This window comes from Psychrosphaera sp. HA2-10, assembly GCF_055693745.1.
On the sequence record NZ_CM146341.1, the window covers coordinates 1 to 115,343 of the forward strand.

Genomic DNA, 115,343 nt, shown 5'->3' on the forward strand with positions numbered 1-115,343 from the left:
CGTCCTCGTTGTCAGGGAGACATCAAACAGCTCGAAACGTTAAGTAAAGGTTGTGAGATGAGGCTCAAAACGGTTTAGAAAACTTCTTCAAAATATTGAAAAAGATTTGATAAAAACGTTGACAACGAATTAGGGAAGTGTAGAATGCGCATCCCGGTTGAGACAAGGTCTCGACCAAGAGCAGAAAGGCTCTGAACGTTCTTTAACAATTTGTAATTAATTATTTGTGTGGGCACTCCGAAGAGTAGTAACAAACACGCTAGAGTTTCTTAGGAAACAGGCTAGCACTTGTAAACTATTGATTGAGTGTCTGAACGAAAATTTATTTGAACAGAATTCAATGAGTAGCGATTAAACTTTTAAGTGAAGAGTTTGATCATGGCTCAGATTGAACGCTGGCGGCAGGCCTAACACATGCAAGTCGAACGGTAACAGAACTAGCTTGCTAGTTGCTGACGAGTGGCGGACGGGTGAGTAATGCTTGGGAATTTGCCTTTAGGTGGGGGACAACAGTTGGAAACGACTGCTAATACCGCATGATAGCTACGGCTCAAAGGGGGCTTCGGCTCCCGCCTTTAGAGAAGCCCAAGTGGGATTAGGTAGTTGGTGAGGTAAAGGCTCACCAAGCCGACGATCCCTAGCTGGTCTGAGAGGATGATCAGCCACACTGGAACTGAGACACGGTCCAGACTCCTACGGGAGGCAGCAGTGGGGAATATTGCACAATGGGCGAAAGCCTGATGCAGCCATGCCGCGTGTGTGAAGAAGGCCTTCGGGTTGTAAAGCACTTTCAGCGAGGAGGAAAGCTTAGTCGTTAATACCGGCTAGGTGTGACGTTACTCGCAGAAGAAGCACCGGCTAACTCCGTGCCAGCAGCCGCGGTAATACGGAGGGTGCGAGCGTTAATCGGAATTACTGGGCGTAAAGCGTACGCAGGCGGCCATTTAAGTCAGATGTGAAAGCCCCGGGCTCAACCTGGGAACTGCATTTGAAACTGGATGGCTAGAGTGCGACAGAGGGTGGTAGAATTTCAGGTGTAGCGGTGAAATGCGTAGAGATCTGAAGGAATACCAATGGCGAAGGCAGCCACCTGGGTCGACACTGACGCTCATGTACGAAAGCGTGGGTAGCAAACAGGATTAGATACCCTGGTAGTCCACGCCGTAAACGATGTCTACTAGCAGTTTGACTCTTAAGAGTTGTCTTGCGCAGCTAACGCATTAAGTAGACCGCCTGGGGAGTACGGCCGCAAGGTTAAAACTCAAATGAATTGACGGGGGCCCGCACAAGCGGTGGAGCATGTGGTTTAATTCGATGCAACGCGAAGAACCTTACCATCTCTTGACATCCATAGAATTTAGCAGAGACGCTTTAGTGCCTTCGGGAACTATGAGACAGGTGCTGCATGGCTGTCGTCAGCTCGTGTTGTGAAATGTTGGGTTAAGTCCCGCAACGAGCGCAACCCTTATCCTTAGTTGCCAGCACGTAATGGTGGGAACTCTAAGGAGACTGCCGGTGACAAACCGGAGGAAGGTGGGGACGACGTCAAGTCATCATGGCCCTTACGAGATGGGCTACACACGTGCTACAATGGCAAGTACAAAGGGTTGCGAACTCGCGAGAGTAAGCGGATCCCATAAAGCTTGTCGTAGTCCGGATTGGAGTCTGCAACTCGACTCCATGAAGTCGGAATCGCTAGTAATCGTGGATCAGAATGCCACGGTGAATACGTTCCCGGGCCTTGTACACACCGCCCGTCACACCATGGGAGTGGGCTGCAAAAGAAGTAGGTAGCTTAACCTTCGGGAGGGCGCTTACCACTTTGTGGTTCATGACTGGGGTGAAGTCGTAACAAGGTAGCCGTAGGGGAACCTGCGGCTGGATCACCTCCTTATAAACGAAGTTACACCTTTAGAGTGTTCACACAAATAATTAATTACGAATAATGAGCGAGAAAGCTGCAAGCTGTTAGCTGCATTCGAGAGTTTGTAGCATAAACGATAGGCCTGTAGCTCAGCTGGTTAGAGCGCACCCCTGATAAGGGTGAGGTCGGCAGTTCAAGTCTGCCCAGGCCTACCAAAATCTCACCTGACTGCGTTATTTCGTTACTTGTTTAGATAGTCTAAACGGCGTAACAAAATGCCTTGTCAAATGTGATTTGGAATAATCGTTTTAATGACGTGACTTCAGTATGGGGCTATAGCTCAGCTGGGAGAGCGCTTGATTTGCATTCAAGAGGTCCGCGGTTCGATCCCGCGTAGCTCCACCATACTGACACTCAGTTTCTCGATTCAAAACCCTAAACCATACACATTAATTTAGTGTGCATCGTTTAGAGTTTTTTATAAACTCATGCTCTTTAACAATTTGGAAAGCTGATAAAAAAATAAGGTAAACATTATTGTTTATTTATTTGTTATTCAACAACTAAAAAAATAATTTTGATTATCACTGTAAGAGAAAACTCAAGCGTTATTTATGTCAGGTTCTTGACCTTATACAAGTCAAGTAACCAATAAATATGACACATAAACTACGACTGAATTTGCGAGAGCATTTAAGGTTGTATGGTTAAGTGAATAAGCGTATACGGTGGATGCCTTGGCAATTGGAGGCGATGAAGGACGTGTTAATCTGCGATAAGTCTGGTTAAGGTGATAAAAACCGTTATAAACCAGAATTTCCGAATGGGGAAACCCACCCTTTTTAGGGTATCGTATAGTGAATACATAGCTATGCGAAGCGAACCCGGAGAACTGAAACATCTAAGTACCCGGAGGAAAAGAAATCAACCGAGATTTCCTAAGTAGCGGCGAGCGAACGGGAAACAGCCGAATCAGCATGGTTTAGTGGAATGCTCTGGAAAGTGCAACGATAGTGGGTGATAGTCCCGTACACGACAAGCCATGTTGGACATATTAAGTAGGTCGGGGCACGAGAAACCTTGACTGAAGATAGGGGGACCATCCTCTAAGGCTAAATACTCCCAATTGACCGATAGTGAACCAGTACCGTGAGGGAAAGGCGAAAAGAACCCCTGTGAGGGGAGTGAAATAGAACCTGAAACCGTATACGTACAAGCAGTAGGAGCAGACTTGTTCTGTGACTGCGTACCTTTTGTATAATGGGTCAACGACTTATATTTTGTAGCAAGGTTAACCGAATAGGGGAGCCGTAGGGAAACCGAGTCTTAACTGGGCGAATAAGTTGCAAGGTATAGACCCGAAACCCGGTGATCTAGCCATGGGCAGGTTGAAGGTTGAGTAACATCAACTGGAGGACCGAACCCACTAACGTTGAAAAGTTAGGGGATGACCTGTGGCTAGGAGTGAAAGGCTAATCAAACCGGGAGATAGCTGGTTCTCCCCGAAATCTATTTAGGTAGAGCCTCGGACGAATACTTACGGGGGTAGAGCACTGTTTGGGCTAGGGGGCCATCCCGGCTTACCAACCCCATGCAAACTCCGAATACCGTAAAGTAATATCCGGGAGACACACGGCGGGTGCTAACGTTCGTCGTGGAGAGGGAAACAACCCAGACCGCCAGCTAAGGTCCCAAAGTTTATGCTAAGTGGGAAACGATGTGGGAAGGCTTAGACAGCTAGGAGGTTGGCTTAGAAGCAGCCACCCTTTAAAGAAAGCGTAATAGCTCACTAGTCGAGTCGGCCTGCGCGGAAGATGTAACGGGGCTAAGCATAACACCGAAGCTGCGGTAGCGAATTTATTCGCTAGGTAGGGGAGCGTTCTGTAAGTGGCTGAAGGTGCATTGAGAAGTGTGCTGGACATATCAGAAGTGCGAATGTTGACATGAGTAACGATAATGGGGGTGAAAAACCCCCACGCCGAAAGACCAAGGGTTCCTATCCCATGCTAATCAGGGTAGGGTAAGTCGGCCCCTAAGGCGAGGCAGAAATGCGTAGTCGATGGGAAACAGATTAATATTTCTGTACTTTTAATCATTGCGATGGGGGGACGGAGAAGGCTAGGTGAGCACGGCGATGGTTGTCCGTGTGAAAGTATGTAGGTAGGCTGCTTAGGTAAATCCGGGCGGCTAATACTGAGATACGAGACGAGTCACTAAGGTGATGAAGTCATTGATGCCATACTTCCAGGAAAAGCCTCTAAGCTTCAGATGATTAAGAACCGTACCCCAAACCGACACAGGTGGTCAGGTAGAGAATACTAAGGCGCTTGAGAGAACTCGGGTGAAGGAACTAGGCAAAATGGTACCGTAACTTCGGGAGAAGGTACGCCCACATTAGGTGAAGGCACTTGCTGTCGGAGCTGAAGTGGGTCGCAGTGACCTGGTGGCTGCAACTGTTTATTAAAAACACAGCACTCTGCTAAATCGAAAGATGACGTATAGGGTGTGACACCTGCCCGGTGCCGGAAGGTTAATTGATTGGGTTATCGCAAGAGAAGCTCATGATCGAAGCCCCGGTAAACGGCGGCCGTAACTATAACGGTCCTAAGGTAGCGAAATTCCTTGTCGGGTAAGTTCCGACCTGCACGAATGGTGTAATGATGGCCACGCTGTCTCCACCCGAGACTCAGTGAAATTGAAATCGCAGTGAAGATGCTGTGTACCCGCGGCTAGACGGAAAGACCCCGTGAACCTTTACTACAGCTTGACACTGAACATTGAGCCTACATGTGTAGGATAGGTGGGAGGCTATGAAACTTGGACGCCAGTTCAGGTGGAGCCATCCTTGAAATACCACCCTTGTATGTTTGATGTTCTAACATTGGCCCCTTATCGGGGTTGTGGACAGTGTCTGGTGGGTAGTTTGACTGGGGCGGTCTCCTCCCAAAGAGTAACGGAGGAGCACGAAGGTTTGCTAAGTACGGTCGGACATCGTACGGTTAGTGTAATGGTAGAAGCAAGCTTAACTGCGAGACAGACACGTCGAGCAGGTACGAAAGTAGGTCATAGTGATCCGGTGGCTCTGTATGGAAGGGCCATCGCTCAACGGATAAAAGGTACTCCGGGGATAACAGGCTGATACCGCCCAAGAGTTCATATCGACGGCGGTGTTTGGCACCTCGATGTCGGCTCATCACATCCTGGGGCTGAAGTCGGTCCCAAGGGTATGGCTGTTCGCCATTTAAAGTGGTACGCGAGCTGGGTTTAGAACGTCGTGAGACAGTTCGGTCCCTATCTGCCGTGGGCGTTGGATGATTGAGAGGGGCTGCTCCTAGTACGAGAGGACCGGAGTGGACGAACCGCTGGTGTTCGGGTTGTCATGCCAATGGCATTGCCCGGTAGCTACGTTCGGAATCGATAACCGCTGAAAGCATCTAAGCGGGAAGCGAGCCTCGAGATGAGTCATCCCTGACAGTTTAACTGTCCTAAAGGGTCGTTGAAGACTACAACGTTGATAGGTAAGGTGTGGAAGTGCTGTGAGGCATTAAGCTAACTTATACTAATTGCCCGTGAGGCTTAACCATACAACGCTTAAGTGTTCTCCTAGAGAGATAATCAAGGTTACCTTATTTTATTTAGCTTTCTAATTGTTAAGACAATTTAAGTAAGCGGTGTTTATTAAACATCGATTACAAACAGCTTTGCCTGGTGGCAATAGCGCTGTGGAACCACCTGACTCCATTTCGAACTCAGAAGTGAAACGCAGCTGCGGCGATGGTAGTGTAGCATTTGCTATGCGAGAGTAGCTCACCGCCAGGCTCCCATACTAACCCCTTGCACTTTGTGCGAGGGGTTTTTTATTGCCTCAAATTTATACCCAACCACCACGATTCACTGCTTCGTCGCGGTTTTTTTCGTTTAGAATTCCTTAAAACCATCAAGGTGGCCACTCCTAGGCATCCTGCCTGCGCGGCACTTGTGAGTGTTAATGCTATCTCTGAATCGTTTACTACTATCTCGGAAGCGTTTCCTACTATCACTGCTAAATTCTTACGGTTTCAATATCGTATACTCTGCACCTATAGAAATTTCTTATCTCCAGTAGTGAGTAAATGCTGTGTTAATGTTAAATTACACTCATATTAATAATTTTGGTTCCTTAAATTGAATTCACTAAAGCCTTTCCATACTTTTCAATTAAATCATTACGCTAATGATGTAGTTAAAATCACATCAGTAGGGGATTTTAAAGCTTTAGTGGGGAAAACACTAAATACAGATTTCGTACTAGTAGGTTCAGGTAGTAATACACTATTCTTAGAAGACTTAGCCATACCACTTTATGTAAACGAGTATTTGGGAAAGTGTCTATTTGAAGATAATGATTTTTATTATATCGATGTTAATTCAGGTGAAAATTGGCATAGTCTTGTGAGTTGGACACTAGAAAAGGAAGTTTATGGGTTAGAAAATCTCGCTTTAATACCCGGCACTGTAGGTGCAGCACCGATACAAAACATTGGAGCTTATGGAGTTGAGATAAATCAATTCATAGATTCAGTGGTTTACATCGATTTAGTATCCGGTGAACTAAATACTCTTTCTAATAATGAGTGCAAGTTTGGATATAGAGACAGTATTTTTAAAAATGAGTTAGCGAAAAATAGTATTATATTAAAAGTAAGATTTAAGTTCCCTAAGGAATGGAGGCCAGTTTTAGAATACGGTGAATTAAAAAACTTAGAATACCCAACACCAATAAGTATTTTTAACAAAGTTTGTAGTATAAGAAATTCTAAACTCCCTGATCCGAAAGTTATTGGTAATGCAGGAAGTTTTTTTAAGAACCCAATTGTTACTAAGTTAGAGCGCAATCGAGTAATAGAGTTATTTCCGTCAGTACCTTCATATCCACTGAGCGATGGAACATTTAAAATTGCTGCTGGTTGGTTGATTGATCAAGCTGGTCTCAAAGGAAAAGAGTTTGGTAATATTAGGGTTAACCCAAATCAAGCGTTGGTACTCACAAACCACAAGGGTGAAGCAAAAGGAAAAGACGTCGTAATTGCTGCTAATAAAATTATAGATAGTGTCTATTCAATATTCGGTATTAAACTAGAGCCAGAAGTTCGTTTTTTTAGTAAGGATAAAGAAGTTACTTTGGTAGATTATTATGCGGGCTGAGATTGATACCAAGCTAATAATAATTAAAGAGCTATCCAAAGGACTGTTCGTGTCAGGGCAAGCGTTAGCAGTTTTACTAAACATTTCGCGTACTGCGGTAGCGAAGCATATAAAAACCATCAATACATTAGGCTTGGAGGTTTTTTCAGTAAAAGGAAAAGGCTACAGACTTGCACAGCCAGTTTCGTTATTAAATGAAGAGAAAATCAATCATTTATACAACCATAATTCCGCTATTGCGTTGCATCACATTATCGATTCAACCAATGCACACTTAATTAGAATGTTACGTGAAACGCATTCAGTCAGCGACGGTTATACCGTTATATCAGAGTGTCAGACACATGGGAGGGGACGGCGAGGCAGGAAATGGGTAAGCCCTTACGGTAGTCATGTTTATTTGTCTCGTTATTACCAGTCACAGGATGGTCTATCTGAAGCTGCTGGATTGAGTTTAGCTATAGGTATTGCAGTCGCTAACTGTATTAATCAATTTATTGAAGGTAAAGCAAATTTAAAATGGCCTAATGATGTATTGATAAACGATAAAAAAGTAGCGGGTGTATTAGTTGAGGCGGAAGGTCAAAGCGATGGACTTTGTCATTTAGTTATCGGTATAGGCGTAAATATTAACATGCCAAATAATGTCGACATAGATCAACCGTGGACAGATGTTACGAGCAACACCGATTCTATTATCGATAGAAATGAATTTGTCGCACGGCTTTTACTGGAAATAGATAAAATAATGCTTACATTTAAGCAACACAGACTAGAAACGTTGTATTCGGTATGGAACGAAATGAACGCATACGATGGGTTACTTGTTACTTTGTCTAGCGGAAAAGAACAAAAGCAGGGTAAATGTTTAGGTATAGATAATACGGGTTCATTAATGTTAGAAGATGAATTGACGAAGCGAATATTTAAAGCGTATGGCGGTGAATTAAGTTTAAGGAAAGCTAGAAAGTGAAGCTGCTTATAGACGCCGGCAATACCAACATTAAGTTTGCTAAATTCGAGAGCCACCAATGTAGTGAGTTACCTCAATCATCATTTATGTCACTAATCAAAGATGCTGACGTTATTGTCATAGCAAAAGTAAAAGAATACAGCTTGTTTACAGACGTCGAATCCAAAGCAAAAGAATACAATGTTCCAGTCATATATCCAAAGGTCAAACCACAGGACTTTGGTGTTACTTGTGGATACAAGAATGTTAAACACCTAGGGATAGATCGTTGGTTAGGCGTGCTAGCAGCTACAGCAAGTCATCCTAACAGACCCTTAATCGTAGTTGATAGCGGTACAGCCATGACTATCGATTTTGTATTGCCAAATAAAACTCATATAGGAGGGTGGATTACACCAGGTTTAACGTTAATGAAAAACTCAGTTGTAGAGCGAGCACCATTAGTTTTTGCACATGACAACGTAGTGGAGGAACGAATTGGTACAGATACACCCTCAGCATTGCTGAATGGATGCCTTTTTAGCCTCTCTGGTATCATTGACAAAGCAAGAGACGAACTTAAACGTCAGTTAACCGATGCAGAGCAAAACAAAATATTAATTGTTATTACTGGTGGTGATAGCGGAAAAATCACTCGTTTGTTAACGTGTGATTATGTAGAAAACAAACTTCTTATATTCGAAGGCTTGTCGTTATTTTCTTAATATAATCATAAAAGCGATTATTAATTCACCGACCCTCATTTCATTTGTTTAAAACATCACCAAACAATCAAAAAAAACAAAAAAAAGACGTTTTATGCTTGCACAATCAAAACTCATACCATAGAATTCGCACCACTTGATGCAGTGCCGGCTTAGCTCAGTTGGTAGAGCAACTGACTTGTAATCAGTAGGTCGCCAGTTCGATTCCGGCAGCCGGCACCATCAAATAAAGTGTGGAGGGGTTCCCGAGTGGCCAAAGGGATCAGACTGTAAATCTGACGGTTCTACCTTCGGTGGTTCGAATCCACCTCCCTCCACCATCTCATTCTCATATCAAGATTATTATTTTGATATAAATAAGGTCGGCTCGCGACCTTTTGTGCTTTGTGCGAGAAATTGAACAAAGCGGACGTCGTATAATGGTATTACTCTAGCCTTCCAAGCTAATAACGCGGGTTCGATTCCCGCCGTCCGCTCCAAGTATTTTTTGCTGATATAGCTCAGTTGGTAGAGCGCACCCTTGGTAAGGGTGAGGTCGGCAGTTCAAATCTGCCTATCAGCACCATCTAAAAATTTCTCGCCCAAACTTTCAAATTTATAAACCACGCTTATAGCGTATTACTTTAATAAAACTGAAATAGGTCTGAAAATGGCAAGAGAAAAGTTTGAACGTACTAAACCGCACGTTAACGTTGGTACAATCGGTCACGTTGACCACGGTAAAACAACTTTAACAGCTGCAATCTCTGCAGTACTTTCTAAGACATACGGTGGTGACGTTAGAGATTTCGCGCAAATCGATAATGCTCCAGAAGAGCGTGAGCGTGGTATTACAATCAATACTTCTCACATCGAGTATGACACTCCAACTCGTCACTACGCACACGTAGACTGTCCAGGACACGCCGATTATGTTAAAAACATGATCACTGGTGCTGCACAGATGGACGGCGCGATCTTAGTAGTTGCTGCAACTGACGGCCCAATGCCTCAAACACGTGAGCACATCCTACTTTCACGTCAGGTTGGTGTACCTTACATCATCGTATTCATGAACAAATGTGACATGGTTGACGACGAAGAGTTACTAGAATTAGTAGAAATGGAAGTTCGTGAACTTCTTTCAGAATACGAATTCCCAGGTGACGACCTTCCATTAATCGCTGGTTCAGCTCTTAAAGCTCTTGAAGGCGAAGCTGAGTGGGAAGCGAAGATCATTGAACTAGCTGAAGCACTAGATACTTACATTCCAGAGCCAGAGCGTGACATCGATAAGCCATTCATCATGCCTATCGAAGACGTATTCTCAATCTCAGGTCGTGGTACAGTAGTAACAGGTCGTGTTGAGCAAGGTATCATTAACACTGGTGACTCAGTAGAAATCGTTGGTATCAAAGATACAACGACTACAACATGTACAGGTGTTGAAATGTTCCGTAAGCTTCTAGACGAAGGTCGTGCAGGTGAGAACATTGGTGCATTATTACGTGGTACTAAGCGTGATGAAGTTGAACGTGGTCAAGTACTAGCGAAGCCTGGTTCAATCCAGCCGCACACTAAGTTCGAATCAGAAGTATACGTACTTTCTAAAGAAGAAGGCGGACGTCACACTCCATTCTTCAAAGGTTACCGTCCACAGTTCTACTTCCGTACAACTGACGTAACTGGTGCTGTTGAGCTTCCAGAAGGCGTAGAAATGGTAATGCCTGGTGATAACATCAAGATGGTTGTTGAGCTAATCGCACCAATCGCGATGGACGAAGGTCTACGTTTTGCGATCCGTGAAGGCGGTCGTACAGTTGGTGCTGGTGTTGTAGCATCAATCGTAGCGTAATTCTGCGTTGTTAAGAGGTTGCAGTCAGCTGTAACCTGAATGACAAAAAGATAAAAAAAGGCTCCTGTTCTAACGAATGGGAGCCTTTTTTTATTGTGGCCTTAAAACTAAAACTAAAACTAAAACTAAAGTTTAACGATAACCACCAGGTTAGTGCTTATAACCTCGAGTATGAATTTTTAATATTGATAAAACTTTAAATTTTATCGCCAGTTTTCATTTACTCAGCGAATAATAATATACAGCTGTCTATATCGTGTTATGTTTTAGTGAAGTTTATCAAAGGAAATGCCATGAAAATTTATCTATCAATCATATCGCTGTTAGTCAGTATCTCTGTATTAGCGGAGCCCACATTAATACATAACGTTAAAGGATATACATTCACAAATGAACGTAACTTAGTAACATTCTCAGCTATTGCTTTTGAGAATGGAATAGTACTTAAAATTGGGAATAACGAATTAATCGACCAATATAAGAGCGCTAAACGAATTGATGGAAAACAGAAAGTAATGTTGCCTGGTTTAGTAGACGGACATGGACACTTACTTGGTTTAGGCTTTAATTTATTAAATGTGGATGTCCGTGATATATCAAGTGCTAAAGCAACAGCACAAAAGGTTGCAGCTTATAGCGAACAGAACCCCGATATTACTTGGATCAAAGGTCGCGGATGGAACCAAGAAATATGGTCTTCTAATACATACCCTACAGCTAAGCAACTAGACGAGTATATTTCTGATCGTCCTGTTTATTTAAGTAGAGTCGACGGCCATGCAGCATGGTTAAATACAAAAGCTTTAGAATTAGCCGGAATTACAAAAGATACAATTTCGCCACCAGGAGGTGAAATTGTTAAAGATGCGCAAGGTAATCCAACAGGTGTACTTATAGATAACGCAGAAACACTTGTAATGGATAAAATACCGAACCCGAGTAGGGACGAAATGAAGGCTGCATTAGAAAAAGCGACTGATCATTTGCTTTCATTAGGGGTTACCAGTATGCATGACGCTGGAATTGACCATGAAACTTATCATCTATATAAAGACGCTGCTAACGCAGGCGATTTGGACGTGCGTGTCTATGCGATGCTCGCTGCAACAGATCCCCATCTCTCCGATATGTTGAAACATGGTTACATAAAAGATAATAAAGACTTCCTATCAATACGAAGTGTAAAAATATATGGAGACGGTGCGCTTGGTAGCCGTGGAGCTGCTTTGTTACAACCATATCATGATGATAAAGATAACGTAGGGCTGCTAGTTACATCACCTGAAAAACTTACTCCTTTATTCGATGAAATCTTAAGTCATCGATTCCAAATTAATATTCACGCCATCGGCGATCGTGCAAATAGAATAGCGTTAGATGAATTTGAAAGAGTATTTAAAAAGCCAGAGTCAATTCTTTACAATGGCGATGAGCTTAGACACCGTGTAGAACATGCGCAAGTTGTGCACCCCGATGATATACCGCGCTTTAAAACATTGAATATTCTTCCTTCGATGCAACCAACGCATGCAACGTCAGACAAAGAGATGGCACCCAAGCGAATTGGAGATCGTCGACTTGAAGGTGCATATGCGTGGCAACAATTCTTAAAACAAGGCAGTCGTGTAATTTCAGGGTCTGATTTCCCTGTCGAATTGGCAAACCCATTTTTAGGTTTACACGCCGCTGTTACGCGCCAAGATAGATCTAATATGCCACAAGGTGGATGGCGAGTTAACGAGTCTATGAGTATGGCTGAAGCATTTCGTTCGTTTACTATTGACGCTGCTTATGGCGCACATCAAGATAAAATAATTGGCGGATTACAAGCGGGCAAATACGCTGACTTTATACTAGTCGACCAGGATCTTTTTAATATTCCTAAAGAAAACATATGGAAGTCGAAAGTATTGGAGACATGGGTAGCCGGTAAGCAAGTTTACAAGATGCCATAAATTATAAGCGAAAATTAGTTTTTAATTGCGTCATTAAACCAGTTAAGTATAATGGCGCTCCCCACTTTATGATTCCCTTAAAAATTAAGATTCACAAAAGTGGTGTAACTGTCTATTGATTGATTAATAGACATAAATGGTGTTGTTGCAGGGGCGTAGTTCCAATTGGTAGAACAGCGGTCTCCAAAACCGATGGTTGGGGGTTCGAGTCCCTCCGCCCCTGCCAAACCTCAAAGAACAGTATTAGTGAATAGTATTGTCCTTTGAGGTTTATAACAATTTTCACAAATGTAGTAATTAAGGTGTTTCGATGAGTGCCAATGTTGAACAGTCAAACAAAGGACTGGATTTAGTTAAATGGGTAATCGCTATTGCGTTATTAGCAGGTGCGGTTGTTGCAAACAATATGTTCGATCAAGAATCAGTACTGATTCGCGCAATTGGTGTTGTTGCTGCTGTTGTTATAGCTGGCGTTTTTGCTGGGACGACAGAAAAAGGCAGAAACTTTATTAGCTTTTCTAAAGAATCGAATAAAGAAATTCGCAAGGTTATTTGGCCTACTCGTCAAGAAGCGACTCAAACTACATTTATTATTTTTGCTGCTACTGCCGTTATCGCAATTATGCTCTATTTTTTAGATATGTTTTTACGCTGGGCAGTAGCTCTACTTACAGGTATAGGAGCTTAATGCATGTCTGATTCAGATATTAATGTTGAAGAACAAGCAGAAAACAAATTACGTTGGTATGTTGTTCAAGCTTACTCTGGCTATGAAGGTCGTGTATCAAAAGCTCTAGAAGAGCACATTAAAGTAAACGCAATGGAAGATTACTTTGGCCGTATTTTAGTACCAACTGAAGAAGTTGTAGAAATGCGTGCAGGCCAAAAGCGTCGTTCAGAACGTAAGTTTTTCCCTGGCTATGTTTTAGTAGAAATCGCGATGAACGAAGATGCGTGGCATCTTGTTAAGAATACACCACGTGTACTAGGGTTTATCGGTGGAACATCGGATCGCCCAGCGCCAATTTCTAACCGTGAAGCTGAAGCGATCTTAAATCGATTAGAAGAGAACGTTGATAAGCCTAAGCCTAAGACACTATTTGAACCAGGTGAAGTTGTTCGCGTTACCGATGGTCCATTTGCTGATTTCAACGGTGTTGTTGAAGAAGTGGATTATGAGAAGAGCCGAGTTAAAGTTTCTGTACTTATATTTGGTCGCTCAACGCCAGTTGAACTTGAGTTTGGTCAAGTAGAAAAAGATAAATAATCGAAGCTAATTTCGATTTACAGTCTTGAAACGGGTCGCGATTGTCTATATAATGCGCGACCCTTTTGTATGTGTCTGGATGAAAGTTTAGACAGGTATAAAATATTTAAAACGGGAAGCCGATAAGTAAGAAACCTCGTTCTTACTAGGCGATGACCCATTAATGAGGAAGCTAAAATGGCTAAAAAAGTTGAAGCCCTAATCAAGTTGCAAGTTGCAGCTGGTATGGCAAACCCAAGTCCTCCGGTTGGTCCTGCTCTAGGTCAACACGGTGTGAACATCATGGAATTCTGTAAAGCGTTTAACGCAAAAACAGGTGAAATGGAAAAAGGTGCTCCGGTACCAGTAGTAATTTCTGTTTACAGTGATCGTTCGTTTACATTCGAAACTAAGACTCCACCTGCATCTTACTTACTTAAGAAAGCTGCTGGTATCAAATCTGGTTCTGGTCGTCCAAACACTGAAAAAGTGGGTACGGTAACACGTGCACAGTTGGAAGAAATCGTAAACACCAAACAACCAGACCTAACTGCAGCCGATATGGATGCAGCAGTACGCACTATTGCCGGCTCAGCTCGTGCAATGGGCTTGAATGTAGAGGGTTAATCAATGGCTAAATTAACAAAACGCGCACGTTTAATTCGTGAAAAAGTTGATGCAACTCGTGAATACGGCATCGAAGAAGCTGTAGCTCTACTTAAAGAATTAGCGACTGCTAAATTCACAGAAAGCTTTGATGTTGCTATTAACTTAGGCATCGACGCTCGTAAATCTGACCAAAACGTTCGTGGTGCAACTGTACTACCTAACGGTACTGGTAAAGACGTACGCGTAGCAGTATTTACTCAAGGCGCTAACGCTGAAGCAGCTAAAGCAGCTGGTGCAGATGTCGTTGGTATGGAAGACCTAGCTGAGCAAGTTAAAGCTGGCGAAATGAACTTCGACGTAGTTGTTGCATCTCCTGATGCGATGCGTGTTGTTGGTCAATTAGGTCAAATCCTAGGTCCACGTGGCCTTATGCCTAACCCGAAAGTTGGAACAGTTACTCCAGACGTAGCAACAGCAGTTAAAAATGCTAAAGCTGGTCAGGTTCGTTATAGAAACGATAAAAACGGTATTGTTCACGCTTCTATCGGTAAAGTTGATTTTGACGCTGAAGCGATCAAAACAAACTTAGAAGCTCTATTAGGCGCAATCGTAAAAGCAAAACCTGCTTCTGCGAAAGGCACATTTGTTAAGAAAGTTAGCCTTTCTACAACAATGGGTGCTGGCGTTGCGATTGAACAAGCTTCAATCAAAGCTGACAAGTAAAAAATTCGGGTTGAGGTATTGCTTGCAATGCCTCCATCCAAGACCGTAGGTGTTAAATAGATGTCTTATTTAACTTAATGTCCTACGCAGATGGTGATGACCCCAGAAGATTCCACTTCTGGCTTTCACCGGAACCGTTCAAGACTAGTCTTGAACATAATGTAAACGGTTTATCCGTTTCCACAACCAGGAGAAAAGCTAATGGCATTAAATCTTGATGGCAAAAAAGCAGTAGTTGCTGAAGTCCAAGAAGCAGCCAAAGACGCTCTGTCTGCAGTAGTAGCAGACGCTCGTGGTGTATCTGTAACTGCAATTACAGCACTTCGTAAAGAAGCGCGTGCTAATGGCGTTTGGATGAAGGTTGTTCGCAACACTTTAGCTAAACGTGCAGTTGAAGGTACTGACTTCGAATGTCTTTCTGAAGCGTTTGTAGGTCCAACTCTTATCGCATTTTCTAAAGAACACCCAGGTGTTGGTGCACGTCTTTTCAAAGACTTTGCAAAGAAAAACGAAAAGTTTGAACTTAAAACAGCATCATTTGAAGGCAGCGTAGTAGATGTTGAAGTATTAGCTTCACTACCTACATACGACGAAGCGATCGCACGTTTGATGAGTGTTATGAAAGAAGCTTCTGCAGGCAAACTAGTGAAGACACTAGCTGCGGTAAAAGAAGCGAAAGAAGCTGCATAATTTTATTTAGCATTTTGCTAGTAAATATACAGTTTTTAGGTGAAAGTTATTACAAGCGATTAAATCGCTTAAACAAGTTAGGAATTATAAAATGTCTGTAACTCAAGAACAAATCTTAGACGCAATTGCTGAAATGTCAGTAATGCAAGTAGTTGAACTAGTTGAAGCTATGGAAGAAAAATTCGGCGTAACTGCAGCTGCTGCTGTTGTTGCTGCTGGCCCAGCAGAAGCTGCTGAAGAAAAGACTGAATTCGACGTAATCCTTACTGGCGCTGGCGCTAACAAGGTTGCAGCGATCAAAGCAGTACGTGGCGCGACTGGTCTTGGCCTTAAAGAAGCTAAAACTATGGTTGAATCTGCTCCAATCGCTGTTAAAGAAGCGATCTCTAAAGGTGAAGCTGAAGAACTTAAAGCTGCACTTGAAGAAGCAGGCGCTACTGTTGAAGTTAAATAATCTGACGTCTGTTAGATTATCTGCCTAAAATTTAGGCATGGGCTGGTGATAAAATATCACCGGCCTTTTTGCGCTATATCTGTGTAAAAACTTTTATAGTGCACAAAATGATGGTAAAACTTTTTTATACCACCATTTGTATTTAATAATTACATGCACTTAGGCAAATTAGTTGTTATAAAATTTGCTCTAAATAGTGAATCAACTTGGGGCAGATTTGCCTCAGCAGATGCCAAAAGGCGTGTAATAGTTATCTACTGAAGCGGGTTATAGCAAAATTTTGCTGTTAAAAGGTAGTCTGTTCCTTAATTGAGACAGGCTTATAGGGTCAAAAATCAGCAAGCTGAGGAACCACATGGCTTACTCTTATTCTGAAAAGAAACGAATTCGTAAGGATTTTGGCAAACGCGAACACGTTTTGGACATGCCTTATCTTCTACAAGTTCAGCTTGAATCATACAATAAGTTTATTGAAGCGGACGTAGACGGTAATAATGGCATCGAAGCGGCTTTCCGTTCTGTTTTCCCTATTAAGAGCTATTCTGGTAGCGCCGAACTACAATTTGTTAGCTATCGCGTTGGAGAACCTGTCTTCGACGTGAAAGAATGTCAAATTCGTGGCGTTACATATGCAGCACCATTACGTGTGAAACTGCGTTTAGTTCTAATGGACAAAGAAGCTGCTCCTGGTACTGTTAAAGATATCAAAGAGCAAGAAGTTTATATGGGTGAAATGCCGTTAATGACAGACAACGGTACTTTTGTCATAAACGGAACTGAGCGAGTAATCGTATCTCAGTTACACCGTTCTCCTGGTGTATTCTTCGATCACGACAAAGGTAAAACTCACTCATCAGGTAAAGTTTTATACAATGCCCGCGTAATTCCTTACCGTGGCTCTTGGTTAGACTTTGAATTCGACCCTAAAGATAATTTATTCGTACGTATTGACCGTCGCAGAAAATTACCTGCTTCAATCATGTTACGTGCGTTAGAGTATTCTACAGAAGAAATCTTAGACCTATTCTTTGATCGTATCGCTATTGAAATTAAAGGCGATAAAATCTTAATGGAATTGCAACCGTCTCGCCTTCGTGGTGAAACAGCTGCGTTCGATTTTAAAGACGCTGACGGTGAAGTCATTGTCGAGACTGGTCGTCGTATTACTGCTCGCCACATCCGTTCAATGGAAAAAGCGGGTATTAATCAAATCGAAGTTCCTCATGAGTACATCATTGATAAAGTAATCGCAAAAGATTACATCGATGAATCAACTGGTGAGCTAGTTGCAAATGCAAATGACCTAATTAGCCTAGAATTACTAGCTAAAATGGCAGAAGCAGGACACAAGTCTTTCGAAATTATTTACACTAATGAATTAGATCACGGTTCATATATATCTGACACGCTTCGTATTGATAGCTCAACTAACCGCTTAGAAGCGTTAATTGAAATCTACCGTATGATGCGTCCAGGCGAGCCACCGACAAAAGATTCAGCGGAAGCTTTATTTGATAACCTATTTTTCTCTCTAGAGCGTTATGATTTATCCTCTGTAGGTAGAATGAAGTTTAACCGTCGAGTTGGTCGTGATGATTTGACTGGTGAAGGTACTCTAAGTAAAAAAGACATCACTGACGTTATGAAAGTGCTAATTAGCATTCGTGACGGTAAGGGTGATGTTGATGATATCGATCACTTAGGTAACCGTCGTATCCGTTCTGTTGGTGAAATGGCAGAAAACCAATTCCGCGTTGGTCTAGTTCGTGTTGAACGTGCTGTTAAAGAACGCCTAAGTTTAGGTGATCTTGATAACACAACGCCGCAAGACTTAATTAACGCCAAGCCTATATCTGCAGCAATCAAAGAATTCTTTGGTTCAAGCCAGTTATCTCAGTTCATGGACCAAAACAATCCACTATCAGAAGTTACGCATAAGCGTCGTATCTCTGCATTAGGTCCAGGTGGTTTGACTCGTGAACGTGCAGGCTTTGAGGTTCGAGACGTTCACCCGACTCACTATGGTCGTGTATGTCCAATCGAAACTCCGGAAGGTCCAAACATCGGTCTAATTAACTCGTTGTCAGTTTATGCGCGCGTAAACTCTTACGGTTTCTTAGAGACTCCATACCGTCGTGTTGTTGACGGTCAGGTTACTGGCGAAATCGATTACTTATCTGCTATTGAAGAAGATAAGTTCGTAATCGCTCAGGCATCTGCTGAGATGGATGCAGAAGGTCGTCTAGTTAATGAACTAGTACCTTGTCGTTTCAAAAATGAATTTACGATTACATCAATCGACCAAGTTCAATATATGGACGTAGCACCTCAACAGGTTGTATCTGTAGCTGCAAGCTTAATCCCGTTCCTAGAACACGATGATGCTAACCGTGCCTTGATGGGTGCGAACATGCAACGTCAGGCGGTTCCTACTTTACGTGCTGACAAGCCGTTAGTTGGTACTGGCGTGGAAGCGGTAGTAGCAAAAGACTCTGGTGTAACTGTGGTTGCTAAACGTGGTGGTGTTGTCGATTATGCCGACGCGTCACGTATTGTTGTTAAAGTTAATGAAAGTGAATGTTTGCCTGGTGAAGCAGGTATCGACATTTACAACTTAACTAAATACACACGTTCAAACCAAAACACATGTATCAACCAAAAAACAACAGTAAGTTCTGGTGAACCAGTGCAACGCGGCGACGTGTTAGCAGATGGTCCTTCAACAGACTTAGGTGAACTAGCGCTTGGTCAAAACATGCGTGTAGCGTTCATGCCTTGGAATGGTTACAACTTCGAAGACTCGATCTTAGTATCTGAGCGTGTTGTACAAGAAGATCGTTTAACAACGATTCATATCCAAGAACTAAGCTGTGTTGCTCGTGATACTAAATTAGGTCCTGAAGAAATCACTTCTGATATTCCAAACGTTGGTGAGTCAGCGCTAGGTAAATTAGATGATTCAGGTATCGTTTATATCGGTGCAGAAGTTAAGGGTGGCGACATCCTAGTAGGTAAAGTGACACCTAAAGGTGAAACGCAACTTACTCCTGAAGAGAAGCTTCTACGAGCTATTTTTGGTGAAAAAGCGTCAGACGTTAAAGACAGTTCATTACGCGTTCCAAACTCAGTGTCTGGTACAGTAATCGACGTTCAAGTATTTACACGTGATGGCGTAGAAAAAGATAAGCGTGCGTTAGACATCGAAGAGATGCAATTAGCGCAAGCGAAAAAGGACTTAAACGAAGAATTTCGTATTCTAGAAAACAACACGTTCGCAAGAACACGTGAACTTCTAATCTCTGGTGGATTAGATTCAGATACGGTTGCTTCTATTGCAGGTGATAAATTGTTCCAGCAGAGTTTATCTGATGAAGTTAAGCAAGCTGAACTAGAGCATCTAGCTGCAAGCTACGAAGAGCTTCGTGGCGAGTACGACAAGAAATACGAAGTTAAGCGCCGCAAGATTACTCAAGGTGACGATTTAGCACCTGGCGTACTTAAAATCGTTAAAGTTTACTTAGCTGTTAAACGTCGTATACAACCTGGTGACAAGATGGCCGGTCGTCACGGTAACAAAGGTGTTATTTCTACCATTGTTCCTGTAGAAGATATGCCTCATGATGAGTTCGGTACTCCTGTAGATATCGTACTTAACCCGCTAGGTGTACCATCGCGTATGAACATCGGTCAGATCCTTGAGACCCATTTAGGTATGGCGGCTCGTGGACTAGGTGAAAAACTAGACCGTATGATCAAAGAGCAAAAAGAACTTGCGGAAATCCGTGATTTCTTAGGAAAGGTTTATGCTTCTGGTACATCTCGTCAAGAAGTTGATATTGATAGCTTCTCTGATGATGAAGTACGTCGCCTTGCTCAAAACCTACGTGCTGGTGTTCCAATTGCGACACCTGTATTTGACGGTGCAGCTGAAGAAGAAATTAAAGACTTATTTGAACTAGCTGATATGCCTCGCAGTGGTCAATTTACCCTGTTTGATGGTCGTACTGGTAACTCATTTGAGCGTAAAGTAACTGTTGGTTACATGTACATGTTGAAACTTAACCACTTGGTTGATGACAAGATGCACGCACGTTCAACTGGCTCATACAGCCTAGTTACACAGCAACCACTTGGTGGTAAAGCTCAGTTCGGTGGTCAGCGTTTCGGTGAGATGGAAGTATGGGCACTAGAAGCTTATGGTGCTGCTTACACGCTTCAAGAAATGCTTACAGTTAAATCTGATGACGTGAATGGTCGTACTAAGATGTATAAAAACATCGTAGACGGCGATCACCGTATGGAACCTGCGATTCCAGAGTCGTTCAACGTATTGTTGAAAGAGATTCGCTCGTTAGGTCTAAACATCGAGCTGGAAGAAGAATAAGCCTAGTCGGGAAACCGATTGGTTCTTTAAATTGAGTGGTGGGGCGTAGCATATATACTGCGCCCTAATGTTTCACTCCTTCAGGAGAACAAAAGTGAAAGACTTACTTAAGTTTTTGAAACAACAAAATAAAAGCGAAGAGTTTGATTCAATTCGAATCGGCTTAGCGTCTCCAGACGTAGTTCGCTCATGGTCTTTTGGTGAAGTTAAAAAGCCAGAAACCATTAACTATCGTACGTTCAAGCCTGAGCGTGATGGTTTATTCTGTGCGCGTATTTTCGGCCCAGTTAAAGACTACGAGTGTTTGTGTGGTAAGTACAAACGTCTTAAGCACCGTGGTGTTATCTGTGAAAAATGTGGTGTTGAAGTTACCCTAACTAAAGTACGTCGTGAGCGTATGGGTCACATCGAATTGGCTAGCCCAGTTGCACACATTTGGTTCTTGAAATCATTACCGTCTCGTATCGGCCTTATGCTTGATATGACGTTACGTGATATTGAACGTGTTCTTTATTTTGAATCATATGCGGTTACTGAACCTGGCATGACTACCCTTGAAAAAGGTCAAATGTTGTCAGAAGAAGAATACCTAGATTCTTTAGAAGAGCATGGCGATGAATTTGAAGCGAAAATGGGTGCTGAAGCCGTTTTTGACCTTCTTAAAGACATCGACATCAATCAGCAATATGCAGAAATGAAAGAAGAATTACCAACGGTAACTTCTGAAACTAAGCGTAAAAAGCTGACTAAACGTCTTAAATTAATGGAAGCATTCTGTAATTCAGGCAACCGTCCAGAGTGGATGGTAATGACTGTACTTCCAGTTCTTCCACCAGATCTTCGTCCACTAGTACCACTAGATGGCGGTCGTTTTGCGACTTCAGATCTGAACGACTTATACCGTCGTGTAATTAACCGTAATAACCGTCTTAAGCGTCTATTAGACCTTGCTGCGCCTGACATTATCGTACGTAACGAAAAACGTATGTTACAAGAAGCAGTTGATGCGTTATTAGATAACGGTCGTCGTGGTCGTGCAATTACCGGTTCTAACAAGCGTCCTCTTAAATCTTTAGCTGATATGATTAAAGGTAAGCAAGGTCGTTTCCGTCAGAACTTACTTGGTAAGCGTGTTGACTACTCTGGTCGTTCTGTAATTACCGTTGGTCCTACACTGAAACTTCATCAGTGTGGTCTACCGAAGAAAATGGCACTTGAATTATTCAAGCCGTTTATCTACGGAAAATTAGAACTTCGTGGCATGGCGACAACTATTAAAGCCGCGAAGAAAATGGTTGAACGTGAAGCAGCTGAAGTTTGGGATATCTTAGATGAAGTTATCCGTGAACATCCAGTTATGCTTAACCGTGCACCTACTCTTCACAGACTTGGTATTCAAGCATTTGAACCAGTTCTAATTGAAGGTAAAGCTATCCAATTGCACCCATTAGTTTGTGCGGCTTATAACGCCGACTTCGATGGTGACCAAATGGCGGTACACGTACCATTAACACTAGAAGCTCAGTTAGAAGCTCGTGCGTTGATGATGTCAACTAACAACATCCTATCTCCTGCGAATGGTGAGCCAATCATCGTTCCTTCACAGGACGTTGTATTAGGTATCTACTACATGACTCGTGACCGCGTAAATGCGCGTGGCGAAGGTCAAGTATTTAAAGATACTAAAGAAGCTGAAAAAGCATACAGGAGTGGTGTTGCTGACTTACATGCGCGCGTTAAAGTACGTATTAATGAAGTGACAATTGCTGAAGACGGTACGCGTACATCTGCACTTGTAATCAAAGATACAACAGTGGGCCGTGCAATATTATCTATGATTGCACCTGAAGGTTTCCCATTTGATTTGATGAACCAAGCAATTGGTAAAAAGCAAATCTCTATGTTGATCAATGAGTGTTACCGTCGTCTTGGTATCAAAGATACCGTGATGTTCGCTGACCAAATCATGTATACAGGTTTCCATTACGCGATGTTAGCGGGTAACTCTATCGGTATTGACGATATGGTTATTCCACAAGCTAAGTACGACCTAATTGAAGATGCGCAAGCTGAAGTTGCTGAGATTCAAGACCAATTCCAACAAGGTCTAGTAACAGCGGGTGAGAAGTACAACAAAGTAATCGATATTTGGTCAACGGCCAACGAGAAAGTATCGAAAGCGATGATGGACAACTTATCAACTGAAACGGTTATCAATCGCGATGGCGAAGAAGAAACAATGCCTTCGTTTAACAGCGTATTTATGATGGCCGACTCGGGTGCTCGTGGTAGTGCCGCTCAGATTCGTCAGCTAGCTGGTATGCGTGGTCTAATGGCTAAGCCAGATGGCTCAATCATCGAAACACCGATCACAGCGAACTTCCGTGAAGGTCTGAACGTACTACAGTACTTCATCTCTACTCACGGTGCGCGTAAAGGTTTGGCCGATACGGCACTTAAAACAGCAAACTCTGGTTATCTAACTCGTCGTCTTGTTGATGTTGGCCAAGATTTGGTTATCAACGAACATGACTGTGGTACTACTGAAGGTCTAACAATGAAGCCTCTAATTGAAGGCGGTGACGTTGTTGAACCACTACGCGAGCGTGTACTTGGTCGTGTAACACTTAACGATGTTACAGCGCCTAATTCAGACGTAGTATTGGTAAAAGCTGGTGTAATGCTTGACGAAAAACTGTGTGACCTGATTGAAGAAAACTCAGTTGACGAAGTTGAAGTACGTTCGATTATTACTTGTGATAACGACTTTGGTGTTTGTGCGGCTTGTTATGGCCGTGACCTAGCTCGTGGCCACCTAATTAACCAAGGTGAGGCAGTTGGTGTAATTGCAGCACAATCAATTGGTGAGCCAGGTACACAGCTTACGATGCGTACGTTCCATATCGGTGGTGCAGCATCACGAAACACAGCAGCGAACAGTGTTCAAGTTAAGAGCGATGGTACTATCCGTCTTCATAACGCAAAACACGTTACTAATGCAGACGGTAAGTTAGTTATTACTTCGCGTTCTGCTGAAGTTACAGTAATTGATGACCATGGTCGTGAGCGCGAGCGTTATAAACTTCCTTATGGTGCAGTAATGACTATTGCTGACGGTGCGGAAGTTAAAGGTAACGATACCGTTGCTAACTGGGACCCGCATTCGCATCCAATCATTGTAGAACGTCCTGCTAAAGTTCAGTTCTCTGATGTTGAAGAAGCGAATACCGAAGTTCAAACTGATGAGCTTACAGGTCTTACGCGTACTGTTGTTAAAGATTTATCTCTTGCAAATGCTAAAGAACCTAAGTTAATTATTGACTCTGGCGATTCTGGTATGCAGGAAATTCGTCTACCTTCATTTACTACAATCGAAGCTAAAGACGGCTCAAACGTAGTTCCAGGTGACGTACTAGCTCGTATTCCTCAAGAAGGTTCAAAAACTCGTGATATCACGGGTGGTCTACCTCGAGTAGCCGACCTATTTGAAGCTCGTAAGCCGAAAGAGCCTGCTATCCTTGCTGAAATCAGTGGTGCAGTAAGCTTTGGTAAAGAGACTAAAGGTAAGAAGCGTCTTGTTATCACTCCAGTAGAGGGTGATGCACACGAAGAGATGATTCCTAAGTGGCGTCAGCTTAACGTGTTCGAAGGTGAAACAGTTGAACGCGGTGAAGTTATTGCCGACGGTCCTGAGTCTCCACATGACATCTTACGTTTACGTGGTATTACGGCATTCTCTAACTTCATCGTTAATGAAGTACAGGAAGTTTACCGACTGCAAGGCGTTAAAATTAACGACAAGCACATCGAAGCTATCTGTCGTCAGATGTTACGTAAAGCAATTATTACTGATGCAGGTCAGTCTGAGTTCCTAGTAGGAGAGCAGGTTGAAGTGTCTAAAGTGAAAATCGCTAACCGTAAGCTAGCTGCTGAAGGTAAAGATTTAGTTAAGTTCACTCGTGACTTACTAGGTATTACTAAAGCATCACTTGCAACTGAGTCATTTATCTCAGCCGCTTCTTTCCAAGAAACAACTCGTGTTCTTACAGAAGCAGCAGTAAGTGGTAAGCGTGATGATTTACGTGGTCTTAAAGAAAACGTAATCGTTGGTCGCTTGATTCCAGCTGGTACAGGCTTTAGCTATCATCAAGAAAAAGCAGCAGCTGCTGCGGCATTTGATGAAGTTGAAGAATCAGTATCTATGGAAGATGCAGAGCAAGCTTTAGCTGATGCGTTAAACGCTGAATAACGAATAAATAGTTCGTAAAGACAAAAACCCGCTTAATAGCGGGTTTTTTTATGCCTAAAAGGCGCATTTGATTGACAGTTTAAAAACTGAACATTAGAATACGTCACCCCTAATTTTGGGGGAGGCGCAATAGTGCGCAAATGGGTAGTAACAACTAATCAGGAGCTTATTTAATGGCAACTATTAACCAGTTGGTACGTAAGCCTCGTCGCCAGAAGACAAAACGTAATATGTCTGAAGCATTGGACGCATGTCCTCAAAGACGTGGTGTATGTACTCGTGTTTATACAACAACACCTAAGAAGCCGAACTCTGCACTACGTAAAGTAGCTCGTGTTCGTCTAACTAATGGTAACGAAGTAACATCTTACATCGGTGGTGAAGGTCATAACCTTCAAGAGCATAGTGTAATCTTAATCCGTGGTGGTCGTGTTAAAGACTTACCAGGTGTACGTTTCCACACAGTTCGTGGTGCACTTGACTGTGCCGGCGTAGCCGATCGTAAAGTAGGCCGTTCTAAATACGGTACGAAGAAGCCAAAATCATAACGGTTCTCCGTTAGTAAGGCCAAGCAAACTTAATTTATTAGTTTTGGGATTATCCTGAAGCAACCGGAGAATTTAAAATGCCAAGAAGAAGAGTCGTAGGTCAACGTAAAGTTCTTCCAGATCCTAAGTTCGGATCGGAGTTACTGACCAAATTCATCAACGTAGTAATGTTAGATGGTAAAAAAGCTGTTGCTGAAAAAATCATCTACAACGCGTTAGATGTAGCTGCTGAAAAAACAGGTAAAGATCACCTTGTAGTTTTAGACGAAGCTCTAGACAACGTCCGCCCTACAGTCGAGGTTAAATCTCGTCGTGTTGGTGGTTCTACATACCAAGTTCCTGTAGAAGTTCGTCCAGTTCGTCGTAACACTCTAGCCATGCGTTGGTTAGTTGAAGCTGCCCGTAAACGAGGTGAGAAATCTATGGCGCTACGTCTAGCTCACGAAATTGCTGACGCGATTGATAACAAAGGTTCTGCTGTTAAGAAACGTGAAGACGTTCATAAAATGGCTGAAGCTAACAAAGCGTTCGCTCACTACCGTTGGTAGAAAACAAAATTATAATACAGGAACACAGAGGAATTTATGGCGCGTAAGACACCTATTGGACAATACCGAAATATCGGCATTGTGGCTCACGTTGATGCTGGTAAGACAACAACAACAGAGCGTGTACTCTTTTACACAGGTCTTTCTCATAAGATCGGTGAAGTACATGATGGTGCTGCGACTATGGATTGGATGGAGCAGGAGCAGGAACGTGGGATTACCATAACCTCTGCTGCTACCACTTGTTTTTGGCGTGGTATGGATGCTCAGTTTGATGAACACCGTATCAACATTATCGATACTCCAGGGCACGTAGACTTCACAATTGAAGTTGAGCGTTCTTTGCGAGTACTTGATGGTGCTGTAGTAGTGTTATGTGGGTCTTCGGGCGTACAACCTCAAACAGAGACCGTATGGCGTCAAGCAGATAAATACCATGTCCCTCGTATGATTTTCGTCAATAAGATGGATCGTACAGGTGCAGACTTTTTATCAGTTGTAGAACAAGTTAAAGATCGCCTGGGGGCAACCCCTGTGCCAGTACAATTACCTATCGGCGCGGAAGAAAACTTCCGTGGTGTAGTTGATCTCTTCAAAATGAAAGCGATCAACTGGAACGAAGCTGACCAAGGTATGACCTTTACTTACGAAGATATTCCAGCTGACATGGTTAATGACGCTGAAGCATTCCGCCAAGAGATGATCGAAGCGGCTGCAGAAGCTAATGACGAGTTAATGGATAAATATCTAGAAGGCGAAGAGTTAACTGAGCATGAAATCAAAGATGCGTTACGCCAACGTACTCTTGATAACGAAATTGTTCTTTGTGCGTGTGGCTCAGCGTTCAAAAACAAAGGTGTTCAAGCCGTCCTTGATATGGTTGTCGAATTTATGCCTTCGCCAACCGAAGTTCCTGCTATTACAGGTATCAATGAAGATGATTCAGAGGGTGAGCGTCCAGCGGACGATAACGCGCCATTTGCAGCGTTAGCATTTAAGATCGCCACTGACCCATTTGTTGGTACTTTAACGTTTTTCCGTGTCTATTCAGGTGTTGTTAAAACTGGCGACAGTGTTTACAACCCAGTTAAAGGCAAAAAAGAACGTTTTGGGCGCATTGTTCAAATGCACTCAAACAACCGCGAAGAAATTAAAGAAGTTCACGCGGGTGACATAGCTGCTGCAGTAGGATTAAAACAAGTTACAACAGGCGATACATTATGTGATATTGATCACAAAATTACGCTAGAGCGTATGGAGTTCCCTGATCCAGTTATATCTATAGCAGTAGAGCCAAAATCTAAGCCTGATCAAGAGAAAATGGGTGTTGCCTTAGGCAAACTGGCCGCAGAAGATCCTTCATTCCGTGTTGAGACTGATGAAGAATCTGGCCAAACTATTATCTCTGGAATGGGCGAACTTCATCTAGACATAATCGTCGACCGTATGCGTCGCGAGTTTAGTGTTGAATGTAATGTTGGTAAGCCTCAAGTTGCATACCGAGAGTGCATTACAGCACCTGTCCAAGTTGAAGGTAAATTTATACGACAGTCAGGTGGTCGTGGTCAGTATGGCCATGTCTGGCTGAAGCTAGAGCCTATTAGTATTGAAGGTGAAACTACTTATGAGTTTGCCGATGAGGTAGTAGGCGGTACAGTTCCAAAAGAGTATATTCCAGCTGTTGATAAAGGCATCCAAGAGCAAATGAAAAATGGTGTGCTTGCGGGCTATCCAATGCTTGGCGTTAAAGCAACTTTGTATGATGGATCATTCCATGATGTTGACTCTAACGAAATGGCGTTTAAAATTGCTGCATCAATGGCATTTAGGAATGGCGCTTTAGACGCTAAACCTAAGCTTCTTGAACCGATGATGAAAGTTGAAGTTATCACACCTGATGAATCTATGGGTGATGTAGTAGGTGACTTAAATCGACGTCGCGGTATGATTGAAGGAATGGATGAAGCTCCGGCAGGACTGAAAGCTATTAAAGCTCAAGTACCACTAGCGGAAATGTTTGGTTATGCCACTGACTTGCGTTCAGCAACTCAGGGGCGCGCTTCGTACTCTATGGAATTCCTAAAGTACGCGGAAGCGCCTAACAATGTTGCTGATACAATAATGTCAGCGAGAAATTAAATTTTATTATTAATATTTGGGTCTAAAATTAGATCACTTTAATTTAAGGAAACTTAAAAATGGCTAGAGAAAAGTTTGAACGTACTAAACCGCACGTTAACGTTGGTACAATCGGTCACGTTGACCACGGTAAAACAACTTTAACAGCTGCAATCTCTGCAGTACTTTCTAAGACATACGGTGGTGACGTTAGAGATTTCGCGCAAATCGATAATGCTCCAGAAGAGCGTGAGCGTGGTATTACAATCAATACTTCTCACATCGAGTATGACACTCCAACTCGTCACTACGCACACGTAGACTGTCCAGGACACGCCGATTATGTTAAAAACATGATCACTGGTGCTGCACAGATGGACGGCGCGATCTTAGTAGTTGCTGCAACTGACGGCCCAATGCCTCAAACACGTGAGCACATCCTACTTTCACGTCAGGTTGGTGTACCTTACATCATCGTATTCATGAACAAATGTGACATGGTTGACGACGAAGAGTTACTAGAATTAGTAGAAATGGAAGTTCGTGAACTTCTTTCAGAATACGAATTCCCAGGTGACGACCTTCCATTAATCGCTGGTTCAGCTCTTAAAGCTCTTGAAGGCGAAGCTGAGTGGGAAGCGAAGATCATCGAACTAGCTGAAGCACTAGATACTTACATTCCAGAGCCAGAGCGTGACATCGATAAGCCATTCATCATGCCTATCGAAGACGTATTCTCAATTTCTGGTCGTGGTACAGTAGTAACAGGTCGTGTTGAGCAAGGTATCATTAACACTGGTGACTCAGTAGAAATCGTTGGTATCAAAGATACAACGACTACAACATGTACAGGTGTTGAAATGTTCCGTAAGCTTCTAGACGAAGGTCGTGCAGGTGAGAACATTGGTGCATTATTACGTGGTACTAAGCGTGATGAAGTTGAACGTGGTCAAGTACTAGCGAAGCCTGGTTCAATCCAGCCGCACACTAAGTTCGAATCAGAAGTATACGTACTTTCTAAAGAAGAAGGCGGACGTCACACTCCATTCTTCAAAGGTTACCGTCCACAGTTCTACTTCCGTACAACTGACGTAACTGGTGCTGTTGAGCTTCCAGAAGGCGTAGAAATGGTAATGCCTGGTGATAACATCAAGATGGTTGTTGAGCTAATCGCACCAATCGCGATGGACGAAGGTCTACGTTTTGCGATCCGTGAAGGCGGTCGTACAGTTGGTGCTGGTGTTGTAGCATCAATCGTAGCGTAATTCTGCTTTGTTAAGAGGTTGCAGTCAGCTGTAACCTGAATGACAAAAAGATAAAAAAAGGCTCCTGTTCTAACGAATGGGAGCCTTTTTTATTGTGGCCTTAAAACTAAAACTAAAACTAAAACTAAAACTAAAACTAAAACTAAAACTAAAACTAAAGTTTAACGACAATCACCAGGTTAGTGCTTATAACGCCGAGCTCGTATTTTACTATCGAGCCAATTTGCACTCTTTTTTAACATGACTTGGCATTTTCTAAGCCATACTCTCGCAATTTCGTACTCAAAACTCAAAATATACAGCCCAGGAATTAATAGCAATAAAGACGGGCCAGGAACGACTATAAAAATAAGCCCTAGCAATACTAAAGTGCCGCCGACTAAATGAATAAATAATTGTTTAAGAATATTCATGCTAGATCCTTATTAGTTATCTAACGAAACCGGGCCATTTATGTCTTTGATATATAGCTGGCCACTTCCTGAACCATTAATTTCTAAACCCTTTGTGTTTCTTACTGTAATATCGCCACTGCCATCTTCGATATAAACAGTGTTATCAATATTCTCAATACGTAAATCGCCAGAATTATCGATTACCTTGGTAAAACCTTTGACATCAACAACACTAATAGAGCCAGATCCATCATCGATGTCGACACCACCACCTACGCGAATAACACCTAACTCACCTGAGCCATCTTTTATTTTTACGTCGCCGGTTACATCTGCAACCTCTATAGAGCCAGAGCCATCGGAAATTGTTAAATTGCCATTAATGTTAGTCGTTTCTATACTGCCAGATCCGTCTTCAATCATAACCGTACCCGTTATATCGGACACCTTAAGTTCACCAGAGCCATCATCAATTGTAAGTGAGTTATTCAAATTGGCGACGCTAATCGATCCAGACCCGTCATCAATTTCTAAGGCCATTTTCTGCGGCATAGTGATTGTTAAGTTTATTCTTGAGGAGTTACCGTTTGTATTCCATGACGATTGATTAGAGTGTGCAATCAATTCGGCGCGACTGGCAGACTTTGTTAAGGTTAACTTATAGTTACTAGCTTCATCGGTCCAAATATTCGCCATTACTTTTATGTCTTGTTGGCCGTCAACGCCAACTATGTCAATTGAACCTGCCCCATTATCGACAAACAACGAGTTTAGATTCGAAGCATTTAATATTAGCTCTTTATTAATCTCAATATCGGCTGCGTTGCTGTGACCAACGTGGATCACACATCCAGTTAACGTTGTGCTTAAAATGATAGCAGATGCAATGTTTTTTAATTTCATTAGATTTCCCAATTATTATTCTAATATATATGTATTAGTAGCAATTAATGGCCCAAAGGTTTATTTTATTTAAATACAATGAAAACAAGTGGTTATATTATCGCTGAGCATGGTTGAATTGTTATGATTGGCCTAATACGCTATTTGTTGGGGTATTTGCTCAACATTTAGAGGAATCTAAATTATAGTAGATAAAACAAAATTTTAAGGCGCGTTAATAATGAATGTAAGAATACAAATTGTCATAGCTACATGCTTAGTATTTATTATGTCTGGTTGTAGTACTTCTCCGACAGGTCGAAGTCAGATTACGATGTTTTCCGGTGAGAAAATGTCTGCAATGGGTTCAGAGTCTTTTGAACAAATGAAAAAAGACATACCTATCAGTCAAAATAAAACCCTCACTCAATTTGTTCAGTGTGTGGCGGATCAAATTACACCAAACGTTAGCCAGTCTGCACATTCAGGTGATTGGGAAGTGGTCTTATTTGAATCAGACCAAATTAACGCCTTCGCTTTGCCTGGCGGTAAAATAGGTGTGTATACCGGTATTTTAGCAATAACTGAAAACCAAGATCAGTTAGCCGCCATTATGGGACATGAAGTGGGTCACGTAATAGCCAATCATTCCAATGAGCGTTTATCTTCAAGCTCTGTTGCTCAAGGAACGTTGCAACTAACAGGAGTTCTGTTATCTGGACAAGATCAACAAACGCAAGGTTTAGTCATGGCTGGATTAGGTGTGGGTCTGCAATATGGCGTGTTAATGCCTTATGGCCGTACTCATGAAAAAGAAGCCGATATTATTGGACAAGAACTAATGGCGCAGTCTGGATTTAACCCACAAGCGGCGATAAAACTTTGGAAGAATATGGCTAAAGCGAGCAGTGGAGCGCCACCAGAGTTTTTGTCAACGCACCCATCAAATGAAACAAGAATTAAAAAATTGACTGAGCACTTAAAAGTAACTCAGCCAATGTTTTTAAAAAGCACACAAAAACCGACGTGTACAAAATAACGAGCGTATCAACTTAACAATAAGCTACGTTATCGCTATTTTTTTAGCACTATGCGATAACGGGCTTTACCGCTCTCTAGATGTTCAATTGCATCGTTAATTTTATCGAAGTCAAAAAACTCTACCTGCGGCTTGATATCATGCTGTAATGCAAAATCAAGCATCGACTTTATGGTAGATGGGCTTCCGACCGGTGACGACGATATAGAACGTTGTTTTGCCATCAGGCCAAAAACACTTACATCAAGAGGCTCTAATGTCGCACCAACAAAATGAAGGCGTCCTTTTGGTTTTAGAGTCGAAATATAAAGATTCCAATCTAACTTAACGTTTACAGTTGATAGTATGTAGTCAAACTTTCCAGCAGCAGCTTCGATTTCTTTTTCGCTACGAGAATTGATCGTGTGATGTGCGCCGAGTTTCTTGGCTTCTTCAGTTTTACTTTCGCTTGAAGTAAATGCCGTAACTTCGCAGCCCCATGCATTTAAGAATTGTAATGCGATGTGACCTAATCCGCCGATACCAATCACAGCTACTTTATCCGTTGGTTTTACATCAAATTGAACCATTGGATTAAATACAGTAATGCCACCGCAAAAAAGTGGTCCAGCGGTTGTTGCGTCCATTCCTTCTGGTAAAGCAATAACAGAAGCTTCGTTAGCCTTTACTTGATCAGCAAACCCACCATGACGACCTACAATGGTCGACTCAGCAGCATCACACAGGTTTTGGTCGCCAGTACCGCAGCTATTGCAAGCTTGACAATAATCAGAGTGCCACCCTAAGCCAACCGTTTGGCCAACCTTCAAGGTTTTTACATTGTCGCCAATTGCACTTACTTTACCTACAACTTCATGGCCAGCCACAAGAGGATAAGAAGACATTCCCCACTCATTATTAATCATAGATAAATCGGAGTGACAAATCCCACAGTATTCAACATCGATAAGTACGTCTTGTAGTCCTAACTCACCCAGATCAATGTCTACTTGTTTCAATTTTGCGCCGGCACTTTCCGCCGCATAAGCCTTAGTCATATGATTTTCCTTTTAATTACAATTGTTAACGTAATGTCTACGTAGATAACTGTATTTTAGTTTTACAACACATATAAGAATAGAAGGCTATGGCTAAAACGGTAGGCACTTATCTAGTTAATATTTATTTAAAACTGATAACGTGCGCTAAAGTTAAAGTGACCAGTATTGTCATCTCTATTTTTATTATTGCCGTAACCGGCCTCAAATCTTAAGTGCCAACCCGGATTATTTAATCCAGAGAAACTATAGCCATAAAAAGCGGCAATACCTTGGGTAGTTTCATTGCCAAATGCCGCTCGTAAAGCGCAACCAAAAGAAGATGCAATGATTTCTATATCGTCTTGATTGTCAGGGTAGTCGTCACATTTATTATCTTTAATACCAACGGCACCAACATAGGTCCCGATAACATGATTTGTATTATCGAGCGAATGTTCATAGCCAAAAGCAAAGCCATCATCTAAACCAATTTTATAGTTTAAAAACAAATTTGAACTTTCATTAACCGTATATGCGCCTTCGACGGTTACGAAATATGGAAAGCCAGTGCCAACGGAAAAGTTTAAGTCGTTCGCACTTACTGAACTTGACCCAAATACTGCAATGGCCATTGCCAGTTTTAGTGTTAAATTTTTCATTATATCGTCCATAAATATATAGTTTATTGCATTGAAAATATTAAAGATAAATCGAATTTATTGCGAAATGTTTATTTTCTTTGATGTAACAAAATGTGCTTTATTTTTTTTTTACTATAGTTAACGGAGTTAGCATGGTTAGGAAATAAAATGAAACAAACCAGCATTAAAATAAAGTACTCAATCATATTCTCAGTCATAGCGTTATTTATTGTATTACTTGCCGTAATGAACAGCCGGCTGATTAATAAAATAGAGTCGGAACTTATCTCTTTTAGCGATAACTTTAATCCTGCTATATCGGCAGTGTTAAATGCGGATCGTGATCTTTATCAAGCAAGAGTTGCAGAATTAAAAGCGCTTTCTAGCGCACCAGGATCAGAACAAGCGAACAATTATCAAAAAGACTATGAAGATAATGCTCAACAAGCCTACGACAGAATGCTTAGTTACAAAAACGACATGAAAGCGTTTCCGCAAATAATTTCACAGTTGACCGAGTTTGATACGGCATTTAACAACTGGAAAGACGCATCAGAAAAGGTCTTTGATAAATTAGCATCAGGTGATTTAAATGGCGCGAAGTTAATCAGCAATACTGAATCTGCAACAACCTTTTCAGCATTACGTGATTTCTATGACATTGCGGGTGAGTCTGCCGATAAAGTAAGTAAATCACAAAGTGAAACCGCTTTAGCTGAAGTGCATCAGCAGGAATTTATATTGTTGATAATCAGTATTTTAGTGATAGTTAGCTCTATAGGTATTGGTTATTACGGTCCTAAAATGATGTCTGACTCTCTAGAAGAGTTAAAGCAAAATATTATTGAACTAGACTCGGGCGATGGGGACTTATCAAAACGAATAAAATCGACAAGGCGTGATGAAATTGGCGATGTATCAAGGGCATTAGATAGCTTCATTGACAAATTATCAGGCTTAATTAGTGCGATTAAGACACAATCATCGCATCTAAAATCTGAAGTGGGCGGGCTTACCGTCGGGGCGCAAACTATAAAAAGTACAAGCCTTCAACAGTCACAATCTGTAGAGCACATCTCATCTGCTCTAAGTGAAATGGAAGCGACAATTTCCGAGGTATCTGAGAATGCAGCCATGACATCTAATGAGGTGGAGCAGGTTAGTAAGTTAACTGAAAAAGGTACAGTCATAACAACCAAAGCGGTGGATGAAATTACCAAGCTATCTAAATCGGTATCAGACGCTGCAGAGGTTATTTTAAAGTTGTCTGAGAATTCATCCAATATAGCGTCAGTCTTAAATGTTATTAGAGGTATCGCCGAACAAACTAATTTATTGGCACTCAACGCAGCAATTGAAGCCGCTCGCGCGGGTGAACAGGGAAGGGGTTTTGCCGTAGTTGCTGATGAAGTAAGGACTTTAGCAAGTAGGACTCAGCAAAGCACCGAAGATATTCAAGCTATGATAAAAACGTTACAAGAGGGTGTTCAAGGAGCGGTAGATTCAATTAACCAAGGCAGCGAAGTCACAGAGTCCGCGGTTTCGTTATCCCATCAAACGTTGGATGCGTTGCAACAAATAGCAAAAGCGTCAAAGATAGTTTCAGACGTTGCAAATAAAACTGCAGACGCGACAGAACGACAACGTGACGTATCGGAACAAGTAACAGAGTACTTAGTTACGCTATCGCATGACACTCAAGAAAACATTAATGTAGCTGATAATAATGAAAAAGCAGCAAGAGGGACTTCCCAACTTGCCGCATCATTAAGCGAATCAGTTTCGAGCTTTAAGCTACAGTAATCTAAACGGACGCTTTAAAGACTAATTACGTTGATGTCTACGCTGACCTTTTCGCTTCTTGTGTTTTAATTTTGCGACCATAGCCTGTTGATCTTCACTCAGCAGGCTGTGCACAGCCTTATGCAATTGAAGGCGTTTCACCTTCAGTTTCGCTTTAATTTGCGCTTGCTGATTTGCTACAGCTTCAAGTTCTTGAGTATTTAATACATCTTCTCTTGCTAACGTTTTCCATTGCTTTTTAAGTGAATCAAGTTGCTCTCTGTCTTTTGCAGTCGTCACTTTGGCTTCGTCATATAATGCCTGTATTTTTTCCTGCTGTTCTTCCGACAAGCCAAGTTTATTAACCGCTCTATCTGTCAGTATCATTGGAGTGCGTTCTTGTTTCTCAATGTCGTAACCTTGATGTTTGCCAATAGCATGAGCTGGTTCTGAAATGGTCACGCTAGCCAACGCTAGGAACGCTGTTAAAGGTAATAGTAATTTAGTTTTCATAAGCACCTCGCTTTGTTAAGTTGGAATTAATATTAGCGAGTGCAATGCAAATAAACGCCAAGACAATGCAAAGTAATGTAAAGATTAACGGTTAGTGTGATTTTTTGAATAAAATACCAACATAACGTTTAAAAAAGAGAATTATGTGAATAATAAGTCTGTATTAATAATCGATGACGATACTGAGTTAACGCAACTGCTATCTGATTACCTAATGAGTAATGATTTTACAGTTCAGTGCATACATGATGGCCAATCAGGACTAAATGTAGCGCTCACATCGTCTTTTGATCTTATATTGCTTGATGTTATGTTGCCATCTCTTAACGGTTTCGAAGTTTTACAGCAACTGCGTAAAACAAAATCAACTCCCGTTATTATGCTCACTGCTAAAGGTGAAGACTACGACCGTATTTATGGTTTGGAAGTCGGTGCAGATGATTATATTGCTAAACCATTTAATCACAGAGAACTATTAGCACGTGTAAAAGCCATGGTCCGCCGAGTAGATTTGCTTACTCAACCGCAGAACAACCATACCGTAGTATTTGAAGACATTGAACTCTGTCTACAAAGTAGAACGGTGAAAGTAAACCAGAATGCGATAACGTTAACAGGCACCGAATTTGAAATTTTAAACCTGTTACTAAAAGATCCACTGTCGATTATCAGCAAAGAAAAAATTAGCCAAGAAGTTCTTGGGCGACGCTTAGCCGCTTATGACCGTTCTATTGATATGCACGTGAGTAACTTACGAAAGAAAATCGGGCAATACTCCCATCATGAACGTATTCATACTATTAGAGGGTCAGGTTATATTATGGTCGGAGGTCAATAATGGGACGCTTAAATAGCCTGTTATTCAAAGTGTTTGCTTGGTTCTGGTCTTCAATTGCTGTAACAATTGTGATCTTATTAGTCATTAGCTCGGTTAGTTTCACAGACCTCGTATCTAAACCGTTAGACGATAGAAAAGCGCGCTCAATACAAAAGTATGCATTATTTATTCAAGAGCGTTTTGCCGGGGTTCCGTCTAGCGCTCAGTTAAAAAGACTGCTACATCGCTCATCACGTAAGCGAGAACTATTTTTAAAAGGCCCAACGTCAGAGTTATCTGTGCTAAGCGCGCCATTGCCAGCGAACATAGATTTGAATTTGTTATCCGATCTAGATGATCTGACGCCGCAGTATATATTTACTGAATTTTATCATGCTGTAGGGCCTGCAAAACTAACCATTAACAATCAAACTTATTACTTATACGAGATAAGTCCAAAGCGTAATCCACCATTGTTGATCAAATTTAGTTTAATGCCACTATGGATCAAATTTACTGTACCAATATTAGTATCATTAGGCTTGAGCTTTCTGTTTACGCGAAGCATTGTGAGGCCAATAAGGGCGCTACGTGAATCAGCAGATAAAATAGGCAAAGGAAACTTAAATAGCCGAGTAGAACAAAGGTACATTGGTAAAGATGAACTCGGAGAATTATCGCGCGACTTTAATATCATGGCCGAACAGTTAGAGACATCAATGGGCGTACAAAAACGACTACTGGCTGATATATCACATGAGCTGCGATCGCCATTAACACGCTTATCGTTGGCAGCCGGATTAGCCAAAGAAACAAAGGGTGAAAAGCGAGAAAATTATCTTGCTCGCATTGAAAAAGAAGCTGAGCAACTTGATCAGATGATAGGCTCAGTATTAATGCTGTCACGCTTAGAGACCAAGCAACAACACTTAGACCTTCAGTCCACCGTGTTATCAGATGTATTAAGCCCAATTTTTCAAGATGCAGAGTTTGAGGCTGAGATATTGGGCAAACAGATTCATATTCAAACCATTCCCAATATGACAATTACAATTGATCAAAATATTATATCCAGTGCAATTGAGAATATTCTTCGAAATGCTATTCGTTATGCCAATAAAACCATAGAAGTAAAAATTGAAGCGTTAGATCAAGAAGTTTGTATCGTCATTGATGATGATGGCCCAGGGATCCCCGACTATTTATTATCTAAAATAGCCGAACCTTTTTATCGCCATAGTGATGCAAGAGAGCGGAATAGTGGTGGAGCTGGACTAGGATTGGCAATTGCTAAAAAGGCCGTGCTAGCACACTCAGGCTCTTTAAATCTGAAAAATAAGGATGCTGGTGGTTTAAGCGTTAAACTGACTTTCTGATTTAGACAAAACAAGACAAAACAAGACAAAACAAGACAAAACTGAAGCTACCCTTGTTAATATTAATTACCGACTTATAATGCGCCGCACCATATTATTATGGTGCACGAGTTAATTATAAAAACGAGAGAGCAGGGGACTGAGTTGTCGGATTCGTTAAATGGTGATAACACCAATAATAGTTTTTCAGGCAAGAAAAAGACATTAAGCAAAAATGGCATAGTTTGGTTAATGATGTTCTTCATGATTTTGAATTTGTTGCCCGTTGATATCTACCTGCCCGCAGTTCAGCTCATTGCCAATGACTTAAATACAAGTGTTGATAATGTGCAGCTCGGTATCTTTTTTTATTTAATTAGTATGGGAATTGGTCAGCTTTTTTTAGGAGCGCTATCTGATAAATATGGCCGAAAACCTATCGCTCTGGCCTCTTTGCTTATCTATGTTGTAGCCTCTGTTTTAGCAACTGTCGCCACAAATTTAGAAACGTTAATGGCTAGCCGCCTGATTCAAGGCGTTGGTGCTTGTGGTTGCGCCGTTACGGCTTTAGCTGTGGTTCGGGACTTATTTAATGAGTCTGAGAGCGCCAAAATTTATTCCGTATTAAATGGCGCACAAAGTATTGTCCCTGCACTCGCACCCTTATTGGGGGGATTTATTTCAGTTCAATTTGGCTGGCGATACTGTTTTGCGTTATTGGTAGTATTAGGTGCCGTTACGCTACTTTTTACAAAAGTAAAAATGCATGAAACAAACGACAAATCAGAAATCACAAGCGAGAGCATAAATGCAGATGCGCCAGAAAAAAGTAAAAGTTTTTGGTCGATAATATCGGATGTCCGGTTTTCGCCGAATGCCATAGCGTCAATGGCTGCAATGGCTTTTATAGTTCAGTATGTTGTGAAGTCCCCAGTCCTGCTCATTGATAACTTAGGCCTGACTCCAACGGAATTTTCATTGGTGTTCGGTAGCAACGCTTTTTTAATAATGTTTGCGGCATATTGTGCAACGCAACTAATTAGTAAAACGTCTGCAAAAATAACTTGTCACCTCGGGTTAGGGTTAATGATTTTGTCGTCAGCTATGTTTTTTGTGATACCGAACCCAGACTCATTAACTCAATATTTAGTGTTTTTAAGTATCGGAAGTTTCGGATTCTCGTTTAGTTTAGGCAGTTCGATTGGTATGGCATTGGCGCCATTTCCAGACTGCGCAGGGAAGGCATCATCCGTTTTAGGCTTTCTGCAATTTACGATAACGTCGATTGTTGGCATTATTGTCGGATACTTTTTTCCAAGTGGAGCAATGTCTTTGGCAATTACGGTACCGGTATTTGCGTTTACAAGTGTTTTGCTAGGTCAATATTTAAATAATATTCGTAAAATTCAGCAATAAAATGGAAGCTAGCCGGCCTCAAGCTTTGAGGCTGGGTTAATCATATCCAGATCAAGCACTCCAAATTCAGGTCTTCAATACTCACTATTTTTCGTACAATTCGACAATTCCACAAACTAACCATATGAGTAAATTTTATCTGCATCCAATTTTATTAGGTATCCGTATAATACGGGCAATAAGAAAAGCCCACTGGCTGTTTTCTAATAAAGATTTGAAAGGATACATAATGAAGCATAATCAATGGCTGTTACCAATCGTGCTTGGCTCAACAGCACTGCCATTTTCTGCATTAGCAGAAACCAGCGACTCGGCTGGCCCAGAAAATGAGACGTTTGAAACCATTACCGTTGAAGGCCGTAAAACGAATCTAATTGGTGATGCAATATCAGCATCTGAAGGCATAGTTGGCCAAGAAGAAATTTCAATACGACCGTTATTAAGAACCGGTGAAGTACTAGAATTAGTACCTGGCATGGTTGTGACTCAACATAGCGGTACAGGTAAAGCGAACCAGTACTTTTTACGAGGCTTTAATCTAGACCATGGTACCGACTTCTCGACTTTTGTTGATGGCATGCCAGTTAACATGCGCTCACATGGGCATGGGCAAGGTTATACAGATTTAAACTTTTTAATACCGGAAAGTGTTGAGCGTTTGAGCTATAAAAAGGGCTCTTATTACGCCGATGTTGGTGACTTCAGTGGTGCGGGTCATGCGGCTTTTTCTACGTTTAAAAAAGTAGAACAAGGACAAGTTGAGCTAACGCTAGGCGAAGATAACTATCATCGTTTTGTTGTGCTCAATGATGCCCAAATCGCTGGTGGCGATACCTTATATGCGTTTTCACATACTGGTTATGATGGGCCTTGGACTGACATTGACGAAGACTTAGACAAAACGAATTTATTGCTAAAGCAAACTTATGAGTTAGAAGACGGCTTTATTAGTGCTGCATTTATGGGATATGACAACACCTGGAATAGTGCTGACCAAATACCGGGCCGTGCGGTTGAATCCGGTTTAATTGATGAGCTTGGTTCCATTGATACTAGCGTGGGAGGTGAGTCTTCACGTTATAGTTTAAGTGTTGATTGGCAACAAGGTCAGTGGCAAGCCAATGTGTATGCCATTAATTACGACATGACTTTATGGTCAAACTTCACTTACTTGCTAGACGACAATGTTGATGGCGATCAATTTGAACAAGTAGATGACCGCACAATTTGGGGTGGTTCGTTAAGTTATAAATTAGATGAAAAAAAGTTATCTAATGACATGGCAATGAACAACTTAGTTGGAATTGAGCTTCGTAACGATGACGTTGCAGAAGTGGGTTTATTTCGCACTAAAGAGCGCCAGCGTTTAGGGGCGATTCGTAGAGACAGCGTTGATGAATTAAGCCTGGGAGCATATTGGCAAAACAGTATTGATTGGAACGATCGCGTTCGCACTGTGATTGGACTGCGTCATGATTATTATGACTTTGATGTTCGTGATCGCGTTGGTAATGGAGCAACGTCTACAAATATTAACAATATAAATCTTGCAGCAAATAGTGGTGAGTCAGATGACAGCCAAACCTCTTTAAAAGCCAATTTGATTTATTCAATAAATGACGCTTGGGAAGGTTATCTTTCGTATGGTCAGGGTTTTCACTCGAATGACGCAAGAGGCACAACAATACGCATTGACCCATCAAATGGTGAGGCTGTTGATGCCGTAGATCCTCTTGTTAAATCAACAGGCTATGAACTTGGTTTGCGCGGTTACAAGAGTGAACTGTTTAATGTCTCTATTGCATTGTGGCAATTAGACTTAGACAGTGAGTTATTATTTGTTGGCGATGCTGGTAATACTGAAGCAAGCGATGCTTCCAAACGCCACGGCTTAGAACTAACAACTTATTACTACTTTAATGAAACGCTAAGTGTTGATTTAGAGTACGCCTATACAAAAGCAAAATTCGCGGGTAACCCAGAAGGTGGAGATCTAATCCCTGGTGCACCAAAACACGTTGTTCAAGCCGGTGTAAATGTAGATATTGACGAAGCTTGGTTTGGTAGTTTTAGACTAAGATACTTTGGTAAGCGACCATTAATCGAAGACGGTTCGGTTTACTCTGATGCAAGCTTTATCAGTAACTTAAGGGTAGGTTATCGTGATGGTTCATTAACGTATAAAGTTGATGTTTTAAACTTAACAAACAGTAGTGACCATGACATTGACTACTTTTATGAGTCTCAATTAGCGTCAGAAATGAACCCCGTTGAAGATGTTCATTATCACGTGTTTGAACCACGTACGGTAAGGTTGTCAGTAAACTATCAATTTTAATGGTTGAATAATCGTTCTACTAAAAAGCCGAACTTGTGTCGGCTTTTTTATTAACTGCTATACATAACCACAAAACCAATTGGAATTGCGATACCAGCAATAATTAGTAAGCCCCTTTTTCCAAAAGGGCCGTATTTGCCTTTGATCATAAATAAGGCTGAAAGCGATAAAAATATTAACATGACCGCATAAGCGTCAGAAAAATAGGTCCATGCCTTTCGCGCTTCGTTTAAATGTAAAAAGTTTGCGGCTCGCAGTAATACTCTTGGTTTCATCTGCTCAATCACTACTTCATTATTCGATGGTGAAATAATTAACGTATGATCTTGCTTGCTAAAGAGTTTTAACCGATTAGGTGTCTCCCAAAACTGCGCTTTAATTGTAGTTTGCAAATTAAGCTCAGCTAATAACCATTGCTCAAATTCTTTTTGCTCAGAACCCTGTTGCTCAATACGCTCAGAAAGACCACCAATCGTCACGGTTTCTTGAGTAACATCGTAGTTTGGATTCCAGTCTTCAACATGATTCACGGCAATACCAGATACCGCAAAAATCAACGTCATGCCAATACAAAAGTAGCCGATGTCGCGATGCAGCGAACGGTTTAACTTGAACCAATTAATGGATTTAGACATTAATCGACAATCGTTACGCCGTGAGGCGAAAGTTGATAAACGGTCATCGCTTCAGTTACAGAGTCAGGGTCAAAGCTTTCTTGCATCTCTTCGGCTTGATAAGCCAAATACTGCTTAGTGCGCTCTAAAGTCATTGGAATGCCTTGAATTTTTCCTGTGGCGAATGCTGTTTTTCCCATTGCCGTCATTGGAAATACCATGTCACCATCTCTTACTTTAACCCTTGATCTTCCCCTGAACAACTAGACATCTTTTATTTTGAAATTGAAGTAAGATAGAAGGTGTTATGAGAAATAAATATCCCCAAGAATTTAAAGACGAAGCCGTTCGTCAGGTTATCGATAATGGTTACTCAATTAAAGATGTTGCCAATCGATTAGGTATTACTGATAAATCCCTTTACAACTGGGTTAACAAGGCCAAGAAAACACCTAAGCAGAATAAAGAAAGTGAAGAGTTAAAGCGGTTAAAGGCTGAGCTTAAAAGAGTTACGGAGGAACGTGACATATTAAAGGAGGCCGCCGCGTTCTTTGCAAGCGAGTCAAGGAAAGGTACGCGTTCATAAAATCACGGCTCGACAAATGGAAAGTCACCCGCATGTGTTCAGTGTTGAATGTTCACCGTAGTGGATTCTATGCTTGGTTAAATGAGCCTGAATCACCTAGAGCTATTGAAAACAAACAACTGACCAAAGAGATCAAAGAAGCGTTTGTCGAGTCAGGTGGTGTATACGGCAGTCCTCGTATTACGGCTCAACTCAAACGTAATGGAACTCACGTTGGAGAAAATCGCGTGGCCCGATTAATGAGGCTAGCTAAGCTCAAAGCTAATTTGGGCTATAAGCGCCGTTATTTTAAATCGTCAGCTCCATCGGTTATTTCAGAAAATCATGTACAACAGCAATTTGTAGTAGCTGAGCCTGATAATACGTGGGTAACGGATATTACCTATATCAGAACCTATGAAGGTTGGTTGTATCTAGCTGTTGTTGTCGACTTATTCTCGCGTAAGGTGATAGGTTGGTCAATGCAGCCAACTATGAAGCGAGAAATTGTCATCAAGGCTATATTAATGGCCGTTTGGCGCAGACAACCTAAATCTAATGTTATCGTTCATAGCGACCAAGGTAGCCAATATACCAGTGATGATTATCAAGCGTTTTTAAAGTCTAACAACTTAACCAGCAGTATGAGTCGACGTGGGCACTGCTTGGATAATGCAGTTGCGGAGAGTTTCTTCCATTCACTTAAAACAGAACGAGTGAAACGAAAAATATACGCGACTAGGGACGAAGCAAGAGCAGACTTGTTTGATTATATAGAAGTATTTTACAATCGAGTTCGACTGCATAGCCATCTAGGTCATCAGTCCCCTGAAGAGTTTGAAGTCCAATATAAATCGGCAAGCTAGGTGTCTAGTGTTTCAGGGGAAGATCACCTGTTCTATTATTAATATTTTCAATATTAGTTGGAGTACCATTCCAATTTGCTAACTCTTCTTCCATTTGATTGCGTGTTTCAGCAGTGTATTTATCATTTTCTGGATCCCATTTATTAATATGACTTTTAAATTGCCCGTATAGTGAAGGATCCACAAGTAAAACAGCAGCTACTTTTTCGGGATAAAGGTGATTGAATAGTTTAATGGGGTAAGCACCATAAGAATGTCCAACCATCACAAAAGGTGGATTAATACCTGCTTTTTGTAGTAACAGATTTTGATGTTCAACAATAGTACCAACGTCATAATGGCCTATCGATTTACCGCTTTTCCCTAAATTTGCTCTGTCATAAATGCATAGTGTATTTTTTAGTTGCATAGTCTTTATTAATTCTCGCCACCCGTCTTTTTCAACAGTGCCACCAAAACCAGAATTAATAATAATTGCCGGGGAGCCTTGCCCATAGCATTCGATATATAAGTTAACTTTTTTAATTTGAAAAGACGTTGCAATGCTTGGCTTGATGTGCTGTTTACCGTAAACATTAAAAACTGTTGCCAATATAAAAATAAAATATCCCGCTCTTTTAATCATTCCTTTTCCTTTATCCCTTTTTTTATTTATTTGTGAACCTATTTGCATATTAACTCGTTTGTGCCCCAAAAATAGTTTAGGCGTGTGACTCAAAAGAGCACACTACGACTATTTGCTATTTTTGAAAACAATCAAGATTCTTTGCACAAGTAACTCAGTCGAGCTATTTAACAAACGTAATTGAGTAGTTTATGGATGAAATTTTCCAGCCTTCAAGGGTCTTTACTAATTGCCAGGTTTCGCTACCCCAGTTTTTCATTTTGTTACCTTTAAAATACTTATAATTAAAGTACACGCTGGCTACATTTTCATCAGTATGGATTTTTATATTACTGAACTTTTCTCTTGAGCTTTCTTTACTCGATACAATACGGTCGATCATATCTGTTGGCATCACAGTCCAAGTTTTTGTTGCAACAAAGCTTTTATTGTTTTGTTTATTTATTTTGTTCACAGCTGCGCGCCGAGTCACCATACTTTCTTCTGACACTACTCCAATAATGGGTTTAGAAGGGTCTAGAAAAAGTCTTAAAAAGCTTGGTTTATCTTTATTTTGAATAGATTCTTTAAACGCATCAATGACCATATTTATCGATTGATGATTCATTTGGCTGGCAGAGCACAACCCTGAAAAGAAGAGTAAAAGTGATGAACAAATTAAAAGTCTCATAATTATCCTTATGTTTTAAATTTGAAGACTCGCTTGTACATCACAACATGGTTTTAAGAATACTAAAGGTTTCTATAATTTTCTAAAGTCACTGTTTTTATTAATTAAAAGTCGACTCTTTAGTTTTTGTATAAAAAGCTAATTGTGACTTTAACTCTCTCCGCTTGGCTATCTCAATTGCCTGGTCGATAGCAAAATGAAACTTACGTGGCTGATTACGCATTTTTGCAACCTTGGCTAAATTGGCCCAGGATTGAGACTCACCAATAGGGCAACGTAAAACCTTATGATACGCCTTTTCTTCGGTATATAATTGTTCTACCAACGCATAGTCCTTTGTATTTATTGCTAGGGCCGCTTGAACGTTTTTGATTTGTGCCATTAATAACCAGTCATTGTTGTTTTGGGCTGATATTAGTGCTTTTTTAGCTGAATTAGACGCAGAGGCATCATCATAAGTAACATAAGCGGTAAGGGCCTCTAGATAGAGAAGTCTGGTTATTTCATTTGAATCATTGAGGTTTATCGCAAGTGGCAATATGTCTTTTATTTGTTTTTTTGCTAGTTCAAATTGCTTTAGTCTCAATAGAGTTTCTATCAATATTCGTTGTGCAGTCAGGTTATTTGGGTTGGTTAACACTATGCTCTCTAGGATTGACTTCGCTAACCTAAAGTCGTCCCTACTGCGAGCTTCAATGGCTGTACCAAGCATTTCATTGTTGAAGTCTTTTTGATAGGCATTTTGCAGTATTTCCACGTCGGTACCCAATTGGCTCGCAATCAACTGACTAAAATCATCAACTAAAGGCTGTATAGCCCTGCTCGATATAACACCTTTCTTCAGACTATTGCGATAATGAAATGAATAAACCAATTGGTAATCGTGTGGCGTGCCCATCAGTTTAGAAAATACAATGAGCTCAGCACCAGAGACTCTAAATATCCTATTAATATCAATTGCTTGAATGTCATCTTTTTGAACCTTTGCGCGCTCCAAAACTTTCAAAACATAATCTGTTTGTAACACAGCGTTCTGTTGAGAGTTGGGTAATTGTTGAATAAGCTGGTCCATCATGCCAAGGCGAATCCAATTGTGATCATTGCCATCGATGTGATTTTGGATTGGCAAAATTACAATGGAACCTTGTAGCTCTGATTCGGCGGTATTTCGCTCGTTAGATTGAACATATTGTTGAAAAGTAGTAACGAGTACTGCCAAAACTAGTAGGCCAATTAGTGATAAATTGAGCTTGTTAGTCCAAAAAGTTTTATCGGCGGTATTAATTGTCTGAGTCGCTATTTTAGCAGGGTTCCTAGTCTTAGCATTCGATATTTGAACCTCATGTATCCATATATAACCTTGTTTTGGAATAGTTTTAATAACAACTGTCTGTGGAAATAATTGCCTAATTTCAGTCATAGATTGAAAGACAACTTGCTCACTTACTACAGAGTCTTTCCAGACTATGTCAAGTAGGGATTGCTTACTTATCGGTTTACCTGAGCTTTTAAGCAAAAGAATAAGCATTTGGCAGGTTTTTGGGCGGATATTGAGGCTTGCTCCTGAGGCTTCAACAATAGTTAATGATTGCTCGCAAATACGATGGTTTAAAGTTTGGTAAATCAAAGGGCAGTCTTTCCATAGAACATTTTTTCTAACCTAACATGCTGAATTAAAAGCAACAACTTGTCGAACTAATGTTTTCTGTTTGTTCAGTGCGGTTAAGTCGAAAATATATGTTCTTAATATCACTACAAGTATGATAGATATTTACACAATTAAAAAATGTTCTTGTGTGAATGTCTGCTTCAGGTCCATCACAGATCTATCTCCCGTTCTTCTTGGGCGGCTGCTGTACGTACAGAGCTGTCGTTTGAGTTGTAACATATCAACTTCCGTATCTGGCACAAATCGGCCATTCACTGTCAGATTTGATTTAATTCTGTTATTCGAGTTAAGACTTATTCACTTTAATTTATAAAGAAAAAGGGCTCAATGAGCCCTTTAAATTTGTTTGCATCTTTAATTAGATGTTTGCAACTTTATGCAGAATCTACAACAACTGTTGCGCACATTAAACTCAGTTTCGAACATTATTTAACGTGCACAGCTGCACAGCTAGGCTAAGTTATTCAACGGTAACTGATTTTGCTAGGTTACGTGGTTGGTCAACGTCTGTGCCTTTAATAATTGCAACGTAGTAGCTTAGTAATTGCAAAGGAAGTGTATATACAATTGGTGCAATCAACTCGTCAACGTGTGGTACTTCAAGTACACGCATTGTTTCGTCGCTCTTGAATTTTGCGTCTTTATCAGCGAATACATACAAGATGCCGCCACGAGCACGAACTTCTTCAACGTTCGATTTAAGCTTTTCAAGTAGTTCATTGTTTGGTGCAACAACAATAATTGGCATTTCTGCATCAATTAACGCTAAAGGACCGTGTTTAAGTTCACCAGCCGCATAAGCTTCAGCGTGAATGTAAGAAATCTCTTTAAGCTTTAATGCACCTTCCATCGCAATTGGATATTGCTCGCCACGACCTAAGAATAAGCTGTGGTGCTTGTCAGCAAATTCTTTTGCTAACTCTTCGATGCCATCAGACATTAACAAGGTTTCTTCTAACTTAGCAGGTAGGCTAGCTAGTGCTGAAACTAATTGTTTTTGTAATTCAGCTGACATGCCTTTTTGCTTACCTAACGCAGCAGTAAGCATAAGAAGCGCAACTAACTGAGTAGTAAATGCTTTTGTTGAAGCTACACCAATTTCAGCACCGGCGTTGGTCATAACCGCTAGGTCAGATTCACGAACTAATGAAGAACCAGGTACGTTACAAACTGACAAGCTGGCTTTGTAGCCAATTTCTTTTGCTAAACGTAATGCCGCTAATGTATCTGCGGTTTCACCTGATTGTGAAATTGTTACGATAAGTGAGTTTTTAGGCACGTATGACTTTCTGTAACGGAATTCAGATGCAATCTCAACATTACAGCTTACGTTTGCTAAAGACTCTAACCAGTAACGAGCAACCATGCCTGAGTGGTAAGACGTACCACAGGCAATGATTTGAACGTGGTCGATGCCTTTTAATATTTCAGCGGCATTTTCACCTAAATACTTTTCGATAACCGTTTCGTCGTTAATACGATTTTTTAAAGTATTACGAACCGCAATTGGCTGCTCATGAATTTCTTTTAACATGTAGTGACGGTATTCACCTTTGTCACCGGCATCGTGGGTAATGTCAGACTCTGTAATTTCACGCTCAACTGGGTTGCCGTTTGTATCAAAAATGCTAATGCGATCACGAGTGATTTCAGCTACATCACCTTCTTCTAAGAAGATAAAACGACGCGTTACAGGAAGAAGCGCTAACTGGTCAGAGGCAACAAAGTTTTCGCCAATACCAACACCAATAACAAGCGGAGAGCCAGAACGAGCAACAACAATAGTATCTGGGTTTGACGGCTCCATGATAACGGTACCGTAAGCGCCTTCTAACTGTTTAACCGAGGTTTGAACAGCCGCTAAAAGAGAAGCTGCTGATTGGCGGTTTTCGTTTACTAAGTGAGCAATTACTTCGGTGTCAGTATCAGAAGTAAAAGTATAACCTTTTGCTTTAAGTGACTCACGTAGCGTTTCGTGGTTTTCGATAATGCCGTTGTGAACTAAGGCAATTTTTTCTTGTGACATATGTGGGTGTGCATTTTTTTGAGTAACACCACCGTGAGTTGCCCAGCGAGTGTGAGCAATACCAGTTACACCGTTAACACCAGACTGCGCAACCGCATCAGCCAAGGCTTGTACTTTACCTACTTCACGTTCACGCATTAACGTGCCGTCAGTTTCTAGTAACGCAACACCAGCAGAGTCATAACCACGGTATTCAAGACGCTTAAGGCCTTCTAATAAAATATTTACAATATGACGCTCAGCTACGCCACCAACAATTCCGCACATAATTTAATCCTTAAACTTTAATTACTTGGACATTGTGAGCGGTAATTTTTCGCTCACTGTCAATATTAATGTCAGCATCGGTCACTAGAATATCTATGTGTTCCCATGCTAATTCTAAATTGGGTATCTTTCGGTCTAACTTTTCAGACTCGGCCATAACAATAACTTGCTGCGATACATTGGCCATGGTTCTACTTAGGTTTGTTAGCTCATTAAACGTAGTGGTACCACGCTCAACGTCTAAACCTGAAGCGCCTAAAAACGCTTGGTCAAAATTATAGGCGCGTAACATGTTTTCAGCGAATTGACCTTGCAATGAATGAGACTGAGCATCCCACGTACCACCGGTCATTAATAAGGTGGGTTCGTTTTCTAATTCTAGAATTCGATTGGCAACGGAAATTGAATTGGTCATTACCACTAAACCGCGAACGGTTTGAGCATGTTCCAATAAAGCAGAGGTTGTACTGCCACTATCAATAACTATTCGGTTATGATCTTTAATTAGCGCTGCCGCCGCTTTACCTATCGCTTGTTTCGTTTTCGAAACTTCAGTGTTTGTTAGCTCTGAAGACTCAGTAGGCAATGCCACTGCACCGCCATATTTACGTAACAATAAGCCATTGGCTTCAAGTGCTGATAAGTCTTTGCGAATAGTCACTTCAGACGTATTGAACTCATCTTTTAACTGTTCAACGGACACTTCTTGAAAGGCTATTACCTTATCAACAATTGCACGACGACGGGATTGAGTGTTACGTTTTTGAACCATTTTCTTCCGACTTAAGTTTCGAACCGAAAGTATTATAGTTAAAACGTAACAAAAATAAAGCACATTAGTGTCTTTGTTGCGTTTATATGAGTCATACCGCTAATATTGAATAAGGCAGATGTAATATTAAGAACATTCTAATTAGTTGTTACAAAGTTTCTGAACTAGATAGTTTTTTTCTGTCAGTATTTGAAGTGAATAAACAGGAAAAGACAAAAGGTCAATGATGAATAAAGCGCAAGTATTTGAGTTACTAGAGCAGAATCAAAACCCGCGAGGTATAGAGAATTGGCAAAAGTTAACTGAAACAGGTGGTTTAACAAGCTTTGGTATTGGATTAACGGTACAGCGTAAACTAGCCAAACAAATTGGTAAAAACCGTCCTTTGGCGCATGAACTGTGGGCGACGGATAATTATGACGCTAAGGTACTTGGGCTGTTAATTGACGATCCAAAACAAGTCACCGTAGAGCAAGCAGAACAACAAGTTGAAGAGCTTAATAGTGGCATGTTGCGTCATGTTTTTTCATCATGCGACGCGACGCTCGCTAAATCTCCGGTAGCGTTTGAAGTAGCAAAATCGTGGCTTAATAGTGATGATGAAGTTCGACGCAGTTGTGCCTACGGATTGATTTACGAATTGTCCAAGAAAAAAGCCAAGGCCTATACCGATGAGTTTTTCTTGTCTGTGATCAGTAATATAAATAAGAATGCAGACAAAGAGTCAAAACGTGTTCAGTTGGCGATGGGTGGCGCGTTAATGGGCATCGGCAAGCGAAACGCAGAGCTTAATCGTGCAGCGTTAGACGTTGCTGAACGCATTGGTCCAATAGACTTTAATGAAGATGGCCAGAAGTGTGACCCATTTGATGTTGTAAAACATCTCACTAGTGATTATCTAAAGAAAAAGTTAGGTATTGCTTAAGTTATTTAAACCAGACCTTTCCACCAATAAACTTAAGAGCAGGCGTGCCCCTCACCAAGGTGTCACGTGCAAACACGGTATTGCACTGCGGGCAGGTACAACTTTCGTTTGTATAATCCTTTGTTATCCTCTCTTTAAAGCACTTTATCAAAGCACCTTTACCACCTTTTTTATACTTAAAAAGGACTTGCTGACATTGTTTACAGTAAATAGTCACCGACTTGTCTGGCGCCTTAGAATTCGGTTTTGCCAATATTCACCTTCACTAATTAAATCCTACGTCAATCGGACAATATAGCACTCTGCGACTTCACAAAGAATTTTATTTAACGAAAATAACCAAAATTTGGTCATAAAAATCAATTACATAAAGTGGAAACTTTAGCGACCAGTTTTAAGTTATTGTTTTTCAAAGTTTTATTTTTGGCATGTTTTATGATTAATGTCGGATTAAAAACAACAAGGAAAATTCATGAAAAACATAACATTACAAATCTTTACAAGTGCTATTTTCTTTTTCGCATCGTCAACGTTTGCGTTAGAAGGAGTAATTAAAGACTCTTTCATTCAAGTGGGAGACACGAACTATGAAGTAAAAATTTCTAGTCCGGAAAGTAAAAGAACGGAACATTTAAAGACCATTATTTTTGAGTCCGGATTTGGCACTGGATTAGATACATGGCAGCCCCTAATTGAATCACTATCACCAGAATACCGAACAATAACATACTCCCGAATAGGCACAGGAAAAACAAAATCTGCTGATATTAAACTTACAATAAGTGAGCATGTACAGCAGTTACACCTGTTAATTGAAGCACTTAAAATAGATACACCAATCACATTAGTAGGTCACTCGTATGGTGGTATAGTTGCAACAGAATTTGCTCGGAACTACCCTGCATCTACAAGTGCATTAGTATTAATAGACCCTTCTGTTATTTCACAAAGAACAATTTTTAAATCAATAGCGTCACAGCGGATACAGCAAGACGACTTAATGTTAAAAAAGTATATGCCAACTCATTTAGTGGGCGACTACGAGGTGTTACTTAAACAAATGGACAGCCAACCAAACGTTGTAACACCTCTGCCGGCTAATATACCTACAGCACTTCTTACGTCTACCAAGGTAAGTAATGAACCCTTCGTTTTCGAAGAAACAAAACAAGGTAAGTTGGCGTGGTTAAATATTCATATCGACTTATTTAAATCGGTTACACAAGGAGTGCACTACCGAGTTAACAATGCAGGACATAACATCCATGTTGAAAAACCAGAATTAGTTATTAACGCAATAACATCATTAATTAACTAGTTTTAGGCGGTCTGAGTTTGGTTTGTTAAAGTTGCCCATATATAAGCAGGATAATTGAGCGAAGAACCTATAATGGCGGTGTGTGATGAGCAGTAAAATCAAGTTAGATATAATTTCAGATGTTGTGTGCCCATGGTGCGTGATTGGTTATAAACACCTAAACGCAGCGATTACCGAGCTAGGTATTCAAGATAAGGTGGAAATTGAATGGCAGCCATTTGAGTTAAATCCCGATATGCCTGCTGAAGGTGAGGAATTAACGGCACATATCATGCGAAAATATGGCTCATCAAAAGAAGATAGCGATAAAGCCAGAGATAACTTAAAGAACTTAGGGGCAAAATACGACTTTGACTTTAATTACTTTGAGGGCATGAAAATAGTTAATACGTTTAGCGCGCATGTTCTTTTAGACTTAGCACACCAGCTTGGTAAGCAAACTGAATTAAAATTGCGCCTGTTCACGGCTTGCTTTACGGAGCAAAAAGATGTGTCTAACGTTGATGTATTGTTAAATGAAGCTGAAGTTGTGGGGATTGATCGCGAGCAAGCCAAAGCAGCATTAGCAAACGATGAAATTCATCAACGAGTGCGTGAACTTGAAGCTCAGTGGCGACAAATGGGGGTTTCTGGGGTGCCAACCGTTGTGTTTAACCGCACTAGCGGATTAACAGGCGCTCAACCTCAAGAAACGTTTAAGCAGGTGTTGTTGGAATTGCTGGCTGAGTCAGAGATAAAGTAAGAGTTTAGACAATGAAATTTGAAACAATCGATAAACAGGTATATCGCAAACGCCTCAATATACTCATTGCAATTGGCGTTGTTAGTTTGATGGTATTGTCATTGGGTATTTCACAATCGGTGATTTACTTTTTTACTGACCGCGAAGGAAGTCATTTCTGGATAAATCTAATGGGCGTTGTGGTTGCGATGATCATTATCGGTAGCCTATTAAGTAAATTTAAAACTCACCCTTTTATGCGAGAAATCTATTATGTCTGGCAACTCAAGCAGCAAATAAATTATATTTACCGCAAAAGCAAAAAGATTGATGCTGCGCTGGAAGAAAATGATGTCGATGCACTCACCATTATGAGTTTTTATTATAAAGCCTGTACGCAACTTTATAATTTAGATGACAATACCATCACCATGAGTTCACTCACGAAAAAATCGAATGAACTGCAAGATAAGATAGACAATCTAAATATCGAAGTGTCAGCAGACAACTATCAACCGTATTTGCTACACAGATTTTGATGATGCATTAACCAAGCCTCATGGTATTGCACTTGTGCTTTATGTATACGTGTATTTTGGTGTACCGCCCAATCGTCATTAGTGGCGAACGGGCCTTTTCGACATAGTTTACAACATGAATCAGCAGTAAAATTAAAAGGACTTAACCGCTCAAGCACTGGGTGATTTATCCGGTCGGAATATACATACACATCACTCGCTTCATGTTTTACGCACTTGTCTCGATCAACATTTCTAACCATGTAATTTTTAAACATTGATAGCTGAAATGGTTCACTACCTAGGTAATAGTACTGGGTATTAATTGTTAAACTGGTTTCAATGTGCCAATGGCTGTATGGCTTTACAGACTTCGTAGTGATGTAACATAGTCGTTCGCCATCTGGTTTTAATAACAAATCAAAACTGTGTTTTAAAAAATGAAAAAGCAGATCTCGATTGACTAGATTTGAGCTTTTGTCACGTTGCTTTTGATATTGCGCATAACTGCGATGTGTCGGCACCAATGGATGATTAAAAATGACGATGTCCGCCTCGTGCTCAGCTAAAGCGTTTACGCTTTGTAAATTGGTAACATCAATGCCATGCTGAACAGTTACTCCAGCATTTCGCAAGTCGTCTAGCGCATTTTGAGCATACTTACCCCGCAACACATCTTCAGTATCGTACGTGCTCGCCATAAGATTTTCAGGCTCAACGTGTGCTAAAAGCGCACGAGAGAAACTTAAGTCGCCATCGCCAATCGTGATTACACGGCAGTTTTTAGGTAAGTACATGAGTCTCTAATTATTAAAAATTTTCTGGAAAAAACGTTGCCACAGTTTAACAAAAGCAATATTTGGTATAAATGCAGAGCCTAATAATATCTTAGTTCCTGAACCTTACCCCAAAATACTCGATATGAATAAACGGTGTAAGCTAAAATTGTTGGAACAACGATGACAGCCCCATACAGTAAAAAGTTTAGTGATTCTTTCGCCGCAACAGCCTGCCAAATGGTTAATTCGTTGGGCACAATATATGGATAAAAACTATAACCAAGACCGATAAAACTAAGAGTAAAAATCAAGGCGGCTAAAATAAAAGGGAAACCAGCTGCAAAGGTTGGCTTAGATTCTAACTTAGCCAATGCTTTATAACAAAAGGCGAACAACACGGCACAAACTAACGGAATGGGTAACAAAAAGAAGCCAACGGGCCAGCTAAACCATTTTGTATACACCACTGGGTTTAAGATTAAGTTGGCAATAGACACTAATACTGTGCCTAAAAAAGCAATCAACAAAGATGCGCGAGCTATTTTAATAGACCAGGCTTGCAAACCATCTTCTGTTTTCATTACTAACCAAGTAGCACCAATAAAGCAATAAGCAGCGCAAACGCCAAAGCCACTTAACAGCGCAAAGGCAATGCTAAATCCGTCGGTTGCAAAACCCGTTACATAAGCGCCTAACATATAACCTTGCGTGAAAGACGCTAACCAAGAACCAAGCTTAAATGCGACATTCCAAACCGGCTTATGGCTAAATTTTGTTTTGGCTCTAAAATCAAAGGCCACACCTCTTAGAATGAGTCCTAATAAAAGCAATGTGGCGGGGATGTATAGCTCTTTCAAAATATGACTATGAGCTTCAGGAAAAGCAATGAGTAATAAGCCAACAGCTAACACTAACCAAGTTTCATTCGCGTCCCAAAATGGACCTATGCTGGCAATCATAGTGTCGGCATGTTTATCATTGTCTAGTGGTAAAAGCATACCGACGCCTAAGTCGTAACCATCTAAAATGGCATAAATAAGCACAGATAGTCCCATTAAAAAAATGAATACAACGGCTAAAGAGTCTTGTTCAAGCATGAGTATCTCCAGTAAGCGCAGTTTGAATATTATTTTCTTTTGACTCGAGAGGTATCTCTTCAATTTCAACAGCACGTCTAGCCATAACAAAAATGGTGTAAAGGTATGCCAATAATAAAAAGGCATACACAACGAGATAAAGCACAAGGCTAAAAACCACATTTGTTGGTGCGATAGTGGTAACGGCCTCTTCGACGGTTAACACATTTGACACTAAATAGGGCTGACGTCCAATTTCTGTGACGTACCATCCAGCAAGTGTCGCTACCCAGCCAGAAAAGCTCATTGCGATTAATATTTTAAGTTGTATTGTTGATAAGTTTTTGTCGCGTAAGACTTTCAGTCCGCACCACCAAGCAACCAACATCATTAGTAATCCTAGACCCACCATAATTCTAAAAGCAAAGAAAACGGGCTTTACAGGAGGATGTTTACCTTCAAACTCATTTAATCCTTTAATTTCGCCATCCATATCATGAGTTAAGATAAGACTCGCTAAATTCGGGATAGCAACTTCAAAGTGGTTACTACGGGTGTTTTCGTCGGGAATGGCAAACAATAGTAAAGGTGCACCTTTTTCGGTTTCCCATACTCCTTCCATTGCTGCGACTTTTTGAGGTTGATGTTTTAATGTATTAAGCCCATGTAAATCCCCGACAAAAGCCTGTAACGGCGTTAAGATCATAGCGGCAGCTAACGCAATTTTGAGTGTAAGTCTTGGTGCCCGTTTTTTATCGCCCCGATAGATTCTATAAGCACTAATTCCTGCAATTAAGAAGCTTGCGGTTATTGCCGACGCAATTAACATGTGACTAAAGCGATAAGGAAAAGAAGGGTTAAAAATTATGGCCATCCAGTCGACTGGAAATACTACACCGTCTCTTATTTCAAAGCCTTGTGGGGTTTGCATCCAAGAGTTTAGCGACAATATCCAGAATGACGACAAAGTCGTTCCAAATGCGACAACTGCGGTAGCAATCGTATGAACCTTAGGTGGCACTCGTTTTATTCCAAATAACATGATGCCTAAAAAGGTAGCCTCTAAGAAAAAGGCGGTAAGCACTTCGTAACCTAGTAACGGCCCTGCCACATTGCCGACTTTTTCCATGAAACCGGGCCAATTGGTACCAAACTGAAAAGACATAGTGATACCACTGACTACACCGAGGGCAAATGTTAGTGCAAATACTTTTACCCAAAATCGATATGCACGCATCCAAATAGGATCTTGCGTTTGATCAAACCTGATTTTAAAAAATAACAAAAACCAACATAAGGCAATAGTTATGGTTGGAAACAGAATATGAAAACTAATATTAGCGGCAAACTGAATCCGCGATAAAATAAGTGTATCTAACATGAAATGCCTCCAAAAGCATTTGCGGGTCAAACATTATTAACAGTGCGTCATTTTGTTTTTGTATTGCTTAGTAACTTGTCTTTCATGTCGAGTACCTTGCCAACGCCTGCGCCCAGTTTCATTAAAGTTTTTAATTTGTCTGGATTCATACTTTGTAACTCACTCGCCCATAAAGTTATTGACTCTAATAGGTTGTGAATTTCCATCATTTTGTCTTGAGCGTATTGCTCTTGTTGATTGGCTGGCTCTTCAATAATGACGGAGCGAAGCAAAGATAATGTGGGGTCCATTTCACGCTTTCTGCGCTCTTCAAATACTTGAGTGGCAAGATCCCAAATGCTACCGGCCGGTTCATAATAATCTTTGCGATCGCCTGGAATATGTTTTGTTTTGATTAGACGCCAGCTTTGTAACTCTTTTATGCCCATACTGACGTTGCCACGAGATATGTTAAGAGTTTCTGATAAATCAACAGCGGTAAGAGGTTGTTCACTGACAATGAGCAATCCAACCATTTGTCCAATAGTTCGATTAAAACCCCAGCGACTGCCCATTTCACCACAGTGCATAACAAACGTTTCTATCTTTGGTGTCATTCTCATTACTTTCTCTATTGAAGTTTCAGAAATTACTGAAAGTTTAAAACTGTAATTGATTTAGATCAAGAAATGTTTTTATTTTGTTTTATGAGAATGAAAAATGCGCGTTTGTAACAAGTTGAGGGTGGTAATACAAAAAACGCCTGATTAGATCAGGCGTCTTCAACATCGGTCTATATTATCGATTACCGTAGTGGCGTTCGGTTTGAGTTTAGTCTTTAACCGGACGTTTCCAGCCTTCAATGTTGCGCTGCTTGCCACGAGCAATAGCAAGGCCGTCTTTATCAATGTTTTTAGTCACTGTTGAACCTGCGGCAACAAAACCGTTTTCCTCAATAGTGATCGGCGCAACTAATGTTGAATTTGTGCCAATAAATGCGTTGTCTTTGATGTCCGTTTTAAACTTATTCACACCGTCGTAGTTGGCTGTGATCACGCCTGCACCAATGTTAACGCCAGCGCCAATTGTAGCATCGCCTAAATATGAGAAATGATTTGCTTTAGAACCTTCGCCAAGTGATGACTTTTTCATTTCAACAAAGTTGCCCACTTTGGCTTTGTTGCCCACAACCGCACCAGGACGTAAACGAGCAAATGGACCAATTTGAGCATTTGTGCCGACTTTTGCATCATCAACTAAAGAGTTTGCTTCAATCGTTGCGCCATTTTCAATGACACAGTCTTTTAGTACACAGTTTGGACCAATGGTCACATTGTCACCAAGGACTACGGTCCCTTCAAATACAACGTTTACATCTAAAGACACATCATGACCAACGGTCACATCACCACGAATATCAATGCGAGCCGGATCGCGCATCGAAGCACCTGCTAACATTAACTGCTCTGCCGCACGACGTTGATATTCACGTTCTAAAGTCGCAAGCTGAACTCGGTTGTTTGCGCCTTCTACTTCAATACCGCTCTCTGGATGTGCGGTGTTGATGGCATAGCCAGCTTTATTTGCCATCGCTATTACATCAGTTAGATAGTATTCACCTTGCGCATTATCGCTAGACAAGTTAGCTAACCAACCTTTTAACAAATCGCCATTTACAGCCATAATGCCAGTATTTACTTCGTTAATTAGAAGCTGTTCTGGGTTGGCGTCTTTTTGTTCAACAATGCCAACTACTTTATTGTTCTCATCACGCACAATACGGCCATAACCTGTTGGGTTATCTAGTTTAACCGTTAATAGTGCAATGCCTTTTTCAGGTTTAACTGCCAATAAACGCTCTAACGTTTCGGTTTGAATTAGTGGTACGTCGCCGTACAAAATAAGAATGGTTTGGTCATCAGGCATAAATTCGTTAGCCACTTTTACCGCGTGACCTGTGCCTTTTTGTTCTGCTTGAAGTGCCCAATTTACTTTATTTGCAGCAAGCACTTCTTTTAATTGCTCACCACCATGACCATAAACCATAGTGATATTGTTTGAGTTAAGCGCCTTCGATGCATCGATAACGTGTTGCACCATAGGTTTATGGGCGACTGGATGTAAAACCTTTGGAAGGCTAGATTTCATGCGCGTGCCTTTACCGGCCGCTAAAATAACTACTGATAAGTTCATTTAATAAGTTCCTTTATTGATGCCGTCATTATACGTTTACAGCGGTTAAAATCTCAATGTTTAAGTGTCCACAATTTGCCTTTGTCCTTGATGGAACTGAAACATAAGTAGACGCTTACTTTCGTTTAATAACCTCTAACTGCTGCATGAAATGCTCAGCTCTTCGCTCCATGCTGGTGGATGTTTGGCGAACTCTTGATGTTGCGGTTGTTCATCAAAGGGTTTTTGCAATACTTCGTATAGTGTTTTTAGCGGTTGAGTATCGCCTTGTTCGGCAGCCTCAATGACTTGCTGTGCTAAGTAATTACGCAATATGTACTTCGGGTTTACCGCGTTCATTTGTAACGTGCGCTGAGATGCTGTTGTAGTCTCAAGGGATAGACGTTGTTTGTACTTATCTAGCCAAGCTTGCGCTTGTGTGCGGTTAACAAACAAATTAACAAACGGTGAGGTGTCGCTTTCTGGGGCCTGCACTTCACTTAAAGTGCGCCATGCGATGGTATAGTCAGTTCTATTTTCTGCCATTATATTTAGCAGTTCACCTAATAAAACTCGATCGTCAGCTTGTTGATTTATAAAGCCCATTTTACTGCGCATTAGGTTGGAATATTCTGCCAGTAAGTGTGGTTCGTAATTTTGCAGTTCAGTACGGAGCGTATGTTCATCAAGGATGCCAGAAAGCGAATGACCTAGAACATTTAGGTTCCAAAGTGCAACGCCCGGTTGTTCGTCAAATGCATATCGACCTGAATGATCTGAGTGATTACAGATATGTTCTGGGTTGTATTGATCTAAAAAGCCATATGGACCGAAATCAAAAGTAATGCCGAGAATCGACATGTTGTCGGTATTCATTACACCGTGACAAAACCCAAACGCCTGCCATTTAGCGACCATTTCTGCAGTACGGCGAATGACAAAACGAAACAGAGCTAAGGTTTTTTGTTCGATGCTCGGATCTGCGATTTGATTTAACTCGTTTAAGTCATCATGGGTGCGTGGCAATACATGCTCTACACAATATTCGACTAAACGCCGTTGTAAGTCTGCATCGCCATGATGAAACGCATTTTCAAAGTGACCGAACCGAATGTGGCTTGGACAAACTCGAATTAATGCCGCGCCTGGCTCTAACGTTTCACGTTGGACTTGCTCGCCTGTGGTAAAAACACCGAGCGCACGAGAGCTTGGAATCCCCATGTGATACAGCGCTTCCGATGCTAAAAATTCGCGAATGCTACTACGTACTACGGCACGTCCATCGCCAAACCTGGAGTAAGGCGTTTGCCCAGCTCCCTTGACGTGTAAGTCCCATCGGCCATTGTCAGTTTGCAGTTCACCCAATAATAAACCTCGACCGTCACCTAGTTGCGGGTTGTAATGACCAAACTGATGACCTGTATATTTTTGTGCTAAAGGTTGCGCGCCGGGTAGGTTTGTTTGCCCAGCAAACCAAGCTAACATGTCTTTAGAATGCCAAACCTCTGAACTAGTGGCGTTTTCTTCATTGTGGTTCTGTAATAAGTCAGCGACGTGTTCGCTGGTTATTAACCAAGCGGGTGTTTCGAAACGAGCGGGCGTTACTAATTGACCAAGCTCAGGTAACCATTTGATATAAGTATTGTTAAATTTTGGGGTAAATACATTGCTTGGTTTTGACATGATTATTTGCGGGCCTTTTGATCTGGCTTAAGAAAAAATTAGTAAAATACTTTACGCTGTTCGCTGTTTTTTAGATTTAGTGTTACTTTTTATAGCAGTTAGCTTTGTAAAGTTTATTTTGTTTCGACAACCGGAGTATATATGAAAAAAGCGATTTTATTAGTTGTTGCAGCTTTTGCTGCGTTATCAACGAACATTCAAGCCGCTGATATTGAAGCGGGTAAAGCAAAAGCGGCCACATGTGCTGCTTGTCATGGAGCGAATGGAATAAGTGCAATTCCAACTTACCCAAATTTAGCAGGTCAAAAGCCTGCATATATAGTGCAACAATTAAAAGCGTTTAAATCTGGCGAGCGTGAAAATGCGATTATGAAGCCAATGGCAACCATGCTGACGGAAGCCGATATGATTAATGTTGCGGCGTATTACGCTTCGTTAAAATAATCATTCGTAATTCGTAATTCGTAATTCGTAATTCGTAATGCATAGAGGCAGTGTAGTGACTGCCTTTTTATTTACTAGACGCCACTTTCTAAATGTCTTTGTATTACTTGAATAAAGGCATCGCCGTAACGTTTTAGTTTTGTTTCACCTACGCCTGACACTGCGAGCATTTGACGTTGATTAGTCGGCAATTTATTGGCCATATCGACTAACGTAGCATCGTTAAACACCACAAATGGTGGCACATCATGTTCATCTGCAATCGACCGACGTAAGCTTTTAAGTCTTGCATAGAGTCGTTTGTCATAGTTAACCAACAATGGTTTTTCGTCGTATACCTTACGGCCAATTCTTGGCTCTGCCAACATAAGTACAACTTCACCTTTTAAAATAGGCCTAGCGCTGTCGGTAAGTAACAACTGACTATTTCGACTAATATCTTGTTCTACAAAACCACGATGAATTAGTTGGCGAATAATACTGACCCAAAACTCATGGCTTTGTGTTTTACCTATACCAAACGTAGATAGTTGGTCGTGATTTAGGTCTCGGACACGACTATTCAGACTACCGCGAAGCACATCAATAATATGACCAATACCGACACGTTGTTCACATCGATAAATACAAGATAAGGCTTGTTGGGCCGGCAATGTCGCATCAAAAGACTTAGGTGGATCTAAACAAATATCGCAGTTTCCACATGCATCATTACTAAATTCGTTAAAGTAATTCAGTAATACTTGGCGTCGACAGGTTTGTGCATCGGCTAATCCCACCATCGCATTAAAGCGCTGCAGTTCTACTTTCACCCGTTCTTCATTGGGGTTGTCGGAAATCATTTTTTTAATACGAGGCGCATCACCCGAATCAAAAAACAATAGACATTCTGCAGGTAGTCCGTCACGACCTGCACGGCCTGTTTCTTGATAATAACTTTCTATGGTGCGGGGTAAATCATAATGCACGACAAAACGAATGTTGGGTTTGTTAATACCCATGCCAAACGCTACGGTAGCAACAACAATTTGTATATGGTCGCGTTGAAACTGCTCTTGAACTCTATTCCGAGTTTCTGTGTCATAACCTGCGTGATAAGCCGCAGCACGATAGCCTTTAGCAATCAACTTTTCAGCAATATCATCCACTCGAGCTCGACTCAAACAATATATAATTCCCGATTGATCAGATTGCGTCTTTAAAAAGGTCATTAGCTGACTAAGCGGTTTAAATTTCTCTTCGATGGTGTAACGCAAATTAGGTCGATCAAAGCTACCAATATGGATCAGGGGATCTTGTAATTGTAGTTGCGCCGCAATGTCGTATCGGGTGGCACGATCGGCCGTCGCCGTTAACGCCATAATCGGTACATTTGGGAAGTGCTGCTTAATCATGCTTAAGCGAAGATAGTCTTGGCGGAAGTCATGACCCCAGTGCGACAAACAATGGGCTTCATCAATTGCAAATAAACCAACACCACAGTACTTAATATGTTCCAAGAACTGATACTGTAAAAGACGCTCTGGCGACACATATAAAATTTTTATTTCGTTGTGCTGAACCTGATTGAGCACCTGCATTTGCTCTTCGCGAGTCTGCTGGCTGTTCACAAATGCTGCCGGCACACCAGATTCTAGTAGTTGATCTACTTGGTCTTTCATTAACGATAATAAAGGCGTAACAACAATAGTTACTTTGTCTAATAACAAAGATGGAATTTGGTAACACAGACTTTTACCACCACCAGTTGGTAGCAGTACCATTACATCTTGACCCGTTAGGCTTGCTTCTACTACAGCTTGTTGGCCATCTCTGAAATCAGAGTAACCAAATACTTGTTTTAAAACGCCAATTGGAGAGTTTGTTAATTCAGACAAAAGATTCTTATTTTTGATGTGACACAACTTGGAGAGCATTGTAACATCTCAGGCTCAAACTTGGGCAGGGAAAAGTATGTTATCTAAACAAGAAATTCAGCAGTGGCTAACCAATGTATTTAATAGCCTGAACTTTAATAAGAATTTAGGGTTAAACATTACTATTTGTGATGCCGATAAAGCGGAAATTCGATTTGCGTGGGATGACAAGCTAATGGGCAATCCAATGCAAAAAATCTTACATGGTGGCGTTACCGCTACGGCGTTGGATACCGTCGGTGGCATTCTTGCTATTTATAGCCGTTTAGACTCAATGAATATTGAAAGCCAAGAACAATTAATCGAATTTACTAAACGTGTAGGTACTATCGATTTACGAACGGATTATTTACGTCCAGGTCGAGGCGACGAGTTTATCGCGTCGGCTAAACTCATTCGTTCTGGCAGCCGAGTTTGTGTGTGTCGCATGGAGCTACATAATAATAAAGGCGATCAAATTGCCTTTGGCACCGGGACTTACCTAGTTGGTTAATCCAACTTGATTCAATTGTACTTAACCCAACTAAATGGCTTTAATTAACAGCTTGCTCCAATGGTATTACTACCTAAGTCAATGTTAAATAAATCGTTATTGCTTAACTCGTTATTACCTAATTAGAGAACACTCAATGAAAATAGAAACTAAACACGGCATGATTTACGCAGTTTTTGCTTTTGTCATGTGGGGCTTAGCACCTCTGTTTTTTAAACAGCTACAGTTCATGCCGTCGTTAGAAATTCTTGCTCACCGAGTGATTTGGTCTGCATTATTGCTAGTAGTCATCATTGGTCTTCGTAAAAACTTACACAAGGTGAAGGCGATATTAACCGAACCAAAAACGCTATTGGTCCTTGTCGTTAGTGCCTCATTACTAGGCTTTAATTGGTGGTTATTCATTTGGTCTATTAACAACGACCACATTCTGGACGCAAGTTTAGGTTATTACATTAATCCGCTACTTAACATCGCCTTAGGCACCTTATTCCTAAAAGAACGACTATCTAAATTACAATATACCGCAGTAGCACTTGCAGTCGTTGGCGTAATGATTCAAGTGGTTACTTTTGGTTCGTTTCCTATAATCGCGTTTAGTTTGGCAATTAGCTTTGCAATATACGGTTTAATAAGGAAATTAGCAGCGGTAGACGCAATGCCGGGACTATTAATAGAATCGCTAGTATTGATATTACCAGCGATTGTCTATTGGTATGGCTTTGCTGACAGCCCAGCGGCTAATTTATTAGAAAATAGCTGGTACTTAAATGCGTTAATTATTGGTGCAGGACTTGTAACCACAGCGCCGTTATTATGTTTTGTAGAGGCGGCTCGCAGACTTGAATACTCTACTTTAGGCTTTTTCCAATACATTGGGCCAAGCATTATGTTTATGTTCGCCGTTTTCTATTACCACGAGCAGTTCGACCAAGAACGTTGGGTCACCTTTGGATTTATTTGGGCCGCGTTAGTGGTGTATAGCTACTCAAGCTATCGCAATATGAAGAAATTAAAATCTTAAAATCAGATGTTTATCATGCCCAATTTTTAATTGAATTTAGGCAAAAATGGCACTATTCTAGCCACCAATTCGTCGAGTTAGAAAATTTGAAGTTTAAACTCTCGTTATTCTATCTTGGTATTTAATGGACTAAAACAAGAGAAAGTGATGAAAACTTACCTGCGTTGCTCCCTAATCCCTACTATTTTACTTAGCCTTTCAGGTTGTTCTGGATCATCGAGTGATGAATCTCCGAACAACACGATAACTTATCAAGATATCATAAACTCTCCTGCTGAATATTCGGCGTCGGAATTGGACCGTGCTTACGATTCAAAAATAATTAACGACTACAAAGGCAATAAAGATACTTCAGGTATGTCCTTAGTAGACACCCAATACTTTTTTAACCATGCCTTCGGTAAAGACAGGATTAGATTTTGGGGGGTGAATCGTAGTTATTTAATGGAATGGCTAGAAGATGGTGCGAGTCGCCCGCAAATAAACTGTGATGAAAGTGGCGCCATGAAATTATCTGGCAACTATGTGCAGGGAGCCGTATCAACAATCACTATAACGTATGAAAACTGCTCATTTTATAATATTCAAAATATTAACGGCACTGAAGTTGTAAAGATAACGAACTATCAATATCCCTCAATTGAATACAAATCATTCTTGAACAATATCTCCTTTATTAATGGAGAGAGTAGCGAACAATACACAATCACTGGGCGTAACCATGTTTACTTGAACGATAGTGAAGACAGTGAGCAAAGCCAGTTAAAGTTGAATAGTAACTTTTTATATAAACATGTGGATAGTCAACAACAATTCGTAAAAGAAACCAGCTATGACTATGAATATGATTACGTCACAGGTCACGAATTGATTTCTGAATCAGGGAGTCTAATAGACTCGCAATTTGGTAAAGTTACATACAAACGCAATGGAGCATTTAATTACGGACAGCCAGACGAGTATACGTTTACGTTCATCGGAAATGTTACAACGCAACTTGATTTCAAAAATTTTGATACTATCAAGTTTTTGCTAGATAGCGATAACGACGGTTCATTTGAAGAAGCCGCATATGTTGGTTCTTATTATAGTTTTGTAGATGCAGATTTGACAAATATCACCCTATCTCCGGTTGATATGTTGAGCTTACCACCAGTTGTAAATGCGCCATATGTAAATAGTTACGACATTACTACTAAAACTCCGATTGAAGTAACACCTGGCTACTATTATGACTCTGATACACCTCAAGAAGATCTAATTGTCAGTTATCGTTGGTACTTAAACGACAACTTAATTGAAGATCAGGTTAGTAATATTTTACCGGCTTATATTGCAGTGTTTGGCGATAAGCTGGAAGTCGCTATGGTTGTTTCTGATGGAAATAATCACACAGAAAGCGCACGTCGTACTATCGAAATTAATGACTCGCCGGGGGAAATTCAATTATCAGGTTTACCAGATAAAATTAATGCGGGAGACAGTGTTACCTTCACCGCTAAAGTTATTGATCCTGACCTTGTATCAGACGAGTCTGGTACCACCAAAGCGACGCTGGTGTCTGGGCCGGATAATGCATCAATTGATGCAGAAGGGGTGGTTTCATGGCAAGTGCCGACAAATCAGCTATTTCCTGATCAAGAATATATTTTTAATTTCTCTAATCCAGCCAACGACGCAGAGACGCTTTCAGCATCATTAGCGGTAAATTCTAATGTAAAGATGCCAATGGCACGTTCAGGAATAGAAGTCCCAACTTCCAATTACTCTATGTGGGTAGGTGACTTTACAGGTGACGGTAAAAACGAAATATTATCGACTGATTCAAAAAGTCGAGTGTTCTTAGTTTCTGAATCAGGTGGCGACTATAGTCAATCTTGGCTCTATCCATTTTTATTAGTTAGTGACTCTAATTACAGCTACGACGATAACCAAATTAGACAAGTTATAGGTGTAAATGTAGACGATGATAGTCAATTAGAAATTTTAGTTATCACGGATGAGGGTATTCGCCTTATCCACGACTTAAATTCAACAGCCACTACACTTATAAATGAAGCCGGTATTAAATTTGCCGCAGTCGCAGACAGCAATCATGATGGTGAGCTAGAAATTGCTTATTTGATTAGCCAAGATAGATATTCATCGGAATTAGAACTAAAGGTTGTTAGCTTTGACAATCCATCGGAGGCTTTATTTCAAACAAGTGTCGGTGATAGCTCAGAGATTGTTTTTGCGAATGTGGACGGCGACAGTGCGCTTGAATTAATAATTAACAATGGTCGAGTTTATGATGGCGAAAGTTGGGCCAATGAGTGGTTTAGTGGTACTAAGTTTGGTTCAAGCTATGTAACTGCCGGTGATTTTAATGGCGACGGTGTTGACGAAATAGCGGGAGCTGACAGTTGGGAGAGTGTAGCTATTTTTTCTGCAGTGACTAAAGAAGAACTTTATACCCTTGACATATTTAATGTTTGCGGAATATACAGCGCAAATATCGATGATGACGCAGCTGATGAATTATTGGTAGGGGACTGTCAATGGGGTAATATTACGGCATATGATTACTTAAACGGTGCGTTAAGTAAGATTTGGGAATTAAATATGCAAGGCCATGGTTCAAAATCACTGAGCGTGGGCGATAGTGACAATGATGGCAATTTAGAAGTCCATTGGGGAACTGGGCAAAGCTCAACTGGCGAAGATGCTTTTGTTGTAGCCGACATCAATGGAGCTGATTCTGAAATAAAAGAAAGAGCTACATCTGTTCAACTGGATAACTTCTCAAGTGTGGGCTGGACAAAGAATAATACAAGTGATGAAGGCGTGTTTTTGGTACCTTCGACCCAAAGTGGTTATGGAGGTAGTCGTTTTGCCACCGTTTCTGCAGAAGGTAAGGTTACGGTAAGTGAGGAGCTTGGCTCTAGCTGGGGTAGTAGTTCTCTTGCCGCATTGACTGATTTCAACAATGACGGAGAAGATGATGTTTTTGTATCGATGACTGGTAACTACAATGGTTCTTTTACGGCACTTCAACTTAGTGATCTATCTGTTCATTGGGAGTTAGATGGTAGTTATGATGATAATATAAGTGTAATTCTCGCTGATGATCTTAATGGCGACTCTTTTGATGACGCGATTTATATTAATTCAAATACCGTTAATGCAATCGATATTAACAACCAAGTCATTTTGGGGGCACACAAAGCGGACTCAACGCTTTATGATATTGCCATTGCTAAAGTGGCCGGTTCTCAAATGTTAGTAACGGCGGATGAAACGTTAACTATTCTTGAGTTAGGCTCGAGTAATTTTGTTGAGTTAGACTCTGTTGAACAATATTGCGCACGAGTAGAATTTGCCAACTTGGATACAGATGAGCAACAAGAGTTAATGTGTTTAGCGAGAGAAAACCGTTGGTCTAATAATGGCAGTAAAATAATTGTTTATGATATTGCCAATGACAAACTAGTTCAGTCGAATGTATTCACGGTGCCTTCTTATACTTTTGATTTGACCGTTGATAAGTCAAAAACGCTAGAGCAAGACATTTTTATTGGATCAAATGTCAATGACACCTTCAGCTATAACAATAGCAATAGTGTCACGTTGCATAAGTTGAATGCCAGTGGTAAAACTATTTGGAGCAGTCCTGCAATGATTGGACATGGCTCAAGGCGTGGTATTAAATTTAAGCACAATGAAGATGGAAGCTCTAACTTCTTAATATCAACGAGTGCGGCTATGCATATGTTAAAGAGCCAACCTTAGAATCGATTATTGGAGCATTACCTTGATTTCAAGTGATGCTCCTTATTCATTTTTAACATATATAATCTTTTTAAATTCTTTTTTGGAATAATAAACCTTGGCTAATATCTGCCAATAATATTTAGCCAAGGTTTTATAAATGAAAAAGCAATTTGCATTAACTGTAATAGCAGCGAGTATTGCTGCATCTCCTTCTGTCAACGCCACTAACGGCTACTTTACTCATGGTTATGGGACAAGTCACAAAGGTATGGCCGGTGCCGGCGTTGCCATTTCAGAAGACTTAATGTCTGCGGCTACAAATCCTGCTGCCTTAAACCTTGATTACTTAAACGGTAAAACGGGCATCATAGTGGGCGCTGAGCTTTTTTCTCCTGATCGTGAGTATCGTATTTCCCAACCAGACTTTTATGCGCCAGAAGGCTTTTATCTTCAGTCACCGGGTAAAGAAAGTGACAATTCTGTTTTTCTGATCCCTGAGTTTGCGATTGGTAAAAAGCTTAATGACAAATGGGATGCAGGCCTTGTGGTTTATGCGAATGGCGGTATGAATACAGAGTACGCCGCGCCGACAACTGAACAAGGTACTTTTTACGCAGGTAAAACCGGTGTTGATCTTAAGCAGTTATTCATCAGCCCAACCTTTAGTTATAAAGTCTCTGAATCAACACAAGTTGGTTTTGCACCTTTGCTTGTGGTTCAACAGTTTAAGGCAACGGGTTTAGCGAGCTTTGGTGGCTTTTCATCATCGCCAGAGAATCTGTCAAATCAAGGCACGGACACTACTACCGGTTTTGGTCTTCAAGTAGGTATTCAACACCAAATATCAGAACCATTACGTGTTGGTTTTAGCTATCGTTCGTCGGTATCTATGGATGAATTTGATAAATATGCTGGCTTGTTTGCAGAACAAGGTGGTTTTGACTTACCAAGTTCATTGCAAGTTGGTGTTGCGTGGCAAGCGTCTGCTGAACATCAATTTTTAGTCGATTGGCAGAAAATTAATTACGGTGAAGTAAACAGTATTGCGAATCCGTTAAGCAATTTAATGGTTGCGCCTTTAGGTGCAGACAACGGTGCTGGTTTTGGCTGGGAAGACATGTCAGTGGTTAAGTTTGGTTGGCAATGGCAGCGTACTGCAGAGCAAAAGTTGCGTTTAGGCGTTTCTTATGGCGAACAACCAATTCCTTCAACTCAAACATTATTTAATATTTTGGCGCCTGGCGTTCAAGAATGGCATTACACCGCCGGTTTAACACAGTTGGTAGGTGATAATACTAAGTTGAGCGTAATGGCTTTCTACTCACCATCAAAGTCAGTAAAAGGCAGTAATATGCTTGCGCCTAACCAAGACATCACCCTTGAAATGAGTCAAATGGGCTTTGCGGCTTCATTAGAGTGGGCGTTTTAATTGTGTTAACCGAATTTACTCCAATTAGTGCGTCCATTGGTGGCGCGCTTATCGGCATCGCGAGCGCTGTTTTGTTAGTTGTGTTTGGCAAGGTGGCGGGTATATCTGGTGCTGTACAGTCTTTGTTAAACCCGCTTCAAAAAGGTGGTGGCTGGAAGTTAGTATTTGTTGCTGGGCTGCTAATCGCCGGGGTTATAGTACAGTTCGTTCAACCAGACCTTCTTGTTGGTGAGCTTGATTTACCATTGTGGTTAATTGTGGTTGCAGGTTTACTAGTTGGCGTCGGTACGTCACTGGCAAACGGTTGTACTAGTGGCCATGGCGTTTGTGGCATGTCTCGCTTTTCCGCTCGTTCCTGGGTCGCTACGATCACTTTTATGGCTATTGCATTTATAACAGCCAATGCTATGTATTGGTTAGGTTGAGGAGTGGTTAGATGAAAAATAAAGTCGTTACTTTTTCTTTAACTTTAGTTGTGGGTATAGTTTTTGGACTTGGTCTTATCATTAGCCAAATGACAAACCCCGCGAAGGTGATTAACTTTTTAACCGTAGGCGAAAAGTGGGATGCAAGCCTAATTTTTGTCATGGCAGTAGCTATGGTCATTATGATGATTGCGTGGCGTTGGACTGCAAAACGTTCTGCGCCGTTGATGGCAAATAGTTTTTCTTTAAGTGACTTTAAGCTGGTGGATTTACGCTTGATTTTAGGATCAGTATTGTTTGGTTTAGGCTGGGGGTTAAGTGGTATTTGTCCTGGTCCTGGGCTGGTTCAGTTAGTTACATTAAAGCCAGACTTTATTGTATTTTTTGCAGCGGTATTAGCAGGCATGTGGTTAACAAACCTGCTGAATGGTCGAAGTAAAAAAGAGCCTAATTAAAGCTGCGACAGTATGGTTTCAGCGTCACTGACTTTGAACTCTTGTGGCGCTTCTACATTTAATTGAGTCACAACACCATTCTCCACTAACATTGAGTAGCGAAGGGCACGAATACCACCAAATAAACCAGTATCTTTACTTAGGCCTGTTTGGTTATGAAAATCCGCGCCACCATCAGCAAGCATAATAAGCTCGTCGGCATTTTGAGCCTTGCCCCAAGCGTCCATTACAAAGGCGTCGTTAACCGAAATACAAATTATACTATCAACACCTTTTGCTTTAATTTTATCTGCCAATGCAACATAACCTGGCACGTGCGCTTCTGAACAAGTCGGCGTAAACGCGCCTGGCACAGCAAAAAGTACGACCTTCTTATTTGCGAATAACTCCGCTGTATTTGTTGTTACTGTTGAGCCGTCTTTGCGAAACTGAAAATCTACGTTTGGTAATGCTTCATTTACTTTAATCATAATATAATCCTGTTTGTTATCTGCGCATCTATTTCATGGCCGCTTTGACATAAACATCAAAACGATTTTTCTTTGTTTTAATTTGAGTGCTTGGCGTTTGCCCGTTTAAAAAAGGAGCATAGTCAGGTCGTTTCACAACAACTCTTTTACTCGCCACTTGCATGGCTAAAGGCAGTAATTCATCTGCATCGTCGTCGGTGCCTACAAACTGTTGAAAAATCGCCATGTCTTTTTTTACCGCGGCTGATTTTTCTCGATGCGGAAACATAGGATCAAGATAAACTACATCGTATTCATCTTTATTGTCGATGGCCGTTTGTAACGCATTTTGAGAGGAGTCATTAATGACGGTCATGCGTTCACCAAACCAAGGTAAAGTTCCACTTTCTTCGGCGCGTCTAAAACCATCTTCAAGCATGAGATAAACGGGAATTTGGCGCTCAACTAAGGTCATTTTGCAGCCCAATGAGGCCAACACAAAGGCATCTTTACCCATGCCAGCCGTTGCATCTAGTACCGTTGGTGTTGCACCTTTGTTTAATCCCACTGCCTTAGCAACCGCTTGACCTTTGCCGCCACCAAACTTTTGTCTGTGGGCATTAGCGCCACCGGCAAAGTCTACAGAGATTTTTGTTTTGCCATCAATGGTGAGCTTAAGTTGATCGTCTTCAAAAATAGCATGAAGCTCATCGGTTGGTTGATAGTTGACTTGTTGCCAATCAAATTTTTCAGTTAATTCAATAATACTTAAAGGGGCTTGTTGCCATTGAAAAAACTTCATTGTTGAGGTTTGTTCACTCATCTCATGCCTACTACGTTGTCGCCAACGGAAAAAGAGAGTATGCGACTTAGCGCAGAGTACCCAAATCCGGTTTCGTCATGCCATTGTTTAAAACAATCTTGGATCATAGTTTGGCTCTTTTTAGTATTGAGGCCTCCATCAATGAGTTTGTAAGCTCTAAAGTAAGCCTCATTGTCGCGACTCAGTAGAAAAGTATCAACGCCTAAAAATCTTAGTGCATAAGGCCCGGTATTGCCGCCAAGTCGGGCGCCATGCTTTTTTAAATAAGCCCACAATCCTATCACATCATCTTTAGACCAATTAGCAATAAACTGACCAAAAGAACCATGTTCTTGGGATACCTCATAGATCATTTGCGCGTTGTCTTTTATACACATCACTTTTTTGCCGTTACGAATAATGCGTTCGTCTTTGCATTTTGCTTCCCACATTTCGTCGGGCATCATCAGCATCTTTTCAATATCAAAATTAAAAAACACTTCCTCAAAACCAGGCCATTTTTGTTCCACAACGCGCCAAACAAACCCACTTTGGAAAATTTGTTTACTAAACTGAGCTAACCATCTGTCATCAGAGATTTGTGCTAAATCAGGTTTAGGCTCGTTAACACCTGCCATCGCAAAAACAATGCTTTTACTGCCTTTGCGTTCAATCGCTCGGTTTAATATATCTCGAAACGGCTCGAGGTTTTTAATGCTCATATTTTATTCTCGATGACTTATTACTAAAAAGCCGCGCTTGGCTTACGAAAAACCAATACGCGGCGAAGCCTTTAAATGTTTAAAACTTTAGGCTGCAATACCTGAGTGACGAAGCAGAGCATCAATTTCTGGCTCACGACCTCTGAAGGCTTTAAATAGCTCCATTGGCTCTTGGCTTCCACCACGTTCTAAAATATTGGTTAAGAATGAATGACCTGTTGTTGAATTAAAGATACCGTCTTCTTCAAATTTAGAAAAGGCATCAGCTGACAATACTTCAGCCCATTTGTAGCTGTAGTAACCCGCAGCGTAACCACCTGCAAAGATGTGTCCAAAGCTATGTTGGAAACGGTTAAATGATGGAGGCGTAATCACAGATACTGTAGTTCTTACGTCATCTAGTATCTCTTGAATACGAGCGCCGGACTCTGGTTGGTATTCCGCGTGGATCCTAAAGTCAAACAGGCTGAACTCTAATTGGCGAACCATCATCATTGCTGATTGGAAGTTTTTAGCCGCCAGCATTTTGTCTAACAAGTCTTTAGGCAATGGCTCACCCGTTTCATAGTGACCAGAAATAAAGGCCAAGGCTTCTTCTTCAAAACACCAGTTTTCTAAAAACTGACTTGGTAATTCAACGGCATCCCAAGCAACACCATTTATACCCGAAACCGCAGCTTCGTCTACTTGTGTCAGCATGTGATGAATACCATGTCCAAACTCGTGGAACAAAGTAACTACTTCATCGTGCGTAAACAGGGCAGGTTTATCGCCAATAGGCTGATTAAAGTTACACGTTAAATAAGCGATAGGGGATTGTAATTCGCCAGTGGAAAATTTAATGCGACCTTGGCAATCGTCCATCCAAGCGCCACCACGTTTTTTCTCGCGAGCATATAGGTCTAAGAAAAAGCTGCCACGGTATTCACTTTCTTGATCGTAAATATCAAAAAACTGAACATCTTTATGCCAAGTATCAACAGTTTCTGGATGTTTTTGAACGGTAATGCCAAACAAACGTTCTACTGTTTTAAACAGGCCATTTACAACGGTTTCAGCTGGGAAATAAGGACGTAACTGTTCGTCTGAAATAGAGTATTTAGCTTGTTTTAACTTTTCACCGTAGTAAGTGTAATCCCAAGGATTTAGGTCTGAAACGCCATGCTCATCTTTAGCGAACGCTTTAAGCTCAGCCACCTCTTGTTTGGCCTGAGGTACCGATTTTTCTGCAAGTTGCGTTAAAAACTCAGTTACTTGTTCAGGCGATGTGGCCATTTTTGTTGCGACAGACTTATCCGCGTAACTGTCAAAGCCAAGTAAATTAGATACCTCATGACGAAGCGCCATGATCTCTTCCATGATATCTGTATTATTAAATTCACCGGCGTTAGGGCCTTGTTCAGACGCTCGAGTGGTAAATGCTGTGTACATTTCTTGGCGCAAAGACGCGTTATCAGAGTACGTCATCACTGGTAAGTAGCTTGGGAAATCAAGGGTAAACAGGTAACCGTCAAGCTCTTTCATTTCAGCCATTTGTTTCGCTGCCGCTATAGCAGACTCAGGAAGACCCGCTAGTTCAGATTCATCAGTAATCACTTTTTGCCATGCATGAGTTGCATCTAAAACATTATTACTAAACTGTGAGCTTAAATCTGAAAGGCGGCTTTGAATTTCGCCATATCGTTTTTGTTGCTCTGGTGGTAAATCAATACCGGATAATTTGAAATCACGAAGTGCGTTGGTAATGACTTTTTGCTGAGCAGCATTAAGAGAATCAAACTGACTAGATTTACTTAGGTTCTCGTAGGCTTTAAATAGTTCGGCATGTTGACCAACCCAAGTGCCATATTCACTTAAAATAGGCAGGCAAGATTCGTACGCGTCACGCATTTCGTCAGTACTCACTACCGAGTTCATGTGAGAAACAGGTGACCAGGCTTTTGATAATTTATTGTCTGCTTTTTCAACGTCTTCTACTAAGGTTTTCCAAGTTGGCTCTACCTCAGAAACGGCTTTTTCAATGGCTTCTTTGCATTCTTTAATCAACGCCTCAACAGCCGGTTTAACATGCTCCGGTTTGATTTTTGAAAATGGCGGTAATTGGAAATCAGATAATAATGGGTTGTTAGATTCAGACATAAACGACCTTGTCAGCGGTGATTAAAATAATTAGTTAATAAATAGGTGCGACAACCCTGTTTTACAAGGTTTTGTATTAGAATAAAAATATCGATGATGATTATCTATTAATTCTATTTGGTTTTATTCATCGTAGCCCATATCCTTACGGGATAGTAATTTTACAGGATCAGATTTATGACAACTCATTTTGACTATATTGCCATTGGTGGCGGAAGCGGTGGTATTGCATCGGCGAACAGAGCAGCAATGCGTGGCGCTAAAGTAGCACTAGTAGAAGCGAAAGCAATGGGCGGTACTTGCGTAAACGTAGGTTGTGTACCTAAAAAGGCCATGTGGTTTGGCGCACAAGTAGCCGAGGCTATTCATAAATATAGCCCTGATTATGGTTTTGATGTAACGGTTAATAAATTTGATTGGAGCAAGCTTGTTGCGAGTCGTGAAGCCTATATCAAAAGAATTCACGGTTCTTACGATCGCGTATTAGGTAATAACAACGTTACTGTTATTAATGGCTTTGCTAAGTTTGTTGATGCCAAAACGATTGAAGTAGATGGCAAGCAATACACCGCTGACCATATTACGATAGCTACTGGCGGTCGTCCTACTTGGCCGGCAATTGAGGGTGCTGAGTTAGGTATCGACTCTGATGGCTTTTTTGACCTAAACGAGCAACCAAAAAGAACCGTTGTCGTAGGTGCAGGTTATATTGCGGTTGAATTAGCTGGCGTATTAAATAGCCTAGGCACAGAAACCAAATTAGCGGTTCGCAAACACGCACCTTTACGTAATTTCGATACTATGATTTCTGAAACTCTTGTCGAAATGATGGCTGAAGATGGTATAGAATTATTAACACATAGCGTGCCTAAACGAGTTGTAAAACAGGCTGATGGTAGCTTAGTGCTTGAATTTGAAAACGGCACTCAAGTAGAAACAGATTGTGTTATTTGGGCGATTGGTCGAACACCAAGTACAGATAACATCAATATTGAAGCAGCGGGAGTTAAACGCGATCAGTGGGGCTATATTCCAGTTGATGAGCACCATGAAACTAACGTTCCAGGCGTTTACGCATTAGGCGACATCATCGGAAAAATAGAGTTAACGCCAGTTGCAGTTAAAGCAGGGCGTATTTTGGCAGAACGTTTATTCAATAATATTACTGATGTTGTTATGGACTATACAAATGTACCAACAGTTGTATTCAGTCACCCAGCAATTGGAACAATGGGCCTAACTGAAGAGCAGGCGATTGTTCAATATGGTAAAGACAATGTAAAAGTATACAACTCTAGTTTTGCAGCTATGTATACGGCCTTAACAGAACACCGCCAAATGACAAAAATGAAACTGATTTGTGCTGGTGACAATGAGCGCGTTGTTGGTATTCATGGTATTGGTCTTGGCATGGACGAAATCCTTCAAGGCTTTGGTGTGGCGATTAAAATGGGCGCAACAAAAGCAGACTTTGACGCGTGTGTTGCAATACACCCAACATCAGCGGAAGAGTACGTCACGTTACGCTAAGACAAGGCTTATTCTTGTTTTCACTAACATTGTTTAGATAGTCTACTAAACAGATTATGATTTAGAAAAGGCCCTTAAAAGGGCCTTTTTGTTTGCAGTCTAGATTGGTTGCCGAGCTTTGTAGTTTGTTAAAGCAAACGGTCTATTTATTTAACGCCTTGAGTAAATCAGCTCGAATCGCGCGGGCCTTCATCTCCGCTGAATTTTCAATTATTGTTTGGGTTCGGTCTTCAACTTCACGCTCGCCGTTCACCAATCTATCTAGCATCCCGAGTGCCTGTGTGGGGATGTGATCCAATTGCGTTTGTTCATGCTCAAATACATAGTGGTTAAACAACGTTTGCCAAGCTTCTCGCTCGCTCACCGACAATGACTTAATACTTAAAATGGCATGTTTAAGTGCGTCCATAGGCGCACCTAAGTACGTAGGTGTGTCTTGCCACCAATAATTGAATAGAAGATTGACCGATTGCAGAGCCTCAACGTTATGCCACCACATGCTTGGAATATAGAGTGCATCGCCGGGGCACAATGTCACTTGAAAACCATGTTGTATGGCCGTTGCAAATTTTGGAAATAAGTTTAAGTCAGGATCACTAACATTCACTAAACTAACGGGCTGTCCCGCAGGAGTAAAGTCTAATGGACCAATATACAGATTATCGAGTTGCTCGGGAGGAAACAGCGTAAAACGTCTCTGTCCCAATACGTTACAAGCAATATTTTGAGGTACATCAAAGTGAGTAGCAGCAACAGATTGAGTGCCCAACCATGCGCTAACTAATGGTGATGGTAGAGAGATTGGCAGAGGGTGTTCAGTAAGCAAACCTGGGAAGCAGTATTCAACAGAGGTTGATGCCATATAGCGATAATCTGTCGTACCATGATCTTTTGTACGACTCAGTAACTCCGTTAGAAATTCTTTTAATAATTGAGGCGATTGAGTAAAGTTTTTATCTGTAAAATCGTCGGTATAGAAAAAGCGGCCTTTAGTTTCTTGGTTGGCTTGATTAACGTAGACATATTGTTGCGCTGCATTATTAAGTAGCGATGAAACGGCCAACTCGGGTTGCTTAGCAAGTTGAGTTAAAGGCCAATTATTCACAAGCCCTTTTATAACCAAGGGCGTGTTCCTCATTTGCAGGGTCTGCAATAGATTTGTTTGGCCAAGAAAGTCTATTGTTTCAATCGATTGGTATTCGCTCACAACGCCGGCCTATAAATTATTAATCTTGTTGATTCTTTAAAGTAACCAGTTTTTTAATATTAGGCAATGAGGCGAGCATCATATAGATACTGGATAAAAAGCCGTGCTGGTGGAATTCACTTAAATCTGAACCAGACAACGCGGGCAATCTTTCTTCGTTAATAGTAAACAAGCCGGTAAGGTTCTTTTTATCACCGTTTTTAAAGGTAATATTTAAACTTAAAGGTTCTATTAATTGGTGTTTCTCGAGTAACGAAATGAACTGTTGCGATTGTTGATGCCCTTGATAAATTGCCATTAAAATACTGTTGATTCGTTCTAAATATTCCGTGTTGCCACCATGTGGTAAAAATAGTGCTTCACCTTGATTTTGGCTTACTCTAGGGTGCTCAACATCAATATGTAGTACTGGAGTTTGAACCGGCACTCCCTGTTCCATTTGTAATTCAAAACCAATCAGAAAAGGACCTTTATCAAGCGTTAAAGGTACCGAATCGGCGAGCCACTGGTTGTTGCTCAAAAATAAATTTTGGTCTTTTTCAAAACCCATCAAAACAACAAACTCGTATGCATCGCCCTGATTATTTCGTTTTAATAAAATCGGAAAGTCGTTTTGTAATTGAGCAAATTCAATTGGAAAGACATGCGCTAGGCTTTGGTTATCACCATAGTTGGCGTGACGTTCGGTGATGATTTTAATATCTTTGTGAATGACATTGTTAAGCGCTTGGTGACTCATTAAATATCCTGTTATTTAAAAGCGTGCGACGACAGTAAAGCTAACAAATCTTGATTGTTTGGCAAGTGATTGGTCAATTGTATTGTTTGCTGGTCAAGCTGTTGACGTTGTTTCATTGCATCATGAGCTTGTTGAGACGTTATTTTCGGTGCATCAAACGCGTGACCATTAAGACCTTGCATACCAAATAAAACATACTGATAGCTGGCAGCAGAAAATATTTCATCGTTGTGCCATAGGTCTTTATGGTTGGGCTCTTGTTCGTGCCACAAGGTCATCATGTCTTGCAGTGAGTCTGGAATAGAATGCGGGTCTTGGTGTGCTAGCCAATATGGCGACTGGCGTTTGCTCAAAACATAATGATATTTTAAAAAGTTAATTATTTGTTGCCAACGATAGCTAAATAATTCGTTAAATCTCTTAGCAACAACGTTTAAGCGTTTTTGTGAGCTTGGTAAGTTGTCGGCGATAAACTGGGCCGATAGTTCGACCATCACAATAGCAGAGGCTTCGAGTGGCTCAATAAAACCAGATGATAGTCCAACGGCAACACAGTTTTGATGCCAGAATATTTGCCGGTAGCCTGGGTCAAACTTAATTTCTCGGAACTTGAGTTCGGCTAGTTGCTCGGCAGTATTAGTGTTAGATAAATAATTGGTTAATACCGATTTTGCCTGATCCGTATCTAGAAAATCAGAACAGTAAACTAAGCCTGTACCACGTCTATTTTGCAAAGCAATATCCCAAATCCAACCTGACTCTTGTGCGGTTGATTTAGTGCAAGAGGGTATCGGTTGTGAGTCATCTTTATAGGGTATTTGAACCGCGAGTGCACGATTGTTAAAAAGGTACTGCTTTTGTGACTGCCACGACACGTTAAAATGCTCGCTAATTAACAAGCCTTTTAAGCCCGAACAATCTATAAACAAGTCGCCGGCTAGTCGGCCTCGTCTAGTTAAATGTAAGGCTGCGATATCTCGGTTTTCTTTAGCTTCATTACCTTCTATCGACTCTACACCATCAACATGATCGGAAATATATTCTACGTTAAGGTTTTCGATACAATGCTGTTTTAACAAGGCACCTAGTTTGTCAGCATTAAAATGATATCCGTAGTTAACAAAACCAGCGTATTCCGGCTCATTTATTGACTTTGGCGCTTTGTGTAAATCGCAAAGAGGGCCCTGTGGAGAGGCAAAATTAGCAAAAGGTTGGGTTGCAGCAGTTGCTTCCCACAGGGGTTGAACTGAATTTGTTTGAGGGTAACAAAAAGGCACAGTAAATGGGTGGTAATAACGGTCGCTGCCGTTGGTCCAGCCCAAAAATTCTGTACCTTGTTTAAAAGAGGCATCACATTCACGAATAAAAGTCGTTTCTGAGATGCCTATTGTTTTCAACGTGTGACGGAGAGTAGGCCAAGAGCCTTCCCCAACCCCAATGGTTTTTACATCAGGAGACTCGATTAAAGTCACCTGAATGGGCGTTGCTGTGGTGGCTTCTGAATTTGAAACAGCTAAAGAGCGTGTACTATTTTGCTTTTCGTTTACAGATTTGAGCTTTGAGGCAATCAGGCCCGCCGTTATCCAGCCTGCACTGCCTCCGCCCACAACAACAACACGTTGAATTGTTTTACTCATTTTAACTTAACTTTTAGAAGCTATAACGTGCACCTATGTTATATCGAGCACCATATTGAGCGCCATTTAAGAATTGCTCTTCATAACGAACGAATACGCGTCGAGTTTCTTCTGTAATATTTAACCCTTCTACAAAGACGGTTAAATCCTCAGTTACTTGATAGTTAACGTTAATGTCTAATTGACCATACGCTTCGGTAAAGATTGGTGATTGATGCTGATCAACCCCTGCGTAAAACTCATCACGCCAGTTGTATGAAATACGAACTGACAAGCCGTCTTTATCATAGATACCTGATAAGTTTGCTGAGTTACTCATGCCTTGTAATGCAGCTTGTATCTCAATTGAGTCAGGATCAACTTCCACATCGCCGTTAACAAATGTTGCGTTAGCTTGAACACCATAACCCGACTCACCAAACATATGTTGAACAGCTAGTTCAAAACCATATAGGCTCTTTTCAGCGAGGTTAACGTCACGTGTAACAAAGAAAGTTGCTAGCGGATCATCTGCGTTTGCAGTTATCGCAGTGCCTACATCAGTACCTTGGTTAACATTGATACGGTCATGAATGGCTTGGTCAGACGGCTGAATGTTTTCAGCTATCAACTCTGCGCGAGCTTGCTCGGCACGAGGGCCAATAAACGGGTCACGTAAACCCTCGATTTGTTCTTGCGTTGTTTGTGATGCTAAGAAGTTATCAACGGTTTTGTGGAAATAACCAATTGAAGCATAACTACCTTCTTCGTAATAATATTCAAACGACACATCAAAGTTATCGGCTAAATATGGATCTAACTCTGGATTACCAACTGATACTTTGCGTTGACCAACTTTAGGGTTACCAAGGAAGTTTTTAGTAGAGCCTAATGCGCCAATGGCTGGACGTGTTAATGAACGAGAGTATGAGAAGCGCGCTATCATGTCTTCTTGTACTTCCATGCTTAAGTCTAAGCTAGGCAAGAACTCTTTGGTTTCACCGTTACCGTCTGAAAATGTTTGATCGGTAGCAAACACATATTGCCATTCGTTACCGTTAATCCATTCCATTTGAATGGCAGGGCGTTCTAAACCATTTGAGTTGACTTCTGTTTGCTCATAGCGAGCGCCAGCAATAACATCAAGAATACGGTCACCAATTTCAAAACTCATGCTTGCTTGTGCATATAATGAGGTTGTAATTTCTTCTACACGGCTGTCGCCGTCAATACCGCCAGCGCTAAACTTACCGTTAAGCTCTGCTGGCCAACCCGCATTAAAGATATCTGGCGCGATAGGATCATCAATAGTTTCATAAATGTTTAATACTTGATCAAAATCGGCTGTGACGTAGTAATCAATCGGTTTTTGTCCAGCGTTTGAAAAGCCATCTAACAGATTTTCAATACCAACACGAGTAAACATGTTGTCTGGGAAGTGAACGGCAGACCAGTTCCACCAACCCGCCGGTAACTGACCAGAATAGGCATTGGTTGAACGGAAGTTCATTTTGGTATGAGCTGCACCAAAGTCAACAGAGTTTACAAAACCATTACCTTGATTAACCCAAGTCCCTTTTAATTGAATTTGTGTTGTTTCATTTTCACTGTAATTGTTGGTTACGGCACCAAACAGTGAGCCCATGTCTGCGCCGGTTAATTCACTTTGTGGATTGCCATTGCCGTCAACTAAGTTCAAGCCCCAAAGCGGAATGCCGCTCGACTCGAAGGTACTAAATTTATTAGCGATATTGGCTGTACTTGGACCGAAATCATCACCAGCGTCTCCACAGAATCCGCAGAAAGTATTACCGATAATTAGGAATGCATCGTTACCAAGGCCAGCGCCTTGAGCAACTGCAGATGAGTCGTGCGCGTCTAATTCTAATTTTACAGCATCGTTAACTTGCCATGTTAAGTTTAGGCCTAATGATTTATTTTCATTTTCAGACTCAGCGCGGCTTAAGTTTGTCGCATAGTCGCCGCCAATCTCATTAACGTTAGTGTAAGTACCGTTTTCGTTAATGGTGGCGCTAGAAACGTTGCCGCCGTTATTAAACCAAACACCAAAACCGTTTCGGTTTGATTCAAAGTCTAATTTTGAATAAGTGTAATCAACGGTTGCCGTAATATCATCATTTGGCGCATATTGCAGAACAAGCTGGCCGTTTGTTCTAGTACGTTCGTTGTCATTAATTGAATAACCAGAGTTTTGTGGGTACCAAGTAGTGCCATCAGCGCGTTGGTTATTGTCAGTGAGTTGTAGATTTGGCGAGCCACTGATATTTACGTCAGGGATCCAGTTATCTACCGCTGCGCTTTGCTCGCGGTTATTTCGTTCTTGGTGAGACAAAGATAAAAGCACACCGAATTTATCGTCGTTAAACGTATTGCTAATTAAACCTGAAAACTCTGGCGTTACGTCATCGCCAGTTTCATTAGATGTTTCAATTACACCTTTAACACCTACAGAGCCTTTAAATCCAGGGTTATTTAATGGACGTGCAGTTAGCATGTTAACAGTTGCGCCAATACCACCACTTGGTAAGTCAGCACGAGTAGTTTTATATACTTCAACTGAACTTACGCCTTCGGTGGCAATGTTGGCAAAGTCATATGAACGACCGCCAACTGTAGGCATTTGACGTCCATTTAACGTTACGAGGTTAAACTCTGGTCCCATGCCTCGAACAGTGATGCGGCTACCTTCGTTGTTTGAACGGTCGATAGATACACCAGTTATACGTTGTAGTGATTCAGCAAGGTTTGTATCAGGGAATTTACCAATGTCTTCTGAAGTGATCGCATCAACAACACCACGGGATGAACGTTTAACGTCCATCGATTTAATCATACTGCCGCGAATGCCTTTAACTTGAATGACTTCTAGTTTTTCTTTTGCTTTCTCTTCATCTGCTGCAATCGCTTGTCCTGCAAACGCGCCAGAGATAATGAGTGAAATACTGCTCGCAAGCAGTGTTTTATTAAATTGTTTGGTCTTCATGGTATTTCCCCAATGTTGAACCGTGATGATATTGAGTTTATTTGCGATCTTGTTTCTAACAAGTTTTTATTTTTATTTTCTATAAAATAATGTAAGCGCTTACAATTTTAGTTCAAAAAAAACCAAAGGTGCAAGTTTGGTTTTTGTAAGCGCTTACAGAAGGTAAGTGAAAATGACAATCAGGTCAACAAAAATTGGCAGTGTTGTACGATAATTAGTCTAAATTTGATCTTAACTAGTTGTATTACTTATGTTCTAAACAAGAGTCTCGGACAATCAACTTTGGCGTAAAACTACTTTTAAGGTTCGCTTGTTTGGTCTTATAGGTTTCATCAAGCACTTTTTTTGCAGCCATTTGTCCCATCAATTGTACCGGATATTCGACGGTTGTGAGTTTCGGGTATAGATACTCAGCGTAGATTATATTGTCGAATCCAATCACCGAAAGTTGTGACGGTACATCAATACCTAACTCACGTGACATCGACATAACGCCACTTGCCATTTCGTCGTTACCACAAACAACTGCTGAAAAGGGGATCTGCTTCGCCGCTAACACTTCAATACCTACTCGACCGCCATCTTGTTGAAAGTTACCTTCGTAGATGAGATCTGGGTTTTGTGAAAGCTGAGCTTCTGCGAGAGCTCGGTTGTGGCCAAGCAAGCGATCTTGCGCATCACTTTTCCATAATGGACCAGAAATGTAAGCAAAATCTTTATGACCTCGCTCAATAAGTGATTTAGTTGCTAAATATCCACCTTCTTCATTGTCTAGGCAAATACACCTATCTTCTAACCCTTTAACCAGTCGGTTAATGATTATTAGAGGCGTTTTTTGTTGACTTAGATTAAGCAAATACTGGTCTGATAAAGCTTCGGTATGGAGAATAAGCGCATCACAATTTCGTTTAATTAAAAACTCAATGCTTTCTTTTTCAGTTGCTTCGTCGGAGTGGCCAGAGGCAATTATAGTGTGCTTACCGGCTGCGCGTAATTCATTTTCAATACCGCTCATCATAGCGCCGAAGAAGGGGCCGTGAAGTTCTGATACTAGTAAGCCAACGCTGTTTGAGCGATTTGAGGCAAGTGATTGGGCGATTGAGTTTGGTCGGTAACCTAACTCTTCCATGGCTGCGACGACTTTGGCTTTTGTTTTATCACTTACTCTGGCATTCTTATTAACAACGCGAGAAACCGTTGCTAAAGAAACACCAGCTAGTTCAGAAACCTGATATATCGTTGCCATTTGTAATTACTGCTCCATTATATTGCCGTAGAATTTTGTTTTAAAATATCGTGGATTTCACTAACTTTTTTATCGGTAAGCGTATACCAGTGCATGACAGCGGCTGCTAAAAATGAACCCAACGAGGACAGAACAGTAAAACACAATAATATTCCATGCAACGTAAATTCTGAATGAACTTGACCAGCCTCGTATTCATAGTATGACAGCAACCAGCCAGCAGCTGCACCGCCAATAGCAATACCTAGCTTTATAAAAAATACGATTGACGAATAAATCATGCCATTTAGTTGGGTACCGGTTTTCCACTCGCCATATTCAGAGGTGTCTGCCATTTTTGCCCAAAGCAAAGGGGTAGCCATTTGTAATACAAAGTTCCAGAGAATATAAGCGACAAATGCGAGGGTAATTTGATTGGGCTCGATCCAATAACTAGCTACGCAAATAAGAGCAGCGAGCACTTGCAGGCTGATGTAGGCTTTTACTTTACAAACTTTTTTTGCCAATTTACTTGATAACGAACAGCCAATAATACTGGCTATCATGCCACTAGTGATAAAAAGTGTGACTAAATCCGGGCTCGCTAAATAATAACTAACGTAATAGATGGCTAACGACGCGCGTAATACTTGTCCACTCAATAAAAATACGCCAACCGCAGACAACACTCGCCATTGATCATTCTTTAGTAAGTTTTTAAAGTCTTGTATTACTGTTCGGTTGTTTTGTTTTGGGGCTGGGACACGCTCTTTAGTTCCTAAAAAACACAAAATAAATAAAACAACGCCAAGTAGTCCCATAACCGCCATGGTTTTAGAGTATCCGGTAGCCAAATCACCTTGGCCAAAATATTCCACTAATGGCAATGTACCACCAGCAATTAATAAACCGCCCAACATGCCAAATACAAAACGATAAGATTGAATGGATACCCGCTGCGACGGATCATTAGTCAGTGCACTTGCTAGTGCCGAATAAGGGATATTGATGGCGGTGTAGACTAACATGAGTAGGGTGTAAGTAACGACGGCGTAGGCTAGTTTATAGTCGGCAAAAATATCAAATGAAGTGAAGGTGAGCAGACTTATTAAACCAAACGGGATAGCTAGCCAAATAAGATAAGGACGGTAGCGCCCCCAGCGAGTATGAGTTCGGTCTGACATCGCGCCCATTAATGGGTCAGTTATAGCGTCAATTAGCCGAACGAGTAAGAACATGGTGCCGACCACAGCAGGGGATAAACCGACTACATCGGTGTAGTAAACCAGTAGGAACATCATCACCGTTTGAAAAATGATATTACTAGCAGTATCACCTAATCCATAGGCGACTTTTTCTTTAATGCTTAACATGTGCTTACCCAATTATTGGTTAATTAGGTGATGATCAACGACTTTGTAAAAGTTGTCGGTATGCTTCACCACTATTTTTTATTGTTCTTTTTTGTGTTTTGAAGTCTACGTATACAATACCGAAACGCTTTTCATAGCCTTCTGCCCATTCAAAGTTATCCATTAAACTCCAGGCAAAATAACCGATTACGTTTACACCACTCGAAATAGCATTTTCCACCGCATTTAAATGCGTTTGAAAGTATTGTATACGGTCTTGATCGTCAACTTGACCATTTACTAAGCGGTCTTTCATGGCTGCGCCATTTTCTGTGATATACACAGGAGGAAGATCATACCGACTATTAATATCAGTCAAAATTTCAGTAAGGCCTTGAGGGTATAATTCCCATCCCATGTCTGTAAGTGGCAAAGTCTGGGCAGGACAAGCTTTAAAACCATTAACCGTGCAGGTTTGAAAAACTGAACGTGTATAATAGTTAATCCCTATATAATCTAGAGGTTGATTAATGACTTGTAAATCACCTTCAAGGATAAAGTCGTTGCCATTAGGTAACAACACAGTTAATAAGTCTGGGTACTGACCTTTTAATAATGGCATAAGGTACCAGTCGTTAAAGTAGTCGTGTGCCATTTTTGCCGCTTGTGTATCGGCTAAACTGTCGGTTTTGGGATAACAAGGACTTAAATTAACTACAACGCCGTTTTGGCTACTAGGACTTTGTTTTTGTAATACTTTCATCGCTAGGCCATGTGCAAGCATTAAATGATGGGCCGCTTTAATGCCATTTTCACGACCTGTTTTGCCAGGCGCATGAATGCCCGCTTCATATCCGAGATAGGCACTGCACCATGGCTCATTTAGCGTAGCGTAGGAATAAACATAGCCATTAAGGGCATCAATCATTACTTCTGTAAAACGCTGAAACTCAAACGCTGTTTGTCTGTTTAACCAACCGCCATTATCTTCCAAATATTGAGGTAAGTCCCAGTGATACAAAGTGACAAAAACCTTAATGCCTTTGTCATGGAGCGCTTTTACTAATGTTTTATAAAATGATAAGCCAGTTGTATTAATTGAACCGTCTTGTTTGATAACCCGAGGCCAAGAAATCGAGAGCCGATAAGCGTCAACATTTAGCGATTGAATAAGCTCTAAGTCTTGTTGCCAAAGGTTTATATGATCGCAGCCAGGTTCGCCATTAGATCCGTCTTTGATTGCAAAAGGCTTTTTACAAAAACGATCCCAAATATTTTCTTCTCGACCCTGAACATCGCCTTCAATTTGAAAAGAAGAAGTGGCGACGCCGAATATAAAACCCTTTGCTTTTAAAGGTGATTTGTTGTCTAACGTAAGAGTAGCCATACTGTAACAACGTCCTATTTTATCTAGCTTTCAGCGCATTTGGCGCGTTCAAAAATTAACCAGGAGTAAAAAAATACTATTGATTTAGAAACATTCTATGCTATAAATGTAAGCGCTTACAAGAAATAAAATAGATTTCTTAGCAAAGCAAAAAGACAGGTAAGGTTGACGAACCAATATAATTACAAGACGCTTTAAGCGTCGATTAGGACCAGTTAAATATGTCTACATCACAGGTTGAATCTAAAACATCAGGTGCTACTACAAACGAGCATTCCAATACTCGCTTTGCGTTAGTATCACTCACCTCTTTATTCTTTATGTGGGGATTTATTACATGTCTAAATGACATTCTAATTCCTTATCTTAAAAACTTATTCTCACTAAGTTACACCCAAGCAATGCTTATCCAGTTTTGCTTTTTTAGTGCTTATTTTCTTGTGTCCTTACCTGCCGGTAAATTGGTTGCCAAACTTGGGTATCAAAAAGGCATCGTTGTTGGTCTGCTCATCGCAGCGGTAGGTTGTGTTTTATTTTACCCTGCAGCTAGTTATCAAATTTACGAACTGTTTTTAGGGGCATTATTTGTTTTAGCGTCTGGCATTACTATATTGCAGGTGTCAGCAAATCCTTATGTTAGTGTACTGGGAGATCCAAAAACGTCGTCGTCACGATTGACCATGACACAGGCATTTAATGCGTTAGGTACAACTGTTGCACCATATTTCGGTGGCATTTTAATTTTAGGTGCAGCGGTAAATGAAGGCGCTAAATTAGGTGCTTCAGTCCAAGTCCCTTACTTGTTGCTGGCGTTAATGTTAGTGATTTTGGCTCTAATATTTGCGTTCTTAAAATTACCAAATGTTCAACAAGCTGAACAAGATAGCACTTCAAGCACAGTAGAAGATTTTAAAGAGGCGTTGAAACATAAGCACTTAGCTTTAGGTGCGTTAGGGATCTTCGTTTATGTTGGTGCAGAAGTGAGCATTGGTAGTTTATTGATTAACTATTTTGGTCTAGAGACAGTTGCGTCTTTAGAAGAAGCACAAGCCGCCAAATATATTACGTACTATTGGGGCGGTGCAATGGTGGGCCGCTTTATTGGTGCTGCAGTCATGCAAAAAATAGACGCCGGTAAAACCTTGGCGTTTAACGCAGTGATGGCTTGTTTATTAATTACTATTTCGATTATTAGCACTGGTGCGATCGCCATGTGGTCAATTTTGTTAGTTGGTTTATGTAACTCAATCATGTTCCCAACTATTTTCTCTTTAGCGCTTAAAAACTTAAAAGAATTTACCAGTCACGGTTCAGGTATTTTGTGTTTAGCTATAGTTGGTGGTGCCTTGTTGCCGCTGCTACAAGGTTTCTTAGCCGACACTATCGGATTAACCGCTTCGTTTGCTATGCCAATATTATGTTTTATTTACATTGCCTATTATGGCATCAAAGGTTGTCGCGTTGTCGACGAAACTCACTAGTCAGGGCGTGTGTAGACTCATGAATAATAAAGTTATATCACTCTTAACAATAGCCTCTGTTGGTTCGCTATTGGTCGCATGCGGTACAGATAACACGAACTTAGACACCGCAAGTTCGTCATCAGTATTGACCGCTGAACAGCAAAAGGCCGCTAAAATTTGGCCTAAGCTTGATATTCAAGTCAAACAAAATAGTGATGTTGAAAAACGCGTAGCTGACTTGTTAGCCCAAATGACGCTTGAGCAAAAAATCGCACAAATGATCCAGCCAGAAATTCGCGATATGACCGTTGAAGATATGCGTAAATACGGTTTTGGCTCATATCTAAACGGCGGCGGTGCGTTTCCAAACGATAATAAACAAGCGACGCCTCAAGACTGGGTAAATTTAGCGGAAAGTCTTTATCAAGCTTCAATTGATGACTCATTAGATGGTTCTTCAATTCCTACGATGTGGGGCACAGATGCAGTTCACGGTCACAATAACGTGGTTGGCGCGACATTATTTCCGCACAACATTGGTCTAGGTGCTGCAAATAATCCAGATCTTATAGAGGACATTGCTAATGCAACCGCTCAGGAAGTATTAGTTACCGGTATTGATTGGGTTTTTGCACCTACAGTAGCTGTGGTTCGAGATGATAGATGGGGAAGGACTTATGAATCTTACTCGGAAGATCCAGAAATCGTCCGTGCCTACTCTGCTTCCATAGTTTCTGGCTTACAAGGTGGTTCAGGCTCGGAATTCTTAGATGAAAAACATGTAATTAGTACGGTAAAACACTTTGTTGGAGATGGCGGTACAGTAGGTGGCGACGATCAAGGCAACAATATTGCCGATGAGCAAACCTTATTTGATATACATGCTCAAGGGTATGTTGGTGGTTTGACGGTAGGCGCACAATCTGTAATGGCCTCTTTTAATAGCTGGCATGGCGATAAAATTCATGGCAACAAATACCTGTTAACAACTGTGTTAAAAGACACCATGGGCTTTGATGGTTTTGTGGTTGGTGACTGGAATGGGCATGGTCAAATTAAAGGTTGCTCAAATGAGTCTTGCCCACAAGCAATTAACGCTGGTTTAGATATCTTTATGGCGCCAACGCAAAGTTGGAAGCCGCTTTATTACAACACAATTGAACAAGTAAAAACGGGTGTTATCCCAATGTCTCGCATTGACGATGCAGTTACTCGTATTCTTCGTGTCAAAGTACGTGCTGGTTTATTCGAAAAGCCAAGTCCTAAGGCAAGAGCGTTAGCGGGCAAAAATGACATCATAGGCCAACAAAGTCACCGGGCTATCGCACGTCAAGCGGTGCAGGAGTCACTAGTTTTATTGAAAAATAATAATAGTGTATTACCTTTAAACCCACAGCAAAATATTTTGGTTGCGGGCGACGCGGCACATAATATTGGCAAGCAGTCTGGTGGTTGGACAATTACTTGGCAAGGTACAGGTAATAAAAATAGCGACTTCCCAGGTGGTAGTTCTATTTATGATGGTATTAAGTCTGCGGTTGATTTAGCGGGCGGAACTGCGGAGCTAAGTATTGATGGTACTTATTCCAATAAACCCGACGTTGCTGTTGTGGTGTTTGGCGAAGAGCCTTACGCAGAAGGCAATGGCGATTTAGACAATTTAGAATATCAACGTCTTAACAAAACTGATTTGGCACTATTACAAAAGCTAAAAGCAGATGGCATTCCCGTGGTTTCAGTATTTATTACAGGTCGCCCTTTGTGGGTGAATGCAGAACTTAACGCATCAGATGCTTTTGTTGTTGCTTGGTTGCCAGGTTCTGAAGGGCAAGGTGTAGCGGATGTGCTAGTTGGAGATAAAGACGGTAAAGCGTTAATGGACTTTAAAGGTCGTTTGTCTTTTTCTTGGCCAGCAAATGCACAACAAGCAACGGTAAATGTTCATGATGAAGACTATGCGCCGTTATTTCCTTATGGTTACGGCTTAACTTATGACGCAGACACACAAGTACCTCAGCTAAATGAAGAAAGTGCTGTTGAGGTTGGTGAAATTAACGACTTAGTAATTATGCAGGGCACGATAAAAGCACCCATGAAACTCAAAATAGGTGTGGGCTCGGCAGCATTAGAAATGAATAGTAGTGTGTTAGAAAACAACACGGTTCACGTTCGAACCATCGACAAGGTGGTTCAAGAAGATGCACGTAAAGTCTCATTTAAAGGCAATGATACAGGGCGAGTAGCAATCGGCCATGCGTTTCCTACTGATTTGAGTAGTTACGTTGAAGGGAACGGTGTGCTTGTATTTAAAGCTTTGATTACTCAACCTTTAGCTGCGAATACCTTCAAGTTAGGTATGGACTGTGATTCTAACTGTAGTCAAGGTGTTGATTTGTCGTCCTTTGTTGATGTGAATCTGGCAAATCAATGGCAAACGGTAGAAATTCCATTGCAGTGTTTTGCTGAGAAAGGCACAAACTTAACAAAAGTATTTGAGCCTTTTGTAATACAAAGCAAAAGCGAGAGTAATTTGTCATTTGCTGATATATCAATAGCAGCAACGTCGAGTTCAACAAAAACAATCAATTGTAAAAAATAATAATAATTAATTAAATCAACAGGGCTGCTTGTAGTTATTTACACGGAAATAAATGTAAGCGGTTACATAATTGAGAGAACATAGATATGAGAAAGTTTAATTTGAAAAATACGGCGCTGTTATCAGCTACGTTGTTAGCGCTCGCGGGTTGCTCCGGTGAAGATGGTGTTTCTTCACGTGAAGTCCTTGAGTTTAATTCGGCACCTACTTTTACAAGTTCACCGCAGCTTGGTGTAAAGGCACAAAGTACGTTTAGTTTTCAGTTTAAAGCCGATGACGTAGACGCAGGCGATACGCTGACTTTTAGCGTAGGTGAACTTCCGGTTTGGATGTCGTTTGATGCGTCGACTAATACATTAAGTGGTGCGCCAGGTACATCTAATGTAGGTGTTCATACAGTTGAAGTTACGGTTACCGACGGTGCCTTAAAGCAAACACAACAGTTTGGTGTTTCAGTTACGCTACCAAAAGAAGTTGGAGCTTGGAATTTAGTTTGGAGCGATGAGTTTGATGGTACTGAACTTAATGACGCCAACTGGAATATTGAAACTGGTGACGGCTCTCAATACGGTTTAACAGGTTGGGGCAATAATGAGTTGGAGTGGTACCAAGCTGAAAATATCACCGTGAATGATGGTACATTAAAAATTACCGCAAAAGAGCAAGCAAGTAATGGCTACAACTATACATCTGGTCGCATGCGCAGTGATGAAAAGGTTGATGTTAAGTACGGTCGTATTGAAGCTCGTATTAAAGCGCCAGAAGGTCAAGGTTTGTGGTCAGCATTTTGGATGTTACCAACAGATAGCCAATACGGTGGCTGGGCTTCTGGTGGTGAAATTGACATTATGGAAATTGTTAGCCCGGTAGGTGCTGATAAACAAGAAGTTCATGGCACTATGCATTACGGTATGGCTTGGCCACTAAACAAAAGTGCTGGTGGTAAACATGAAATAAATGTTACGGACGAGTTTCACGTTTATGCAATAGAGTGGGAAAAAGACGAGATCCGCTGGTACGTTGATGATGTACATTTTGCTACCGTCCCTTCTGATACGTGGTGGAGCTATTATTATGAAAATCAAACAGAAGGTTACGCTTCCAATCCACAGGCACCATTTGACCAAGACTTTCATTTGTTACTTAACCTAGCGGTTGGCGGAAATTGGCCTGGCAGTCCAGATGAAGCAACGGTATTCCCGGCGACCTTAGAAGTGGATTATGTTCGCGTTTATGAATGTGACGCGAATACAGAAACAGGACAAGGCTGTGTAAGTAACGTGAGTACTGATGTTGAAGCGCCTGTTGCAGACTCGGTATTTGTTGAAAGTTACGACCTGTATATCGACGCACCTCAATCAATTACTTGGGACTTAGACTCTGAAGTTGCTGAAAGAGCACTTCAAGCCGGAGTTGCTTGGGACAATGAAGGTGCTATTACCTTGATGGAAACTGACATAGGTGGCGATCAAGGTACTGTTTTAGAAGTAACTACATCAAACATGGGCAACATAGCCATCAATGCGGTAGATTCAGGTGTGTTCAATTTGTTCGGTATGGGTAATTCAAACGAGCCGTGGAAATTGCATGCGGGTGAGCTAAAGCTAGATATGTATATTGATAGTGCAATAACGCCAGCAGATAGTGTTATCACTATTAAAATGGACAGTGGTTGGCCAAAACTAGGTTATAAGAGTTTTGTTGCTGGTGATTTACCTCAAGACGAATGGTTTAGCTTGTCAGTTCCAGTTAATGACTTAGTGGCAACACCGGGCGAGCAACCATTAAATACATCAGCCGTAATAAACTTATTTGTAGCTGAGTTTAGTGCTGCAGCGCATGTTATGTTCGATAATATTTCACTGGTATGTGGTCATAAAGACCAAGGCGGTTGTGGTATCAACCCTCCTGAAGTTGAAGTTCAAGGCGAACAAATTAATGTATTTGACGATGCAGTAAATGAAGAAATTTGGACAAATGGTTTAGGTGCTTGGGACTCGGCAACGGGTGCTGATTACTTTGACGGTGCAACATCGAATCACGTTACATGGGCAATTATCGATAGCGACGACGCTGAGCGCGGTAAAGTCATTGAAGTGTCGTACGGTTCAAATGGCGCAGACGGCTTACTTTATATTCAATCTGGTAGACCGGTTAACTTAGCTGATTTCTCTGAAGGTGCATTAGTATTTGATATTAAAGTGCTTGATTACGCCGATACAACTAGCGGTATCAGCTACAAAATTGACTGTATTTACCCATGTTCAACGGGCGACCAAGTGTTAGGTGTTGTTGGTGATGGTCAATGGGAAACAATTACAGTACCGGTTGCTGACTTGGTTAATCTTGGCTTAAACGTAAATTCGGTAAATACAGGTTTAGTTATTTACCCAACGTGGGGCGATCAACAAGGTGTAACACTTCAAGTTGATAACATTCGCTGGGAAAAAGAGTTAACAGGCGATTCAGGCACGCCAGATACACCAAGTGTTAATGGTGGCGTGATGATCTATGCGGATTCAGCAGACAGTAACTGGTCATTATGGGATTGTTGTGGCGGTGCTGTTTATGCAGAAGTGGCTGAAGATGGTCGAGGCAACGTTGCTCAGTTTACGTTTAATTCAACGCCAACTGTAGCCGGTGCTAAAGCACTAACGGCGCACGACGCTTCAAACCTAACAAATGGCACATTAGAATTTGACTTAAAAGTTGTAACTCAGCCTACCGATACAAGTGGTGACTGGTTGCTTAAAGTTGAAGGCATAAGCCAACAAGTATTTGCTGAGCTTGCCCTTTCAGAAAGCAACGAAGGAGTAGCGCCAGTTACAGGTGAATGGCAACATTACACTTTTGACTTAAGCGCTTTAGAAGCAGACGGTTTGAGCTTGTCATCGGTTAATATCATCATGATTTTCCCAACATGGGGAACTGGTGCCGGTGCGGTTTATCAGTTGGATAACTTAGTTATTCGAGGCGAGTAATTAAATATCATTAAGAAGTTGCAATCACTTCTTAATGATAAAAAATTGATACAAAAAAGCCGCTGTAATAGCGGCTTTTTTATTTGAGTAAATTCGACGTTAATCAAATAGCTCTATTTAAGTAGCTTTTATGCTACACCTTCGAATGGAACAATCCTGTCCCCAATACTATTTAAAATATCTACCTGACCATCGCATACTGCGATAATAGAGCGTCCTTGTTTCAATTCCTCTGGTATAACAATACGGCCATTTTGATTTTTACTGAAATTATGAGTCTCGTGGCGTAAGTCAAGTGCACCATCCTCAAAAAAGATCAAAGTAGCTTGTGTAACCGGGTCATGTAACATCAGATAACCTTTTATATTTATTCATTTCATATCGGCTATTTGAACGTAATCAATTTATATGCAAAAAGCAAACATAATTATTCGAGGAAATGTAAAAAAGCGTTAGATAACGCTAAAAGCGAGATCTAACGAAAATAATCTCTGATATGACCAATAAGTTTCAATAAATTAGAAGCTTAAAGACGTCGATAAATATAAGTTTCTGCCTTGGGCCAGAATTTTATCTCCCGTCTTTAAATCATCTCCCATCGACATAACCATAGGTCGATATCGGCCGGATAGATGACTTGAGTAATTTCGATCGAATAGATTACTAATGCCCAATTGTAGTGACCACTTATTAGCAGAATACCTTGCGCTGATATCTGTTGTTGCGTAGCCAGTGCTTGCGATTTCATTGTTTAACACCGAAACACGATCTTGATTAGCCACAACATGTTCACTTAACTGCAATAACCAATTATCAAGTTGATAATTAAGACCAATACGGATTGAGTCTGCACTAATACGATATAAATCTTCATCAACATCGTCACGTTCGCCTCGAACCATACTCAATATTGCGTCAAGATAAAATGCGTCTGTCACTTGCCAATGACCAATTAAATCTAAACCATATAATGTTGCATCAAGATTAGAAAATTGCATTGGTCTTGTGCCTCCCATCATAGATGCCACCATATTGGCTTGCATGTTCGCAGATGGAAGTGCTTGTATATAATCATCAATTTTTTGGTAATAAACTTGTGGCGAAAGCAACATTGTTTCGTTTTTATATTCAAGCCCTAAATTGATTTGATACGCTGTTTCGTTGCTTAGCTCCGGGTTACCAATATAGGTATGACCATCTGCCAATCCACCAGTCGCTTGCATCGGAATCCAAAGGTAACGCTCTTGGTATGATGGCGCTTTTTGTTTTATGCCTGCCGCGTAAAGCAAATTAATAGTCTCGTTTATTGCTTGAGTATATGACAGTGCTACATCAAACAAGGTGTCTGATTGCTTGTTGTTGGCTTCAGCAAAGTTATCTTGCAACATACCAATTGCAGGGCTCATCATTGCCATGTGATGACTGACATCGCCAGCGTCGCTACTATGCTGTTTTATTCGCGCACCTAATGTAAGTTGACCACTGTCCAACTCAGACTTTAATTCAGAAAATGCGCTAACAACATCATCTTCAACATCATTAAAGTTTACGACTTTAAACATCATATTATCGGGAGAAGTAATCACAGCGCTATGTGTAGACTTTAGAAGATCAATACCATAAGTAAGCTCACCAAACTTCAACTCTGTGGATATCGCTAGATTTGCGCTCAGTGACGTTGCCGCCGCAGTATTATAACGAGTCATCATAGGGTTCATGTTTGAACGCAAGCTATAGTTGTCCATGCCATGTGTCGCGTCGCTATAACCTATGTGCCAAACCATAGCTAATTCATTAAGCTTAGCATGACCATTCAGATTAAATTGCTCTGTGTCGATGTAATCGATATCCATTGGTAACGCAGGTGTACCAGAAGGATTGGTGTTTGTACGCTTGTAGTTAAAGTGTGTTTCGGCATCTCCTGAAGTATAAGCCAAGTCCAGTCCTGACTGAATTCGGTTATAGGAGGTTGGCGAGATTAAGGTACCATTTCCAGACTTTTGATCGCCGGCATATTGTTTATTAACAAAAGCAAAAAATGCGTATTTATCATTAGCGACGTTTACCATCGGTGAAACAAAATAACCATCACCTTGAGATTGATAGCCAACAGACAAATTCCCTGTGATTTCAGTTTCGCTGTTGTTGGCAAATTGAGCCTGATTATGCTGGATTTTTATCGCGCCGCCATAGGAATTAATGCCAACAGAGACGGGCGCTATGCCACGATATACTTTGGTTGATTCTACATTTGTTGGGACTGCATAACTCATCGGGGAGTCCATCGCATTAGGACCAGCGCCTACCATGGTTTGATTATCAATATAAACACCAATACGATCGCCGAACAACCCTCTGTATTGAGCGATACCAGTAATAACGCCGTTTTTATTGGTAGCTGCGACAGCCGCAGATTTTAACCAATCTGCCGCGTCAGCGACGTTATTAGAAGGGGCTAACGCCATCGATTTTTGTTGAGAAGTGAGTTTACTTGAACTTATTTCAATCACTTCCATAGAAGAGTTGTCAGCGCAAACTGACGTCGAAACATATAGCAGGCCACACACAGACGTGAGTAGAGATTTGTTTTTCATTGTTACAACCTTTGTTTAGTTTATTTATTGTTTTTTTTGTAAGTTAAACAAAGGTAATTGGTGGGGCCCTGTTAGGAGGTTGTAAAAAGACAGGTGTTGTAATGACATCACTATTAGCCTCAATAGTTATCGAAACGTAAAATAGTTCTGTTGGAAAATTGATAGCATAATGAGAAATAATACTTGGGCTATCAAATTCAAAAATACAAAGAGGACAATGTGCTGTCCCATTTGATACGTTGTGAGGCGGTAGTGTTTCTGCTCCACTTTCTAGTGATTGTGGGTCAATACCTATCTGTTGGGCAACTTGATTAAAGAATAGCGTTGCTTCTTGCTGAGAAACCCATTGAAAGCCGTTAGACGTACATATGAGCTGCTTGTTGTTTTCAGCGCTCGCTAAAACCGTAAGACTTGGTCCTACTAGATTTAATGCTAAGCATAGAATAAAAAACAACTGAATGAAGTAGCGCATTGATACTCTCAAGGATTATTTAAATAAAATCATATCGAAAAAATCAGTTAGGACAATTAAAATTTTAAGTTTAATCAAAATAGCTAAGCAAACGCAGTTGTTTTGCTATAAAAAACAACAAAAAGGCAAGTTTGTTGGCTTTGCTACTTTACGGTGGTCAAAATTACTGCTAACTTATCTACAGTCTGCGCAAACCTGCGCCAAGAATTCAAAACACAAACTTCAGAACCTTCATATCAATTACAAAGACATCTCAATATGCATTTACGTGAATTAAAAAATAAGCCAATTAGCGAACTCGTTAAATTAGCCGAGTCGATGGGCTTAGAAAATATGGCGCGTCTGCGCAAGCAAGACATCATTTTTTCAATCTTGAAAAAACATGCCAAAAGCGGTGAATCCATCTACGGTGATGGAGTATTAGAAATTTTACAAGACGGGTTTGGATTTTTGCGCTCAGCAGATTCTTCTTACTTAGCCGGACCTGACGATATTTATGTTTCTCCAAGTCAAATCCGACGCTTTAACCTTAGAACGGGTGATTCAATTTCTGGATTAATTCGTCCACCTAAGGATTCAGAACGTTATTTTGCGTTGTTAAAAATAGAACAAGTTAACTACGACAAACCAGAAATATCGCGCAACAAAATCTTATTTGAAAACCTTACTCCTCTTCACGCTACTTCTCGTTTCACAATGGAACGTGGCAACGGCTCAACTGAAGATATTACAGCTCGAGTATTAGACTTAGCGGCACCAATTGGCCGTGGTCAGCGTGGTTTGATTGTTGCTCCGCCAAAAGCCGGTAAAACAATGTTGATGCAAAACATTGCGACGTCAATTGCAGCAAATCACCCAGAAGCGACATTAATGGTACTTCTTATTGACGAACGTCCGGAAGAAGTAACAGAAATGCAACGCCTAGTTAAAGGTGAAGTAGTAGCCTCAACGTTTGATGAACCAGCTTCTCGTCACGTACAAGTAGCAGAAATGGTGATCGAAAAGGCAAAACGTTTAGTAGAACACAAGAAAGACGTGGTTATCTTACTTGACTCCATTACACGTTTGGCACGTGCCTACAACACAGTAATCCCTTCATCGGGTAAAGTACTTACTGGTGGTGTGGATGCTAACGCTTTACACAAACCAAAGCGTTTCTTTGGTGCAGCGCGTAATGTCGAAGAAGGCGGCAGTTTAACAATTATCGCCACGGCACTTGTTGATACAGGTTCGAAGATGGACGAAGTTATCTACGAAGAGTTTAAAGGTACAGGTAATATGGAATTACACTTGAACCGCAAGATAGCAGAGCGTCGTGTTTTCCCTGCCATCGACTTTAATCGCTCAGGTACTCGTCGTGAAGAATTAATGACATCACAAGATGAGTTGCAAAAAATGTGGATTTTGAGAAAAATCGTGCATCCAATGCAAGAAGTTGAAGCGATGGAATTCCTAATTGATCGCTTAGCGATGACGAAGACGAACGAAGAGTTCTTCAAAGCAATGAAACGCCAAAAAGGCGCGTAATTCTTAGTAAGTCATCAGCGCAAAAGCCCAATTAATATTGGGCTTTTTTGTTATTTAAATATGATTACTCAAGTGGCCAAACTGGTGTAAGCCTTAAGTCCATAGAGTGGCCAGTAAAATAAAATTAATCGTAAATGTTTAGGCCAATATGAAATATAAAGATCTTAGAGATTTTATAGATAAACTTGAAGAGCAGGGCGAGTTAATTCGTATCACTGCTGAAGTTGATCCTGATTTAGAAATGACTGAAATTGCAGATCGAACGTTGCGCGGTGAAGGCCCTGCTTTGTTATTCGAAAATCCTAAAGGATATTCAATTCCAGTACTGGCAAATTTATTTGGTACCCCTAAACGAGTTGCAATGGGAATGGGCCAAGACAGCGTAGAAGCACTGCGTGAAGTAGGTAAAACACTCGCCTTTTTAAAGGAACCAGAGCCGCCAGCAGGCTTTAAAGACGCCTTTTCTAAGTTGCCAATTTTTAAACAAGTTCTGAATTTATCGCCAAAAGAAGTTAAAAAAGCGCCGTGTCAAAAAGTGGTTATTGAAGGTGATGATGTTGATTTAACAAAGTTACCTATCATGCGCTGCTGGCCAGGCGACGTAGCTCCATTGGTAACTTGGGGTTTAACCGTAACCAAAGGCCCAAATAAACCTAGGCAAAACTTAGGCATATACCGACAGCAGCTATTAGGTCCAAACAAACTAATAATGCGCTGGTTATCACATCGTGGTGGTGCACTTGATTTCCAAGAGTTTAAAAAATCAAATCCAGGTGAGAAATACCCAGTCGCTGTTGCGCTCGGTGCAGATCCCGCTACTATTTTAGGTGCAGTGACACCGGTTCCAGATACGTTAAGTGAATACGGATTTGCCGGTTTACTTCGCGGTGACAAAACGGAAGTCGTTAAGTGTATTTCTAATGACTTACAAGTCCCGGCGTCGGCAGAGTTTGTACTGGAGGGTTATTTAGACCCTGAAGAAATGGCGCCAGAAGGGCCATATGGTGACCATACGGGTTATTATAATGAGGTGGAGTCTTTTCCTGTATTTACCGTAACTCATATAACGCATCGTAAAGATCCTATTTATCACAGTACCTATACAGGTCGTCCACCTGATGAACCTGCAATATTAGGCGTCGCGTTGAATGAAGTTTTTGTGCCTATCATTCAAAAGCAATTCCCAGAAATTGTAGACTTTTATTTGCCACCAGAAGGTTGTTCTTATCGAATGGCCGTAGTGACGATGAAAAAGCAATACCCAGGTCATGCTAAGCGAGTAATGATGGGAGTTTGGTCTTTCCTTCGTCAGTTCATGTACACAAAATTTGTGATCGTATGTGATGATGATGTCAATGCCCGTGATTGGAACGATGTAATGTGGGCGATTACGACACGAATGGATCCGGCTCGAGACACGGTAATGATTGAAAATACGCCGATAGACTATTTAGATTTTGCATCGCCAGTATCTGGTTTAGGTTCAAAAATGGGCTTAGATGCCACTAATAAGTGGGCCGGTGAAACAGATAGAGAATGGGGCGAACCTATTGAGATGTCGCCAGAAATAAAAGAAAAGGTTGACCAGCGTTGGGATGAATTTGGCATTATTTTAAATAAAAAGTAAGCATCAAATTTATCCGTACGTTTAACAATATGATAAACACTGCTTTAACTAACTAATTGGTTAAAGTAGAACAAATTTCATGAGTACTTAATCTCTGCACGAACTGGTCTATAGTTTAAGTACTCTGTAATACTAGGAAAAGAGTAAATGTCTGCATATCAGATAAATGCCGAAGTTGTGTCAATTGACGCAGTAACAGATTACGTAAAAATTGTTAGATTAAAACCGACTGAGCCTGCTAATTTTTTAGCCGGTCAATATCTCCAAGTCGTGCTGTCGGAGCAAGACAAGCGTATTTTTTCCATCGCCTCTAGCCCAACCGCAGAATATATTGAGTTGCATATTGGTGCAGGTCCAGATGATGCTTACCCGCAAGGTGCATTAGATCATATGGCCAATAATAGGCATGTAACACTGGAGATAGGATTAGGTTCAGCACATTTAAACTTAGCATCAGAGCGCCCAATTATATTAATGGCAGGGGGCACAGGATTTTCATACGTTAAATCGATTGCTGACTATTTAGCAGAAACGAAGCCAAACCATACGGTTTTACTATTTTGGGGTGCAAAAAACGCACAAGCATTATATGCCTCAGATTACTTAGTTGAATGGGCTGCTAAACACCCTAACTTCCAATTTATTCCTGTTGTTGAAGAATCTGACGACAATTGGACAGGAAAAACAGGTTATGTACATCATGCTGTGATGGAAGATATAAGCAGTTTAGAGCCGTATGATGTTTATTTAGCCGGACCTTTTAAAATGGCTGGCATTGCCAGAGAAGACTTTATAAATCAAAAAGGTGCTATCAAAGAGCAGTTATTTGCAGACGCGTTTGCTTTTATTTAAATAAAGTAGATGAGAACTCGGTACGCTAAACATCATGCAGTGTCATTCAGGACCGCAATAAAATAGTATTACGGGGGTAGTAAAATTACTCCCAAGAAAATTAACAGCAGGAGCAACAGTTCAATGAATGTGGAAATCAGATTAGCCGATTATCATGTTGCCAAAGATGGCGAAGACTTAGTAAACCTTCTAAATGGATACGCATTAGATCCTATGGGCGGAGCGGAAGCGTTAAATGAATATAGTCGTACCAATTTAGTAAGCGCGTTATCAAAAATACCGCACGCATTCACTGTTTTGGCTTACGTTGATGATAAACCTGCTGGGTTAGTAAATTGTTTTGAAGGCTTCTCAACCTTCGCTTGTAAGCCTGTGATTAATATTCATGATGTAACGGTATCTGAGAACTTTCGCGGTTTGGGTTTAAGCCAAAAAATGCTAGATAAAGTTGAAGAGGTGGCCAAATCACGTGGCGCATGTAAGCTTACTCTTGAAGTATTAGAGGGTAATACGGTGGCTCGCAATTCATATTTAAAATATGGATTTAAAGGTTATGAGCTTGATCCGGAAATGGGCAAAGCCGAATTCTGGGAGAAGAAACTCAGCTAATCAGAACCCATATTTCAATGATTAAGCCTGCTTTTGTTTCTCTTGCTGCTTTTGTTTAAGATATTCAGCGCAGGCTTTTTCCATCAACCGCATAGCTCTATCTGCCGCCACTTTGTCATTTGCAGCTTTTGCTTCGGCTAAATCTAATTGCGCATTCTGACAATCATCGGAATGCTTCTTCTTATATTCTTTGTTGTCCCCTGGTCGCTGATCTTCGTCAGTATTTAGATTGGTTTGAAGGGTATTACATCCAAGCAACAAAAATACTGCGCTTGCTAAAACGCTAACCGATATTAGTTTTAATAATATTCTTTTCATATTTCAGCTCCCTAAGAACGTTCTAAAATCTACAAAAAAATATATTAGTCGCCCATGATTAATAAGGATGTTGTTGTAGATATAAAATTGGTGATTGATCGATTTTAATCAACCCACGCTTTGGTCTGTCTAAGTCGATGATGATGAATACTATTAATGTGATTAGCAACGACACCATAGTTATTTGAACCGTCATACGACTCCCACTCAGCCCTACGGAATAGCCCAAAATAGCGACAGATGCGACAAAGACTATAAATAATAAGATTAGCACGACATCCGGAACGTGCATTTTTATTAATGCATTACGTGTATTTTGATGCTCAATAAGTTTAAAAATTGAGTGAGTGAATTCACTCTCTAAAGAGGCTTGCAATAAGGCCTTTTGAATCTCAATTGTATGGTTTACAACTCGAATACGTTCTTGTTCGTTGGCAATACTTACAGCACTTAATTCAATTTTAGCATCAACGTATTGCGACAACAGTTGCTGTGCTGCTAGGGACTCTTGCTCTGGTAACCGGCTAGCATGAAGCATAGACTGCTGTATTACATTAGCCTCATCAATGACGGCCATACTACGAGCATTAAAGCGTTCCATTGACATGCTGAAGGTGAAACCTAGTAATAAGGCCAATAAGCCTAAAATCGACGCCTGAATTGAGCCTGTTAAAGATTTTACTTCGTCGGAAGTTCGACGTTGAACATATCGGCCAAGATAAAAGCCCAGCTCATTAAATAAAATAATACTAAAAAACAAAACAGTAGCGATTAATATGCTGCTGTGTTGATAAAGCCAACCTGGATCGGGCGTCGTCATATTCTTTCCTTATAAAAAACCACCGATGTCGGTGGTTTTGTCTGATTTTATTGCTGAGGCACTCTTACCCAGCCTTCCATTAAGACCCGCGCACTGCGACTCATAATAGCTTTCTTAACTTGCCAATTACCATCTAGCATTTCAGCTTCAGCACCAACCTTTAAGGTACCGCTAGGGTGACCAAATGTCACGGCCGTTCGATTACTACCGCCTGCTGCTAGGTTTACCAGCGTATTTGGAATAGCAGCTGCGGTGCCAATTGCAACAGCGGCTGTGCCCATCATAGCATGATGAAGTTTACCCATGGACAATGCACGTACAGACACGTCTATATCCGTTTTGGCGATGTGTTTACCACTCGAGGTAACATAATCAGCTGGTGGCGCAACAAAGGCTACTTTTGGCGTATGCTGGCGCGCAACGGCCTCGCTAATGTTTTGAATTAGACCCATTTTAACGGCGCCATGTGCTCGAATATGTTCAAAACGCGCTAATGCGGCGTCGTCATTATTAATAGCTTCTTGCAATTCTGTACCGGTATAACCTATATCGGCTGCATTAAGGAAAATAGTTGGTATGCCAGCATTGATCATAGTGGCTTTATACGTCGCGTCAGGAAAATCACCGATTGCAGGTACTTCTAGCTCATCCACTACATTGCCTGTAGGGAACATAGCGCCTTCACCGTCAGCTGGGTTTAAAAATTGCACTTCCACTTCTGCGGCTGGAAACGTAACACCATCAAGTTCAAAATCACCGGTTTCCTGAACTTCGCCATTGGTCATAGGGACTTGGGCAATAATAGTTTTACCAATATTCGCTTGCCAAATACGAACCGTCGCAATGCCATCTTTTGGAATTCGGTCGGCGTCAACTAAGCCATTTGAAATGGCAAAGGAACCTACCGCAGCGGTTAAGTTTCCACAGTTACCACTCCAATCAATAAAAGGCTTATCTATAGCAACTTGTCCAAATAAGTAATCAACATCATGACCGGCTTTGTTGCTTTTAGACAAAATGACGGTTTTACTTGTGCTTGATGTTGCTCCGCCCATTCCGTCTGTGTGTTTTCCGTATGGATCTGGGCTACCAATTACTCTAAGTAATATGGCGTCACGCGCTTCGCCTGGCTCTTGGGCTTCTAGTGGTAAGTCGTCTAAGCTAAAGAAGACACCTTTACTAGTGCCGCCACGCATATAAGTAGCTGGAATTTTTATCTGAGGCAAATGTGTTGAAGACATTACATTCCTCCTTATGTTTGTATGAGATGAAAAGCGGCAAGTTAGACTCACCGCTTTATTTCAGAAACTTAACTGGGTACACCAGTTAGCTCATAATTTAGTTGCCTTGAGACTCTAAGAAGTCTTGTGCAAAGCGCTGTAATACACCGCCAGCAGCATAAATTGAAACTTCTTCAGCAGTGTCTAAGCGACACTTAACTGGAACTTCAACTGAACTGCCATCTTTGCGATTAACAACAACTGCTAACGTTGCACCAGGCGTTGGTTCGCCCTTAACGTCATAAGTTTCAGTGCCGTCTAAACCTAATGTCTTGCGTGTTGTGCCAGGCATAAACTCAAGTGGTAAAACGCCCATGCCAATCAAGTTAGTACGGTGAATACGCTCAAATCCTTCGGCTACAATTACTTCTACGCCCGCTAAACGAACACCTTTAGCAGCCCAGTCTCGCGAAGAGCCTTGACCGTAATCGGCACCGGCAACAATAATTAGTGGTTGTTTGCGTTCCATGTAGGTTTCAATCGCTTCCCACATGCGGGTTACTTTGCCTTCTGGCTCAATTCGAGCAAAAGAGCCTTGCTTAACCTGCCCATTTTCTTGAACCATTTCATTCAATAGTTTTGGGTTAGCAAACGTAGCGCGTTGTGCCGTTAAGTGATCGCCACGGTGCGTTGCGTAACTGTTAAAGTCTTCTTCCGGCAAGCCCATTTTATGTAGATATTCGCCAGCAGCGCTGTCCATCATAATGGCATTTGAAGGCGATAAGTGATCCGTAGTGATGTTATCACCAAGCACAGCTAATGGGCGCAGGCCTTTCATTGTGCGTTCACCTGCTAATGCACCTTCCCAATAAGGAGGGCGACGGATGTACGTACTTTGCGGACGCCAATCATACAAAGGATTATTGTCTTCGCCGTAATCTACCGTTAGGTCGAACATTGGCTCGTATACCTTACGGAACTGCTCAGGTTTAACGCTCGCTTTTATAACCGCATCAATTTCTTCATCGTTTGGCCACAAGTCTTTAAGAGTAATTGGGTTACCGTCTTTGTCGTGACCTAAAATGTCTTTTTCGATGTCAAAGCGAATGGTACCGGCAATGGCATAAGCAACAACAAGTGGCGGTGACGCCAAGAATGCCTGATCTGCATGCGGGTGAATACGGCCATCGAAGTTTCGGTTACCCGATAAAACTGCGGTGCTGTATAAATTACGATCTTTAATTTCTTGCGCAATTTTAGGGTCTAGTGCGCCACTCATACCATTACAAGATGTACAAGCATAAGCGACAACACCAAAGCCTAGTTGCTCTAGTTCAGGCAATAAGTTTGCCTCTTCTAAATACATAGTGACGGCTTTAGAACCAGGCGCTAATGAAGACTTAACCCAAGGTTTACGTAACAGGCCATGTTTGTTTGCATTTCGAGCTAACAGGCCAGCTGCAACCATATTGCGCGGATTACTGGTATTAGTACAGCTTGTAATTGCTGCGATAATCACTGCACCATCTGGCATTTTGCCTTCTTCATTTTCAACAATGCCGGCAATACCTTTTGACTTTAAGTCAGTGGTGGCAACGCGAGCATGTGGATTAGAAGGACCAGCCATATTACGAACAACACTTGAAAGGTCAAAAGTTAGAACTCGTTCGTACTCGGCTTCAACCATATCATCAGCCCATAAGCCGGTGTGTTTTGCATAGTTTTCAACTAATTTTACTTGGTCATCTTCACGGCCAGTTAGCGTTAGATAGTCGATGGTTTGCTGATCGATATAGAACATTGCAGCTGTGGCACCAAATTCTGGTGTCATGTTGGAAATGGTCGCTCTATCGCCTAGCGTTAGTGCGTTTGCGCCTTCACCAAAAAACTCTAAGTACGATGATACAACACGTTCGTTACGTAAAAACTCTGTTAACGCTAAAACGATATCTGTACTGGTAATGCCTGGCTGAGGTTTGCCAGTTAGTTCAACACCAATAATATCCGGTAAACGCATGTAAGACGCACGGCCTAACATAACGCTTTCAGCTTCAAGACCACCAACACCAACGGCAATAACGCCTAGTGCATCAACCATAGGTGTGTGGCTGTCGGTTCCAACTAATGTATCAGGGAAGGCAACGCCATCGCGGCTTTGAATAACCGGTGACATGCGCTCTAAGTTAATTTGGTGCATGATGCCGTTACCTGGAGGGATAACGTCAACATTTTTGAATGCGGTCTTAGTCCAGTTGATAAAGTGAAAGCGGTCTTCGTTACGACGGTCTTCAATGGCACGGTTTTTCTCAAACGCGTCTTTTTCAAAACCAGCGTGTTCTACGGCTAAAGAGTGATCAACAATTAATTGAGTTGGTACAACTGGGTTCACTTTTGCTGGGTCGCCACCTTTTTCAGCAATGGCATCACGTAAGCCTGCTAAATCAACTAAGGCGGTTTGGCCAAGAATATCATGACATACAACGCGGGCAGGGAACCACGGGAAATCTAAGTCGCGTTTGCGCTCGATTAATTGCGTTAATGAGTCCGTCAGTTTATCTTCTGGGCATTTTCGTACTAGGTTTTCCGCTAGTACCTTTGATGTATAAGGTAGTTTTGCATAAGCGCCTGGCTTAATGGCATCCACTGCTTCTTTTGTATCGAAAAAGTCGATACCTGCATTTGGTAGTGGTTTTCTGTAATTCATATTCATTTTAATCACCAATTCATTGTTACGAATGAATGTTATTTGGTTTTATAAAAAGAAGCGGGAACAAAGAGGCCCCGCGACTTTAGAGCGTCGACGGCTTTTAAATGTTGAGTCACAAATTTGTGGACTCTATTTAAAAGCCTGACCTTAGGAGTTTGCTATCGCCGAGGTATTAACGCTCTGCAATTGGCGTAACTGGACGTAACTCTTCGCCTGTGTAATCTGCAGAAGGACGAATGATACGGTTATCAGCACGTTGCTCCATAACATGTCCAGCCCAACCTGTAACGCGAGACATTACAAAGATAGGTGTAAACAACGGCGTAGGAATACCCATGAAGTGGTATGCAGACGCGTGGAAGAAATCGGCATTACAGAACAAGCCTTTTTCGCGCTTCATTACTTCTTCACAACGAACAGATACTGGGTATAAAACTGTGTCACCTACATCTTTACCAAGCTTCTCTGCCCAGCCTTTGATGATTTCGTTGCGAGGGTCTGAGTCAGAATAAACCGCGTGACCAAAGCCCATGATTTTTTCTTTGCGTTCAAGTTTGCCCATCATTTCTTGTTCAGCATGATCAGCAGATGTGAAGCCTTCAATCATTTCCATCGCCGCTTCGTTTGCGCCACCGTGTAATGGACCGCGTAAAGAGCCAATTGCACCGGTTACACAAGAGTGCATGTCTGACAATGTAGAGGCACAAACACGTGCAGTGAATGTTGACGCGTTAAACTCATGCTCAGCATAAAGAATTAGAGAAACGTGCATTACTTGCTCATGCAACTCATTCGGTTTTTCACCGTGAAGCATGTGCAGGAAGTGCGCGCCAATTGAGTCATCATCTGTTTCAACGTCAATGCGAACGCCATCGTGTGAGAAGCGGTACCAGTAACAAATGATACTTGGGAAACTTGCTAATAAACGGTCACTGACGTCTTGTTGTTGGTCAAAGCTAGTTTCCATTTCTAGGTTACCAAGCATTGAACAACCTGTACGCAATACATCCATTGGGTGTGCGTTTGCAGGGATGCGCTCTAGTACATCTTTAAGTGCTTGAGGAAGACCACGCATACCGTGAAGCTTCTTCTTATATGCATCAAGTTCAGACTGAGTTGGAAGGTTACCTTTTAAGATTAGGTACGCCACTTCTTCAAATTGACAATTGTTCGCTAAGTCTTTTACGTCATAACCACGGTAGGTTAAACCTGAACCTGACTTACCAACGGTTGAAAGGGCTGTTTTACCTGCAACTTGACCGCGAAGACCCGCGCCACTTAATACTTTAGCCATGATTTCTCTCCTGAGTTAACCTGTTAAATTTATTCATGTTGAGCGCCTTATTTACGACGCTTTATTATTTTTTAAGCGAGCCAAAAATTGACTCACTTTTTATCTAGTTGTACTAATCAATATTCATAAATTGGTTGTTTTTATTACTTATTTTTGCCTTCTGCAAATAATGAATCTAGCTTTTGCTCGTAGTCGTGATACCCAAGGTAGTCATACAGGTCCATACGAGTTTGCATTGAATCTACTACGGCTTTTTGATCGCCATCGTTCAAAATATGTTTATAAACATTTTCAGCAGCTTTATTCATTGCGCGGAACGCACTTAATGGATAAAGAACCATGTCACAGCCCCATTCACCTAGCTGCTCTTTGTTCCAAAGTTCAGTTTTACCAAACTCTGTAATGTTCGCTAGAATTGGCACATCTAACGCTTCAGAGAATGCACGGTAATGCTCTTCTGTTTGCACAGCTTCAGCAAAAATACCGTCAGCACCGGCTGCAACGTAAGCTTTTGCACGCTCAATAGCCGCTTCTAAACCTTCTTGAGCAAATGAATCCGTACGCGCCATGATGAAAAAGTCTGGGTCGGTACGCGCATCTACTGCTGCTTTAATACGATCAACCATTTCTGCAGTAGAAACGATTTCTTTGTTAGGACGGTGACCACAACGCTTTTGCGCCACTTGGTCTTCCATGTGAACGGCCGCTGCGCCCGCTTTTTCCATATCACGAATGGTTTTAGCAATATTAAATGCGCCACCCCAACCAGTGTCAATATCCACCATTAATGGTAGGTCACAGGCAGATGTAATGCGCTGTACGTCAACAATAACGTCATTTAATGAAGTCATGCCTAAATCAGGCAGACCATATGATGCGTTAGCAACACCGCCACCAGAAAGGTAAATAGCTTGGTGACCAATTTGTTTAGCCATCATTGCTGAGTACGCGTTAATAGTGCCTACAATTTGTAGAGGTTTGTTGTCTTTTAATGCTTGGCGAAACTTCTTACCTGCGCTCATGCTGTTCTCTCTTTTTTGTTAAACCTGTTGATGACATTTACTAGCAATGTCGGTTAATTTTTTTGCATCGAGATTAATTTGTTCTCGATATTATTTTTAGAATAAAGGATGTGTCGACGCATCAGCATTTCGGCGAGCTCTTCGTCGCGGTTGCTAATGGCTTGTACGATATTTTTGTGCTCATCAAAAGCGGTAGTAACACGAGGGCCTGCCATACCTAATTGCACGCGATACATGCGAACTAAGTGGTAAATTCCGTTGATGAGCATGTCGATTAAATGTTGGTTTTTACTGCCTAAAATGACTCGATAATGAAAGTCTAAATCGCCAGCTTCTTGGTAATAAGACTGACCATCTTTAACTTTGTCAAAATGTTTACTGAGGAGTTTGTTAAGGTCTGCAATTTCTTTATCCGTCATGTTTTTAGCTGCGAGTCTTGCAGCCATGCCTTCTAAAGATTCGCGAACTTGGTAAAGTTCAATTAATCCATCTACCGACAACGTTGCAACACGGGCACCGACATTGGCTTTGCGTTCAACTAAAAAGCTAGACTCTAATCGGTTCATTGCCTCACGAATAACAGCTCGGCTAACGCCATACTTTGTCGACAACTCAGCTTCGCTTAATTTTTGTCCAGCTGACAGGTCTCCTTCAACGATATCCGCTCTTAATTTAATAAAAGTCTTGTCTGCCGCGGTAACAGGCTGCTCAATTGGAAGTGTAATTTTGCCCACAATCAAACTCTAGGTTTTATAAATTGTAGACAATATAGGCTTGAGTACTCCAAAAATCAAACATTAGAGCAAAGTTTAATAGTGGAAATGTTGAGGTTGTCGACAAAACTGTATTGAGAAATTGACAGCTTTGCCTTTCAAAAAGAAACGACGTTATGGTTTTAAACCGTTAACTTCCCATGCAGACCATTTGTTTTGTTTAGCTAGTTCATTTGCTCTTAAGTACATCGCCTTGGCAAGCTCTGGTTTTCCTTGGGCCGTTAGTAAATCCGCTTTTGCTTTATACCATTCGGGCATTTTTTTAGCGGCTAACTTTACTTGTGCAATTAATGCATCTGCTTTTTCGATCTGATTTTTCTTTAACCAGCCATTGGCTAACTGAATGGCAATTTGCGCATGAGCGTCTGGAAATCTGCTTTGAATAGACTTAAGAATTTCGCCTATTTTATTAGTTTGTTCTGACCAGAATACGTATTTAGCAAATTGATACGCCTGTAACCACTCTATTTGGAAACCACCCCATTGTTGTTGCAACGATTCAAAATAATTAAGAGCAGCGTTATAGTCGCCTAAGGCCAATAATTCACCGCCGTCCATACCATAGTTGGGTGCGAGGAATTCTAAACCTTTGAGTAAAGCTGGTAGGGCGGTAGAAAAATGATTTTCTTCTGGAATAGAAGCAAAGGTCCAATTGGAATCGTCATTAAATTTAGCTTTAAGAGCCGTTGCGAGTTCCGTAACTCCCATACCTTGCTCATTAGCAACGGAAATAAACAGTGGCTTGTTGCGGGTTTTAGCTGAGTTCGAGGCATCTTTTAATATAGCTGGCATTTGCTTAAATCGCTGAATAATAGACATATTGTCGAACCAAACACTTGGGCTCATAGCTAAAAAGGCATTAAATTTGCTGGTTGAGTCCAAGTAGTTGTTTAATACAAAAAGACCGCCTAAAGAATATCCAGCGACGGCCCGCTGGTCGTTTGTTCTAAATGCTTTATCAATAATAGGGATTAGCTCATTGCCAATGTAATTGTTAAATGTTTCTATTCCACCGTATTCAGCGGACTGCTCTTTTGGGTTCGAATGTTGCCAAGTGGTGTGATAAACATAGTCAAAATCACTAAGTGTAGCGACGCCAACAACGATCATAGGTGGTAATTTTCCCATTCGAGTCAAATGTTTAACGCTACTGGCCACGTGCAAAAAATGAAAGTCGGAATCGATTATATAAAGGCTAGGGTATTTACGAGTGTTGCCTTCATAGCGTTCAGGCAACGATACTTGGTATTTTCTGGCGACGCCAAGTACTTTAGAATTATGCCAGTATTCTTCGCCAATGGTAACTTTAGTGGTGTCAGCTGCTTGCGAAGTGCCCACTGCGCCTAAGAATAACAAAACAGCAATAAAAGTGTTCGAAGCAAAACGAAAGTTAAAATGCGTCATAATGGCGTAATCCAAAGTTAAAAGGGTTGGTTGCTATTTTTTTGTGATACTTGGTTGATGATAGCAGACGTCAATATTGCCGTTTCCAGGATAAACAAAGAACGGTGCCTTTTTATATCGAGCGTTCTCTATACGTGTTTGGAATTTATCAGCTTTTGTATTATCGATGAAGTAAGAAATTTGTTTTTCTTTGTTCATTTTTGATCCAATTTTTGCGTCAATTATTTTAGTACTTAAAGACGATGGTTCTACTATGCCGCCTTTGCTCCGTTCTCCACGAGTCATTGACTGAACAACTGACATGCCCTCGATTACACGACCGATAATCGACATATTGCGGTCTAGGTGACGCGGTGCTTGACCGATAACAATATAAAACTCTGTGGTTGCTGAATTAGGATCATTATTGCGGGCAAGCGCCACTGTGCCTGGGCAATGCAGTAACCACTGTTCGTTTGTTGTTAAGTCTCTACCAGCGGGAAAACCGCTCCAAAAACCAGTCTCAGGTGCAAATAAATCTGGGGACTGCACAACTTGAAATGAATTTGCTTCAACCCCTTTTTGGGTAAATTCAGCAGGCAATGGTGAGCGAAATTTTGTGTCTTTAGTGATGCCTTTTTTATATTCACGTTCACCGGCCTGAGCGACAAATCCCTCTATAACGCGATAAAAAGTTTGGCCACTGTAAAACTGGTCATTTACTAAGTTTTTAAACTGCGCTGTTGCTAGCGGTGATTGGAGGTCCGTAAGTTGAATGACGATTTCACCGAGATCAGTTTGGATATAAACTAATTCGTTTTGTGGTATTTCAATATTATTTAACGGCAAGCGTTGATGAGCATCACTTAGAGAAGTTTGCTCGGAGCTATACGCAAAATTAGACAGAAAGATTGCGATGAAAGAAAAAACTCGAATCAAGGTTGATATATTATTCACAAGGTAGCCTTAAATTTACTGATAGTTGTTCATCACGGTTGCGTAACCGTAGTTTTTATATAACCTAACGTTATTCTTGAAAAAACAACAGGAAGATTTGTACACGTGAACGCCATTAAAGACTTTTTTAATCCTGAAAACATTTATTTTATTGAATTAATGACATTAACAACGACGGCCGTTGTGTTACTCATTTTGCGCGCATTAAAAAGTAAACTTTTATCTCAACCGCAAAATAAAATTTTTGGCGCTACGTTATATTCTGCTTATTTACCCGCTAAGACATTTTTAATCGCGTTGATGCTGTGGCACTCACTTAAACTGATCAATCAATTTTGGGTTTTAAAGTTAGGATTATCTGAGTTTCCTGTTATATCTTTGTTGATAGCCGTGCATATGAGTTGGTTTGGCTTCAGAGTTGTAAATACACTTGAGTTTGCCTTTTTAGACTCGACAGAAACAGGGCGATTAGATCAAACTGCTATTATTGGTGTTGCTAAAGTTTGTCGCTTGCTGTTAATGGTAATTTTAGCCATTGTTGCCTTTGATTTGTTGGGCTTAGACGCCAGTGGTTTAATCGCTTTGGGCAGTGTCTCCGGCGCCGCCTTAGCATTTGCATCAAAAGACCTTGTATCAAACTGGTTTGGTGGGATCATGTTGTACATGGACAAGCCATTTAAAGTGGGCGACTGGATATGCTCACCAGATCGGGAAATTGAGGGAACGGTCGAGTATATTGGTTGGCGAATTTCAAAAATACGAACATTTGATATGCGTCCGTTATACGTGCCAAATGCAATGTTTAATAATATCGCCGTGCAAAACCCATCAAGAATGACGCATCGACGTATAAAAGAGACGATTGGCGTGAGGTATGATGATATTAAGCAAGTTAACAATATTGTTGAAGACATCAAAACTTACCTAACAAACTCAACCTTAATTGCGCAAGATCAAACCATAATTGTTAACTTTAATGGCTTTGGAACATCAAGCTTAAATATTTTAGTTTACTGCATGACAGTGACTACTTCTTGGGTCACGTTCCATGAACACAAGCACATAGTGCTTCTCGCTATTGCTGATATTGTTGAACAACACGGTGGAGAATTTGCGTTCCCGACACAGACTCTGCATGTAAATCCAGAGCCTGAAATATCGCGTTAGCCAGTTATAACGAGTGATAAACCTCTAAGCTTTTTTGTGTTTCGCCCAGCAGTGCCAACTCTTGGGCAAATAACTTAGTATCGGTTGCATTGTTTTGGCTATACACAACTTTTTGTAAAGCTTGTTTAGCCAGTTGGTGATCTCGTTGTCCTGCGGCTAAATAACCGAGTATAGTTAATAGCTCTTTATCATCTGGTGCGTTTAGCAAATGCTTTTGAACACGAGTAAATAACAAATCCATTTGCACAGAATGATTTAACTCGTAGTAACGACGAACAATATTCAAAATAAATACATTATTAAGTACTTTGCGTTGTTCTAAGATGAGCGCTTCAACCTTGTCTGATTGTTGTGCTTTAGAAAGAGCTGACAGATAAGCAAACAGCAAGGCAGGTAGTTGGCGATTATGCTTATTTAATGTTTTCCACGCTTGTTCAAGCTGATTTAACGAGTGCAGAGAAACAAAGGAAGAAAAACCACGTTCGAACCATTTTGTTAACTGGGCTTGCCAGTTATCAAAGGCGTGCTCGGAGCTTTGCTTTTTAATCTGTTTATTTACTTTTGGCAACATTTGGTCAACTTCAGACCAATTATGTCGATAGATATTGATCTCCAACCATAATTGTTGAAATGCTATAGACTGCTTTAATACCGGAAGGGCCATTGTATCTAATAGCTTAGCCGCATGGTCGTAATCCTCCGATTGGCAAGCAATAACAAGTTGAGAAAATGGGACCTCAGACTTATCAAATGTAACGCTTGGTGCTTTACTTAAATCGCTCAGCTTTAACTTTTCTTGAACCTCTGCAGTTACTTTTTTATTATTTGCGTGTGCAGCACAAACTAAACTCAGTGCGCGAGCTGAGTCAATTCGGTCACTACGACGAACTTTTAAAAACTCTTCAGCTGCTAAATCCCACTGACCTAGTGTCATTAGGTTTAAGCCATTTTGATAGAAGCTAGTGCTTTTTTTTACGTGAAATTTTTGCCACCACTTACTCGGCCAAATTAGCATTAAGAATAAATACTGTACTGCTTTTATAAGAATATAAATTGATACGGCGACAATCAGAAGGGCGACTAAGACTTCAAACACAGAGCCCTCAAGAGTCCAACTTGCAAATGAAATGAGCACATAACCTTGCTCATTCACTAAGTTTGGCGCAAAAATAAGAGCACAAATAATAAGCGCAAAAGCGATAGGTCGTTTTAACCACTTACTCATTGATTTTCTCCCTCAACCATTTGTAAGTTCATTTGTTTTGCAACATAAGTCTTTAGTAAAGGTTGCGCTGTAAGTCCTTGCGGTAAACTTATTTCTACCTTTTTATCTTTAATTGCATCTAACGTAGTAATTACAGATGTAACGGCAGGGTCCGATAAATCAAAATATTGGCGTAACCAAGCTGAAGATTGCGCGATAGATGCTACGTAAACTGTTTGCTTATTGTTTAAGCTGGCATTTTGTGCGGCAAGTAATTGGCTTGTTACGTTTGCTCTAACATACCAACGTTGCTTCGGTGGCAGTTCAGGCTCGATTGGCGTATCGCGTCGCGTAATTGTGACAAAGTTACCCATAAAGCGCTCCAAGCTATTGGCTAAATTGGTTTTCCAATCACTTACGTCGCTAGACACCTCAGGTTTTTTCGTTTCAGCGATAGGCTCCGGTGTGTATTTTCGAGCTAGCGGCAAAGTTTGCATCTGACTGATAACGCCAGATAATGCCAAAAATGCCGATTCTGTATCCGGTTGAACAATTGCATTGAGCGTCGCAATATCTTCGCTAATCGCAGTTCTTAAATAGAAAACGCTAGGATCTTGCATAGCCGCAAGTCGCACATTTGCAGAAAGTAGCAATTGCACCGCTGTTGCACTGTCTTTTTCAATCAATAGACGATGTTCGGCCAAATTAACAAGATATAAGCTTTCCGCGGCCAACCAGGTATTTGGCTGACTTTGACCGAGTTCTTTTATTCGATTATTTAAGCTTTGTAAACTTCGTTGTGTGTTTAACACGAAGTCATTTCCGCGTTGCTGATTTAACTGCAATTGGGCTAGATTGTCTTGGACCGTTTTTAATGTATTGCGAGTCTGTTGATAACTTTGCTCGGCGAGTGTTTGAGTTTGCTCAAGACCTTGTTTTTGTGTTTGCGTAAATATCTGCGCTTGCCACCACAAATAACCAGCTGCGGTTATTGCCACTAGACTGAAAATAAATGCAAAAAATGCTAACCAACTAAATGACTTTTGGTTTATCGGCGATTGTTTTTTATCAGACTTATCATCTGTTGGAGGTGATGACAGCGCAGGTGTGACTGCCACTGACGGCTCGGCTTTTTCCTCTCGTTCAGCCTTTTCCTCTCGTTCAGCCTTTTCCTCTAGCTTAGCTTTCGCTTTTAGCTCGGCCTCCAATTGTTCAATTTCAACGCTGGCTTGTGCCGTTTTTTGGTCGGCTGATAATTCAGACTTATTGTCCGACTTGTTTGTTTTATTCTTGTCCTTGCCTTGCGCCATAATCGTCTCACTTCGCCAATCGTTGAATGCTATTGATAATAGAAGAATTATTCATTTGTTCACAGATATATATTTGAGAATCATCGATTCCCTGTGCCAGCAAATATAACTTTATTCGTTGGCTAAACACCAGCCATTGCCATCTATTTAAAAACTCATTAC

At 41.1% G+C, this 115,343-nt stretch carries 90 protein-coding genes, 7 tRNA genes and 3 rRNA genes (1 of these 100 running past the window's edge); 54 read left to right on the forward strand and 46 right to left on the reverse strand.

All coding sequences use genetic code 11. From position 1 onward, the window contains the following. Positions 1–360 precede the first annotated feature (360 nt). The 27 genes from ACZ1GV_RS00005 to tuf (ACZ1GV_RS00135) all read left to right on the forward strand — a co-directional run bounded on the left by ACZ1GV_RS00005 (position 361) and on the right by tuf (ACZ1GV_RS00135) (position 29,348). A 16S ribosomal RNA gene (locus tag ACZ1GV_RS00005) occupies positions 361–1,894 on the forward strand. Positions 1,895–2,002: 108 nt separating this feature from the next. Further along, positions 2,003–2,079: transfer RNA gene (locus ACZ1GV_RS00010), tRNA-Ile, on the forward strand. 114 nt (positions 2,080–2,193) lie between these two features. Beyond that, positions 2,194–2,269: transfer RNA gene (locus tag ACZ1GV_RS00015), tRNA-Ala, on the forward strand. 300 nt (positions 2,270–2,569) lie between these two features. Beyond that, positions 2,570–5,448, forward strand: a 23S ribosomal RNA gene (locus ACZ1GV_RS00020). Positions 5,449–5,568: 120 nt separating this feature from the next. Then, a 5S ribosomal RNA gene (gene rrf / locus ACZ1GV_RS00025) occupies positions 5,569–5,683 on the forward strand. Together the 16S, 23S and 5S rRNA genes with 2 tRNA genes alongside form the textbook arrangement of a ribosomal RNA operon. 345 nt (positions 5,684–6,028) lie before the next feature. Beyond that, positions 6,029–7,048: a UDP-N-acetylmuramate dehydrogenase gene (gene murB / locus ACZ1GV_RS00030; RefSeq protein ID WP_472674696.1), complete on the forward strand. Its 1,020-nt coding sequence runs from the start codon at positions 6,029–6,031 to the stop codon at positions 7,046–7,048. Next, entirely contained in the window at positions 7,038–8,021 is a 984-nt protein-coding gene (gene birA, locus ACZ1GV_RS00035; protein ID WP_472674697.1) for a bifunctional biotin--[acetyl-CoA-carboxylase] ligase/biotin operon repressor BirA, read from the forward strand. The genes murB and birA overlap by 11 nt, the downstream gene beginning before the upstream one ends. Beyond that, positions 8,018–8,725: a type III pantothenate kinase gene (locus tag ACZ1GV_RS00040; RefSeq protein WP_472674698.1), complete on the forward strand. Its 708-nt coding sequence runs from the start codon at positions 8,018–8,020 to the stop codon at positions 8,723–8,725. The genes birA and ACZ1GV_RS00040 overlap by 4 nt, the downstream gene beginning before the upstream one ends. A gap of 146 nt (positions 8,726–8,871) precedes the next feature. Next, positions 8,872–8,947, forward strand: a tRNA-Thr gene (locus ACZ1GV_RS00045). A 13-nt stretch (positions 8,948–8,960) separates the two neighbouring features. Next, positions 8,961–9,045: transfer RNA gene (locus ACZ1GV_RS00050), tRNA-Tyr, on the forward strand. Between the two features lie 85 nt (positions 9,046–9,130). Then, positions 9,131–9,204, forward strand: a tRNA-Gly gene (locus tag ACZ1GV_RS00055). Between the two features lie 10 nt (positions 9,205–9,214). After that, positions 9,215–9,290 (forward strand) — tRNA-Thr (locus tag ACZ1GV_RS00060). An 84-nt stretch (positions 9,291–9,374) separates the two neighbouring features. Then, a complete protein-coding gene (gene tuf / locus ACZ1GV_RS00065; protein ID WP_210560552.1) occupies positions 9,375–10,559 on the forward strand; it encodes an elongation factor Tu in 1,185 nt (394 codons plus the stop codon). 293 nt (positions 10,560–10,852) lie between these two features. Next, the gene (locus tag ACZ1GV_RS00070; RefSeq protein WP_472674699.1) at positions 10,853–12,514 is read left to right on the forward strand and encodes an amidohydrolase; all 1,662 of its coding nucleotides are present in this window, start codon (positions 10,853–10,855) and stop codon (positions 12,512–12,514) included. A gap of 149 nt (positions 12,515–12,663) precedes the next feature. Further along, positions 12,664–12,740, forward strand: a tRNA-Trp gene (locus ACZ1GV_RS00075). 84 nt (positions 12,741–12,824) lie between these two features. Further along, entirely contained in the window at positions 12,825–13,202 is a 378-nt protein-coding gene (gene secE / locus ACZ1GV_RS00080; RefSeq protein ID WP_210560564.1) for a preprotein translocase subunit SecE, read from the forward strand. 3 nt (positions 13,203–13,205) lie between these two features. Then, positions 13,206–13,781, forward strand: coding sequence for a transcription termination/antitermination protein NusG (gene nusG, locus ACZ1GV_RS00085; protein WP_472674700.1), 576 nt, complete (start codon positions 13,206–13,208; stop codon positions 13,779–13,781). 177 nt (positions 13,782–13,958) lie between these two features. After that, a complete protein-coding gene (rplK, locus tag ACZ1GV_RS00090) occupies positions 13,959–14,387 on the forward strand; it encodes a 50S ribosomal protein L11 (RefSeq protein WP_210560562.1) in 429 nt (142 codons plus the stop codon). A gap of 3 nt (positions 14,388–14,390) precedes the next feature. Next, complete coding sequence (gene rplA, locus ACZ1GV_RS00095) at positions 14,391–15,092, forward strand: 50S ribosomal protein L1 (RefSeq protein ID WP_210560561.1); 702 nt, start codon at positions 14,391–14,393, stop codon at positions 15,090–15,092. A gap of 201 nt (positions 15,093–15,293) precedes the next feature. Then, on the forward strand, positions 15,294–15,782 hold the full coding sequence (gene rplJ, locus ACZ1GV_RS00100) for a 50S ribosomal protein L10 (protein ID WP_210560560.1): 489 nt from the start codon (positions 15,294–15,296) through the stop codon (positions 15,780–15,782). A gap of 91 nt (positions 15,783–15,873) precedes the next feature. Next, positions 15,874–16,236 carry a 50S ribosomal protein L7/L12 gene (rplL, locus tag ACZ1GV_RS00105; protein WP_210560559.1) on the forward strand — a complete coding sequence of 121 codons (363 nt, stop codon included), beginning with the start codon at positions 15,874–15,876 and terminating at the stop codon, positions 16,234–16,236. Positions 16,237–16,591: 355 nt separating this feature from the next. Next, the gene (rpoB, locus tag ACZ1GV_RS00110; RefSeq protein ID WP_472674701.1) at positions 16,592–20,620 is read left to right on the forward strand and encodes a DNA-directed RNA polymerase subunit beta; all 4,029 of its coding nucleotides are present in this window, start codon (positions 16,592–16,594) and stop codon (positions 20,618–20,620) included. Between the two features lie 94 nt (positions 20,621–20,714). Further along, a complete protein-coding gene (gene rpoC, locus ACZ1GV_RS00115) occupies positions 20,715–24,869 on the forward strand; it encodes a DNA-directed RNA polymerase subunit beta' (RefSeq protein ID WP_472674702.1) in 4,155 nt (1,384 codons plus the stop codon). A gap of 173 nt (positions 24,870–25,042) precedes the next feature. Continuing rightward, on the forward strand, positions 25,043–25,417 hold the full coding sequence (gene rpsL / locus ACZ1GV_RS00120) for a 30S ribosomal protein S12 (RefSeq protein ID WP_155696585.1): 375 nt from the start codon (positions 25,043–25,045) through the stop codon (positions 25,415–25,417). A gap of 77 nt (positions 25,418–25,494) precedes the next feature. After that, positions 25,495–25,965 carry a 30S ribosomal protein S7 gene (gene rpsG / locus ACZ1GV_RS00125; RefSeq protein WP_210560554.1) on the forward strand — a complete coding sequence of 157 codons (471 nt, stop codon included), beginning with the start codon at positions 25,495–25,497 and terminating at the stop codon, positions 25,963–25,965. A 36-nt stretch (positions 25,966–26,001) separates the two neighbouring features. Next, on the forward strand, positions 26,002–28,104 hold the full coding sequence (fusA, locus tag ACZ1GV_RS00130; RefSeq protein WP_472674703.1) for an elongation factor G: 2,103 nt from the start codon (positions 26,002–26,004) through the stop codon (positions 28,102–28,104). A 59-nt stretch (positions 28,105–28,163) separates the two neighbouring features. Beyond that, on the forward strand, positions 28,164–29,348 hold the full coding sequence (gene tuf / locus ACZ1GV_RS00135) for an elongation factor Tu (RefSeq protein WP_210560552.1): 1,185 nt from the start codon (positions 28,164–28,166) through the stop codon (positions 29,346–29,348). A 179-nt stretch (positions 29,349–29,527) separates the two neighbouring features. Here tuf (ACZ1GV_RS00135) and ACZ1GV_RS00140 read toward each other — a convergent pair whose 3' ends face one another. Together ACZ1GV_RS00140 and ACZ1GV_RS00145 are read right to left on the reverse strand one after the other, a co-directional pair. Further along, entirely contained in the window at positions 29,528–29,761 is a 234-nt protein-coding gene (locus ACZ1GV_RS00140; protein ID WP_472674704.1) for a PGPGW domain-containing protein, read from the reverse strand. A 12-nt stretch (positions 29,762–29,773) separates the two neighbouring features. Further along, positions 29,774–30,646, reverse strand: a complete 873-nt coding sequence (locus tag ACZ1GV_RS00145) for a DUF4097 family beta strand repeat-containing protein (RefSeq protein ID WP_472674705.1) — start codon at positions 30,644–30,646, stop codon at positions 29,774–29,776. A gap of 220 nt (positions 30,647–30,866) precedes the next feature. Here ACZ1GV_RS00145 and ACZ1GV_RS00150 point away from each other — a divergent pair, with 220 nt between their 5' ends. Next, positions 30,867–31,664, forward strand: a complete 798-nt coding sequence (locus ACZ1GV_RS00150; RefSeq protein WP_472674706.1) for a M48 family metallopeptidase — start codon at positions 30,867–30,869, stop codon at positions 31,662–31,664. 35 nt (positions 31,665–31,699) lie between these two features. On the opposite strand, the gene ahr is transcribed toward ACZ1GV_RS00150, so the two are convergent. Then, positions 31,700–32,701 carry an NADPH-dependent aldehyde reductase Ahr gene (gene ahr, locus ACZ1GV_RS00155; protein WP_472674707.1) on the reverse strand — a complete coding sequence of 334 codons (1,002 nt, stop codon included), beginning with the start codon at positions 32,699–32,701 and terminating at the stop codon, positions 31,700–31,702. A gap of 128 nt (positions 32,702–32,829) precedes the next feature. Further along, positions 32,830–33,342 carry a hypothetical protein gene (locus tag ACZ1GV_RS00160; protein ID WP_472674708.1) on the reverse strand — a complete coding sequence of 171 codons (513 nt, stop codon included), beginning with the start codon at positions 33,340–33,342 and terminating at the stop codon, positions 32,830–32,832. A gap of 150 nt (positions 33,343–33,492) precedes the next feature. Here ACZ1GV_RS00160 and ACZ1GV_RS00165 point away from each other — a divergent pair, with 150 nt between their 5' ends. Next, positions 33,493–35,127: a methyl-accepting chemotaxis protein gene (locus ACZ1GV_RS00165; protein ID WP_472674709.1), complete on the forward strand. Its 1,635-nt coding sequence runs from the start codon at positions 33,493–33,495 to the stop codon at positions 35,125–35,127. A gap of 21 nt (positions 35,128–35,148) precedes the next feature. Here the strand turns inward: ACZ1GV_RS00165 and ACZ1GV_RS00170 are convergent, their stop codons facing one another. Further along, positions 35,149–35,619, reverse strand: a complete 471-nt coding sequence (locus tag ACZ1GV_RS00170) for a Spy/CpxP family protein refolding chaperone (RefSeq protein ID WP_472674710.1) — start codon at positions 35,617–35,619, stop codon at positions 35,149–35,151. 145 nt (positions 35,620–35,764) lie between these two features. Between ACZ1GV_RS00170 and ACZ1GV_RS00175 the strand changes: the two genes are divergently transcribed. From ACZ1GV_RS00175 to ACZ1GV_RS00190, 4 genes are all read left to right on the forward strand, one after another. Continuing rightward, positions 35,765–36,457, forward strand: coding sequence for a response regulator (locus ACZ1GV_RS00175; protein WP_472674711.1), 693 nt, complete (start codon positions 35,765–35,767; stop codon positions 36,455–36,457). Beyond that, entirely contained in the window at positions 36,457–37,812 is a 1,356-nt protein-coding gene (locus tag ACZ1GV_RS00180; RefSeq protein WP_472674712.1) for an ATP-binding protein, read from the forward strand. Before ACZ1GV_RS00175 ends, ACZ1GV_RS00180 begins: the two co-directional genes overlap by 1 nt. A 144-nt stretch (positions 37,813–37,956) precedes the next feature. Then, positions 37,957–39,207 (forward strand): multidrug effflux MFS transporter, encoded by a 1,251-nt coding sequence (locus ACZ1GV_RS00185; RefSeq protein ID WP_472674713.1) that lies wholly within the window; start codon positions 37,957–37,959, stop codon positions 39,205–39,207. A gap of 229 nt (positions 39,208–39,436) precedes the next feature. Continuing rightward, entirely contained in the window at positions 39,437–41,545 is a 2,109-nt protein-coding gene (locus ACZ1GV_RS00190) for a TonB-dependent receptor (protein ID WP_472674714.1), read from the forward strand. Positions 41,546–41,595: 50 nt separating this feature from the next. Here the strand turns inward: ACZ1GV_RS00190 and ACZ1GV_RS00195 are convergent, their stop codons facing one another. Beyond that, positions 41,596–42,180 carry a PepSY-associated TM helix domain-containing protein gene (locus tag ACZ1GV_RS00195; RefSeq protein WP_472674715.1) on the reverse strand — a complete coding sequence of 195 codons (585 nt, stop codon included), beginning with the start codon at positions 42,178–42,180 and terminating at the stop codon, positions 41,596–41,598. Beyond that, positions 42,180–42,368 (reverse strand): hypothetical protein, encoded by a 189-nt coding sequence (locus ACZ1GV_RS00200; protein ID WP_472674716.1) that lies wholly within the window; start codon positions 42,366–42,368, stop codon positions 42,180–42,182. The genes ACZ1GV_RS00195 and ACZ1GV_RS00200 overlap by 1 nt, the downstream gene beginning before the upstream one ends. A gap of 98 nt (positions 42,369–42,466) precedes the next feature. Between ACZ1GV_RS00200 and ACZ1GV_RS00205 the strand changes: the two genes are divergently transcribed. Further along, positions 42,467–43,590 (forward strand): IS3 family transposase gene (locus ACZ1GV_RS00205; protein WP_472674717.1). Its coding sequence is split into 2 segments (ribosomal slippage): positions 42,467–42,689 and positions 42,689–43,590, totalling 1,125 coding nucleotides; the frame shifts between segments, so codons are not numbered across the junction. 4 nt (positions 43,591–43,594) lie between these two features. Here the strand turns inward: ACZ1GV_RS00205 and ACZ1GV_RS00210 are convergent. From ACZ1GV_RS00210 to ACZ1GV_RS00230, 5 genes are all read right to left on the reverse strand, one after another. After that, positions 43,595–44,263 carry an alpha/beta fold hydrolase gene (locus ACZ1GV_RS00210; RefSeq protein WP_472674718.1) on the reverse strand — a complete coding sequence of 223 codons (669 nt, stop codon included), beginning with the start codon at positions 44,261–44,263 and terminating at the stop codon, positions 43,595–43,597. 115 nt (positions 44,264–44,378) lie between these two features. Then, complete coding sequence (locus ACZ1GV_RS00215) at positions 44,379–44,885, reverse strand: hypothetical protein (RefSeq protein ID WP_472674719.1); 507 nt, start codon at positions 44,883–44,885, stop codon at positions 44,379–44,381. 100 nt (positions 44,886–44,985) lie between these two features. Next, the gene (locus ACZ1GV_RS00220) at positions 44,986–46,512 is read right to left on the reverse strand and encodes a winged helix-turn-helix domain-containing protein (protein WP_472674720.1); all 1,527 of its coding nucleotides are present in this window, start codon (positions 46,510–46,512) and stop codon (positions 44,986–44,988) included. A 502-nt stretch (positions 46,513–47,014) separates the two neighbouring features. Beyond that, a complete protein-coding gene (gene glmS, locus ACZ1GV_RS00225; protein WP_472674721.1) occupies positions 47,015–48,847 on the reverse strand; it encodes a glutamine--fructose-6-phosphate transaminase (isomerizing) in 1,833 nt (610 codons plus the stop codon). 10 nt (positions 48,848–48,857) lie between these two features. Next, positions 48,858–49,619, reverse strand: coding sequence for a DeoR/GlpR family DNA-binding transcription regulator (locus ACZ1GV_RS00230; protein WP_472674722.1), 762 nt, complete (start codon positions 49,617–49,619; stop codon positions 48,858–48,860). A 223-nt stretch (positions 49,620–49,842) separates the two neighbouring features. Here ACZ1GV_RS00230 and ACZ1GV_RS00235 point away from each other — a divergent pair, with 223 nt between their 5' ends. After that, on the forward strand, positions 49,843–50,544 hold the full coding sequence (locus tag ACZ1GV_RS00235) for a DNA alkylation repair protein (RefSeq protein WP_472674723.1): 702 nt from the start codon (positions 49,843–49,845) through the stop codon (positions 50,542–50,544). Between the two features lies 1 nt (position 50,545). Here ACZ1GV_RS00235 and ACZ1GV_RS00240 read toward each other — a convergent pair whose 3' ends face one another. Further along, positions 50,546–50,797, reverse strand: a complete 252-nt coding sequence (locus ACZ1GV_RS00240; RefSeq protein WP_472674724.1) for a hypothetical protein — start codon at positions 50,795–50,797, stop codon at positions 50,546–50,548. Positions 50,798–51,016: 219 nt separating this feature from the next. Here ACZ1GV_RS00240 and ACZ1GV_RS00245 point away from each other — a divergent pair, with 219 nt between their 5' ends. From ACZ1GV_RS00245 to ACZ1GV_RS00255, 3 genes are all read left to right on the forward strand, one after another. Then, entirely contained in the window at positions 51,017–51,862 is an 846-nt protein-coding gene (locus tag ACZ1GV_RS00245) for an alpha/beta fold hydrolase (RefSeq protein WP_472674725.1), read from the forward strand. A gap of 85 nt (positions 51,863–51,947) precedes the next feature. Further along, positions 51,948–52,604, forward strand: coding sequence for a DsbA family oxidoreductase (locus ACZ1GV_RS00250; protein ID WP_472674726.1), 657 nt, complete (start codon positions 51,948–51,950; stop codon positions 52,602–52,604). Positions 52,605–52,615: 11 nt separating this feature from the next. Then, positions 52,616–53,122, forward strand: a complete 507-nt coding sequence (locus ACZ1GV_RS00255) for a DUF3087 domain-containing protein (RefSeq protein ID WP_472674727.1) — start codon at positions 52,616–52,618, stop codon at positions 53,120–53,122. Here ACZ1GV_RS00255 and ACZ1GV_RS00260 read toward each other — a convergent pair. From ACZ1GV_RS00260 to ACZ1GV_RS00285, 6 genes are all read right to left on the reverse strand, one after another. After that, positions 53,095–53,898 (reverse strand): class I SAM-dependent methyltransferase, encoded by an 804-nt coding sequence (locus tag ACZ1GV_RS00260; RefSeq protein WP_472674728.1) that lies wholly within the window; start codon positions 53,896–53,898, stop codon positions 53,095–53,097. The genes ACZ1GV_RS00255 and ACZ1GV_RS00260 overlap by 28 nt on opposite strands. An 80-nt stretch (positions 53,899–53,978) precedes the next feature. Then, a complete protein-coding gene (gene cydB / locus ACZ1GV_RS00265) occupies positions 53,979–54,977 on the reverse strand; it encodes a cytochrome d ubiquinol oxidase subunit II (protein WP_472674729.1) in 999 nt (332 codons plus the stop codon). Continuing rightward, positions 54,970–56,337, reverse strand: coding sequence for a cytochrome ubiquinol oxidase subunit I (locus tag ACZ1GV_RS00270; RefSeq protein ID WP_472674730.1), 1,368 nt, complete (start codon positions 56,335–56,337; stop codon positions 54,970–54,972). The genes cydB and ACZ1GV_RS00270 overlap by 8 nt, the downstream gene beginning before the upstream one ends. Before the next feature lie 47 nt (positions 56,338–56,384). Then, positions 56,385–56,939 carry a GbsR/MarR family transcriptional regulator gene (locus ACZ1GV_RS00275; RefSeq protein ID WP_472674731.1) on the reverse strand — a complete coding sequence of 185 codons (555 nt, stop codon included), beginning with the start codon at positions 56,937–56,939 and terminating at the stop codon, positions 56,385–56,387. A 208-nt stretch (positions 56,940–57,147) separates the two neighbouring features. Next, on the reverse strand, positions 57,148–58,509 hold the full coding sequence (glmU, locus tag ACZ1GV_RS00280) for a bifunctional UDP-N-acetylglucosamine diphosphorylase/glucosamine-1-phosphate N-acetyltransferase GlmU (protein WP_472674732.1): 1,362 nt from the start codon (positions 58,507–58,509) through the stop codon (positions 57,148–57,150). Positions 58,510–58,644: 135 nt separating this feature from the next. After that, entirely contained in the window at positions 58,645–60,171 is a 1,527-nt protein-coding gene (locus ACZ1GV_RS00285) for a protein adenylyltransferase SelO (RefSeq protein ID WP_472674733.1), read from the reverse strand. A gap of 141 nt (positions 60,172–60,312) precedes the next feature. On the opposite strand from ACZ1GV_RS00285, the gene ACZ1GV_RS00290 reads away from it, so the two are divergent. Further along, a complete protein-coding gene (locus tag ACZ1GV_RS00290) occupies positions 60,313–60,615 on the forward strand; it encodes a c-type cytochrome (RefSeq protein ID WP_472674734.1) in 303 nt (100 codons plus the stop codon). 74 nt (positions 60,616–60,689) lie between these two features. Here ACZ1GV_RS00290 and recQ read toward each other — a convergent pair whose 3' ends face one another. Then, a complete protein-coding gene (gene recQ / locus ACZ1GV_RS00295) occupies positions 60,690–62,531 on the reverse strand; it encodes a DNA helicase RecQ (RefSeq protein WP_472674735.1) in 1,842 nt (613 codons plus the stop codon). Between the two features lie 37 nt (positions 62,532–62,568). Here recQ and ACZ1GV_RS00300 point away from each other — a divergent pair, with 37 nt between their 5' ends. The 6 genes from ACZ1GV_RS00300 (at position 62,569) to ACZ1GV_RS00325 (ending at position 70,110) form a co-directional block, all read left to right on the forward strand. Then, positions 62,569–63,024, forward strand: coding sequence for a thioesterase family protein (locus ACZ1GV_RS00300; RefSeq protein ID WP_210560510.1), 456 nt, complete (start codon positions 62,569–62,571; stop codon positions 63,022–63,024). Between the two features lie 136 nt (positions 63,025–63,160). Further along, the gene (gene rarD / locus ACZ1GV_RS00305) at positions 63,161–64,048 is read left to right on the forward strand and encodes an EamA family transporter RarD (RefSeq protein WP_472674736.1); all 888 of its coding nucleotides are present in this window, start codon (positions 63,161–63,163) and stop codon (positions 64,046–64,048) included. A 147-nt stretch (positions 64,049–64,195) separates the two neighbouring features. Next, a complete protein-coding gene (locus ACZ1GV_RS00310; RefSeq protein ID WP_472674737.1) occupies positions 64,196–67,819 on the forward strand; it encodes a hypothetical protein in 3,624 nt (1,207 codons plus the stop codon). A 139-nt stretch (positions 67,820–67,958) separates the two neighbouring features. After that, entirely contained in the window at positions 67,959–69,230 is a 1,272-nt protein-coding gene (locus ACZ1GV_RS00315; protein WP_472674738.1) for an OmpP1/FadL family transporter, read from the forward strand. Between the two features lie 2 nt (positions 69,231–69,232). Continuing rightward, on the forward strand, positions 69,233–69,655 hold the full coding sequence (locus ACZ1GV_RS00320; RefSeq protein ID WP_472674739.1) for a YeeE/YedE family protein: 423 nt from the start codon (positions 69,233–69,235) through the stop codon (positions 69,653–69,655). 11 nt (positions 69,656–69,666) lie between these two features. Continuing rightward, positions 69,667–70,110, forward strand: coding sequence for a DUF6691 family protein (locus ACZ1GV_RS00325; RefSeq protein ID WP_472674740.1), 444 nt, complete (start codon positions 69,667–69,669; stop codon positions 70,108–70,110). Here the strand turns inward: ACZ1GV_RS00325 and ACZ1GV_RS00330 are convergent. The 4 genes from ACZ1GV_RS00330 to prlC form a co-directional block, all read right to left on the reverse strand. Beyond that, positions 70,107–70,580 (reverse strand): redoxin family protein, encoded by a 474-nt coding sequence (locus ACZ1GV_RS00330; RefSeq protein WP_472674741.1) that lies wholly within the window; start codon positions 70,578–70,580, stop codon positions 70,107–70,109. The genes ACZ1GV_RS00325 and ACZ1GV_RS00330 overlap by 4 nt on opposite strands. A gap of 28 nt (positions 70,581–70,608) precedes the next feature. Beyond that, a complete protein-coding gene (locus ACZ1GV_RS00335; protein WP_472674742.1) occupies positions 70,609–71,382 on the reverse strand; it encodes a class I SAM-dependent methyltransferase in 774 nt (257 codons plus the stop codon). Further along, positions 71,379–72,083 (reverse strand): DNA-3-methyladenine glycosylase I, encoded by a 705-nt coding sequence (locus ACZ1GV_RS00340; protein WP_472674743.1) that lies wholly within the window; start codon positions 72,081–72,083, stop codon positions 71,379–71,381. The genes ACZ1GV_RS00335 and ACZ1GV_RS00340 overlap by 4 nt, the downstream gene beginning before the upstream one ends. 87 nt (positions 72,084–72,170) lie before the next feature. Then, positions 72,171–74,222 (reverse strand): oligopeptidase A, encoded by a 2,052-nt coding sequence (gene prlC, locus ACZ1GV_RS00345; protein ID WP_472674744.1) that lies wholly within the window; start codon positions 74,220–74,222, stop codon positions 72,171–72,173. 177 nt (positions 74,223–74,399) lie between these two features. On the opposite strand from prlC, the gene gorA reads away from it, so the two are divergent. Then, the gene (gene gorA, locus ACZ1GV_RS00350; protein WP_472674745.1) at positions 74,400–75,752 is read left to right on the forward strand and encodes a glutathione-disulfide reductase; all 1,353 of its coding nucleotides are present in this window, start codon (positions 74,400–74,402) and stop codon (positions 75,750–75,752) included. Between the two features lie 142 nt (positions 75,753–75,894). On the opposite strand, the gene ACZ1GV_RS00355 is transcribed toward gorA, so the two are convergent. The 7 genes from ACZ1GV_RS00355 to ACZ1GV_RS00385 form a co-directional block, all read right to left on the reverse strand. Then, on the reverse strand, positions 75,895–76,890 hold the full coding sequence (locus tag ACZ1GV_RS00355; protein ID WP_472675847.1) for a cupin-like domain-containing protein: 996 nt from the start codon (positions 76,888–76,890) through the stop codon (positions 75,895–75,897). Between the two features lie 88 nt (positions 76,891–76,978). Next, entirely contained in the window at positions 76,979–77,698 is a 720-nt protein-coding gene (locus ACZ1GV_RS00360; RefSeq protein WP_472674746.1) for a SapC family protein, read from the reverse strand. An 11-nt stretch (positions 77,699–77,709) separates the two neighbouring features. Further along, positions 77,710–79,335 carry a tryptophan 7-halogenase gene (locus tag ACZ1GV_RS00365; protein WP_472674747.1) on the reverse strand — a complete coding sequence of 542 codons (1,626 nt, stop codon included), beginning with the start codon at positions 79,333–79,335 and terminating at the stop codon, positions 77,710–77,712. A 13-nt stretch (positions 79,336–79,348) separates the two neighbouring features. Then, positions 79,349–82,318, reverse strand: a complete 2,970-nt coding sequence (locus ACZ1GV_RS00370) for a TonB-dependent receptor (protein WP_472674748.1) — start codon at positions 82,316–82,318, stop codon at positions 79,349–79,351. Positions 82,319–82,562: 244 nt separating this feature from the next. Then, positions 82,563–83,564: a LacI family DNA-binding transcriptional regulator gene (locus ACZ1GV_RS00375; RefSeq protein WP_472674749.1), complete on the reverse strand. Its 1,002-nt coding sequence runs from the start codon at positions 83,562–83,564 to the stop codon at positions 82,563–82,565. Between the two features lie 17 nt (positions 83,565–83,581). Next, positions 83,582–84,916, reverse strand: coding sequence for a glycoside-pentoside-hexuronide (GPH):cation symporter (locus ACZ1GV_RS00380; RefSeq protein WP_472674750.1), 1,335 nt, complete (start codon positions 84,914–84,916; stop codon positions 83,582–83,584). A 34-nt stretch (positions 84,917–84,950) separates the two neighbouring features. Then, complete coding sequence (locus tag ACZ1GV_RS00385; RefSeq protein ID WP_472674751.1) at positions 84,951–86,282, reverse strand: GH1 family beta-glucosidase; 1,332 nt, start codon at positions 86,280–86,282, stop codon at positions 84,951–84,953. A gap of 221 nt (positions 86,283–86,503) precedes the next feature. Between ACZ1GV_RS00385 and ACZ1GV_RS00390 the strand changes: the two genes are divergently transcribed. The 3 genes from ACZ1GV_RS00390 to ACZ1GV_RS00400 all read left to right on the forward strand — a co-directional run bounded on the left by ACZ1GV_RS00390 (position 86,504) and on the right by ACZ1GV_RS00400 (position 93,325). Next, complete coding sequence (locus tag ACZ1GV_RS00390) at positions 86,504–87,763, forward strand: sugar MFS transporter (RefSeq protein WP_472674752.1); 1,260 nt, start codon at positions 86,504–86,506, stop codon at positions 87,761–87,763. Between the two features lie 19 nt (positions 87,764–87,782). Further along, positions 87,783–90,344, forward strand: a complete 2,562-nt coding sequence (locus ACZ1GV_RS00395; protein WP_472674753.1) for a glycoside hydrolase family 3 N-terminal domain-containing protein — start codon at positions 87,783–87,785, stop codon at positions 90,342–90,344. 86 nt (positions 90,345–90,430) lie between these two features. Next, complete coding sequence (locus ACZ1GV_RS00400; RefSeq protein WP_472674754.1) at positions 90,431–93,325, forward strand: family 16 glycosylhydrolase; 2,895 nt, start codon at positions 90,431–90,433, stop codon at positions 93,323–93,325. 128 nt (positions 93,326–93,453) lie between these two features. On the opposite strand, the gene ACZ1GV_RS00405 is transcribed toward ACZ1GV_RS00400, so the two are convergent. The 3 genes from ACZ1GV_RS00405 to ACZ1GV_RS00415 all read right to left on the reverse strand — a co-directional run bounded on the left by ACZ1GV_RS00405 (position 93,454) and on the right by ACZ1GV_RS00415 (position 96,391). Continuing rightward, a complete protein-coding gene (locus ACZ1GV_RS00405; RefSeq protein WP_210560500.1) occupies positions 93,454–93,675 on the reverse strand; it encodes a TIGR02922 family protein in 222 nt (73 codons plus the stop codon). A 168-nt stretch (positions 93,676–93,843) separates the two neighbouring features. Continuing rightward, positions 93,844–95,919 carry a TonB-dependent receptor gene (locus ACZ1GV_RS00410; RefSeq protein WP_472674755.1) on the reverse strand — a complete coding sequence of 692 codons (2,076 nt, stop codon included), beginning with the start codon at positions 95,917–95,919 and terminating at the stop codon, positions 93,844–93,846. A gap of 43 nt (positions 95,920–95,962) precedes the next feature. Beyond that, positions 95,963–96,391 carry a DUF2946 family protein gene (locus tag ACZ1GV_RS00415; protein ID WP_472674756.1) on the reverse strand — a complete coding sequence of 143 codons (429 nt, stop codon included), beginning with the start codon at positions 96,389–96,391 and terminating at the stop codon, positions 95,963–95,965. A 258-nt stretch (positions 96,392–96,649) separates the two neighbouring features. On the opposite strand from ACZ1GV_RS00415, the gene rho reads away from it, so the two are divergent. The 4 genes from rho (at position 96,650) to ACZ1GV_RS00435 (ending at position 101,006) form a co-directional block, all read left to right on the forward strand. Beyond that, positions 96,650–97,918: a transcription termination factor Rho gene (gene rho / locus ACZ1GV_RS00420; protein ID WP_210560497.1), complete on the forward strand. Its 1,269-nt coding sequence runs from the start codon at positions 96,650–96,652 to the stop codon at positions 97,916–97,918. A 148-nt stretch (positions 97,919–98,066) separates the two neighbouring features. Then, positions 98,067–99,545, forward strand: coding sequence for a 4-hydroxy-3-polyprenylbenzoate decarboxylase (gene ubiD, locus ACZ1GV_RS00425; protein ID WP_210560496.1), 1,479 nt, complete (start codon positions 98,067–98,069; stop codon positions 99,543–99,545). A gap of 147 nt (positions 99,546–99,692) precedes the next feature. Further along, on the forward strand, positions 99,693–100,397 hold the full coding sequence (gene fre, locus ACZ1GV_RS00430; RefSeq protein WP_210560495.1) for an NAD(P)H-flavin reductase: 705 nt from the start codon (positions 99,693–99,695) through the stop codon (positions 100,395–100,397). 123 nt (positions 100,398–100,520) lie between these two features. Further along, on the forward strand, positions 100,521–101,006 hold the full coding sequence (locus ACZ1GV_RS00435; protein WP_472674757.1) for a GNAT family N-acetyltransferase: 486 nt from the start codon (positions 100,521–100,523) through the stop codon (positions 101,004–101,006). 21 nt (positions 101,007–101,027) lie between these two features. Here the strand turns inward: ACZ1GV_RS00435 and ACZ1GV_RS00440 are convergent, their stop codons facing one another. The 9 genes from ACZ1GV_RS00440 to ACZ1GV_RS00480 form a co-directional block, all read right to left on the reverse strand. Continuing rightward, positions 101,028–101,324, reverse strand: coding sequence for a hypothetical protein (locus tag ACZ1GV_RS00440; protein WP_472674758.1), 297 nt, complete (start codon positions 101,322–101,324; stop codon positions 101,028–101,030). A 58-nt stretch (positions 101,325–101,382) separates the two neighbouring features. Then, complete coding sequence (locus ACZ1GV_RS00445) at positions 101,383–102,144, reverse strand: bestrophin-like domain (RefSeq protein WP_472674759.1); 762 nt, start codon at positions 102,142–102,144, stop codon at positions 101,383–101,385. Positions 102,145–102,191: 47 nt separating this feature from the next. Beyond that, positions 102,192–103,385 carry a 2-methylaconitate cis-trans isomerase PrpF gene (gene prpF / locus ACZ1GV_RS00450; protein WP_472674760.1) on the reverse strand — a complete coding sequence of 398 codons (1,194 nt, stop codon included), beginning with the start codon at positions 103,383–103,385 and terminating at the stop codon, positions 102,192–102,194. Positions 103,386–103,482: 97 nt separating this feature from the next. Further along, positions 103,483–106,074 (reverse strand): Fe/S-dependent 2-methylisocitrate dehydratase AcnD, encoded by a 2,592-nt coding sequence (acnD, locus tag ACZ1GV_RS00455; protein WP_472674761.1) that lies wholly within the window; start codon positions 106,072–106,074, stop codon positions 103,483–103,485. Between the two features lie 169 nt (positions 106,075–106,243). Further along, a complete protein-coding gene (gene prpC, locus ACZ1GV_RS00460) occupies positions 106,244–107,365 on the reverse strand; it encodes a bifunctional 2-methylcitrate synthase/citrate synthase (RefSeq protein ID WP_472674762.1) in 1,122 nt (373 codons plus the stop codon). Between the two features lie 143 nt (positions 107,366–107,508). Further along, entirely contained in the window at positions 107,509–108,387 is an 879-nt protein-coding gene (gene prpB / locus ACZ1GV_RS00465; RefSeq protein ID WP_472674763.1) for a methylisocitrate lyase, read from the reverse strand. A 53-nt stretch (positions 108,388–108,440) separates the two neighbouring features. Continuing rightward, positions 108,441–109,112, reverse strand: a complete 672-nt coding sequence (locus tag ACZ1GV_RS00470) for a GntR family transcriptional regulator (protein WP_472675848.1) — start codon at positions 109,110–109,112, stop codon at positions 108,441–108,443. 162 nt (positions 109,113–109,274) lie between these two features. Beyond that, positions 109,275–110,564 carry an alpha/beta hydrolase-fold protein gene (locus ACZ1GV_RS00475; RefSeq protein ID WP_472674764.1) on the reverse strand — a complete coding sequence of 430 codons (1,290 nt, stop codon included), beginning with the start codon at positions 110,562–110,564 and terminating at the stop codon, positions 109,275–109,277. A gap of 33 nt (positions 110,565–110,597) precedes the next feature. Beyond that, entirely contained in the window at positions 110,598–111,500 is a 903-nt protein-coding gene (locus ACZ1GV_RS00480) for a peptidylprolyl isomerase (protein WP_472674765.1), read from the reverse strand. A gap of 105 nt (positions 111,501–111,605) precedes the next feature. On the opposite strand from ACZ1GV_RS00480, the gene ACZ1GV_RS00485 reads away from it, so the two are divergent. Then, entirely contained in the window at positions 111,606–112,667 is a 1,062-nt protein-coding gene (locus ACZ1GV_RS00485; protein ID WP_472674766.1) for a mechanosensitive ion channel family protein, read from the forward strand. Between the two features lie 4 nt (positions 112,668–112,671). Here ACZ1GV_RS00485 and ACZ1GV_RS00490 read toward each other — a convergent pair whose 3' ends face one another. The 3 genes in view from ACZ1GV_RS00490 to ACZ1GV_RS00500 are tightly spaced (at most 7 nt apart) and all read right to left on the reverse strand, a layout consistent with a single transcriptional unit that may run on beyond the window. Beyond that, entirely contained in the window at positions 112,672–113,892 is a 1,221-nt protein-coding gene (locus ACZ1GV_RS00490; RefSeq protein WP_472674767.1) for a heme biosynthesis HemY N-terminal domain-containing protein, read from the reverse strand. Beyond that, positions 113,889–115,181, reverse strand: a complete 1,293-nt coding sequence (locus tag ACZ1GV_RS00495) for a uroporphyrinogen-III C-methyltransferase (RefSeq protein ID WP_472674768.1) — start codon at positions 115,179–115,181, stop codon at positions 113,889–113,891. Before ACZ1GV_RS00495 ends, ACZ1GV_RS00490 begins: the two co-directional genes overlap by 4 nt. 7 nt (positions 115,182–115,188) lie before the next feature. Then, positions 115,189–115,343, reverse strand: the 3' portion of a protein-coding gene (locus ACZ1GV_RS00500; protein ID WP_472674769.1) for a uroporphyrinogen-III synthase. It continues 706 nt past the right edge of the window; 155 of the gene's 861 nt are visible here — the last part of the coding sequence; its start codon lies off the right edge, out of view; the stop codon is at positions 115,189–115,191.

Excerpts from the sequence above, each read along its gene's own strand:
- tuf (WP_210560552.1), top strand. The coding sequence starts at position 28,164 with ATGGCTAGAGAAAAGTTTGAACGTACTAAACCGCACGTTAACGTTGGT.
- ACZ1GV_RS00410 (WP_472674755.1), bottom strand. The coding sequence starts at position 95,919 with ATGAAAAACAAATCTCTACTCACGTCTGTGTGTGGCCTGCTATATGTT.
- ACZ1GV_RS00440 (WP_472674758.1), bottom strand. The coding sequence starts at position 101,324 with ATGAAAAGAATATTATTAAAACTAATATCGGTTAGCGTTTTAGCAAGC.
- ACZ1GV_RS00445 (WP_472674759.1), bottom strand. The coding sequence starts at position 102,144 with ATGACGACGCCCGATCCAGGTTGGCTTTATCAACACAGCAGCATATTA.
- ACZ1GV_RS00370 (WP_472674748.1), bottom strand. The coding sequence starts at position 82,318 with ATGAAGACCAAACAATTTAATAAAACACTGCTTGCGAGCAGTATTTCA.
- ACZ1GV_RS00415 (WP_472674756.1), bottom strand. The coding sequence starts at position 96,391 with ATGCGCTACTTCATTCAGTTGTTTTTTATTCTATGCTTAGCATTAAAT.
- ACZ1GV_RS00325 (WP_472674740.1), top strand. The coding sequence starts at position 69,667 with ATGAAAAATAAAGTCGTTACTTTTTCTTTAACTTTAGTTGTGGGTATA.
- prlC (WP_472674744.1), bottom strand. The coding sequence starts at position 74,222 with ATGTCTGAATCTAACAACCCATTATTATCTGATTTCCAATTACCGCCA.
- ACZ1GV_RS00245 (WP_472674725.1), top strand. The coding sequence starts at position 51,017 with ATGAAAAACATAACATTACAAATCTTTACAAGTGCTATTTTCTTTTTC.
- ACZ1GV_RS00400 (WP_472674754.1), top strand. The coding sequence starts at position 90,431 with ATGAGAAAGTTTAATTTGAAAAATACGGCGCTGTTATCAGCTACGTTG.
- ACZ1GV_RS00330 (WP_472674741.1), bottom strand. The coding sequence starts at position 70,580 with ATGATTAAAGTAAATGAAGCATTACCAAACGTAGATTTTCAGTTTCGC.
- rplA (WP_210560561.1), top strand. The coding sequence starts at position 14,391 with ATGGCTAAATTAACAAAACGCGCACGTTTAATTCGTGAAAAAGTTGAT.
- ACZ1GV_RS00315 (WP_472674738.1), top strand. The coding sequence starts at position 67,959 with ATGAAAAAGCAATTTGCATTAACTGTAATAGCAGCGAGTATTGCTGCA.
- ACZ1GV_RS00230 (WP_472674722.1), bottom strand. The coding sequence starts at position 49,619 with ATGGTTCAAAAACGTAACACTCAATCCCGTCGTCGTGCAATTGTTGAT.
- ACZ1GV_RS00490 (WP_472674767.1), bottom strand. The coding sequence starts at position 113,892 with ATGAGTAAGTGGTTAAAACGACCTATCGCTTTTGCGCTTATTATTTGT.
- glmS (WP_472674721.1), bottom strand. The coding sequence starts at position 48,847 with ATGTGCGGAATTGTTGGTGGCGTAGCTGAGCGTCATATTGTAAATATT.
- ACZ1GV_RS00285 (WP_472674733.1), bottom strand. The coding sequence starts at position 60,171 with ATGTCAAAACCAAGCAATGTATTTACCCCAAAATTTAACAATACTTAT.
- ACZ1GV_RS00380 (WP_472674750.1), bottom strand. The coding sequence starts at position 84,916 with ATGTTAAGCATTAAAGAAAAAGTCGCCTATGGATTAGGTGATACTGCT.
- rplJ (WP_210560560.1), top strand. The coding sequence starts at position 15,294 with ATGGCATTAAATCTTGATGGCAAAAAAGCAGTAGTTGCTGAAGTCCAA.
- rpsG (WP_210560554.1), top strand. The coding sequence starts at position 25,495 with ATGCCAAGAAGAAGAGTCGTAGGTCAACGTAAAGTTCTTCCAGATCCT.
- ACZ1GV_RS00340 (WP_472674743.1), bottom strand. The coding sequence starts at position 72,083 with ATGAGCATTAAAAACCTCGAGCCGTTTCGAGATATATTAAACCGAGCG.
- ACZ1GV_RS00385 (WP_472674751.1), bottom strand. The coding sequence starts at position 86,282 with ATGGCTACTCTTACGTTAGACAACAAATCACCTTTAAAAGCAAAGGGT.
- rpsL (WP_155696585.1), top strand. The coding sequence starts at position 25,043 with ATGGCAACTATTAACCAGTTGGTACGTAAGCCTCGTCGCCAGAAGACA.
- prpF (WP_472674760.1), bottom strand. The coding sequence starts at position 103,385 with ATGTCTTCAACACATTTGCCTCAGATAAAAATTCCAGCTACTTATATG.
- ACZ1GV_RS00260 (WP_472674728.1), bottom strand. The coding sequence starts at position 53,898 with ATGTACTTACCTAAAAACTGCCGTGTAATCACGATTGGCGATGGCGAC.
- ACZ1GV_RS00170 (WP_472674710.1), bottom strand. The coding sequence starts at position 35,619 with ATGAAAACTAAATTACTATTACCTTTAACAGCGTTCCTAGCGTTGGCT.
- rpoB (WP_472674701.1), top strand. The coding sequence starts at position 16,592 with ATGGCTTACTCTTATTCTGAAAAGAAACGAATTCGTAAGGATTTTGGC.
- ACZ1GV_RS00160 (WP_472674708.1), bottom strand. The coding sequence starts at position 33,342 with ATGAAAAATTTAACACTAAAACTGGCAATGGCCATTGCAGTATTTGGG.
- ACZ1GV_RS00070 (WP_472674699.1), top strand. The coding sequence starts at position 10,853 with ATGAAAATTTATCTATCAATCATATCGCTGTTAGTCAGTATCTCTGTA.
- cydB (WP_472674729.1), bottom strand. The coding sequence starts at position 54,977 with ATGCTTGAACAAGACTCTTTAGCCGTTGTATTCATTTTTTTAATGGGA.
- ACZ1GV_RS00275 (WP_472674731.1), bottom strand. The coding sequence starts at position 56,939 with ATGAGAATGACACCAAAGATAGAAACGTTTGTTATGCACTGTGGTGAA.
- rarD (WP_472674736.1), top strand. The coding sequence starts at position 63,161 with ATGAAAATAGAAACTAAACACGGCATGATTTACGCAGTTTTTGCTTTT.
- ACZ1GV_RS00310 (WP_472674737.1), top strand. The coding sequence starts at position 64,196 with ATGAAAACTTACCTGCGTTGCTCCCTAATCCCTACTATTTTACTTAGC.
- nusG (WP_472674700.1), top strand. The coding sequence starts at position 13,206 with ATGTCTGATTCAGATATTAATGTTGAAGAACAAGCAGAAAACAAATTA.
- ACZ1GV_RS00495 (WP_472674768.1), bottom strand. The coding sequence starts at position 115,181 with ATGGCGCAAGGCAAGGACAAGAATAAAACAAACAAGTCGGACAATAAG.
- ACZ1GV_RS00290 (WP_472674734.1), top strand. The coding sequence starts at position 60,313 with ATGAAAAAAGCGATTTTATTAGTTGTTGCAGCTTTTGCTGCGTTATCA.
- acnD (WP_472674761.1), bottom strand. The coding sequence starts at position 106,074 with ATGAATATGAATTACAGAAAACCACTACCAAATGCAGGTATCGACTTT.
- ACZ1GV_RS00390 (WP_472674752.1), top strand. The coding sequence starts at position 86,504 with ATGTCTACATCACAGGTTGAATCTAAAACATCAGGTGCTACTACAAAC.
- ACZ1GV_RS00405 (WP_210560500.1), bottom strand. The coding sequence starts at position 93,675 with ATGTTACATGACCCGGTTACACAAGCTACTTTGATCTTTTTTGAGGAT.
- prpC (WP_472674762.1), bottom strand. The coding sequence starts at position 107,365 with ATGGCTAAAGTATTAAGTGGCGCGGGTCTTCGCGGTCAAGTTGCAGGT.
- ubiD (WP_210560496.1), top strand. The coding sequence starts at position 98,067 with ATGAAATATAAAGATCTTAGAGATTTTATAGATAAACTTGAAGAGCAG.
- ACZ1GV_RS00190 (WP_472674714.1), top strand. The coding sequence starts at position 39,437 with ATGAAGCATAATCAATGGCTGTTACCAATCGTGCTTGGCTCAACAGCA.
- fre (WP_210560495.1), top strand. The coding sequence starts at position 99,693 with ATGTCTGCATATCAGATAAATGCCGAAGTTGTGTCAATTGACGCAGTA.
- ACZ1GV_RS00150 (WP_472674706.1), top strand. The coding sequence starts at position 30,867 with ATGAATGTAAGAATACAAATTGTCATAGCTACATGCTTAGTATTTATT.
- ACZ1GV_RS00180 (WP_472674712.1), top strand. The coding sequence starts at position 36,457 with ATGGGACGCTTAAATAGCCTGTTATTCAAAGTGTTTGCTTGGTTCTGG.
- ACZ1GV_RS00250 (WP_472674726.1), top strand. The coding sequence starts at position 51,948 with ATGAGCAGTAAAATCAAGTTAGATATAATTTCAGATGTTGTGTGCCCA.
- ACZ1GV_RS00255 (WP_472674727.1), top strand. The coding sequence starts at position 52,616 with ATGAAATTTGAAACAATCGATAAACAGGTATATCGCAAACGCCTCAAT.
- ACZ1GV_RS00365 (WP_472674747.1), bottom strand. The coding sequence starts at position 79,335 with ATGAGTAAAACAATTCAACGTGTTGTTGTTGTGGGCGGAGGCAGTGCA.
- ACZ1GV_RS00195 (WP_472674715.1), bottom strand. The coding sequence starts at position 42,180 with ATGTCTAAATCCATTAATTGGTTCAAGTTAAACCGTTCGCTGCATCGC.
- ACZ1GV_RS00270 (WP_472674730.1), bottom strand. The coding sequence starts at position 56,337 with ATGTTAGATACACTTATTTTATCGCGGATTCAGTTTGCCGCTAATATT.
- ACZ1GV_RS00300 (WP_210560510.1), top strand. The coding sequence starts at position 62,569 with ATGTTATCTAAACAAGAAATTCAGCAGTGGCTAACCAATGTATTTAAT.
- ahr (WP_472674707.1), bottom strand. The coding sequence starts at position 32,701 with ATGACTAAGGCTTATGCGGCGGAAAGTGCCGGCGCAAAATTGAAACAA.
- ACZ1GV_RS00335 (WP_472674742.1), bottom strand. The coding sequence starts at position 71,382 with ATGAGTGAACAAACCTCAACAATGAAGTTTTTTCAATGGCAACAAGCC.
- ACZ1GV_RS00200 (WP_472674716.1), bottom strand. The coding sequence starts at position 42,368 with ATGACGGCAATGGGAAAAACAGCATTCGCCACAGGAAAAATTCAAGGC.
- ACZ1GV_RS00375 (WP_472674749.1), bottom strand. The coding sequence starts at position 83,564 with ATGGCAACGATATATCAGGTTTCTGAACTAGCTGGTGTTTCTTTAGCA.
- ACZ1GV_RS00145 (WP_472674705.1), bottom strand. The coding sequence starts at position 30,646 with ATGAAATTAAAAAACATTGCATCTGCTATCATTTTAAGCACAACGTTA.
- ACZ1GV_RS00215 (WP_472674719.1), bottom strand. The coding sequence starts at position 44,885 with ATGAGACTTTTAATTTGTTCATCACTTTTACTCTTCTTTTCAGGGTTG.
- gorA (WP_472674745.1), top strand. The coding sequence starts at position 74,400 with ATGACAACTCATTTTGACTATATTGCCATTGGTGGCGGAAGCGGTGGT.
- ACZ1GV_RS00165 (WP_472674709.1), top strand. The coding sequence starts at position 33,493 with ATGAAACAAACCAGCATTAAAATAAAGTACTCAATCATATTCTCAGTC.
- ACZ1GV_RS00210 (WP_472674718.1), bottom strand. The coding sequence starts at position 44,263 with ATGCAAATAGGTTCACAAATAAATAAAAAAAGGGATAAAGGAAAAGGA.
- rplK (WP_210560562.1), top strand. The coding sequence starts at position 13,959 with ATGGCTAAAAAAGTTGAAGCCCTAATCAAGTTGCAAGTTGCAGCTGGT.
- recQ (WP_472674735.1), bottom strand. The coding sequence starts at position 62,531 with ATGCTCTCCAAGTTGTGTCACATCAAAAATAAGAATCTTTTGTCTGAA.
- ACZ1GV_RS00235 (WP_472674723.1), top strand. The coding sequence starts at position 49,843 with ATGATGAATAAAGCGCAAGTATTTGAGTTACTAGAGCAGAATCAAAAC.
- ACZ1GV_RS00435 (WP_472674757.1), top strand. The coding sequence starts at position 100,521 with ATGAATGTGGAAATCAGATTAGCCGATTATCATGTTGCCAAAGATGGC.
- tuf (WP_210560552.1), top strand. The coding sequence starts at position 9,375 with ATGGCAAGAGAAAAGTTTGAACGTACTAAACCGCACGTTAACGTTGGT.
- glmU (WP_472674732.1), bottom strand. The coding sequence starts at position 58,509 with ATGAACTTATCAGTAGTTATTTTAGCGGCCGGTAAAGGCACGCGCATG.
- ACZ1GV_RS00475 (WP_472674764.1), bottom strand. The coding sequence starts at position 110,564 with ATGACGCATTTTAACTTTCGTTTTGCTTCGAACACTTTTATTGCTGTT.
- prpB (WP_472674763.1), bottom strand. The coding sequence starts at position 108,387 with ATGAGCGCAGGTAAGAAGTTTCGCCAAGCATTAAAAGACAACAAACCT.
- ACZ1GV_RS00355 (WP_472675847.1), bottom strand. The coding sequence starts at position 76,890 with ATGAGGAACACGCCCTTGGTTATAAAAGGGCTTGTGAATAATTGGCCT.
- ACZ1GV_RS00360 (WP_472674746.1), bottom strand. The coding sequence starts at position 77,698 with ATGAGTCACCAAGCGCTTAACAATGTCATTCACAAAGATATTAAAATC.
- ACZ1GV_RS00140 (WP_472674704.1), bottom strand. The coding sequence starts at position 29,761 with ATGAATATTCTTAAACAATTATTTATTCATTTAGTCGGCGGCACTTTA.
- rplL (WP_210560559.1), top strand. The coding sequence starts at position 15,874 with ATGTCTGTAACTCAAGAACAAATCTTAGACGCAATTGCTGAAATGTCA.
- fusA (WP_472674703.1), top strand. The coding sequence starts at position 26,002 with ATGGCGCGTAAGACACCTATTGGACAATACCGAAATATCGGCATTGTG.
- secE (WP_210560564.1), top strand. The coding sequence starts at position 12,825 with ATGAGTGCCAATGTTGAACAGTCAAACAAAGGACTGGATTTAGTTAAA.
- birA (WP_472674697.1), top strand. The coding sequence starts at position 7,038 with ATGCGGGCTGAGATTGATACCAAGCTAATAATAATTAAAGAGCTATCC.
- rho (WP_210560497.1), top strand. The coding sequence starts at position 96,650 with ATGCATTTACGTGAATTAAAAAATAAGCCAATTAGCGAACTCGTTAAA.
- ACZ1GV_RS00395 (WP_472674753.1), top strand. The coding sequence starts at position 87,783 with ATGAATAATAAAGTTATATCACTCTTAACAATAGCCTCTGTTGGTTCG.